Source organism: Streptomyces sp. NPDC014870 (genome assembly GCF_043081505.1).
GTDB lineage: Bacteria > Actinomycetota > Actinomycetes > Streptomycetales > Streptomycetaceae > Streptomyces.
This window is the reverse complement of record NZ_JBIBWQ010000004.1, coordinates 263,391-376,763: the sequence shown is the minus strand read 5'-3', so window position 1 is coordinate 376,763 and position 113,373 is coordinate 263,391. Positions and strand designations below refer to the sequence as shown.

General features: G+C 72.2%; 105 protein-coding genes, 1 pseudogene and 1 riboswitch (1 of these 107 cut by a window edge). Of the genes and pseudogenes, 39 read left to right on the top strand and 67 right to left on the bottom strand.

Annotation, left to right across the window (positions count from 1 at the left end):
- Positions 1 to 1,080: the 5' portion of a glutamate synthase large subunit gene (gene gltB, locus ACF09C_RS14210; RefSeq protein WP_392091751.1), read on the bottom strand. The gene continues 3,480 nt to the left of window position 1, outside the view; 1,080 of the gene's 4,560 nt are visible here — the first part of the coding sequence; the start codon lies at positions 1,078 to 1,080; its stop codon lies beyond the left edge, outside the window.
- Positions 1,081 to 1,529: 449 nt separating this feature from the next.
- Positions 1,530 to 2,258 (bottom strand): VIT1/CCC1 transporter family protein, encoded by a 729-nt coding sequence (locus tag ACF09C_RS14205; protein WP_392091750.1) that lies wholly within the window; start codon positions 2,256 to 2,258, stop codon positions 1,530 to 1,532.
- A gap of 248 nt (positions 2,259 to 2,506) precedes the next feature.
- Here ACF09C_RS14205 and ACF09C_RS14200 point away from each other — a divergent pair, with 248 nt between their 5' ends.
- The 7 genes from ACF09C_RS14200 (at position 2,507) to ACF09C_RS14170 (ending at position 10,302) form a co-directional block, all read left to right on the top strand.
- Complete coding sequence (locus ACF09C_RS14200) at positions 2,507 to 3,514, top strand: ADP-ribosylglycohydrolase family protein (protein WP_392091749.1); 1,008 nt, start codon at positions 2,507 to 2,509, stop codon at positions 3,512 to 3,514.
- A gap of 86 nt (positions 3,515 to 3,600) precedes the next feature.
- On the top strand, positions 3,601 to 4,815 hold the full coding sequence (locus tag ACF09C_RS14195; RefSeq protein WP_392092007.1) for an ADP-ribosylglycohydrolase family protein: 1,215 nt from the start codon (positions 3,601 to 3,603) through the stop codon (positions 4,813 to 4,815).
- Positions 4,790 to 5,944, top strand: a complete 1,155-nt coding sequence (locus ACF09C_RS14190; protein ID WP_392091748.1) for an ADP-ribosylglycohydrolase family protein — start codon at positions 4,790 to 4,792, stop codon at positions 5,942 to 5,944. The genes ACF09C_RS14195 and ACF09C_RS14190 overlap by 26 nt, the downstream gene beginning before the upstream one ends.
- The gene (locus ACF09C_RS14185) at positions 5,941 to 7,344 is read left to right on the top strand and encodes an ADP-ribosylglycohydrolase family protein (protein WP_392091747.1); all 1,404 of its coding nucleotides are present in this window, start codon (positions 5,941 to 5,943) and stop codon (positions 7,342 to 7,344) included. The genes ACF09C_RS14190 and ACF09C_RS14185 overlap by 4 nt, the downstream gene beginning before the upstream one ends.
- Positions 7,341 to 8,261, top strand: a complete 921-nt coding sequence (gene rbsK, locus ACF09C_RS14180) for a ribokinase (RefSeq protein ID WP_392091746.1) — start codon at positions 7,341 to 7,343, stop codon at positions 8,259 to 8,261. The genes ACF09C_RS14185 and rbsK overlap by 4 nt, the downstream gene beginning before the upstream one ends.
- Entirely contained in the window at positions 8,258 to 9,478 is a 1,221-nt protein-coding gene (locus ACF09C_RS14175) for a CaiB/BaiF CoA transferase family protein (protein WP_392091745.1), read from the top strand. The genes rbsK and ACF09C_RS14175 overlap by 4 nt, the downstream gene beginning before the upstream one ends.
- The gene (locus ACF09C_RS14170) at positions 9,475 to 10,302 is read left to right on the top strand and encodes an HpcH/HpaI aldolase/citrate lyase family protein (protein WP_392091744.1); all 828 of its coding nucleotides are present in this window, start codon (positions 9,475 to 9,477) and stop codon (positions 10,300 to 10,302) included. The genes ACF09C_RS14175 and ACF09C_RS14170 overlap by 4 nt, the downstream gene beginning before the upstream one ends.
- Before the next feature lie 92 nt (positions 10,303 to 10,394).
- Here ACF09C_RS14170 and lgt read toward each other — a convergent pair whose 3' ends face one another.
- From lgt to hisI, 11 genes are all read right to left on the bottom strand, one after another.
- Positions 10,395 to 11,357, bottom strand: a complete 963-nt coding sequence (gene lgt, locus ACF09C_RS14165; protein WP_392091743.1) for a prolipoprotein diacylglyceryl transferase — start codon at positions 11,355 to 11,357, stop codon at positions 10,395 to 10,397.
- A 173-nt stretch (positions 11,358 to 11,530) separates the two neighbouring features.
- The gene (locus ACF09C_RS14160; RefSeq protein ID WP_392091742.1) at positions 11,531 to 12,358 is read right to left on the bottom strand and encodes a DsbA family protein; all 828 of its coding nucleotides are present in this window, start codon (positions 12,356 to 12,358) and stop codon (positions 11,531 to 11,533) included.
- Between the two features lie 64 nt (positions 12,359 to 12,422).
- Positions 12,423 to 13,238, bottom strand: a complete 816-nt coding sequence (trpA, locus tag ACF09C_RS14155) for a tryptophan synthase subunit alpha (protein WP_392091741.1) — start codon at positions 13,236 to 13,238, stop codon at positions 12,423 to 12,425.
- A complete protein-coding gene (trpB, locus tag ACF09C_RS14150; protein WP_392091740.1) occupies positions 13,235 to 14,479 on the bottom strand; it encodes a tryptophan synthase subunit beta in 1,245 nt (414 codons plus the stop codon). Before trpB ends, trpA begins: the two co-directional genes overlap by 4 nt.
- Before the next feature lie 151 nt (positions 14,480 to 14,630).
- Positions 14,631 to 14,819 carry a tryptophan biosynthesis modulator TrpM gene (trpM, locus tag ACF09C_RS14145; RefSeq protein WP_392092006.1) on the bottom strand — a complete coding sequence of 63 codons (189 nt, stop codon included), beginning with the start codon at positions 14,817 to 14,819 and terminating at the stop codon, positions 14,631 to 14,633.
- A gap of 79 nt (positions 14,820 to 14,898) precedes the next feature.
- The gene (gene trpC / locus ACF09C_RS14140) at positions 14,899 to 15,708 is read right to left on the bottom strand and encodes an indole-3-glycerol phosphate synthase TrpC (protein ID WP_362369798.1); all 810 of its coding nucleotides are present in this window, start codon (positions 15,706 to 15,708) and stop codon (positions 14,899 to 14,901) included.
- A gap of 142 nt (positions 15,709 to 15,850) precedes the next feature.
- A complete protein-coding gene (locus ACF09C_RS14135; RefSeq protein ID WP_392091739.1) occupies positions 15,851 to 16,462 on the bottom strand; it encodes a DUF2752 domain-containing protein in 612 nt (203 codons plus the stop codon).
- A gap of 86 nt (positions 16,463 to 16,548) precedes the next feature.
- Positions 16,549 to 16,797, bottom strand: coding sequence for an HGxxPAAW family protein (locus ACF09C_RS14130; RefSeq protein ID WP_392092005.1), 249 nt, complete (start codon positions 16,795 to 16,797; stop codon positions 16,549 to 16,551).
- Positions 16,798 to 16,990: 193 nt separating this feature from the next.
- The gene (locus ACF09C_RS14125) at positions 16,991 to 17,656 is read right to left on the bottom strand and encodes a TIGR02234 family membrane protein (protein WP_392091738.1); all 666 of its coding nucleotides are present in this window, start codon (positions 17,654 to 17,656) and stop codon (positions 16,991 to 16,993) included.
- Between the two features lie 14 nt (positions 17,657 to 17,670).
- Positions 17,671 to 19,161 (bottom strand): anthranilate synthase component I, encoded by a 1,491-nt coding sequence (locus tag ACF09C_RS14120; protein ID WP_392091737.1) that lies wholly within the window; start codon positions 19,159 to 19,161, stop codon positions 17,671 to 17,673.
- Between the two features lie 11 nt (positions 19,162 to 19,172).
- The gene (gene hisI / locus ACF09C_RS14115; protein WP_352190540.1) at positions 19,173 to 19,523 is read right to left on the bottom strand and encodes a phosphoribosyl-AMP cyclohydrolase; all 351 of its coding nucleotides are present in this window, start codon (positions 19,521 to 19,523) and stop codon (positions 19,173 to 19,175) included.
- 84 nt (positions 19,524 to 19,607) lie between these two features.
- Here hisI and ACF09C_RS14110 point away from each other — a divergent pair, with 84 nt between their 5' ends.
- Positions 19,608 to 20,243 carry a TIGR03085 family metal-binding protein gene (locus tag ACF09C_RS14110; protein ID WP_392091736.1) on the top strand — a complete coding sequence of 212 codons (636 nt, stop codon included), beginning with the start codon at positions 19,608 to 19,610 and terminating at the stop codon, positions 20,241 to 20,243.
- Here the strand turns inward: ACF09C_RS14110 and ACF09C_RS14105 are convergent.
- The 10 genes from ACF09C_RS14105 to hisD all read right to left on the bottom strand — a co-directional run bounded on the left by ACF09C_RS14105 (position 20,240) and on the right by hisD (position 27,956).
- Complete coding sequence (locus ACF09C_RS14105; protein ID WP_392091735.1) at positions 20,240 to 21,490, bottom strand: MFS transporter; 1,251 nt, start codon at positions 21,488 to 21,490, stop codon at positions 20,240 to 20,242. The two genes, ACF09C_RS14110 and ACF09C_RS14105, sit on opposite strands and share 4 nt — an antisense overlap.
- The gene (locus tag ACF09C_RS14100) at positions 21,487 to 22,074 is read right to left on the bottom strand and encodes a helix-turn-helix domain-containing protein (protein ID WP_392091734.1); all 588 of its coding nucleotides are present in this window, start codon (positions 22,072 to 22,074) and stop codon (positions 21,487 to 21,489) included. Before ACF09C_RS14100 ends, ACF09C_RS14105 begins: the two co-directional genes overlap by 4 nt.
- 127 nt (positions 22,075 to 22,201) lie before the next feature.
- Positions 22,202 to 22,957: an imidazole glycerol phosphate synthase subunit HisF gene (gene hisF, locus ACF09C_RS14095; protein WP_362428663.1), complete on the bottom strand. Its 756-nt coding sequence runs from the start codon at positions 22,955 to 22,957 to the stop codon at positions 22,202 to 22,204.
- The gene (locus ACF09C_RS14090; RefSeq protein ID WP_362428660.1) at positions 22,954 to 23,352 is read right to left on the bottom strand and encodes a RidA family protein; all 399 of its coding nucleotides are present in this window, start codon (positions 23,350 to 23,352) and stop codon (positions 22,954 to 22,956) included. Before ACF09C_RS14090 ends, hisF begins: the two co-directional genes overlap by 4 nt.
- Positions 23,349 to 24,086, bottom strand: coding sequence for a bifunctional 1-(5-phosphoribosyl)-5-((5-phosphoribosylamino)methylideneamino)imidazole-4-carboxamide isomerase/phosphoribosylanthranilate isomerase PriA (gene priA, locus ACF09C_RS14085; protein ID WP_392091733.1), 738 nt, complete (start codon positions 24,084 to 24,086; stop codon positions 23,349 to 23,351). The genes ACF09C_RS14090 and priA overlap by 4 nt, the downstream gene beginning before the upstream one ends.
- A gap of 2 nt (positions 24,087 to 24,088) precedes the next feature.
- Positions 24,089 to 24,736, bottom strand: coding sequence for an imidazole glycerol phosphate synthase subunit HisH (hisH, locus tag ACF09C_RS14080; RefSeq protein WP_392091732.1), 648 nt, complete (start codon positions 24,734 to 24,736; stop codon positions 24,089 to 24,091).
- 5 nt (positions 24,737 to 24,741) lie between these two features.
- Complete coding sequence (locus ACF09C_RS14075; protein WP_189599229.1) at positions 24,742 to 24,909, bottom strand: hypothetical protein; 168 nt, start codon at positions 24,907 to 24,909, stop codon at positions 24,742 to 24,744.
- 4 nt (positions 24,910 to 24,913) lie between these two features.
- Positions 24,914 to 25,507, bottom strand: coding sequence for an imidazoleglycerol-phosphate dehydratase HisB (gene hisB, locus ACF09C_RS14070; protein WP_030205445.1), 594 nt, complete (start codon positions 25,505 to 25,507; stop codon positions 24,914 to 24,916).
- Positions 25,504 to 26,634 (bottom strand): histidinol-phosphate transaminase, encoded by a 1,131-nt coding sequence (locus ACF09C_RS14065; protein WP_392091731.1) that lies wholly within the window; start codon positions 26,632 to 26,634, stop codon positions 25,504 to 25,506. Before ACF09C_RS14065 ends, hisB begins: the two co-directional genes overlap by 4 nt.
- Complete coding sequence (gene hisD / locus ACF09C_RS14060; protein ID WP_392091730.1) at positions 26,631 to 27,956, bottom strand: histidinol dehydrogenase; 1,326 nt, start codon at positions 27,954 to 27,956, stop codon at positions 26,631 to 26,633. Before hisD ends, ACF09C_RS14065 begins: the two co-directional genes overlap by 4 nt.
- 174 nt (positions 27,957 to 28,130) lie before the next feature.
- Between hisD and ACF09C_RS14055 the strand changes: the two genes are divergently transcribed.
- The 4 genes from ACF09C_RS14055 to ybaK all read left to right on the top strand — a co-directional run bounded on the left by ACF09C_RS14055 (position 28,131) and on the right by ybaK (position 32,354).
- Positions 28,131 to 29,732 carry an oxidoreductase gene (locus ACF09C_RS14055; protein WP_392091729.1) on the top strand — a complete coding sequence of 534 codons (1,602 nt, stop codon included), beginning with the start codon at positions 28,131 to 28,133 and terminating at the stop codon, positions 29,730 to 29,732.
- Positions 29,733 to 30,001: 269 nt separating this feature from the next.
- Entirely contained in the window at positions 30,002 to 31,099 is a 1,098-nt protein-coding gene (locus ACF09C_RS14050; RefSeq protein ID WP_392091728.1) for a hypothetical protein, read from the top strand.
- Between the two features lie 5 nt (positions 31,100 to 31,104).
- Positions 31,105 to 31,842, top strand: a complete 738-nt coding sequence (locus ACF09C_RS14045) for an LON peptidase substrate-binding domain-containing protein (RefSeq protein WP_392091727.1) — start codon at positions 31,105 to 31,107, stop codon at positions 31,840 to 31,842.
- A gap of 14 nt (positions 31,843 to 31,856) precedes the next feature.
- On the top strand, positions 31,857 to 32,354 hold the full coding sequence (gene ybaK, locus ACF09C_RS14040) for a Cys-tRNA(Pro) deacylase (protein ID WP_392091726.1): 498 nt from the start codon (positions 31,857 to 31,859) through the stop codon (positions 32,352 to 32,354).
- 304 nt (positions 32,355 to 32,658) lie between these two features.
- Here the strand turns inward: ybaK and ACF09C_RS14035 are convergent, their stop codons facing one another.
- From ACF09C_RS14035 to ACF09C_RS14020, 4 genes are all read right to left on the bottom strand, one after another.
- Entirely contained in the window at positions 32,659 to 33,183 is a 525-nt protein-coding gene (locus ACF09C_RS14035) for an ABC transporter permease (RefSeq protein ID WP_392091725.1), read from the bottom strand.
- A gap of 142 nt (positions 33,184 to 33,325) precedes the next feature.
- Positions 33,326 to 34,144, bottom strand: a complete 819-nt coding sequence (locus tag ACF09C_RS14030; RefSeq protein ID WP_392092004.1) for an ABC transporter permease — start codon at positions 34,142 to 34,144, stop codon at positions 33,326 to 33,328.
- Between the two features lie 70 nt (positions 34,145 to 34,214).
- Entirely contained in the window at positions 34,215 to 35,186 is a 972-nt protein-coding gene (locus ACF09C_RS14025) for an ABC transporter ATP-binding protein (RefSeq protein ID WP_392092003.1), read from the bottom strand.
- A 37-nt stretch (positions 35,187 to 35,223) separates the two neighbouring features.
- On the bottom strand, positions 35,224 to 36,534 hold the full coding sequence (locus ACF09C_RS14020; RefSeq protein ID WP_392091724.1) for an NYN domain-containing protein: 1,311 nt from the start codon (positions 36,532 to 36,534) through the stop codon (positions 35,224 to 35,226).
- A gap of 226 nt (positions 36,535 to 36,760) precedes the next feature.
- Here ACF09C_RS14020 and ACF09C_RS14015 point away from each other — a divergent pair, with 226 nt between their 5' ends.
- Positions 36,761 to 36,934, top strand: a complete 174-nt coding sequence (locus tag ACF09C_RS14015) for a hypothetical protein (protein WP_175439074.1) — start codon at positions 36,761 to 36,763, stop codon at positions 36,932 to 36,934.
- Positions 36,935 to 37,016: 82 nt separating this feature from the next.
- On the opposite strand, the gene dnaE is transcribed toward ACF09C_RS14015, so the two are convergent.
- A complete protein-coding gene (dnaE, locus tag ACF09C_RS14010) occupies positions 37,017 to 40,559 on the bottom strand; it encodes a DNA polymerase III subunit alpha (protein ID WP_392091723.1) in 3,543 nt (1,180 codons plus the stop codon).
- 178 nt (positions 40,560 to 40,737) lie between these two features.
- Here dnaE and ACF09C_RS14005 point away from each other — a divergent pair, with 178 nt between their 5' ends.
- The 5 genes from ACF09C_RS14005 (at position 40,738) to ACF09C_RS13985 (ending at position 46,834) form a co-directional block, all read left to right on the top strand.
- Positions 40,738 to 42,063 (top strand): DUF2252 domain-containing protein, encoded by a 1,326-nt coding sequence (locus ACF09C_RS14005; RefSeq protein ID WP_392091722.1) that lies wholly within the window; start codon positions 40,738 to 40,740, stop codon positions 42,061 to 42,063.
- A 62-nt stretch (positions 42,064 to 42,125) separates the two neighbouring features.
- The gene (locus tag ACF09C_RS14000; protein WP_392091721.1) at positions 42,126 to 42,812 is read left to right on the top strand and encodes a hypothetical protein; all 687 of its coding nucleotides are present in this window, start codon (positions 42,126 to 42,128) and stop codon (positions 42,810 to 42,812) included.
- A 64-nt stretch (positions 42,813 to 42,876) separates the two neighbouring features.
- A complete protein-coding gene (locus ACF09C_RS13995; RefSeq protein WP_392091720.1) occupies positions 42,877 to 43,692 on the top strand; it encodes a DsbA family protein in 816 nt (271 codons plus the stop codon).
- Positions 43,693 to 43,880: 188 nt separating this feature from the next.
- Positions 43,881 to 45,530 carry an alkaline phosphatase D family protein gene (locus tag ACF09C_RS13990; RefSeq protein ID WP_392091719.1) on the top strand — a complete coding sequence of 550 codons (1,650 nt, stop codon included), beginning with the start codon at positions 43,881 to 43,883 and terminating at the stop codon, positions 45,528 to 45,530.
- Between the two features lie 356 nt (positions 45,531 to 45,886).
- Positions 45,887 to 46,834, top strand: coding sequence for a zinc metalloprotease (locus ACF09C_RS13985; RefSeq protein WP_392091718.1), 948 nt, complete (start codon positions 45,887 to 45,889; stop codon positions 46,832 to 46,834).
- A 92-nt stretch (positions 46,835 to 46,926) separates the two neighbouring features.
- Here the strand turns inward: ACF09C_RS13985 and ACF09C_RS13980 are convergent, their stop codons facing one another.
- The 6 genes from ACF09C_RS13980 to ACF09C_RS13955 all read right to left on the bottom strand — a co-directional run bounded on the left by ACF09C_RS13980 (position 46,927) and on the right by ACF09C_RS13955 (position 52,298).
- On the bottom strand, positions 46,927 to 47,505 hold the full coding sequence (locus ACF09C_RS13980; protein WP_392091717.1) for a dienelactone hydrolase family protein: 579 nt from the start codon (positions 47,503 to 47,505) through the stop codon (positions 46,927 to 46,929).
- Positions 47,506 to 47,542: 37 nt separating this feature from the next.
- A complete protein-coding gene (locus ACF09C_RS13975; protein ID WP_392091716.1) occupies positions 47,543 to 49,129 on the bottom strand; it encodes a Na+/H+ antiporter in 1,587 nt (528 codons plus the stop codon).
- 160 nt (positions 49,130 to 49,289) lie between these two features.
- Positions 49,290 to 49,757: a GNAT family N-acetyltransferase gene (locus ACF09C_RS13970; RefSeq protein ID WP_392091715.1), complete on the bottom strand. Its 468-nt coding sequence runs from the start codon at positions 49,755 to 49,757 to the stop codon at positions 49,290 to 49,292.
- Positions 49,754 to 50,695 carry an RluA family pseudouridine synthase gene (locus ACF09C_RS13965; RefSeq protein WP_392091714.1) on the bottom strand — a complete coding sequence of 314 codons (942 nt, stop codon included), beginning with the start codon at positions 50,693 to 50,695 and terminating at the stop codon, positions 49,754 to 49,756. Before ACF09C_RS13965 ends, ACF09C_RS13970 begins: the two co-directional genes overlap by 4 nt.
- A gap of 29 nt (positions 50,696 to 50,724) precedes the next feature.
- Complete coding sequence (lspA, locus tag ACF09C_RS13960) at positions 50,725 to 51,366, bottom strand: signal peptidase II (RefSeq protein ID WP_392091713.1); 642 nt, start codon at positions 51,364 to 51,366, stop codon at positions 50,725 to 50,727.
- 62 nt (positions 51,367 to 51,428) lie between these two features.
- The gene (locus ACF09C_RS13955) at positions 51,429 to 52,298 is read right to left on the bottom strand and encodes a TraR/DksA family transcriptional regulator (protein WP_392091712.1); all 870 of its coding nucleotides are present in this window, start codon (positions 52,296 to 52,298) and stop codon (positions 51,429 to 51,431) included.
- A gap of 559 nt (positions 52,299 to 52,857) precedes the next feature.
- On the opposite strand from ACF09C_RS13955, the gene ileS reads away from it, so the two are divergent.
- A complete protein-coding gene (gene ileS / locus ACF09C_RS13950) occupies positions 52,858 to 55,995 on the top strand; it encodes an isoleucine--tRNA ligase (RefSeq protein WP_392091711.1) in 3,138 nt (1,045 codons plus the stop codon).
- Positions 55,996 to 56,161: 166 nt separating this feature from the next.
- Here ileS and ACF09C_RS13945 read toward each other — a convergent pair whose 3' ends face one another.
- From ACF09C_RS13945 to rsmH, 16 genes are all read right to left on the bottom strand, one after another.
- Positions 56,162 to 57,265 carry a DivIVA domain-containing protein gene (locus ACF09C_RS13945; RefSeq protein ID WP_392091710.1) on the bottom strand — a complete coding sequence of 368 codons (1,104 nt, stop codon included), beginning with the start codon at positions 57,263 to 57,265 and terminating at the stop codon, positions 56,162 to 56,164.
- A 55-nt stretch (positions 57,266 to 57,320) separates the two neighbouring features.
- Complete coding sequence (locus ACF09C_RS13940) at positions 57,321 to 57,611, bottom strand: YggT family protein (protein ID WP_352190508.1); 291 nt, start codon at positions 57,609 to 57,611, stop codon at positions 57,321 to 57,323.
- 77 nt (positions 57,612 to 57,688) lie between these two features.
- Complete coding sequence (locus tag ACF09C_RS13935) at positions 57,689 to 58,309, bottom strand: cell division protein SepF (RefSeq protein WP_392091709.1); 621 nt, start codon at positions 58,307 to 58,309, stop codon at positions 57,689 to 57,691.
- Between the two features lie 125 nt (positions 58,310 to 58,434).
- Positions 58,435 to 59,154 carry a YggS family pyridoxal phosphate-dependent enzyme gene (locus ACF09C_RS13930; protein ID WP_392091708.1) on the bottom strand — a complete coding sequence of 240 codons (720 nt, stop codon included), beginning with the start codon at positions 59,152 to 59,154 and terminating at the stop codon, positions 58,435 to 58,437.
- Position 59,155: 1 nt separating this feature from the next.
- Positions 59,156 to 59,884: a peptidoglycan editing factor PgeF gene (gene pgeF / locus ACF09C_RS13925; RefSeq protein WP_392091707.1), complete on the bottom strand. Its 729-nt coding sequence runs from the start codon at positions 59,882 to 59,884 to the stop codon at positions 59,156 to 59,158.
- Positions 59,881 to 61,092, bottom strand: coding sequence for a cell division protein FtsZ (ftsZ, locus tag ACF09C_RS13920; protein ID WP_362427207.1), 1,212 nt, complete (start codon positions 61,090 to 61,092; stop codon positions 59,881 to 59,883). The genes pgeF and ftsZ overlap by 4 nt, the downstream gene beginning before the upstream one ends.
- A gap of 276 nt (positions 61,093 to 61,368) precedes the next feature.
- Positions 61,369 to 62,172 (bottom strand): cell division protein FtsQ/DivIB, encoded by an 804-nt coding sequence (locus ACF09C_RS13915; protein WP_392091706.1) that lies wholly within the window; start codon positions 62,170 to 62,172, stop codon positions 61,369 to 61,371.
- 39 nt (positions 62,173 to 62,211) lie between these two features.
- The gene (murG, locus tag ACF09C_RS13910) at positions 62,212 to 63,303 is read right to left on the bottom strand and encodes an undecaprenyldiphospho-muramoylpentapeptide beta-N-acetylglucosaminyltransferase (RefSeq protein WP_392091705.1); all 1,092 of its coding nucleotides are present in this window, start codon (positions 63,301 to 63,303) and stop codon (positions 62,212 to 62,214) included.
- A 6-nt stretch (positions 63,304 to 63,309) separates the two neighbouring features.
- Entirely contained in the window at positions 63,310 to 64,650 is a 1,341-nt protein-coding gene (ftsW, locus tag ACF09C_RS13905; RefSeq protein WP_392091704.1) for a putative lipid II flippase FtsW, read from the bottom strand.
- Between the two features lie 54 nt (positions 64,651 to 64,704).
- Entirely contained in the window at positions 64,705 to 66,144 is a 1,440-nt protein-coding gene (gene murD, locus ACF09C_RS13900) for a UDP-N-acetylmuramoyl-L-alanine--D-glutamate ligase (RefSeq protein WP_392091703.1), read from the bottom strand.
- A complete protein-coding gene (gene mraY / locus ACF09C_RS13895) occupies positions 66,126 to 67,196 on the bottom strand; it encodes a phospho-N-acetylmuramoyl-pentapeptide-transferase (RefSeq protein WP_189802264.1) in 1,071 nt (356 codons plus the stop codon). Before mraY ends, murD begins: the two co-directional genes overlap by 19 nt.
- A complete protein-coding gene (gene murF, locus ACF09C_RS13890; protein ID WP_392091702.1) occupies positions 67,193 to 68,617 on the bottom strand; it encodes a UDP-N-acetylmuramoyl-tripeptide--D-alanyl-D-alanine ligase in 1,425 nt (474 codons plus the stop codon). The genes mraY and murF overlap by 4 nt, the downstream gene beginning before the upstream one ends.
- A gap of 3 nt (positions 68,618 to 68,620) precedes the next feature.
- On the bottom strand, positions 68,621 to 70,270 hold the full coding sequence (locus ACF09C_RS13885) for a UDP-N-acetylmuramoyl-L-alanyl-D-glutamate--2,6-diaminopimelate ligase (protein ID WP_392091701.1): 1,650 nt from the start codon (positions 70,268 to 70,270) through the stop codon (positions 68,621 to 68,623).
- Positions 70,271 to 70,286: 16 nt separating this feature from the next.
- On the bottom strand, positions 70,287 to 72,272 hold the full coding sequence (locus ACF09C_RS13880) for a peptidoglycan D,D-transpeptidase FtsI family protein (protein WP_392091700.1): 1,986 nt from the start codon (positions 72,270 to 72,272) through the stop codon (positions 70,287 to 70,289).
- A 5-nt stretch (positions 72,273 to 72,277) separates the two neighbouring features.
- Positions 72,278 to 72,850: a septum formation initiator family protein gene (locus ACF09C_RS13875; RefSeq protein ID WP_392091699.1), complete on the bottom strand. Its 573-nt coding sequence runs from the start codon at positions 72,848 to 72,850 to the stop codon at positions 72,278 to 72,280.
- On the bottom strand, positions 72,847 to 73,806 hold the full coding sequence (gene rsmH / locus ACF09C_RS13870) for a 16S rRNA (cytosine(1402)-N(4))-methyltransferase RsmH (RefSeq protein ID WP_392091698.1): 960 nt from the start codon (positions 73,804 to 73,806) through the stop codon (positions 72,847 to 72,849). The genes ACF09C_RS13875 and rsmH overlap by 4 nt, the downstream gene beginning before the upstream one ends.
- A gap of 621 nt (positions 73,807 to 74,427) precedes the next feature.
- Here rsmH and ACF09C_RS13865 point away from each other — a divergent pair.
- From ACF09C_RS13865 to ACF09C_RS13855, 3 genes are read left to right on the top strand one after another with little or no spacing between them, the layout of a single operon-like run.
- Positions 74,428 to 75,444, top strand: a complete 1,017-nt coding sequence (locus ACF09C_RS13865; RefSeq protein WP_392091697.1) for an AAA family ATPase — start codon at positions 74,428 to 74,430, stop codon at positions 75,442 to 75,444.
- Positions 75,444 to 76,820 (top strand): DUF58 domain-containing protein, encoded by a 1,377-nt coding sequence (locus ACF09C_RS13860; RefSeq protein WP_392091696.1) that lies wholly within the window; start codon positions 75,444 to 75,446, stop codon positions 76,818 to 76,820. The genes ACF09C_RS13865 and ACF09C_RS13860 overlap by 1 nt, the downstream gene beginning before the upstream one ends.
- Positions 76,817 to 79,243: a DUF3488 and DUF4129 domain-containing transglutaminase family protein gene (locus tag ACF09C_RS13855; RefSeq protein ID WP_392091695.1), complete on the top strand. Its 2,427-nt coding sequence runs from the start codon at positions 76,817 to 76,819 to the stop codon at positions 79,241 to 79,243. The genes ACF09C_RS13860 and ACF09C_RS13855 overlap by 4 nt, the downstream gene beginning before the upstream one ends.
- Positions 79,244 to 79,607: 364 nt before the next feature.
- Here ACF09C_RS13855 and ACF09C_RS13850 read toward each other — a convergent pair whose 3' ends face one another.
- From ACF09C_RS13850 to ACF09C_RS13840, 3 genes are all read right to left on the bottom strand, one after another.
- Positions 79,608 to 80,015 carry a DUF3040 domain-containing protein gene (locus ACF09C_RS13850; RefSeq protein WP_362419756.1) on the bottom strand — a complete coding sequence of 136 codons (408 nt, stop codon included), beginning with the start codon at positions 80,013 to 80,015 and terminating at the stop codon, positions 79,608 to 79,610.
- 269 nt (positions 80,016 to 80,284) lie between these two features.
- Positions 80,285 to 81,073 (bottom strand): class I SAM-dependent methyltransferase, encoded by a 789-nt coding sequence (locus tag ACF09C_RS13845; protein ID WP_392091694.1) that lies wholly within the window; start codon positions 81,071 to 81,073, stop codon positions 80,285 to 80,287.
- Positions 81,074 to 81,152: 79 nt separating this feature from the next.
- Entirely contained in the window at positions 81,153 to 81,623 is a 471-nt protein-coding gene (locus ACF09C_RS13840) for an SAV_6107 family HEPN domain-containing protein (RefSeq protein ID WP_392091693.1), read from the bottom strand.
- A 167-nt stretch (positions 81,624 to 81,790) separates the two neighbouring features.
- On the opposite strand from ACF09C_RS13840, the gene ACF09C_RS13835 reads away from it, so the two are divergent.
- The 5 genes from ACF09C_RS13835 (at position 81,791) to ACF09C_RS13815 (ending at position 87,879) form a co-directional block, all read left to right on the top strand.
- Positions 81,791 to 82,723 carry an ATP-binding cassette domain-containing protein gene (locus ACF09C_RS13835; protein WP_392091692.1) on the top strand — a complete coding sequence of 311 codons (933 nt, stop codon included), beginning with the start codon at positions 81,791 to 81,793 and terminating at the stop codon, positions 82,721 to 82,723.
- Positions 82,695 to 84,782 carry a YhgE/Pip family protein gene (locus ACF09C_RS13830; protein ID WP_392091691.1) on the top strand — a complete coding sequence of 696 codons (2,088 nt, stop codon included), beginning with the start codon at positions 82,695 to 82,697 and terminating at the stop codon, positions 84,780 to 84,782. Before ACF09C_RS13835 ends, ACF09C_RS13830 begins: the two co-directional genes overlap by 29 nt.
- Before the next feature lie 29 nt (positions 84,783 to 84,811).
- Positions 84,812 to 85,420 carry a TetR/AcrR family transcriptional regulator gene (locus tag ACF09C_RS13825; RefSeq protein ID WP_392091690.1) on the top strand — a complete coding sequence of 203 codons (609 nt, stop codon included), beginning with the start codon at positions 84,812 to 84,814 and terminating at the stop codon, positions 85,418 to 85,420.
- 309 nt (positions 85,421 to 85,729) lie between these two features.
- Positions 85,730 to 86,353 (top strand): DUF4126 domain-containing protein, encoded by a 624-nt coding sequence (locus tag ACF09C_RS13820; RefSeq protein ID WP_392091689.1) that lies wholly within the window; start codon positions 85,730 to 85,732, stop codon positions 86,351 to 86,353.
- A gap of 86 nt (positions 86,354 to 86,439) precedes the next feature.
- Positions 86,440 to 87,879 carry a phytoene desaturase family protein gene (locus tag ACF09C_RS13815; RefSeq protein ID WP_392091688.1) on the top strand — a complete coding sequence of 480 codons (1,440 nt, stop codon included), beginning with the start codon at positions 86,440 to 86,442 and terminating at the stop codon, positions 87,877 to 87,879.
- 15 nt (positions 87,880 to 87,894) lie between these two features.
- Here ACF09C_RS13815 and ACF09C_RS13810 read toward each other — a convergent pair whose 3' ends face one another.
- The 6 genes from ACF09C_RS13810 to ACF09C_RS13785 form a co-directional block, all read right to left on the bottom strand.
- The gene (locus tag ACF09C_RS13810; protein WP_392091687.1) at positions 87,895 to 88,746 is read right to left on the bottom strand and encodes a hypothetical protein; all 852 of its coding nucleotides are present in this window, start codon (positions 88,744 to 88,746) and stop codon (positions 87,895 to 87,897) included.
- 51 nt (positions 88,747 to 88,797) lie between these two features.
- Positions 88,798 to 89,715, bottom strand: a complete 918-nt coding sequence (metF, locus tag ACF09C_RS13805; protein ID WP_392091686.1) for a methylenetetrahydrofolate reductase [NAD(P)H] — start codon at positions 89,713 to 89,715, stop codon at positions 88,798 to 88,800.
- A gap of 121 nt (positions 89,716 to 89,836) precedes the next feature.
- A complete protein-coding gene (gene thiE, locus ACF09C_RS13800) occupies positions 89,837 to 90,487 on the bottom strand; it encodes a thiamine phosphate synthase (RefSeq protein ID WP_392091685.1) in 651 nt (216 codons plus the stop codon).
- 90 nt (positions 90,488 to 90,577) lie between these two features.
- Positions 90,578 to 90,943, bottom strand: coding sequence for an Rv2175c family DNA-binding protein (locus ACF09C_RS13795; protein ID WP_352191823.1), 366 nt, complete (start codon positions 90,941 to 90,943; stop codon positions 90,578 to 90,580).
- A gap of 77 nt (positions 90,944 to 91,020) precedes the next feature.
- Positions 91,021 to 92,184, bottom strand: coding sequence for an NAD(P)/FAD-dependent oxidoreductase (locus tag ACF09C_RS13790; protein ID WP_392092002.1), 1,164 nt, complete (start codon positions 92,182 to 92,184; stop codon positions 91,021 to 91,023).
- A 79-nt stretch (positions 92,185 to 92,263) separates the two neighbouring features.
- On the bottom strand, positions 92,264 to 92,605 hold the full coding sequence (locus ACF09C_RS13785) for a hypothetical protein (protein WP_392091684.1): 342 nt from the start codon (positions 92,603 to 92,605) through the stop codon (positions 92,264 to 92,266).
- A gap of 54 nt (positions 92,606 to 92,659) precedes the next feature.
- Positions 92,660 to 92,772: riboswitch (TPP riboswitch) on the top strand.
- Here ACF09C_RS13785 and thiO point away from each other — a divergent pair.
- From thiO to ACF09C_RS13755, 6 genes are all read left to right on the top strand, one after another.
- Positions 92,770 to 93,936, top strand: a complete 1,167-nt coding sequence (gene thiO / locus ACF09C_RS13780) for a glycine oxidase ThiO (RefSeq protein WP_392091683.1) — start codon at positions 92,770 to 92,772, stop codon at positions 93,934 to 93,936. Its footprint overlaps the riboswitch before it by 3 nt.
- Positions 93,933 to 94,148, top strand: coding sequence for a sulfur carrier protein ThiS (thiS, locus tag ACF09C_RS13775; protein WP_362419712.1), 216 nt, complete (start codon positions 93,933 to 93,935; stop codon positions 94,146 to 94,148). Before thiO ends, thiS begins: the two co-directional genes overlap by 4 nt.
- A gap of 5 nt (positions 94,149 to 94,153) precedes the next feature.
- Positions 94,154 to 94,948 carry a thiazole synthase gene (locus tag ACF09C_RS13770; protein ID WP_392091682.1) on the top strand — a complete coding sequence of 265 codons (795 nt, stop codon included), beginning with the start codon at positions 94,154 to 94,156 and terminating at the stop codon, positions 94,946 to 94,948.
- A 100-nt stretch (positions 94,949 to 95,048) separates the two neighbouring features.
- Positions 95,049 to 96,998, top strand: a complete 1,950-nt coding sequence (gene pknB, locus ACF09C_RS13765) for a Stk1 family PASTA domain-containing Ser/Thr kinase (protein WP_392091681.1) — start codon at positions 95,049 to 95,051, stop codon at positions 96,996 to 96,998.
- 6 nt (positions 96,999 to 97,004) lie between these two features.
- Positions 97,005 to 97,856, top strand: coding sequence for a deoxyribonuclease IV (locus ACF09C_RS13760; protein ID WP_392091680.1), 852 nt, complete (start codon positions 97,005 to 97,007; stop codon positions 97,854 to 97,856).
- Between the two features lie 82 nt (positions 97,857 to 97,938).
- Positions 97,939 to 98,493: a DUF4396 domain-containing protein gene (locus tag ACF09C_RS13755; RefSeq protein WP_392091679.1), complete on the top strand. Its 555-nt coding sequence runs from the start codon at positions 97,939 to 97,941 to the stop codon at positions 98,491 to 98,493.
- Positions 98,494 to 98,520: 27 nt separating this feature from the next.
- On the opposite strand, the gene ACF09C_RS13750 is transcribed toward ACF09C_RS13755, so the two are convergent.
- Positions 98,521 to 99,153, bottom strand: coding sequence for a sulfite oxidase-like oxidoreductase (locus tag ACF09C_RS13750; protein ID WP_392091678.1), 633 nt, complete (start codon positions 99,151 to 99,153; stop codon positions 98,521 to 98,523).
- A 176-nt stretch (positions 99,154 to 99,329) separates the two neighbouring features.
- On the opposite strand from ACF09C_RS13750, the gene bfr reads away from it, so the two are divergent.
- Positions 99,330 to 99,806: a bacterioferritin gene (gene bfr / locus ACF09C_RS13745; RefSeq protein ID WP_384514273.1), complete on the top strand. Its 477-nt coding sequence runs from the start codon at positions 99,330 to 99,332 to the stop codon at positions 99,804 to 99,806.
- Positions 99,807 to 99,818: 12 nt separating this feature from the next.
- On the opposite strand, the gene ACF09C_RS13740 is transcribed toward bfr, so the two are convergent.
- The gene (locus ACF09C_RS13740; protein ID WP_392092001.1) at positions 99,819 to 100,085 is read right to left on the bottom strand and encodes a bacterioferritin-associated ferredoxin; all 267 of its coding nucleotides are present in this window, start codon (positions 100,083 to 100,085) and stop codon (positions 99,819 to 99,821) included.
- 137 nt (positions 100,086 to 100,222) lie between these two features.
- Positions 100,223 to 101,575, bottom strand: a complete 1,353-nt coding sequence (locus tag ACF09C_RS13735; protein WP_392091677.1) for a class II 3-deoxy-7-phosphoheptulonate synthase — start codon at positions 101,573 to 101,575, stop codon at positions 100,223 to 100,225.
- Between the two features lie 156 nt (positions 101,576 to 101,731).
- Between ACF09C_RS13735 and ACF09C_RS13730 the strand changes: the two genes are divergently transcribed.
- The 3 genes from ACF09C_RS13730 (at position 101,732) to ACF09C_RS13720 (ending at position 106,644) form a co-directional block, all read left to right on the top strand.
- A complete protein-coding gene (locus ACF09C_RS13730) occupies positions 101,732 to 104,527 on the top strand; it encodes an N-acetylmuramoyl-L-alanine amidase (RefSeq protein WP_392091676.1) in 2,796 nt (931 codons plus the stop codon).
- A gap of 94 nt (positions 104,528 to 104,621) precedes the next feature.
- On the top strand, positions 104,622 to 104,678 hold the full coding sequence (locus ACF09C_RS13725; protein ID WP_225634270.1) for a trp operon leader peptide: 57 nt from the start codon (positions 104,622 to 104,624) through the stop codon (positions 104,676 to 104,678).
- Positions 104,679 to 104,775: 97 nt separating this feature from the next.
- Positions 104,776 to 106,644: an anthranilate synthase family protein gene (locus tag ACF09C_RS13720; RefSeq protein ID WP_392091675.1), complete on the top strand. Its 1,869-nt coding sequence runs from the start codon at positions 104,776 to 104,778 to the stop codon at positions 106,642 to 106,644.
- A 7-nt stretch (positions 106,645 to 106,651) separates the two neighbouring features.
- On the opposite strand, the gene ACF09C_RS13715 is transcribed toward ACF09C_RS13720, so the two are convergent.
- The 5 genes from ACF09C_RS13715 to ACF09C_RS13695 form a co-directional block, all read right to left on the bottom strand.
- The gene (locus ACF09C_RS13715) at positions 106,652 to 107,650 is read right to left on the bottom strand and encodes a 2-hydroxyacid dehydrogenase (RefSeq protein ID WP_392091674.1); all 999 of its coding nucleotides are present in this window, start codon (positions 107,648 to 107,650) and stop codon (positions 106,652 to 106,654) included.
- A 122-nt stretch (positions 107,651 to 107,772) separates the two neighbouring features.
- Positions 107,773 to 108,801 carry a 6-phosphofructokinase gene (locus ACF09C_RS13710; protein WP_392091673.1) on the bottom strand — a complete coding sequence of 343 codons (1,029 nt, stop codon included), beginning with the start codon at positions 108,799 to 108,801 and terminating at the stop codon, positions 107,773 to 107,775.
- 123 nt (positions 108,802 to 108,924) lie between these two features.
- On the bottom strand, positions 108,925 to 109,608 hold the full coding sequence (locus tag ACF09C_RS13705) for a response regulator (protein WP_392091672.1): 684 nt from the start codon (positions 109,606 to 109,608) through the stop codon (positions 108,925 to 108,927).
- Positions 109,605 to 110,816: a MacS family sensor histidine kinase gene (gene macS / locus ACF09C_RS13700; RefSeq protein ID WP_392091671.1), complete on the bottom strand. Its 1,212-nt coding sequence runs from the start codon at positions 110,814 to 110,816 to the stop codon at positions 109,605 to 109,607. The genes ACF09C_RS13705 and macS overlap by 4 nt, the downstream gene beginning before the upstream one ends.
- A gap of 36 nt (positions 110,817 to 110,852) precedes the next feature.
- The gene (locus ACF09C_RS13695) at positions 110,853 to 111,584 is read right to left on the bottom strand and encodes a lysophospholipid acyltransferase family protein (protein WP_392092000.1); all 732 of its coding nucleotides are present in this window, start codon (positions 111,582 to 111,584) and stop codon (positions 110,853 to 110,855) included.
- Positions 111,585 to 111,822: 238 nt separating this feature from the next.
- On the opposite strand from ACF09C_RS13695, the gene ACF09C_RS13690 reads away from it, so the two are divergent.
- On the top strand, positions 111,823 to 112,605 hold the full coding sequence (locus tag ACF09C_RS13690; protein ID WP_392091670.1) for an alpha/beta hydrolase: 783 nt from the start codon (positions 111,823 to 111,825) through the stop codon (positions 112,603 to 112,605).
- Positions 112,598 to 113,260: pseudogene (locus ACF09C_RS13685) on the top strand (hypothetical protein); the annotation flags it as partial. The gene ACF09C_RS13690 and the pseudogene ACF09C_RS13685, both read left to right, overlap by 8 nt.
- Between the last annotated feature and the right edge of the window lie 113 nt (positions 113,261 to 113,373).

The following is a 113,373-nucleotide window of genomic DNA, read 5'->3' as shown; positions in this document are numbered from 1 at the left end:
GACCGCGCCGACCTGCGTGCCGTCGGTGAAGGTGACACAGGCCGGGCCGTCCCAGGGCTCCATCATCGTGGAGTGGTACTGGTAGAAGGCGCGCCGGGCCGGGTCCATGGAGTCGTGGTTCTCCCACGCCTCGGGGACCATCATCAGGACGCTGTGCGGCAGGCTACGCCCGCCGAGGTGGAGCAGCTCCAGGACCTCGTCGAAGGAGGCGGAGTCGGAGGCGTCCGGGGTGCAGACCGGGAAGATCCGCTCCAGCGAGCCCTCGCCGAAGACGTCCGAGGCGAGCTGGGCCTCGCGGGCCGTCATCCAGTTGCGGTTGCCCTTGACCGTGTTGATCTCGCCGTTGTGCGCGACGAAGCGGTACGGGTGGGCCAGCGGCCAGCTCGGGAAGGTGTTGGTGGAGAACCGGGAGTGGACCAGGGCCACGGCTGTGGCGCAGCGGCGGTCCGACAGGTCCGGGAAGAAGGGCTCCAGCTGGCCGGTGGTCAGCATGCCCTTGTAGACGATGGTGCGGGCGGAGAGCGAGGGGAAGTACGTCCCGGCCTCGCGCTCGGAACGCTTGCGCAGCACGAAGGCCTTGCGGTCGAGGGCGATGCCCTCGCTGCTGCCGTCGGCGACGAAGACCTGACGGAAGACCGGCATCGTGGCGCGGGCGGAGGCGCCGAGCAGTTCGGGGGCGACGGGGACGTCGCGCCAGCCGAGGACGTTCAGACCCTCCTCGGACGCGATCGTCTCGATCTGCGAGACGGCCTGTGCGGAGCCGTCGGCAGGGAGGAAGGCGATGCCGACGGCGTAGGAGCCGGCGGCGGGGAGGTCGAAGTCGGTGACCTCGCGCAGGAAGGCGTCCGGGACCTGGAAGAGGATGCCGGCGCCGTCACCGGAGTCGGGCTCGGAGCCGGTGGCGCCGCGGTGCTCCAGATTGCGCAGTACGGTCAGCGCCTGCTCGACCAGCGCGTGGCTGGCAACACCGGTCAGGGTGGCCACGAACCCGACACCACAGGCGTCGTGTTCGTTACGGGGGTCGTACATCCCCTGCGGAGCGGGGCGACCGTCCATGGGCGACCAGGCGTCGGAACGCATCGGCTCTCCCGTCGTCGTCGTGGCATATGCAGCTGCCGAGGGACGACGTTGGCCCTCCGCGAAATTTCGTGCAGGTTACATGATGGCTGGCTTCTCGCGAAGTGGATAGCTCATTCCAACATGCGGACACCGCTGACACGGAGCGGTGATGGTGGTTCACGCGTGAACACACGCGAACACGCGTGTCTCAGGGTGGATCTCGGGGTAATCGCTATGGATCTCAGGGGGGGTCGGACGACCCTTCGCAGAGCGAGCCTCATTGCCCGCGGCGCTTACGCCTCATGCCCGGCGGTTAAGCCTTTGAAACCGCCGAGTAACGGCTACATATGTTGCGCTGTGCATAGTGTCTCACCGGGCGGCCGATCCGCCCAGGGGATATACGTCACAGCCAGCATGCACGCCGGAGGCCCCCGCCGCAGGGCGAGGGCCTCGATGGAGGGACGCGCAGGTCAGAGCGCGGCCCCGAAGAGCATGCCGAGCCCGTACGTGACGGCCGCGGCCGCGCCGCCGAGGACCAGCTGGCGCAGCCCGCTGAACCACCAGCTGCGGGCGGTCACCCGGGCCACCAGCGCCCCGCAGGCGAAGAGGCCGAGGAGCGCGAGCAGCACGGCCGGCCACAGGGCGGTCGCCCCGAGCAGGTACGGCAGCACGGGCAGCAGGGCGCCGAGTGCGAACGAGGCGAACGAGGACACGGCGGCCACGGTCGGCGAGGGCAGGTCGTCGGGGTCGACCCCCAGCTCCTCGCGGGCGTGGATCTCCAGGGCCTGCTCCGGGTCGCGGGAGAGCTGCATCGCGACCTCGCGGGCGAGCGCGGGCTCGACGCCGCGCGACACGTACAGCGCGGCGAGCTCCTCCATCTCGTCGACCGGGTGCTTGCGCAGCTGACGCCGCTCGACGTCCAGCTCCGCCTGGACCAGTTCGCGCTGCGAGGCGACGGAGGTGTACTCGCCGGCCGCCATCGAGAAGGCGCCCGCCGCGAGTCCGGCGAGGCCGGTGATGACGAGGGTCTGCTGCGAGACCGCGCCGCCCGCGACGCCGGTCATCAGGGCGAGGTTGGAGACCAGGCCGTCCATCGCGCCGAAGACCGCGGGGCGCAGCCAGCCGCCGTTCACATCGCGGTGCGTGTGGTTGTCGCGGTGGGCTTCGTGCAGTGGCGCCTGGGCTTCGATGATGGACATGCTTCTCCCCTGTTCCGTCCGGCGGGCCGGGTCGCACCCGCCGCCCCCAACACCTTCGAAAATACGCGCGATGTAAGGGGCGCGCTAGCAAGGCAGGCCGTACTTAGTAAGGCTGACCTTGCTGCTCCCAGGGCTTTCTGGCGGGGTGTCAGCCGGGTGACAGAGACGTTTCTTCGACGTCATCACCCCCCTCTCGTGGCACAGATCCAGGAACCGCGAAAGGGGTGCGAGATGGTGAGCGAGACGGGATGAGCGAGACGGGAACGATTGCATGCGATACGCGCGAGCGCGCGAGGGGCGCGCTCCTCGGCCTCGCGGTCGGTGACGCGCTCGGGGCGCCCGCCGAGAACATGCGCCCGTCGGAGATCCGCCGCCGATGGGGCCGGATCGAGGGCTTCGTGACGGACCGTCCGGCGGGCACGGACGACACCGAGTACGCGATCTTCTCGGGGCTTCTGCTCGCGCGGCACGGCTCGGCGCTGACGGTCCAGCATGTGGAACGGGCCTGGCACCACTGGATCGCGGACCTGGACGAAGGCCCGTTCCGCGGCGCGGGCTTCAGCGAGCGCGGCACCCTGGAGAACCTCCGCCGGGGCCTCGCGGCGCCGATCTCGGCCCAGCACCGGCACGCGTGGTCGGACGGCCTGGCGATGCGGGCGGCCCCCTTCGGGGTCTTCGCGGCGGGCCGCCCCGCGGAGGCGGCCCGGCTGGTCGCGATCGACGGCACGGTCAGCCACGACGGCGAGGGCATCTACGGCGGCCAGGCGGTCGCCGCGGGCGTGGCGGCGGCGATGGGCGGCGCGTCGGTGACCTCGGTCATCGCGGCGGCCCTCTCGGTGGTCCCGATGGACTCGTGGACGGCGCGCTCGCTGCGCCGCGCGGTGGTCGCGGCCGGGCGGGTCGAACCGGACCCGCTGCTGCGCGAACGCGCGGTCCGCTCGGCGGTCGTCATCGGCGGCTACCCCTGGACGGACCTGGCCCCCGAGGCCGTGGGCCTGGCCTTCGGAGCCTTCGCCGCCGCCCGCGGCGACTTCCGTACGGCGGTCCTGACCGCGGTCAACATGGGCCGCGACGCCGACACGACCGCCGCCGTGGCGGGCGCCCTCGCGGGCGCGGCCTCGGGGGTCTCGGCAATCCCGGAGGAGTGGGCGACGGCCATCGCCCCGGTCACGGGCAGCTGCCTCCCGTCGATGCGCGGCTACCACGTCCTGGACATCGCGGACCTGCTCACGACGGACGAGGAGGACCAGTCATGACCACCACGGACCCCACCTCCCGCACCACCACCGGCGCGGACACGGGACCGGGCGCCCCGGACATGACCGGCGCCCACGTGGGCCTGATGGCCGCGCAGGGGGCCGACGCCGCACGCGGAGCGCAGGGCGCCGGCCCGGGACCCGCCACCCCCGCGCGGCGGGAGGCCGTCGAGGGCCTGCTGCTCGGGCTCGCCGCCGGCGACGCCGCAGGCTGGCCCGCCGCCCGGCACCGCGCCGCCCGCATGCCCGAATGGACCCGGCGCCTCACCCGCGAACTCGACACCTTCGCCGAGCAGAACGCCACCACCACCCTCCCCGTCCCCATCGCCCTCAACCAGCCCCCCGAGCCGCTCCGCCTCGGCCCCTCCGACGACGCCGAATGGGCGGTCTTCACCGCCGAGGCGGTCCTCGCCTCCGCCGGCCCCCTCTTCGCCGGCCTCCCTCCGGAGCGCCGCCTCCGTGCCTCCGTCGACCTCGCCTGGAACTCGCTCGCGAGCCAGGTCGCCGCCGCCGCCGACCGCGCTCCCGAGGTGGAGTCCGCCGTGCTCCCCCTCCGCGCGCGGATCTCCGTCCGCGCGGGCCTCGGCAATCTCGCGACCGGCCTGCGCCCGCCCGCCACCGGCCACGACAACCCGCACTACTTCGACGACGCCGCCTGCGTGCGCGCCGGCGTGCTCGCGCTCGTCCACCCCGGGGACCCGGCCGCCGCCGCCGAACTCGCCGAGTTCGACGCCCGGTACACCCAGGACGGCGACGGCGTCCACGGCGCCCGCGCGATGGCCGCCGCCGTCGCCGCGGCCATCGGCGGCGCGGCCGTCGACGAGGCCGTGGAGGCGGCCCTCGCCCAGCTCCCGCCCGCCACCGAGATCGGCCGCAACGCCCAGCAGGCCGTCAAGATGGCCCAGGACGCGACGAGCGCCTTCGAACTCGTCCCCCTCCTGGAGCACCAGATCGTCGACCACGTCTACAGCTACGGCATCGCCGCCGCCGAGACCGTACCGGTGGCCCTGGCGCTCGCCCTCGCCGCTCGCGGGGAGGCGTCCGCGGCCGTGCCCGCCGCGGCATGTCTCTCCCGTGTCGCGGACTCCGCCCCGGCACTCGTGGGCGCACTCACCGGCGCGCTCGGCGGAGCCGCCTCCCTCCCCGCGACCTGGCGCGAGGCCTGCCGCACGCTCGCCGGCTGCGCGCTCCCCCGCCTCGCGGGCACGGATCTGGTCGAACTCGCCGGGCTCCTGGGAGCCACGGAACTGGCCACCAGGGGTGGACAATTCCGGCATGACCCCCACACCACCACTCGATGACCGGATCACCGGAAGCCTGATCGGGGCCGCCGTGGGCGACGCGCTCGGCGGCCCGGTCGAGGGCTACACCCCCGACCAGATCCTCGAACGCCACGGAGGCCGCGTCACGGGCATCGTCGGGCCCTGGAACGGCGAGGAATGGCGTACGGCCCGCCCCATCGCGCCGTACCACAAGGGCGACGGGCACGTCACCGACGACACCTTGATGACCCATGCGCTGATCAGGGTGTACGAGAAGGTCCGCGACCACCTCGACGCGTACGCGGTGGCGGACCACCTGGTCCCCGAACTGATCTCGACCCCGGTCTGGATCCCCGAACTGGAGGCCGAGGCCCTCCCCCTCCAGAGGATCTTCCTCGCGGAGAAGTGGCTGGTCGCCCGTATCCACTACGGCCACGTCGACCCGCGCGAGGCGGGCAGCGGAAACATCGTCAACTGCGGTGCCGCGATGTACATGGCACCGGTGGGACTGGTCAACGCGGCCCACCCGGCGGCCGCGTACACGGAGGCCCTGGACGTCGCGGCCCCGCACCAGTCCTCGTACGGCCGGGAGGCGGCGGGGGTGTTCGCGGCGGCGGTGGCGGCGGCGTGCGCGCCGGGGGCGACGCCGGACTCGGTCGTGGCGACGGCGCTCTCGCTGGCGAAGGACGGCACGCGGGCCGCGATCGAGGCGGTGGCCGAAGTGGCCTCCCGGCACACGGACTTCGAGTCGGCACTCGTCCCCCTGCGCAAGGCGGTGGCCCCGTTCGACACGGTGGGCACGGAGTACCGCGCGCCGGGCCTGGGGGCGCGGCGCCCGTCGCGCCTGCACGCGATCGAGGAACTCCCCGTGGCCCTCGGCATGCTGCTCGTCGGCGCGGGCGACTACCGGCGTACGGTCCTCGGCGCGGTCAACTACGGCCGTGACTGCGACTCGATCGCGACGATGGCGGGCGCGCTCGTGGGCGCGCTTGCCGGTGAGTCGGCGATCCCGTCCGAGTGGGCGAAGCGGGTCGCGGAGGCGAGCCGGCTCGACCTGCACGCTCCGGCGCGGGCGCTGACGGTGGTCGCGCACGAGGTCTTCACCCGCGACACGGCCCGCCGCCGGGCCCACGAGTCGGCGTTCGCGACCTTGACGACCGTCCGATGAACGTACGGCTCACCTGGGTCCAGCCGGAGGACCTCGTCGGCCACGAACTCCGCCAGGCGGCGGAGGACGGCCGCGACGCCACCACGATCGCCGCCCGCTGGCAGGCCGCGGGCGGCCCCCCGGCCCCTCCGACAGCAGGCGCCTCCCCCACGCCCCGCCCAGACCTCCGCCCCCTGGCAGAGTCGCTCCTCACCGAACTGGCGACCCTCCCCACGAGCGAGCCGGGCGACCGGACGCCGGTCGCCCCCGACCGCCGGCCACCGCAGGCCCGGTCGTCGCCGACGCCGACTCCCAGGGCCCACCCGGCGCAGGCCCACGGTGCCCGACCCCACGCCCTCCGCGACCGGCTGCACGCCGCCTGGCTCGGCCGGGCCGTGGGTTGTCTGCTCGGCAAGCCCGTCGAGAAGCTGCCCCTCCCCGCGATCCGCGCACTCGCCCGCGCCGCCGGCAACTGGCCCCTCACCACCTGGTTCACCGAGCGCGGCGTACCCCCGCACCTCCTGGCCGCCCACCCCTGGAACCGCCGTTCCGCGGCCACCTCCCTCGCCGAGAACATCGACGGGATGCCCGAGGACGACGACCTCAACTACCCCCTCCTCAACCTGCTCCTCCTCCAGCGGTACGGCCGCGGCTTCACCACCGCCGACGTCGCCCGCCTCTGGCTCGACGAACTCCCCGCCGGCCGCACCTTCACCGCCGAGCGCATCGCCTACCGCAACCTCCTCGACGGCATCGAACCCCCGCTGACCGCCTCCCACCGCAACCCCTTCCGCGAGTGGATCGGCGCCCAGATCCGCGCCGACGTCCACGGCTGGACGCACCCCGGCGACCCCGGGGCCGCCGCCGAGCAGGCGTACCGGGACGCCGCGCTCACCCACACCGCCAACGGCGTCTACGGCGCCCAGTTCGTCGCCGCGACGATCGCCACCGCCGCCACCGGCGCCGCCGACGTCCACCGGGCCCTCACCGCCGGGCTCTCCGTCATCCCGCACCGCTCCCGACTCGCCGCCGCCGTCCGCCTCGGCATCGAGACCGCCCGGCAGACCCGCGTCACCACCCCCGACTTCACGCCCGTCGTGGACCGGCTGCACGCCGCCCTCGGCGGGTACCACTGGGTCCATGCCGTCCCCAACGCCGCCCTCCTCGCCGCCGCCCTCACCCACGGCGACGGCGACTTCTCCCGCACGATCTGCGCGGCGGTCTCCGGCGGCTGGGACACCGACTCCAACGGCGCCACCGCCGGTTCCGTCGCCGGGCTCCTCGCCGGCCACCCCGACCGACTGCCCGAGCGCTGGACCTCCCCCCTCAAGAACCGGCTCGCCACCTCGATCCCGTCCTTCGACGGCATCGGCTTCGACACCCTCGCCGAACTGACGTATCTGGAGGCAGTACGCCCATGACCAGCATCGTGGTGCTCGGCAGCACCAACATGGACCTCGTCGCCTTCGTGCCCCGGGCCCCCGCGCGCGGGGAGACCGTCACCGGCCGGGAGTTCCGTACGATCCCCGGCGGCAAGGGCGCCAACCAGGCCGTCGCCGCCGCCCGGGCCGGCGCCGAGGTGGCGATGATCGGTGCGGTCGGCGCCGACGCCTTCGGCGAACGGCTCCGCGCCGCGCTCGACGCCTCCGCCGTCGACACCGACCTCCTGCGCACCGTCGAAGGGCCCTCCGGGACCGCCCACATCGTCGTCGACGACGAGGGCGGCAACGCGATCGTCGTCGTCCCGGGCGCCAACGGCACCGTCACCTCCCTCGACCACGGCGACGAGGCCCTGATCGCCACCGCCGACGCGCTGCTCCTCCAGCTCGAACTCCCCCTCTCCGCCGTCACCGAGGCCGCCGTCACCGCCCGCAGGCTCGGGGTGCGTACGGTCCTCACCCCCGCCCCGGCGCAGCAGCTTCCCCCCGAACTCCTGGCCGCCACCGACCTCCTGGTCCCCAACGAGCACGAGGCCGCCGCACTCACCGGCCTCACCGACCCGCGCGCCGCCGCCACCGCCCTCCTCGCCCTCGTCCCCGAGGTGGTCGTCACCCTGGGCGCCTCCGGCAGCCTGTACGCGGCCCGCGGCGGCGAACCGTTCACGGTCCCGGCCCCTCGGGTCCCCGCCGTGGACACCACCGCCGCGGGCGACACCTTCGTCGGCACGCTCGCCGTGGCGCTGGGCGAGGGCCGCCCGGTCCGCGAGGCGATGGCCTGGGCCTCCACGGCCGCCGCGCTCTCCGTCCAGCACGCGGGCGCCTCGTCCTCGATGCCGTACCGCACCGAGATCGACGAGGCCCACGCGGCCCTCACCGGCCGGGAGGTCGATGCCGTATGACACCGAGCAAGGAACGCACGGAAAAGGCCGCCCTCCCTCCGCTCCACGGGCTGCGCGTCCTCGATCTCGCGACCCTCTTCGCCGGTCCGCTCGCCGCGACGATGCTCGGCGACTTCGGCGCCGACGTGATCAAGATCGAGCACCCCCGCAAGCCCGACCCCTCCCGGGGCCACGGCCCGGCCAAGGACGGAATCGGTCTGTGGTGGAAGGTCCTCGGCCGCAACAAGCGGACCATGACCCTCGATCTCTCCGCGCCCGGCGGCCGCGACACCCTGCTGCGGATGGCCGCCGAGGCCGATGTGATCGTGGAGAACTTCCGCCCCGGCACGCTGGAGCGCTGGGGTCTCGGCTGGGAGGAGCTCTCCACCGTCAACCCCCGCCTCGTCCTCGCCCGGGTCACCGGCTTCGGCCAGTTCGGTCCGTACTCCCACCGGCCCGGCTTCGGCACGCTGGCCGAGGCGATGAGCGGCTTCGCCGCCATCACCGGCGAACCCGACGGTCCGCCGACCCTGCCCCCGTTCGGCCTGGCCGACTCGATCGCCGCGCTCGCCACCGCGTACGCCGTGATGACCGCGCTCACCGCGAGGACGACCACCGGCCACGGCCAGGTCGTCGACATGGCCATCGTCGAGCCGATGCTCTCCGTCATCGGCCCCCACCCCCTCTGGTACGACCAGCTCGGATACGTCCAGCCCCGCACCGGAAACCGCTCCCGCAACAATGCCCCCCGCAACACCTACCGCACCTCCGACGACGCCTGGGTCGCGGTCTCCACCTCGGCCCAGTCGATCGCCGAACGCGTCCTGCGCCTGGTCGGCCGGCCCGAGCTGATCGACGAGCCCTGGTTCGCCGACGGCGCCGGCCGGGCCGCCCACGCGGACGTCCTCGACGAGGCGGTCGGCACCTGGATCGCCCGCCACACCCGGGACGAGGCGATGGCCGCGTTCGAGAAGGCCGAAGCGGCGATCGCGCCCGTCTATGACGTCCGGGACGTCCTGGCCGACCCGCAGTTCCGCGCCCTGAACACCGTCACCGAGGTCCCGGACCCCGAACTGGGGCCGATCCGGATGCAGAACGTCCTCTTCCGGCTCTCCGAGACCCCTGGGGCGATCCGCTGGGCCGGCCGGCCGCACGGCGCGGACACCGCCGACGTCCTCGCGGAACTCGGTCTCAGCCCTGCCGAGATCGGCGCCCTGCGCGGCGAAGGAGCGGTATGAGGACCACGCCCTTCCCCCTCACCTGGCTGTACGCCCCGGGGGACCGCCCCGCCGTCGTCCAGAAGGCCCTCACCTCCGGCGCCGACGTGGTGATCGTCGACCTGGAGGACGCGGTCGCCCCGGACCGCAAGGCGTACGCGCTCGAGGCCACGGCCGATCTGCTCGCCGATCCCCACCCCGTGCCGGTCCACGTCCGCATCCACACCCCGCGCGACATCCCCACCCTGGCCTCCCTCCCCGGCCTCCGCGGTCTCCGTGTTCCCAAGGTGACACACGCCACTGACATCCACCGGATCGCCGACGCCGTCACCGAGTTCACCGGCGTCACCGACGGGATCCCCCTCTATCCCCTCCTGGAGAACGCCCTCGCCGTCGAGCGCGCGTACGCCATCGCCACCGCCCATCCCGCCGTCCACGGCATCGCCCTCGGCGAGGCGGACCTCCGCGCCGATCTGGGGGTACGGGGCGACACCGGCCTCGACTGGTCGCGCGGCCGTCTGGTGGTCGCCGCCCGCGCGGCGGCCCTGCCGCCGCCGGCGCAGTCGGTGCACCCCGACATCCGCGACCTGGACGCCCTGGCGGCGAGCTGCGCGCGGGGGCGCGCGCTGGGCTTCTTCGGCCGGGCCGCGATCCACCCCCGCCAGCTCCCGGTCATCGAGCAGGCCTACTTCCCCACCCCCGACGAGGTGGCGGCGGCCGAGGAGGTCGTGAAGGCGGCCGAGACGGAGGAGGGCGCGCTGGCGCTCCCGGACGGCCGTTTCGTGGACGCGGCGGTCGTCGAGGGCGCCCGCAGGGTCCTCACCCTGGCGGCGCGCGCCTGCTGAGCGCCGGGGCATGCGGGCGGAAAACGACAGGGCCGCCGGGACCAGAAGGCCCCGGCGGCCCTGAGAAGACGCGAGGGGCGCCCGTCGGTCCGTCAGCCCTTGGCGGGCGACTCCGCGCCTCCCGCGGGTGCGTCGGCCGTCTCGTCGCCGAGGGCCTCGAACAGAGCGGTGCCGCTCTCGTCCTCGGCGGCCCCGTCCTCCGGGTCGGACTCGTTCCCGGCCTTGCCGCCGGCCCGCTTGTCCCGCTCCGGCTCCACGACCTCCTCGCGCCCCGGACGGAGCCGCGACGAGATCACGATGTAGGCGACGGCCAGGACGAAGACGACGATCGCCGTCCAGACGTTCAGCCGCAGGCCAAGCACGTGGTGCGCCTCGTCGACGCGCATGTACTCGATCCATCCGCGGCCCGCGCAGTACGCGGCGACGTAGAGCGCGAAGGCCCGCCCATGGCCGAGCTTGAACCGGCGGTCGGCCCAGATGACCAGGAACGCGACGCCGATGCACCACAGCGACTCGTAGAGGAAGGTCGGGTGGTAGATCCCGGCCTCGCGGTTCGCGCCGGCGCTGATCTCCAGGCCCCACGGCAGGTCGGTCGGCTTGCCGTACAGCTCCTGGTTGAACCAGTTGCCCCAGCGGCCGATGGCCTGGGCGAAGGCGATGCCGGGCGCAATGGCGTCGGCGTACGCGGGGAGCGGGATGCCGCGCCGGCGGGCGCCGATCCAGGCGCCGACCGCGCCGAGCGCGATGGCGCCCCAGATGCCGAGGCCGCCTTCCCAGATCTTGAAGGCGTCGACCCAGTTCTCACCCTCGCTGAAGTACAGCTGGTAGTCGGTGATCACGTGGTAGAGCCGACCGCCGACGAGGCCGAAGGGCACCGCCCAGACGGCGATGTCGGCCACGGTGCCGGCTTTGCCGCCCCGGGCGATCCAGCGCTTGTTGCCGTACCAGACGGCGACGAAGACACCGAGGATGATGCAGAAGGCGTAGGCGCGCAGCGGGACCGGTCCGAGGTTGAGGACACCGGTCGACGGGCTGGGAATGTAGGCAAGGTCCATGGCAGGACCGACGCTACCTTGCCGGGCGGGCGTCACGGCAGCCCACCCGGCAACGTCTGGGTAACTAAGAGGATCGCACGAAGAGGATCGCCCCGGTCGGCTCCGGCCGGGGTCGGTCGGATCAGCGTCGACCGGTCAGCTCACCGTTGACCGGTCGGCCCGCCGTGGACCGGTCAGCCCGCCGAGGGCGAGGCGGTGCCCGCCTTCTTGCCCTTGTTGGCCTCGGCGACCCACTTCTTCAGGTTCTCCGGGGAGATCTGCTCGCTGCCCTTCTGCGGGAAGATCGATTCTCCGTTCAGGAGCACCGACGGGGTGCCCTGGAAGTTGCCCTTCACGAAGGCGTCGTTCGACTTCCCGACCCAGCTGTCGTGCGTGCCGTCCTCGACACAGCTGCGGAATTCCGGGGTGTCCAGGCCGGGGACCTTGGCCGCGAGCTTGATCAGTTCGGCGTTGTCGCCGAAGGTGTCGTCGGTCTCCGGCGGCTGGTTGATGTACAGCGTGTCGTGGTACGCCGTGAACTTCCCGGCGTCCTGGGCGCACGCCGCCGCGTTCGCCGCGCGCAGCGAGCCCTGGCCGCCCATGTTCCGGTCGATGAGGGTGGCGAGGTGGTACTCGGTCTTGAGCGCGCCGGAGGCCTCCAGCTCGTGGATGGTGTCCCGGAACGCGTTCTCGAAGGAGGCGCACGCCGGGCAGCGGAAGTCCTCCCAGATCGCGAGCGTCGACGGGGCGTCCGTCTTCCCGGTGGGGATCGCGGGCTTCTCCCCCTCGATCGAGCCGGTCGGGGCGACGACCGGGCCCGCCTTGTCCGAGCCGCCGTCCTTGCCGCCGGTGTTGGCGGCGATCACTCCGACGACCGCGGCCAGGCCGAGGACGCCGACGACCGCGGCCGACACGATCAGGACGCGCCGCTGCTTCTCGCGGGCCTTCTCGCGCTCGCGCTGCTCCTGGAGCCGCTCCCGCGCGCTCCGATTACCGTAACCGTCACTGTTCTTCTTGCTCACGTACGGAGCAACGAACCGGGGAGGCGCGGTCGCGCCTCCCCGGTCACAGATCCACCCGATCGGGCTACGAAACTCGACGCACGCCCTCGGCGAGTTCGCCCGCCAGTTCCCTTACGGCGGCGAGTCCGGCGGCCTCGCCGTCGGCGTCGAGCATCCTCTTGACGAACGCGGAGCCGACGATGACGCCGTCGGCGAAGCCCGCGACCTCCTTGGCCTGCTCGGCGTTGGAGACGCCGAGTCCGACGCAGACAGGGAGCGGCGACGTGGCGCGGGTGCGGCGGACGAGGTCGGCGGCCTCGGCGCCGACGGACTCGCGGGTGCCGGTGACGCCCATGAGGGAGGCGGCGTAGACGAAGCCGGAACCGGCGGCCGTGATGGTGGCGAGCCGCTCGTCCTTGCTGCTGGGGGCGACGACGAAGACGGTCGCGAGACCGTGCTTCTCGGCGTGCGCGCGCCACTCGGCGGACTCCTGGACGGGCAGGTCCGGCAGGATGCAGCCGGCGCCGCCCGCCGCGGCGAGCTCCTCGGTGAACCGCTCGACGCCGTAGCGGTCGATGGGGTTCCAGTACGTCATGACCAGGACGGGCTTCCCGGTGGCCGCGAAGGCCTCCCGGACCGTCCGCATGACGTCGGCGATCCGGACGCCGCCGCGCAGGGCGATGTCGTCGGCGGTCTGGATGACCGGGCCGTCGAGGACCGGGTCGCTGTGCGGGAGGCCGACCTCGACGATGTCGGCGCCGCCCTCGAAGACGGCCTTGACCGCCTCGATGCCGCCGTCCACGGTCGGGAAGCCGGCCGGCAGGTAGGCGATCAGCGCGGCGCGGTTCTCGGCCTTGGCCTTGGCCAGGGTGTCACTGAGCAGCTGGATGTTCCCGGTCACTTCGCGTCCCCCTCGGTCCCGTCGTACAGCCCGAAGTAGCGGGCCGCCGTGTCCATGTCCTTGTCGCCGCGCCCGGAGAGGTTGACCAGGAGCAGGCCCTCGGGGCCCAGCTCCCTGCCGATCTCCAGGGCCCCGGCGAGCGCGTGCGCGGACTCGATGGCCGGGATGATGCCCTCGGTGCGGGAGAGCAGCCGCAGGGCCTGCATGGCCGCGTCGTCGGTGACGGCGCGGTACTCGGCGCGGCCGGAGTCCTTGAGGTACGCGTGCTCCGGGCCGATGCCCGGGTAGTCCAGACCGGCCGAGATCGAGTACGGCTCGGTGATCTGGCCCTCGTCGTCCTGGAGGACGTACGAGCGCGAGCCGTGCAGGATGCCGGGCTCGCCCGCGGTGAGGGTGGCGGCGTGCTCGCCGGTCTCCACGCCGTGGCCGGCCGGCTCGCAGCCGACGAGGCGGACTCCGGTGTCGGGGACGAAGGCGTGGAAGAGCCCGATGGCGTTGGATCCGCCGCCGACGCAGGCGACGGCCGCGTCGGGGAGCCGGCCCGCGCGCTCCAGGATCTGGCGGCGGGCCTCGACGCCGATGACCCGGTGGAAGTCGCGGACCATGGCGGGGAACGGGTGCGGCCCCGCGACGGTGCCGAAGAGGTAGTGCGTGCGGTCGACGTTGGCGACCCAGTCGCGGAACGCCTCGTTGATGGCGTCCTTGAGGGTGCGGCTGCCGGACTTCACCGGGATGACCTCGGCGCCGAGGATGCGCATCCGGGCGACGTTCAGCGCCTGGCGCTGGGTGTCGATCTCGCCCATGTAGATGGTGCATTCGAGCCCGAAGAGGGCGCAGGCGGTGGCGGTGGCGACGCCGTGCTGGCCCGCGCCGGTCTCGGCGATGACCCGGGTCTTGCCCATGCGCTTGGTGAGCAGGGCCTGCCCGAGCACGTTGTTGATCTTGTGCGAGCCGGTGTGGTTGAGGTCCTCGCGCTTGAGGAAGACCCGGGCGCCGCCCGCGTGTTCGGCGAACCGGGGGACCTCGGTGAGGGCGCTCGGACGGCCGGTGTAATGGACCATCAGGTCGTTGAGCTCGCGCGCGAACTCGGGGTCGGCCTTGGCCTTGTCGTACTCGACGGCGACCTCGTCCACGGCGGCGACGAGGGCCTCCGGGATGAACTTGCCGCCGTAGGCGCCGAAGTAGCCCTCGGCGCTCGGAACCTGACCGTCGGGGTCGGGAAGGAAGAACTCGCTGGACATGCGACTGCTCCTCGCGGGGCGGATGCCCCGGGTGAGACGTGCTGGGCGATGGTCACGTTATGCGCACGCCGCAGTCACGTACGGCAACGCCGTGGCGGGCCGACTCCGGCATACCCCTGCGGGGCATGCGGCGGTCCCGGGCGGTGTCGCTCTACGTAAGGGCGCGCGCGGAGGGCCCGCGCCATCGCATGCCGTTGACCTGGCCGGGCTCGCTGCCGATCACGTACCGCACGCGGCGCCCGTGCACCCGGCGCGCGGGCGCGCGGCAGCCGCGCGGGCGGCAGCCCCGGGCCAGCGGGGCGTGGGCGGGCGCGGCGGCGGTACGGAGCCGGGTGCGCATCGCCCGGGTGACCGCGGACGCGCCGAACCCACCCGGGTGGGTGAGCGGCGACGTCACGCGGTACGCGGTCATGGCGGGGTCAGCCCCGCCCGTGGCGCAGGGCCGGGTGGGCGCCGGCGGCGACGAGGTCGGCGACGGCGGCCTTGGGGTCGCGGCCGGTCACCAGGGACTCGCCGACCAGGACCGCGTCGGCGCCGGCGTTGGCGTACGCGATCAGGTCGTGCGGCCCGCGGACGCCGGACTCGGCGACCTTGACGATGCCGGCCGGGATCTCCGGGGCGACCCGCTCGAAGGTGGAGCGGTCGACCTTGAGGGTCTTGAGGTTCCGCGCGTTGACGCCGATGATCCGGGCGCCCGCGTCGACGGCGCGCTCGACCTCCTCCTCGTCGTGGACCTCGACCAGCGGCGTGAGGCCGATGGACTCGGCGCGCTCGATGAGGGAGACCAGGGCCTCCTGCTCGAGCGCGGCGACGATCAGGAGCGCGAGGTCGGCGCCGTAGGCCCGGGCCTCCCACAGCTGGTACGCGGTGACGATGAAGTCCTTGCGCAGCACCGGGATGTCGACCCGGGCGCGGACGGCCTCCAGGTCGGCGAGCGAGCCGCCGAAGCGGCGCTCCTCGGTGAGCACGGAGATGACGGCGGCGCCGCCGGCCTCGTAGTCGGCGGCGAGGCCGGCCGGGTCGGCGATGGCGGCGAGGGCGCCCTTGGACGGGCTGGAGCGCTTGACCTCACAGATGACCGTGACGCCCTCGCCGCGCAGCGCGGCGACGCCGTCCTTGGCCTGCGGTGCCTTGGCGGCGCGCTCCTTCAGCTCGTCGAGGGAGACCCGCGCCTGCCGCTCTGCGAGGTCGGCGCGTACGCCTTCGATGATCTCGTCGAGCACACTCACGCGAGAGGCCCCCTTCCGGGACGGTGATGGTGACGGTCGTGCGGATGAACCAGGTTCAGCCACGTCGATGGTATCCGCCCGAGGGCCCGGGACCCGCATCCGGCTGACTTACGTCCCACCTGCTGGGACTTCGCCGGAGCGGTCACGGGGCAAGCGCGGAGCCGAAGGGAAGGTTCCGGATGACTGTGAACAGGGCGAGGACCGCGCCGATCCCCCACCACCAGGCGGGGCTGATCGCGACCCGCATGGGCACACCACGTACGGCGCGAATCAGCCACACGGCCATGACGACGGCGAAGAGGCCGTAGCCGACGACGGCGAGGGCGTTGGCGCCGAAGGCGGTGGCGAACTCGCCGTGGACGAAGGCGTGCGCGCTGCGGAGTCCGCCGCAGCCGGGGCAGTACAGGCCGGTGAAGCGCAGGAGCGGGCAGACGGGATAGTGCCCGGGTTCGTTGGGGTCGACGGCCCCGACGTAGGCGAACGCGGCGGCGACGCCCGCGAGCGTCGCCACGGGCGCGAGGAGCCGCCTGCCGACGGGCCGCGCCGCCGCTCCACCGGGTACGGCCGCCCCGTGCGCCCCTCCGGGCTGCCCTACGGCCCCGGGCGGCGCCGAGGCGGGACCGGAGACCGCCGGAGCGGGACCGGACGGCTCCGAGCCCGTGACGGGTGCCGCCGCGGCCGTGGCGGGGCGCTCGGCGGCAGGAGCGGGGTGGCCCGTGAGGGGGGCCTCGGGGGTCGTCGGCTTCGCGTCCACCCGGTGATTCTCGCCCCTGACGCGCGAAGGCGCAGCCCGGCCCCGCCGGACTGCGCCTTCGCGCGTGTCGTGTGCTGCCGCTGCCGTCAGGCGCGCGCCTTCAGCGTCGCCGCCTCGCGGGCCGCGGCGACCGCCGCCGACTCCTTCGGCATACCCATGCCCGCCATCCTCATCGCCAGGCCGATCACACCGCCGAGGACGACGACGGCCATGCCGGCCCAGAAGCCGGCCACGTTGGCGGCCACCATGAAGACACCGGCGATGCAGAAGCCGATGAAGGAGATGATGACACCGGTCCAGGCGGCCGGGGTGTGTCCGTGGGCGCTGCCCGCCATGAGTTGCTCCTCGTTGCTGTTGCTCGGTGGTGGCTCGATGGTGAGGTCACACGCGTGCGCGGACACTCGTGGTCATTGTCCCGCACACAGGGGCGCGAGGATGAATCGGGGTGGCCGGACGATCACGCGTCGCGTCCGGCCGCGGCGGGCGGTGCTCCCGGGGCGCGTGCCGGGGCGTGCCCGGCGCTCGCGCTCAGTCCTCGCGGGTGGGGTCCTCGCCGCGGTCCAGGGCCTTCCACAGGTCCTCGGGGCGGTCCGTCGCGGCCGCCGTGCGGGGCGTCGGGCGCCCGGCGCGCGGGGCGGCGGCGCGTTCGTACCGGCCGCCCATCGCGGGCCAGCGCGCGCCGAAGCGCAGCGCGAGCAGCCCGGCGACGAGGATCAGCAGCGCGCCGCCGGCCGTGACGTAGGGCCAGGCGGTGTGGGTCAGGTGCGCGACCGCCGCGGAGGTGTCACCGGAGATCCGGGCGGCCTCGGCATCGAGCGCGTCGCTGTCGGAGGCGCCGAGGAGCGCGGCCGCCACCGCGCCCGCGCCGCTGAGCGCGAGCAGGCCGGAGACCAGGGCGCGTCCGGTGCGGCGGACGGCGAAGACGGCGACGAGCGCGGCGAGGCCGACGATCGCGAGCGCCGTCGGTACGCCCGTGACGGCGCCGCCGTCGGCCTCGACGGGCACCGTGCCGCCGCCGACCGACGCCGTGCCCTGGGCCCAGATCTGGCCCGAGGACAGCAGCACGACGGTGGCGCCGAGGGCGCCGAGCAGGAGAGCCGCGGCGAGGCTGCGGCGGCCGCCGGGCGCGGCGGCCGCGCCGCCCGCGCGAGCGGCTCGGGGCTGGGGTACGGGAACAGCACTCACGTACCCCACTATCCCTTACGCCTTCATGACGCGTTCATCCGGTTGGCGGTGTGGACGGCGCGCAGGACGGCGGCGGCCTTGTTCCGGCACTCGTTGTCCTCGGCGACCGGGTCGGAGTCGGCGACGACGCCCGCGCCGGCCTGGACGTACGCGGTGCCGTCGCGCAGCAGCGCGGTACGGATCGCGATGGCGGTGTCGGAGTCCCCGGCGAAGTCGAGGTAGCCGACGCAGCCGCCGTACAGTCCGCGCCGGGACGGCTCCAGCTCCTCGATGATCTGCATGGCTCGCGGCTTGGGCGCCCCGGAGAGGGTGCCGGCCGGGAAACAGGCGGTGAGCACGTCGAAGGCGGTCCGGCCCTCGGCGACCCGTCCGGTGACGGTCGAGACGATGTGCATGACGTGCGAGTACCGCTCGATCGACATGAAGTCGACGACCTCCACCGAGCCGGGCTCGCAGACCCGGCCGAGGTCGTTGCGGCCGAGGTCGACGAGCATCAGGTGCTCGGCGCGCTCCTTGGGGTCGGCGAGCAGCTCCTCGGCGAGGTCGTGGTCCTCCTGCGGGGTGGCGCCGCGGTGCCGGGTGCCGGCGATGGGATGGACCATCGCCTGGCCGTCCTCGACCTTGACGAGGGCCTCGGGGCTGGAGCCGACGACGTCGAAGCCGTTCTCGAAGCGGAAGAGGTACATGTACGGGGACGGATTGGTGGCCCGCAGCACCCGGTAGACGTCGAGCGCGGAGGCGTGGCAGGGGGTCTCGAACCGCTGCGAGGGCACCACCTGGAAGGCCTCGCCCGCCCGGATCCGCTCCTTGATGTCCTCGACGGCGTCCTGGTAGGCCGGGCCGCCCCAGAGCGCCGAGAACTCGGGCAGTTCGGAGGGCGGCAGGGCGACGGGGACGGAGGCGACGGGGCGGGCCAGGTCGGCCTGCATGGCGTCGAGCCGGGCGACGGCGTCGGCGTACGCCTCGTCGACGCCGGTCTCCAGGTCGTTGTGGTTGATCGCGTTGGCGATCAGCAGGACCGAGCCGTCCCAGTGGTCCAGGACGGCGAGGTCGCTGGTCAGGAGCATGGTCAGCTCGGGCAGCCGGAGGTCGTCGCGGGTGGAGTCGCCGATCCGCTCCAGGCGGCGGACGATGTCGTAGCCGAGGTAGCCGACCATGCCGCCGGTGAAGGGCGGCATGCCGGAGGCCAGGTCACGAGGGGTGTGGAGGGTCTCGACGGTGGCGCGCAGGGCGGCCAGCGGGTCGCCGTCCGTGGGGACGCCGACGGGCGGGGTGCCGAGCCAGTGGGCCTGGCCGTCCCGGACGGTCAGGGTCGCGTCGCTGCGGACGCCGATGAAGGAGTACCGCGACCAGGAGCGGCCGTTCTCGGCGGATTCGAGGAGGAAGGTGCCGGGGCGCTCGGCCGCGAGCTTGCGGTAGAGCGCGACCGGGGTGTCGCCGTCCGCGAGGAGCCGGCGGCTGACGGGAATCACACGGCGGTCGGCCGCCAGCTTGCGGAAGGTCTCGAGATCCATGGCGCCAGACCCTACTTGCCCAGGGGCAGGACGTCTGCGTCGAAGCAGGTGCGCGCGCCGGTGTGGCAGGCGGCCCCGATCTGGTCGACCTTGACCAGCACGGTGTCGGCGTCGCAGTCGAGGGCGACGGACTTGACGTGCTGGACGTGTCCCGAGGTGTCGCCCTTCACCCAGTACTCCTGGCGGCTGCGGGACCAGTAGGTGCAGCGGCCGGTGGTGAGGGTGCGGTGCAGGGCCTCGTCGTCCATCCAGCCGAGCATCAGCACCTCGCCGGTGTCGTACTGCTGGGCGATGGCCGGGACGAGTCCGTCCGGGCTGCGCTTGAGGCGGGCGGCGATGGCCGGGTCGAGATTGCTGCTCATGGGCCCATTGTGCCGTGGCCGGGCGGTACGCCCGGGTGGACGTCCACTGGGCGGACCGTGGGCCGCGGTCGTACGCTGGCGGGCATGTCGACCCATGCCAAGCGTGAACGCCTTCTGCTCGCCGACCTGTTGGAGGCGGCCGGGCCCGATGCTCCGACGCTCTGCGAGGGCTGGCGGACCCGGGACCTCGCGGCCCACGTGGTGGTGCGCGAGCGCCGTCCCGACGCGGCCGCCGGGACGGTCGTACCGGCGCTGAAGGCGCGGCTCGACCGGGTGCAGGCGGAGTTCGCGGAGAAGCCGTACGAGGAGCTGATCCAGCTCATCCGTACGGGGCCGCCGCGGATGTCGCCGTTCACCATCAAGCAGGTGGACGAGGGGGCGAACGTCGTCGAGTTCTACGTCCACACCGAGGACGTGCGGCGGGCCCAGCCCGAGTGGTCCCCGCGCGAGCTGGACCCGGTCTTCTCGGACGCCCTGTGGGCCCGCCTGGAGAAGGGCGCCCGGCTCCTCGGCCGGAAGGCGCCGGTGGGCCTGGTGCTCCGCCGCCCGAACGGGCAGACGGCGGTGGCCCACAAGGGCACCCCGGTGGTGACGGTCTCCGGCGAGCCGGGCGAGCTGACGATGTTCGTCTTCGGCCGCCAGGACGTGGCGAAGGTGGCGCTGGACGGCGACGAGGACGCGATCGAGCGGCTGCACGACACGAAGCAGCTGGGGATCTAGGGACTGTCCGGGGTCACTGGGAGTTCCGCCCGCCTCAGCGCCCGGACGGACAGGGCGTAGACCCCGCCCAGCGTGCAGAGCGCGGCGCTCACCACGAAGACCGGGCCGAGGCCCCACAGGCCGACCGCCGCGCCCGTGAGCGGGTAGCTCAGCGGGGCGAGGCCGAGGCTGACGAAGCTGGTCACGGCCGTCACCCGGCCGAGGTACGCGGGGTCGCACTCGGTCTGCGTGAGCGCACCGCACAGGGCGCCGCTGAGCCCCGCGAGCAGCCCCACGGTGAGCGCGAGGGCCACGGCGGCCGGCAGCCCGGGTACGAAGGCGAGGGCGCCCAGGGAGAGCGAGCCGAGGGCGATCGTCGTCCCCATGACGGCGCCCGCGCGGGGTATCCGGCCCCGCACGGTCAGCAGCAGGGACGCGGCGCCCGCTCCGGTGCCGAAGCCGGCGAGGACCCAGCCGATGCCGGAGGCGCCCCAGCCGCGCTCGTCGGCGAGGAGCGCGAGGCCGACGTTGAGCGGGCCGACGAAGCCGAGGTCGCTGAGGGCCACGACGAGCACCAGCGGGCCGAGGACGCGGTGCCCGCGGAGGTAGCGGAAGCCGTCGGCGAGGTCCCGCAGGGCGGTGCGGTCCCGGGCCGGCTCGCCGCCCGGCAGCGGGGCGAGCCGGAGCGCGAGGAGCAGCGGGAGCGAGGCCGCGAAGAGGAGTCCGGCGACCCCGAACGCGGCGGCGGGACCGCCCAGGGCGACGGCGAGGCCGCCGAGCGGGGCGCCGAGGACGAGCGCGGCGCGCTGGGCGAGGCCGCGCATGCCCTGGACCCGGGCGAGCTGGTCGCGGGCGGCGATCCGGGGCGGCAGGGCGCCGACGGCGGGCATGAAGAGGGCGTCGACGGCGCCGAAGACGAGGGCGACGGCGGCGAGCGCCCAGAGGGTCGGGCTGCTGACCAGGAGCAGGCCCGCGACGCCGAGGACGACGAGGCAGCGGACGGTGTCGGAGGCGATGACGACGCGGCGGGGTCCGAAGCGGTCGGCGATCACTCCCCCGCCGAGCATGAGCAGGGCGCGCGGGACGGCGCTGACGGCCATGACGAGCCCGGCCTCGGCCGGGGTGCCGCTGCGGACGGCGGTCCAGGAGAGGGCGAGGAAGTAGACGCTGTCGCCGAACGCGGAGGCGGAGTAGCCGCCCAGCCAGCGCAGGACGTTGGGGTCGCGGTGGGCGGGCCGGGCCGGGGCCGCTTCGGTGAGCGCGGTCATGAGCGGTAGGGGAAGCCGAAGAGGTGGACGGCGACGTTCTCGCGGCCCTCGGTCTCCCCGGCCGCCTCCGCGGCCCGGGCCTGCTGGTCGTACTTCATCAGGAGCTGCTGCAACTCCTCGCCGAGGGCGGAGAGTTCGGCGGCGGTGAGGCGGGGCAGCCACTCCGCGCTGAGGGAGGCGGAGCGCCACTCCTCGGACCAGGTCAGCCGCTCGTCGAGGAAGCGGCGGTGGAGTTCGGTGCGCTGTTCGTCGAGCATGCGGCCGAAGGCGTCGCCCGCCGCCTGCAGTTCGGGGGCGCCGCGCATGTCCTCGCCGTGGATGCTCAGCCCGTACGAGCTGGGCTGCCACCAGCGTTCGCGGCCGTCCGCCGACTGGGCCTCGGCCTCCTCGATGAGGCCGTGCTCGGCGAGCTTGCGCAGGTGGTAGCTGACGAGCGAGACGGCCTCGTCGACCTGGTCGGCGAGTTGGGAGGCGGTGGCGGTACGGGCCACGAACAGGGCCCGGTAGAGCCGCATCCGCAGCGGGTGGGAGATGGCCTTGAGGGTGCCGAGGTCGGTGACCCTGCGGTTCTCGGAGGACGACATGGACCCACCGTAGATACGAAAGAAATCTTGCGCAATTGAATTTGCACAAATAATCCTGCACATCTGGACGAGAGAAGGCCCCCGCCGGACGAACCGGCGGGGGCCCATGCCTCAGGGGCTCAGGGGCTCAGCGGACCGGGTGGCCCGCCTCCCGCAGCGCACCCTTGACCTCGGAGATCCGCAGGTCGCCGAAGTGGAAGACGGAGGCCGCGAGGACCGCGTCCGCACCCGCCTCGATCGCCGGCGGGAAGTCGGACAGCTTGCCCGCGCCGCCGGAGGCGATCACCGGCACGGTCACGTGCTTGCGCACGGCCGCGATCATCTCGGTGTCGTAGCCGTCCTTGGTGCCGTCGGCGTCCATCGAGTTGAGCAGGATCTCGCCCGCGCCGAGATCGGCGGCGCGGTGGGCCCACTCGACGGCGTCGATGCCGGTGCCCTGCCGGCCGCCGTGCGTCGTCACCTCGAAGGAGCCCGAGGCCGTGCGTCGGGCGTCCACGGAGAGCACGAGCACCTGGCGGCCGAAGCGCTCCGCGATCTCGCGGATCAGCTCGGGCCGGGCGATCGCGGCCGTGTTGACGCCGACCTTGTCGGCACCGGCGCGCAGCAGCTTGTCGACGTCCTCCGCCGAGCGCACCCCGCCGCCCACGGTCAGCGGGATGAAGACCTGCTCGGCGGTGCGGCGCACCACGTCGTAGGTCGTCTCCCGGTTGCCGGAGGAGGCGGTGATGTCCAGGAAGGTCAGCTCGTCGGCGCCCTCGGCGTCGTACAGCTTGGCCATCTCGACGGGGTCACCCGCGTCGCGCAGGTTCTGGAAGTTGACGCCCTTGACGACCCGGCCGTTGTCCACGTCCAGGCAGGGGATCACACGTACGGCGAGACTCATGCCGACTCCCCTCGGTACGCCTCGACCTCGACCTCGACGACCAGACGCGGGTCGACGAAGCCGGAGACGATGATCATCGACGCGGCGGGGCGCACGGCGTCGAACAGCTCCTTGTGGGCGCGGCCGACCTCGTCCACGTCCCGGGCGTGCGTGATGTACATCCGGGTCCGTACGACGTGCTCCGGGCCCAGGCCCAGCTGCTTCAGCGCGGCGAAGGCCACGTCGAAGGAGTTGATCGCCTGGTCGTACGGACCGCCGTCGGCGATCTGGCCGCCCACGACCGAGGTGCAGCCGGAGACCAGGACCAGGCCGTTGGGCAGCTCGACCGCGCGGGAGTAGCCGAACTGCTCCTCCCAGGGCGCGCCGGTCACCACCTTGCGTACGGCGTCGGTCATACGGCGGCCACCGCCTCCAGCGCCTCCTCCAGGGTGAACGCCTTGGCGTACAGCGCCTTGCCGACGATCGCGCCCTCGACGCCCAGCGGGACGAGCCCGGACAGGGCGCGCAGGTCGTCCAGGGACGACACGCCGCCGGAGGCGACGACGGGCTTGTCGGTGGCCGCGCAGACGTTCCGCAGGAGCTCCAGGTTGGGGCCCTGCAGGGTGCCGTCCTTGGCGATGTCGGTGACGACGTAGCGGGAGCAGCCCTCGGAGTCGAGGCGGGCGAGCGTCTCGTAGAGGTCGCCGCCGTCGCGGGTCCAGCCGCGGCCGCGCAGCGTGGTGCCGCGCACGTCGAGGCCGACGGCGATCTTGTCGCCGTGCTCGGCGATGACCTTGGCGACCCACTCGGGGGTCTCCAGGGCGGCGGTGCCCAGGTTGACGCGGGTGCAGCCGGTGGCCAGGGCCGCGGCGAGCGAGGCGTCGTCGCGGATGCCGCCGGAGAGCTCGACCTTGATGTCCATGGCCTTGGCGACCTCGGCGATCAGCTCGCGGTTGTCGCCGGTGCCGAAGGCGGCGTCCAGGTCGACCAGGTGCAGCCACTCGGCGCCGGAGTTCTGCCAGGCGAGGGCGGCCTCCAGCGGGGAGCCGTAGGAGGTCTCCGTGCCGGACTCGCCGTGGACGAGGCGGACGGCCTGGCCGTCGCGGACGTCGACGGCGGGGAGGAGTTCGAGCAGGTTTCCAGAAGACACAGTCACAGCGTTGCGATCCAGTTCTTCAGCAGCTGGGCTCCGGCGTCGCCGGACTTCTCGGGGTGGAACTGGGTCGCCCACAGGGCGCCGTTCTCGACGGCCGCGACGAAGGGCTCGCCGTGGGTGGCCCAGGTGACCTTGGGGGCGCGCATGTTCGGGTTGCCGACCTCCAGGGTCCACTCGCGCACGCCGTAGGAGTGCACGAAGTAGAACCGGGCGTCGGCGTCGAGGCCCGCGAACAGCTCGCTGTCCTCGGGCGCGTCGACGGTGTTCCAGCCCATGTGGGGCACGATCGGGGCCTTCAGGGGCTCGACCGTACCGGGCCACTCGTCGAGACCCTCGGTCTCCACGCCGTGCTCGATGCCACGGGCGAAGAGGATCTGCATGCCGACGCAGATGCCCATGACGGGCCGTCCGCCGGAGAGCCGGCGGTCGACGATCCACTCGCCGCGGGCCTCCTTGAGGCCCTTCATGCAGGCGGAGAAGGCGCCGACGCCGGGGACCAGGAGTCCGTCGGCGTTCATCGCCGTGTCGTAGTCGCGGGTGATCTCGACGTCGGCGCCGACGTGGGCGAGGGCGCGCTCGGCGGAGCGGACGTTGCCGAAGCCGTAGTCGAAGACGACGACCTTCTTGGGGCTCGCAGTGCTCATGCCGCTCATTCCCAGATGCCCTGGATCCGAAGGACGCCCGCGACCAGGCACATCACGGAGGCGATGGCGAGGACGGCGATGACGCCCTTGGGCAGCTTCTGCTTGGAGAAGGAGTACACACCGCCGGCGAGGAAGAGCCCGACGACGATGAGGATGGTGGAGAGGCCGGTCATGGAGTTAGAGGGCGCCCTTCGTGGAAGGCAGGATGCCGGCCGCGCGCGGGTCGCGCTCGGAGGCGTAGCGCAGGGCCCGGGCCAGCGCCTTGAACTGGCACTCCACGATGTGGTGGGCGTTGCGCCCGTACGGCACGTGGATGTGGAGCGCGATCTGCGCCTGGGCGACGAAGGACTCGAAGATGTGCCGGGTCATCGTCGTGTCGTAGGAGCCGATCATCGGCGCCATGTTCTCGGGCTCGGTGTGCACCAGGTAGGGGCGGCCGGAGAGGTCGACGGTGACCTGGGCGAGCGACTCGTCCAGCGGGACCGTGCAGTTGCCGAAGCGGTAGATGCCGACCTTGTCGCCGAGCGCCTGCTTGAAGGCGGCGCCGAGCGCGAGGGCGGTGTCCTCGATGGTGTGGTGCGAGTCGATGTGCAGGTCGCCGTCGGTCTTGACGGTGAGGTCGAAGAGCCCGTGGCGGCCGAGCTGGTCGAGCATGTGGTCGTAGAAGCCGACACCGGTCGACACGTCGACCTTTCCGGTGCCGTCGAGGTCGATCTCGACGACGACGGAGGTCTCCTTGGTGGTGCGCTCGACTCTTCCTACGCGGCTCATGAGCCCTGCTCCTTCTTCAGTGCGCGAACCGCATCGAGGAACGCGTCGTTCTCTTCGGGGGTGCCGGCGGTGACCCGCAGCCAGCCCGGTACGCCGTTGTCCCGGACCAGGACGCCCCGGTCGAGGATCTTCCGCCAGGCCTCGTGGGAGCCCGCGGCTCCGTCGAAGCGGCCGAACTGGACGAAGTTGGCGTCGGACTCGGTGACCTCGTAGCCGATCGCCCGCAGCTCGGCGACCAGGCGGTCCCGCTCGGTCTTGAGCTGCTCGACGTACCCGAGGAGCGTATCGGTGTGCTCCAGGGCGGCGAGCGCGGTGGCCTGCGTGACGGCCGACAGGTGGTACGGCAGGCGGACGAGCTGCACGGCGTCGACGACGGCCGGGTGGGCGGCCAGATAGCCGAGGCGCAGTCCCGCGGCGCCGAAGGCCTTGGACATGGTGCGGGAGACGACGAGGTTCGGGCGGCCCTCGATCAGCGGCAGGAGCGAGTCCCGGTGGCTGAACTCGACGTACGCCTCGTCGACGACGACCAGCGAGGGCTTGGCGGCCTGGGCGGCCTCGTAGAGCGCGAGGACCGTCTCGGCCCCGACGGCCGTGCCGGTGGGGTTGTTGGGCGAGGTGATGAAGACGACGTCGGGACGGTTCTCGGCGATCGCCTTCTCGGCCGCCTCGACGTCGATGGTGAAGTCCTCGTTGCGCGGGCCGGAGATCCAGCCGGTGCCGGTGCCGCGCGCGATGAGCGCGTGCATCGAGTACGAGGGCTCGAAGCCGATGGCCGTACGGCCCGGGCCGCCGAAGGTCTGCAGCAGCTGCTGGAGGACCTCGTTGGAGCCGTTGGCCGCCCAGACGTTCTGGACGACGACCGGGTGCTTTCCGGTACGGGTGAGGTAGCGGGCCAGCTCGGTGCGCAGCTCGACCGCGTCCCGGTCGGGGTAGCGGTTGAGGCCGCGGGCGGCCTCGGCGACCCGCTCCGCGATCCGGGCCACGAGGGGCTCGGGCAGCGGGTAGGGGTTCTCGTTGGTGTTCAGCTGGACGGGGACGTCGAGCTGCGGCGCGCCGTACGGGGTCTTGCCGCGCAGCTCGTCCCGGATGGGGAGATCGTCGATGCCGATCGTGTCGTACGAGGTCACTTGCTCTCGGGCACCTTCCATCCGAACCGGGCCTTGAGCGCGGCGCCGTGCGCGGGCAGGTCCTCGGCCTCGGCGAGCGTGACCACGTGGTGGGTGACGTCGGCGAGGGCGTCGCGGGTGTAGTCCACGATGTGGACACCGCGCAGGAAGGACTGGACGGACAGACCGGAGGAGTGGCAGGCACAACCGCCGGTGGGCAGCACGTGGTTGGAGCCGGCGCAGTAGTCGCCGAGGGAGACCGGCGCCCAGGGGCCGACGAAGATCGCGCCCGCGTTGCGGACCCGCTCGGCGCGGGCGGCGGCGTCGGCGGTCTGGATCTCCAGGTGCTCGGCGCCGTACGCGTCGACGACCGTGAGGCCGTCCTCCAGGTCGTTGACGAGGACGATCGCGGACTGCTTGCCGGCCAGCGCCGGGACGATCCGGTCGTCGATGTGCTTGGTGGCGGCGACCTGGGTCTTCAGCTCGGCCTCGGTCGCCTCCGCGAGCTCCTCGGAGTCGGTGACGAGGACTGCGGCGGCCATCGGGTCGTGCTCCGCCTGGCTGATGAGGTCGGCGGCGACGTGCACGGGGTCGGCGGTGGAGTCCGCGAGGATCGCGATCTCGGTCGGGCCGGCCTCGGCGTCGATGCCGATGCGGCCGGTGAAGTACCGCTTGGCGGCGGCGACCCAGATGTTGCCGGGGCCCGTGACCATGTTGGCGGCGGCGCAGGACTCCGTGCCGTACGCGAACATCGCGACGGCCTGGGCGCCTCCGACGGCGTACACCTCGTCGATGCCGAGGAGCGCGCAGGCGGCGAGGATCGTGGGGTGCGGCAGCCCGCCGAACTCCTTCTGCGGCGGGGACGCGAGCGCGAGGGACTCGACGCCCGCCTCCTGCGCGGGGACGGCGTTCATGATCACGGAGGAGGGGTAGACGGAGCGGCCGCCGGGCACGTAGAGGCCGACGCGCTGGACCGGGATCCACTTCTCGGTGACGGTGCCGCCGGGCACGACCTGGGTGGTGTGCGTCGTATGGCGCTGGGCGCGGTGGACGATCCGGGCCCGGCGGATGGACTCCTCCAGGGCCGCGCGGACGGCGGGGTCGAGCCGCTCCAGGGCGTCGGCGAGCGCCTCGGCGGGTACGCGCACCTGCTCCAGGCGCACTCCGTCGAACTTCTCCCCGTACTCGACCAGCGCCGCGTCGCCCCGATGATGGACGTCCTCGCAGATGGGCCGCACCTTCTCCAGGGCGGCTTCCACGTCGAACTCGGCACGGGGCAGCAGGTCGCGCAGTGCGCCACCCTCGGGGAGGGCGTCGCCGCGCAGGTCGATACGAGAGATCACGGGTCAATTCTCGCAGACGCCCCACAAGCGCCGGACGCCTGTATCACTGGCTGATACGAGCCACTCTGGCGTCTTGTCGCCACAGCTGACCGTTAGCGTTCACTCCGTCACTCAGCGGGAAGAACGGCTGTACGAATCCAGGGAAGCGGGTTCGTGGAAAGCGAGGGGGCGGCAGTGACCGAGCCGCGCGAGGACGGAATGCCGGACGGTCTGACCGGGCCGGAGCGCGTCATGTGGCGGTCGTTCCGGATCGGCAGGACCTGCGATCTGAGCGAGGGGGAAGCGACGCGGGACGACCCGTTCGGGGCGCACGTCTGGGGTGAGGAGCGCAGTGTGCGCGCCGAGGTGGTGGCGCTGCTGCTGCTCGACGGCCCGCAGGCACGCTCGGGCCGGGTCGCGGCGCTCAAGCTGCGCGGGGTGCGGATCACCGGCGTGCTCAATCTGGCCGGCGGGACGATCGATCCGTACGTGGAGTGGAACCGCTGCCGCTTCGACCAGGAGCTGGTGCTGCCGGAGGCGCACTTCGGCACGGTGCGGATGGTGGAGTGCGCGATCCCGAGGATCGAGGCGGCGCGGCTGCACACCCAGGGCGATCTGCATCTGCCGCGCTGCCGGATCCAGCGCGGCATCCGGCTGACGGACGCCCAGATAGGGACGGACCTGCTGCTCAACCAGATCCGGGTGTGGCCGGACCGGCGCGGCCGGGCGATCACGGCGGACGGTCTGGTGGTCGCGCAGGACCTCCAGGCCGAGCTGATCGAGACCTACGGCGAGCTGAGCCTGCGCGGGGCGAAGGTCGGGGTGTCGCTGAGCCTGCGGGGCAGCGTGCTGCGCGGCGCGCAGCAGCGCCGCGCGCTGAACGCGCCGCAGCTGACGGTGGAGCGCTCGCTCCATCTGAACGCGGCGTGGGTGTACGAGGGCTCGGGGAACGCCACGGCCACTCCGCCGTACGGCATCGGGTACACCCCGGTGCGCGGGGCACAGCGCAAGCCGGTGGAGTGCCACGGCGGGGTGCGCCTGGACGACGGGCGGTTCGGCGACGCCGTGGACCTGCACTACGCCCGGTTCGTCCTCGACGGCTCGAAGCGGGAGGAGGTGTCGCTGCGCCGGATCGTGACGCCGGAGCTGCGGTTCAACGGGGAGCAGCCGGAGGAGGGCCGGGTGGTGCTCAACGGCGCCCGGGTGGTGACGCTCATCGACCTCTCCACGAGCTGGCCCGGCCCCGGCGGCCTGTCGATGAACGGCTTCGTCTACGAGAACCTCGTGCCGTACGGGCACTTCCCGCTGGCGCGGCGCCTGGAGTGGGTCGCGGCGGCGACCCCGGAGTACGCCCCGGAGCCGTACGAACGCCTGGCGACGGTCCTGCGCAACAGCGGGGAGGACGCGGACGCCCGGGAGGTGCTGCTCGCCAAGCAGCGCAGACGCCGGGAGACCCTGCCGGTGGCCGGCAAGCTCTGGGGCCACCTCCAGGACTGGACGGTGGCGTACGGCTACCGCCCGGGCCGGGCCGCACTGTGGATGGCGGTGCTCTGGGCGGCGGGCGCGCTGGCGTTCTCGCGCCACGACCCGGTGCCGCTGAAGGCGGAGGAGTCGCCGAACTGGAGCGCCACGCTGTACGCGCTGGATCTGCTGCTGCCGGTGATCAATCTCGGCCAGGACGGCTACTGGCGCCTGGAGGGCGTGTGGCAGTGGTTGGCGACGGCGCTCATCCTGCTGGGCTGGGTGCTCGCGACGACCGTGGCGGCGGGGGCGTCCCGGCTGCTGCGGCGCGGCTGAGGCCGGCTACCGCCCGGAACACCGGAGCGAACGGAAGCCCACCGGACGGACGGCCGGGCCGAACGGAAGCCCACCGAAGCCGACGGAACCCCCGGCGACGCCCGCGGCGACCCGTGGGAGTCGTGTGACCAAGGGGGCGGATTGCGCCAACCTCCGCCTCTTTCTTTACGCTGTCTTGACCATCTGGAGGACAACTTTCCCGCCACTACCAAAGCTTCACAGTCGCCCACTGGCGCCGCTCCCACCTGCGGTTTTCAATGGTCCGCACCATGACTTTGCTCCGTGCCCTGATCGGCACCGCCCGTCTGGTCCGGCACGCGCCGCGGCTCACCGCCGCACTGCCGCCGGACGACGACGTGCTGCTCGACGTGCCGGACGAGCGGCTCGCCCCGGCGCTGATCGCGGCCGCGCTCGCCGATCCCGAGCCCGCGGCCAAGCTGCTCGCGACGACCCGGGACGGCGCCGAGTGGGAGGCCAGGGACCGGTACGTGGCCCGGCTCGCCACGTTCGCGTACAGCCGTGACGAGTGGCTGACCCGCTGGCTGGAGGCCGCCCCGCGCGACCCCGACGCGCTGCTTGTGAAGGCCGAGCTGGCGGTGCGCCGGGCCTGGGAGTCGCCCGCCCGCGCGGAGCGGCTGCGCGAGCTGGGGCCGCTGATCGACGCGGCGGCCGAGGCCTCGCCCGGCGACCCGGTGCCCTGGCGGCTGGCCCTCGACCACGCGCGGGGCACGCACGCGGGGCACGCGGCCTTCGAGTCGCTCTGGGAGCAGGCCGTGCGCCGCTCCCCGCACCACTACGGCTGCCACATCGCCGCGCTGCGCTACCTCTCGGCCCAGTGGTACGGCTCGCACCGCGAGTGCTTCGACTTCGCCGAGCAGGCCGCCGAGGACGCCCCACCCGGCTCCCTGGCCCGGGTCCTCCCCGTCAACGCGGCCTTCGCCCAGTACCTCACGGGCACCGGCCCGACGCCGGACGACCGGATCGACGCGGCTGCGGACCGGGGTCTTGTGCTGTCGGCGGCGTACCCGGAGGGCGATGCCTGGCCGGCCGAGGTCCGCAACCTCCTGGTCTACGTCCTGGTCCGGCGGGGGCGCTGGGAGGAGGCGCTGGAGGAGTTCCGGAGGATCGGCCCGTACGCCACCTCGTTCCCCTGGGCGCTGGTGGGCGACGACCCGCTCAACGGTTTCCTGGAGACCCGGGACGCGGTACGGGCGCAGGTGGCCCGGGCGATGCCGCTGCGGGACGAGGGGCGCGGGAGGGGCCGCGGCGCGGGGTTCGGAACCGGCCGCGACACCGCTGTCCCGGCGGGGTGGCGGACCGGTCATGGACGGGCCGACCGGAGCGGGCCCGGCGGCCATTACGCTTGACCGCTGTGACCCCCGCTCGCCTGCCTCTCTTCCCGCTCAACACGGTGCTGTTCCCGGGCCTCGTGCTGCCCCTGAACGTGTTCGAGGAGCGGTATCGCGCCATGATGCGCGAGTTGCTCAAGACCGACGACTCGGAGCCCCGCCGCTTCGCCGTCGTCGCGATCCGCGACGGCCGTGAGGTCGCGCCGACGGCGCCGGGGATGCCGGACCCGACGGCGATGCCGGAGAAGGGACCCGCGGCGGGCTTCGGCCCGGACCCCGTCCAGGCGTTCCACCGGGTCGGCTGCATCGCCGACGCGGCGACGATCCGGGAGCGGGCGAACGGCAGCTTCGAGGTGATGGCCACCGGGACGACCCGGGTGAAGCTGCTGTCGGTGGACGCGAGCGGGCCGTTCCTGGTGGCGGAGGTCGAGGAGATCCCGGAGGAGCAGGGCGACGAGGCGGGCACGCTCGCGGAGGGCGTGCTGCGGGCGTTCCGGAGCTACCAGAAGCGGTTGGCGGGGGCGCGGGAGCGGTCGCTGACGACGAGCGAGCTGCCGGACGACCCGTCGGTGGTGTCGTACCTGGTCGCGGCGGCCGCGGTCCTGGACACCCCGGCGAAGCAACGACTGCTCCAGGCCCCGGACACGGCGACGCGGCTGCGCGAGGAGCTGACGCTGCTGCGGTCGGAGACGGCGGTGCTGCGGCACCTGCCGTCGCTGCCCGCGGTGGAGCTGACCCGGGCGCCGACGAGCCCGAACTGACGGAGGAGCGCGGAGTGGCGAAGAAGCAGAAGAAGCAGACGGGCGGCACCCCGGCGACGGTCGCCCTGACGGCGGCCGGGGTGACCTACACCGTCCACTCCTACGACCACGACCCGGCGTCCGCCTCCTACGGCGAGGAGGCCGCGGAGGCCCTGGGCGTCTCCCCCGACCGGGTCTTCAAGACGCTCGTGGCCGACGTCGACGGCGAACTGACGGTCGCGGTCGTCCCGGTCGCCGGCCAGCTGGACCTCAAGGCCCTGGCCTCGGCGGTCGGCGGCAAGCGCGCGACGATGGCGGACCCGAACCTGGCGGAGCGCACGACGGGCTACGTCCGAGGCGGCATCTCCCCCCTGGGCCAGCGCAAGCGCCTCCGCACGGTCCTGGACGCCTCGGCGTCCACCCACGAGACGATCTGCGTCTCGGCGGGCCGCCGAGGCCTGGAGGTCGAACTCACCCCCACGGCCCTGACGACCCTGACCGCAGCAGTCCTGGCCCCGATCGGCCGAGGCTAGCCCTCCGGGCGGTCGCTACGGACACGGCACCTCTACGTCCCCGGCCAGTGGCGGGGCAGCCCGCCCCCGGCTCGACAGCAGCCCCAGCCCCTCGCGGCGCGTAGCGGCCGCGCCCGCCCCGCCGGGGCAGCCCTCAGCCCTTCGCGGCGCGAAGCCGCCGCGCCGGCCACCGGGGAGGCAGTCCCCCTTTCGCGGCGCGAAGCCGCCGCGCCCGCGGGTACAGGGGGGCGGAGCCCCCGGTCTCGTCAGAGTTTGGGGGAGGGGTGGCCTGGGGGGAAATCCCCCGGCCCCCGCCCCGCACGGGTCACGACGTCGGGGTCGGGTCCTCCGGCCACGTCGGCTCCGGGTCTCTCGGGCCGAAGAGGGCCGTCAGGACCAGGTGGACGATCATGGCCGCCAACGGCCAGGCCAGCAGCGCCCCCGCCCACATCTCCAGCTTCAGCGGCGCGTCGAAGACGACGTTCGCGCCGACCTCCCGCGCGTGCGCGACCACGTCGTGGGTCGGGCCGAGGTACGTGCCGACGCCCCACCCGAGCGCCGAGCCCAGCACACCGCCCGCCGCAAGCCCGAGCACCAGCGCCACGCCGCCGTGGCGGTGGATCAGGAAGACCAGCGCCGCCGCCCCCGCGCCGAAGCCGAGCGCGAGCAGCACGAACGTGCCGTCCGCACCGACCGCCGCCTCCCCCTCGCTGCTCCGCAGGAACACCGCCTTGCCGTCCGAGATCAGCGGCACCCTCGGCGCGAGCCACAGCCACAGCAGCCCCAGGGCCACGCCTGCCACCGTCGAGACCGCGGCCACCACGGCGGCCTGCCGCAGCTCCGTGGCCACGCTCGGGCCCCCGTCGTCCGCGGGCAGCGGCGGATAGTGCGCCGGCCACCCGTGCGGCGGCACAGCATCGTTCGGTGGCTGGTGAGGCGGTGTCAGGGGTGCGGTCACCCCGCCATCGTGCCAGGTCCGCGAGGCGCCCGCCTCAGCGGACCGCCGCCCGGCGATACGCCCAGGTCGCCACCGTGAGCGAGACCACCCCGACCACCCCGCACACCGCGAGGTCCAGACCGACCGCCGCCCAGTCCGGACGCGCGTCGAAGGTCCTGGCCAGCGCCTCCACCCCGTACGTCGACGGCAGCAGGTCCCGCGCCCAGCCGATCGGTCCCGGCAGCCGCTCCGGCGGCAGCACGCCCAGGAGCAGCGCGGCCGACATGCCCAGCTGCCCGAGCAGTGTCGCGAACTCCTGACGCGGCGCGAGCAGCCCGAGCGCGGCGCCCAGTCCGGCGAGCGCGGCGCCCGCCAGCGGCACGACCGCCGCGAGGATCCAGAGGTGGCCCAGCGGCAGCCCGAAGAGCAGGGAGCCGATCACCGCGGTGACCGCCGTCCCCGGCACGGTGAAGGACGCGTAAGCCCCCGCCGCCCCGAGCACCACGGCCGCGGGCGGCACCGGCAGGGTGGCGTAGTGGTCGAGGCCGCCGGTCGCCCGCAGCTGGCCGAAGTACTGGGCGAGCAGGTTCAGCGCGACGAACGCGACGACGAGCACCGAGGAGCCCGCCACCACGGCCCGCGCCTCCGAACCGCCGTCGACGACGCCCCGCATCAGGACCATGATCCCGACGGACTGGAACGTCGCCACGAAGAGCAGGGGGATGCGGGAGACCCGGGCCCGCGAGAGCTGCGCGCGGTACACCGCGGCGAGCGCGGGCAGCAGCCGGGCGCGCGGCGCCAGCGGCGCGGCCCGGCGCGCGGCCTCCGACCCGTCGGAGTCCCCGGCGGTCCGGATCTCGGAGGACGCCGACACCGGCGACGACGAAGCCGCCCCCGACCCCGACGCGGCCTGGGCGGGCACGATACTCACTCCGTACAGCTCCTCATGCCTTGACCAACCCCTGCGTCTCCCCGCCCAGCGCCAGATACACGTCCTCCAGGCTCGGCGTCGCCAGCGTGAAGTCGTCCAGGGCCGCGAACGCCGCCCCGCCCGTCACCGCCGCGACCGTCGCCCTGGCCTGGTCCGGGGCGAGCCGGAGCGTCCAGCGCCGCCCGGTCTCCTGCACGAGCGGGCGCAGCGCGGCGACCTCGGGCACCTCCAGCGGGGCGCGCTCGCGCCATACAAGATCGACCCGCACCTCGCCCGCGACCCGCTCCTTGAGCCCGGCCGGGGTGTCGCAGGCGATGACCCGGCCGCGCTCCAGCACCGCGACGCGGTCCAGTACGGTCTCGGCCTCGATCACGTTGTGGGTGACGAGCAGCACGGTGGTGCCGTGCTCGGCGCGCCGCCGGTCGACGGCGGACCAGACGGCCCGCCGGGCGACCGGGTCCATCCCGGTGGTGGGCTCGTCGAGGACCAGGATCGGCCGCTCGCCGACGAGCGCGGCGGCGACACAGGCGAGCCGCCGCTGTCCGCCGGAGAGCTTTTTCAGCGGCCGGCCGGCCAGCTCGGTCAGGCCCAGCTCGTCGAGGACCGCGTCCTTCTCGGCCCGGGCGTCACGGGCGGAGAGCCCCCGCAGCCGCGCCGTGGTCTCGGCGGCGAGCGCGACCGTCAGCTCGTCGAGCGCGGTGGACTCCTGGCCGAGGTGGGCGAGCAGGCGCGCGGCACGCTCCGGATGGCGTACGAGGTCGTGGCCGAGCATCTCGACGGTGCCGGAGTCGGGGCGCATCAGTCCGGTCAGCTGGCGGACCAGCGTGGACTTGCCGGCGCCGTTGGGCCCGAGCAGGCCGAAGATCTCACCGCCCCCGACCTCGAGGCTGATCCCGTCGGTGGCGCGGACCTCGGGCGTCGCGGGCGTCCCCCGCCGGGCGCGCGCGGCGGGGTACGTCTTGACCAGATCGCGCACCACGCACACCGTACTCACGGGGGGAGAGCCTACGGGGTCCCCCGCGCTACTCCCCAGCGGGGGCGCGTTCCGCGGCGGCCCGGACGTCGATCTCGCGCCAGAATCCGGCCCTGATCGCGTACCGGTCGTGCTCGTCGATCTGGTCGTCCTTGTGGGCGAGGAGGCCGAACCTGGCGGCGTACCGGAGCAGTTCGCCGTCGATGCGGTGCGGGATCCGCGGGTACATGAGGGAGAGCTTCTGGACGTGGCTCTGTTCGGGGAGCCGTTCCATCCAGCGGCGGGCGAACACCTGCCCGACCTCGAAGGGGTCGCCGCCGACGGTGGTGATGTCCTCCTCGCGGTCCGCCCAGCGCTGCTCGGCGCTGGTGAGCTGGGCGAGGGTCGGCAGGGACGCCGTCTCGGGCGGCTCGCCAAGGGCGGCGGCGGGGCGGTCGATCCAGCCCTTGTCGGAGGACCAGCGGAGGGTGGCGCCGGCGGGCTGGTGCGCGCCCGAGCCGCCTGCGGCGCCCGGGGTGCCGGGCCCGCGCAGCCCGGCCAGGTCCTTGGGGGTGGGGACGCCCTTGCCCGCGGTCGGCGCGGGAACGGCGGGCGGCGCCTCGGCCGGCGCGGGCGCGGCGGTCTCGGGGGCGGCGGCACCGTTGTGCACGGAAGGGTGCACGGCCGTGTGCGCGGAAGCGGCCGCCGCCGCTTCGGCGGCCCGTTCGGCGGAGGCGGCGAGCGCCGACTCGGGCAGCGGGGCGGAGAGGATCGCGGCGATCTCGGGGCGCGGGGCCGGCGGGGGCGCGCAGATCCCGGTGAGGTCCTTGGCGCGGACGGCCCGGGTGATCCAGGCCCGGTCGAGGACCCGGCGTTCGTCGGCCTCGGCGACGAGGTCCTCCGACTGGTTGTAGTCGCCGTCGGCGGCCTGGACGGCCCAGAGGTGGACGGCGACGCCGTGCTCCTTGGCGGACATCAGGCCGGGCAGCAGGTCGCCGTCACCGGTCACGAGGACCACGTCGGAGCAGGCCCGGTTCCTGGCCAGCTCGGTCAGCTCGGCGTGCATGGCGGCGTCGACGCCCTTCTGGGCCCAGCGGCCGTCGCTGCGGGTCAGCGCGCCGAGCCGGACGGTCACCCGGGGCATCACACGGAGCCTGCGGTGCTCGGGCTGGGGCACCCGGTCGGGTGCGCCGTCGAACCAGTAGATGCGCAGCAGGGGCTGCTCGGTGTCCGCCTCGGCCCGTTCGCGCAGGTTCTGGATGAGCGCGGCGTGGTCGACGGTGATCCTGGAACGGGCCGGTTCCCCGGCGAGAAGGCTCGCGGCGGCGCCCAGCAGATAGCCGGCGTCCACCAGAACGACGCAGCGGTCCACGTGTTCCACCCTCTTTCGGGAACCTCGGGATCGGAAGTTGCTTCGGGTTTCCTTCGAGTCTGCCCGAACGCCGTGAGGTTGACGGTCGGAACTGGATCATCGGCGTGGCGAATGTCACTGCGCCCGGCCCCACCGGCCCGTTCACTGTCGGTAATGATCCAAAATGCGGCGGTTCACACCGTGTGTGAGTCTGACAGCGGCCCTGGCCCCGAGATCCCCTTGAGGAGGCATCACCATGGCCAAGAATCGCAAGCAGAACCGTAGTCAGCAGCAGTCCTCGCCGGCCGAGCGCGGCGCCCAGCAGGCGCAGCAGTCGTCGATGGAATCGCAGGCCGAGCAGCGCGCCTCGCAGGTCACCCCCGGTGACATGGCACGCAAGGGCCGGCAGAAGCGCTTCGGTCACAACTGACCGCGCGTAACCCCGGAAGGGGCGCACCCGTGACGACGGGCGCGCCCCTTCCGCGCGTACGGACGCAGCCGGCGGTCGGCCGCTATCCGGCCAGGCAGGACGGGCCGAGCAGCACCTTCAGATCGCCGAAGAGCGCGGGATCGGGCGTGACCCGGTGCCGGTCGAGCCGCAGGACGGTCGTGGTGCGGGGGCCCTGGAGCTTGATCCGTACCTCGGTATTGCCCTTGTGGTGCCCGAGGATCTCGCCCAGCCGGCTGACCATGGGCGGGGTGACCTTGACCGTCGGGATGGTGAGGATGACGGGCGCGTTGGTCCCGGCGTTCGACAGGTCGGGGACCATCAGCTCCATGGCGACGAGCCGGGGCACGTCCTCGCGCTTGTCGAGACGGCCCTTGACGAAGACGACGGTGTCCTCGACGAGCTGGGTGGAGACCAGCTGGTACGTGGCCGGGAAGAACATGCACTCGATGGAGCCGGCCAGGTCCTCGACGGTGGCGATGGCCCAGGCGTTGCCCTGCTTGGTCATCTTCCGCTGGAGGCCGGAGATGATGCCGCCGATGGTGACGACCGCGCCGTCCGCGTGCTCACCGCCGGTGAGCTGGGAGATCGCCGCGTCCGTCTTGTCGGAGAGGACGTGCTCGATGCCGAAGAGCGGGTGGTCGGAGACGTAGAGGCCGAGCATCTCGCGCTCCTGGGCGAGCAGGTAGGACTTCTCCCACTCGACGTCGGAGAACTCCACGTCCAGGCCGAAGCCGGGCTCGTCGCTGGTCTCGTCGCCCATGCCGCCGAACAGGTCGAACTGTCCCTCGGCCTCCTTGCGCTTGACCGCCACCACGTTGTCGATCATCGGCTCGTGGTGCGCGACCAGGCTCTTGCGGGTGTGGCCCATCTCGTCGAAGGCGCCGGCCTTGATCAGCGACTCGATGGTCCGCTTGTTGCAGACGACGGCCTCGACCTTGTCGAGGAAGTCGGGGAACGACGAGTACTTCCCCTTGGCCTTGCGCGATTTGATGATCGACTCGACGACGTTGGTGCCGACGTTGCGGACCGCGGAGAGGCCGAAGAGGATCACGTCGTCGCCCTGGGCGGCGAAGTTCGCCTCCGACTCGTTCACGTTCGGCGGCAGGACCTTGATGCCCATCCGGCGGCACTCGTTCAGATAGACCGCGGACTTGTCCTTGTCGTCCTTGACCGAGGTCAGCAGTCCGGCCATGTACTCGGCGGGGTGGTTCGCCTTGAGGTACGCGGTCCAGTAGGAGACCAGGCCGTACGCGGCGGAGTGCGCCTTGTTGAAGGCGTAGCCGGCGAACGGCACCAGGACGTCCCAGAGGGCCTGGATCGCCTCGTCGCTGAAGTCGTTCTTCCGGGCCCCCTCCTGGAAGATCGTGAAGTTCTTCGCCAGTTCCTCGGGCTTCTTCTTGCCCATCACGCGGCGGAGGATGTCGGCCTCGCCGAGGGAGTACCCGGCGATGATCTGGGCGGCCTTCTGCACCTGCTCCTGGTACACGATGAGGCCGTAGGTGACCGCGAGCACCTCTTCGAGCGGCTTCTCCAGCTCGGGGTGGATCGGGGTGATCTCCTGCTGCTTGTTCTTGCGCAGGGCGTAGTTCGTGTGCGAGTTCATGCCCATCGGGCCCGGCCGGTACAGGGCCGAGACGGCGGAGATGTCTTCGAAGTTGTCGGGCTTCATCAGCCGCAGCAGCGAGCGCATGGGGCCGCCGTCGAACTGGAAGACGCCGAGCGTGTCACCCCGGCAGAGCAGTTCGTACGTCTTGGGGTCGTCCAGCGGCAGGGCCAGCAGGTCGAGGTCGATCCCCTTGTTGCTCTTCACCATCTTGACGGCGTCGTCCATGATCGTGAGGTTCCTGAGGCCCAGGAAGTCCATCTTGATCAGGCCGAGCGACTCGCACTGCGGGTAGTCCCACTGCGTGATCGTCACGCCGTCGGTGTGGCGCACCCAGATCGGGGCGTGGTCCACGATCGGCTCGCTGGACATGATCACGCCGGCGGCGTGCACGCCCATCTGCCGGACCAGGCCCTCCACACCCTTGGCGGTGTCGATGACCTTCTTCACGTCCGGCTCGTTCTCGTACATCGCGCGGATCTCGCCGGCCTCGCTGTAGCGCGGGTGCGAGGGGTCGGTGATGCCGTTGAGGTCGATGCCCTTGCCGAGGACGTCGGCGGGCATGGCCTTGGTGAGCCGGTCACCCATGGCGTACGGGTAGCCGAGGACGCGGGCGGAGTCCTTGATGGCGTTCTTCGCCTTGATCTTTCCGTACGTGCCGATCATGGCGACCTTGTCGGCGCCGTACTTCTCGGTGACGTACCGGATCACCTCGACGCGCCGACGCTCGTCGAAGTCGATGTCGACATCGGGCATGGAGACGCGCTCGGGGTTGAGGAACCGCTCGAAGATCAGTCCGTGCGGGATCGGGTCGAGGTCGGTGATGCCCATGGCGTACGCGACGATCGAGCCGGCCGCGGAGCCTCGGCCGGGGCCGACGGCGATGCCCTGGCTCTTGGCCCACATGATGAAGTCGGCGACGACGAGGAAGTAGCCGGGGAACCCCATCTGGATGATGACGTCCATCTCGTACTCGGCCTGCTGCTGCCGGTCCTCGGGGACGCCACCGGGGTAGCGGCGGGCCATGCCGCGCCGCACCTCCTCCTTGAACCAGGTGGTGTTGGTGAAGCCCTCCTCCGGGATGTCGAACTTCGGCATGAGGTCGCGCGGCTCGAACATGCCGGTGGTGTCGATCTGCTCGGCGACCAGGAGCGTGTTGCGGCAGCCCTCCTGCCAGGCGTCCGAGGAGTCGACGGCGTACATCTCGTCCGTGGACTTCAGGTAGTAGCCGGTGCCGTCGAACTTGAAGCGGTCCGGGTCGGAGAGGTTCTTGCCGGTCTGGATGCAGAGCAGGGCGTCGTGGGCGGTCGCCTCGTGCGCGTAGGTGTAATGCGAGTCGTTGGTGACCAGCGGCGGGATGCCGAGCTTCTTGCCGATCTCCAGGAGCCCGTCGCGGACCCGGCGCTCGATCTCGATGCCGTGGTCCATCAGCTCCAGGAAGTACCGGTCCTTGCCGAAGATGTCCTGGTACTCGGAGGCGGCCTTCAGGGCCTCGTCGAACTGGCCGAGGCGCAGCCGGGTCTGCAGCTCGCCCGAGGGGCAGCCGGTGGAGGCGATCAGGCCCTCGGACCACTGGGAGATGGTCTCCTTGTCCATCCGCGGCCACTTCTGGAGCCAGCCCTCGGCGTAGGCGTCGGAGGAGAGCTTGAAGAGGTTGTGCAGTCCGGTGTTGTTCGCCGCCCAGATCGTCTTGTGGGTGTAACCACCGGAGCCGGAGACGTCGTCCCGCTTCTGGTGCGGCTGGCCCCACTGGATCTTCCGCTTGTTCCGCCGGGACTCGGGGGCGACGTACGCCTCGATGCCGATGATCGGGGTGACCCCGGCCTTCTTGGCCGAGTGGAAGAAGTCGTACGCGCCGTGCAGGTTGCCGTGGTCGGACATGGCGATATGGGTCATGCCCATCTCGTTGCACGCGTTGAACATGTCCTTGAGCCGCGCGGCACCGTCCAGCAGCGAGTACTGGGTGTGGACGTGAAGGTGCGTGAAGGGCGGCTTGGTCACGGCGGGAGGCCTCCGGAAACGCTGGCTTACAGGCTGCGGACAGCCTGGGGGGACAGCGTGGAAGTCTACGTCGGCGGACTGACAGTCGGCGGGCACTCGGGAGTACGGTCGCGCGTTGAGAGACTCAGAACACCTGTCCCAATTGTCATGAACAGTCTTGCAGCCAGGAGGCATCTCGATGTCGGTCCCCCAGCCCACCGCCACGGAGCGCGGTGAGCAGATCCTCACCGTCTTCGACACCGCCTTCGGAGAGCTGCTCGCGGCCGACCCCGCCGCCTTCCGCGTCAAGTTCCGGAAGATGGCCGGCTCCGCCTTCGCCTTCTACCGGGGCACGGCCTGCCTCTTCTACGCCGACCTGGAGAGCGAGCGGCCCGACGGTCCGTATCTGGACGAGCGGACCGGCCGGGTGTGGATCCACGGCGATCTGCACGCGGAGAACTTCGGCACGTACATGGACGCCAACGGCCGCCTGGTCTTCAACGTCAACGACTTCGACGAGGCGTACGTCGGCCCCTTCACCTGGGACCTGAAGCGGCTCGCCGCCTCGCTCGCGCTGATCGGCTACGCGAAGGCGCTCAGTGACGAGCAGATCACGGAGCTGGTGAGGGTCTACGCCGCCGCCTACCGGGAGCGCATCCACGCCCTGGCGACCGGCGCCAAGGACGACGAGCTGCCGCCCTTCACCCTGGACACCTCCGAGGGCCCGCTCCTGGACGCCCTGCGCGTGGCCCGCTCGCTGACCCGGTTCGGGCTGCTCGACTCGATGACGGAGATCCGCGAGTACGAGCGCCGCTTCTCCTCCGGCGGCGGCTCCATCGAGCTGGACGCGGCGACGCGCTACAAGGTGCTCGCGGCCTTCGACGGCTATCTGGAGACCCTGCCGGAGTCCTCGCTCGCGCGCCCCGACTCGTACCGCGTCAAGGATGTCGTCGGGCGGCGCGGGATCGGCATCGGCTCGGCCGGTCTCCCGTCGTACAACATCCTTCTGGAGGGCAACAGCGACGCCCTGGAGAACGATGTCGTCATCTACATGAAGCAGGCCCAGACACCGGCCGTCTCGCGCCACGTCACGGACGCCGCGGTGCGGGGCTACTTCCAGCACGAGGGGCACCGCACGGTCATCTCGCAGCGGGCGCTGCAGGCGCACGCGGACCCGTGGCTGGGCTGGACGGAGCTGGACGGCTCCGGGCAGCTGGTCGCGGAGGTCTCGCCGTACGCGGTGGACCTGGACTGGTCGGACATCGACGACCCGGAGGAGATCGCGGCGACCGTGGCCGACCTCGGGCGGGCGACGGCGACAATGCACGCGGCGGCGGACGACTCCAGCGGCCACTCCCTGGTGCCGTTCTCCACGGAGCGGGCCATCGACGCGGCGATCGCGGCCGACGAGGAGGGCTTCGCCGAGCTCCTGGTCGACTTCGCCCACGGCTACGGGGCACGCGCGCGTGCGGACCACCAGATCTTCGTGGACCTGTTCCGCAACGGCCGGATCCCGGGCCTGTAGGCGGTTCACAGGCAGCCCTTAAGGGGCCCTTACAGGAAGGCATGGCACACTCTCCAGCGACTATGGACATATCAGGGAAGCGGCTCAGGGGGCTGCGGGCGGCGCTCTTCACGGCACTGGTCGTGACGCTGTCCGCCGGTTCCCATGTCCTGCTCTCGCAGGTTCCGCTGCCCCTGCTGACCGTGGGGCTGCTCTCGGCCGGTGTCTTCGCCGTCGCGTACGCGCTGGCCGGCCGGGAGCGCGGCTTCGGCCCGATCGCCGCGCTGCTCGTCCCGCTGGAGCTGGCCGCCGACACGATCTTCACCACCGGCCAGGCGGTCTGTTACGGCCCCGCCGGCGGCCCGGTCGCCGGTTCGCTGCGCGCGGTGGGCGTGGACGTCCTGTGCGGCGGCGCCGTCGGCACTCCGCTGCCGGGTGTCGCCGCGCCGGAGAGCGGGACCGCCGCCGCGCTGCTCAGCTCCCCCGCGCCGGCCCTGCCGTGGCTGCTGCTCGCCGCCCATGTGTCGGTCGGTCTGTTCGCGGCGGCCTGGCTGCGGCACGGCGAGCGGGCGCTCGCCCGGCTGATCGGCGCCGTCGCGGCCTTCGCGTTCCGGCCCCTGATGGTCGTCGCCGCGCTTTTCGGCGCGCCCCGCCCGGTGTCCGGGCGCGCGGGCCGCCCGGCGGACCGGCCGCGCCCGTCCCGTACGCGCCTGCTCGTGCACTCCGTCGGACGGCGGGGACCGCCCCGCTCGGGCTTCGCCCTCACCTGAGCACCGCAGTCCCTTTCCCGCTTTTCGCCCTTCGGGGCTTCCGACTTCCACGGAGAACACGATCATGAGCGCACGCAACAGCCAGGCCAACAAGGCAGCCGCCCGCGAGCGGCTGCGCGTCGAGCGCGAACGCCAGGCCAAGAAGGAGAAGGTGCGCCGCCAGGTGACCGTCGCCGTGTCGGCGGTCGCGGTCCTGGCGGTGGCGGGCGGCGTCGGGTACGCCGTCGTCCAGTCCAACAAGCCGACGCACTGGGAGGCGGCGGCCAAGGAGGCCAAGGTCACCGCGCCCAAGAACACCGAGGGCACGGACGGCACGACGGTGGTCGTCGGCAAGCCGACCGCGAAGAAGACCCTGGAGATCTACGAGGACTCGCGCTGCCCGGTGTGCGCGCAGTTCGAGCAGCAGGTGGGCGCGACCGTCGACAAGGACGTGGCGGACGGCAAGTACAGGCTGAAGTACGTCGGCGCCACCTTCATCGACAACTCCGACCAGGGCGAGGGCTCGAAGAACGCCCTGTCGGCCCTCGGCGCGGCCCTGGACGTGAGCCCCGAGGCGTTCCTGAAGTACAAGGCGGCGCTCTACTCCGCGGAGTTCCACCCGGAGGAGAGCAAGGACGAGTTCGCGAAGGACGCGTACCTCCTGAAGGTCGCGGACTCGGTCCCGGCGCTGAAGGGGAACGCCGAGTTCAAGAAGAACGTGGAGAGCGGCACCTTCGACGCCTGGGCGATGAAGATGTCGGCGGCGTTCGACAAGAGCGGTGTGACGGGCACGCCGACGCTGAAGATGGACGGCAAGGCGCTGACCGCCCAGGGCACCAAGAACCCGCCGCTGACGGTGGAGGAGTTCAACGCGGCGCTCACGCCCGCGCTGAAGGGCTAGTACCGGCGGCAGGCCGAGGGCTCGGGCCCGTGGGAGGCGCTCCCACGGGCCCGCCCGCGTTCCGGGACGCCCCCCGAGAGCCTGCCCATCCGCTATGTCCGGGTCATCCCGACCAATGGGCGACAAGTGCACGAACTTTCCGGCATTCGCCTGCCTGTTCGCCATACTGGTCAGTAATCTGACTGCCCGTGACCAGTCGACACATATCCCCCGCCCCCACCCGCAGAACCGTCGTGAAGGCCGCCGCCGTCACGGCCGTCGCCACCCCTGCCCTGGTGGGCGCCGCCTCCCCCGCGCTCGCGGACGCTCAGACCTCCGCGTTCCTGCACGGTGTCGCCTCCGGCGACCCGCTGCCCGACGGCGTCCTGCTCTGGACGCGCGTCACCCCCACCCCCGACGCCACGCCCGGCTCCGGCAAGGGCCCCGCCGTCACGGTCCGTTGGGAGATCGCCGAGGACCGCGCCTTCACCCGGACCGCGGCCGAGGGCACTGCCACCGCGACCGCCGCGAGCGACCACACGGTGAAGGTGGACGTCCGGGGCCTGCGCCCCGAGACGCCGTACTGGTTCCGCTTCACGGCGGGCGACGCCGTCTCTCCGACCGGCCGCACCCGGACGACCCCGACCGCCGACGCCACCACGCCGGGCGTCCGCTTCGGCGTGGTCTCCTGCTCCAACTGGGAGGCCGGCCACTTCTCCGCCTACCGCCACCTGGCCGCCCGCACGGACCTGGACGCGATCCTCCACCTCGGCGACTACATCTACGAGTACGCGAGCGGCGCCTACCCCAAGGCCCCGTACACGGTGCGCGCGCACGAGCCGAAGCACGAGATCGTCTCGCTGGCCGACTACCGGCTCCGGCACGCCACCTACAAGACGGACGCCGACCTCCAGGCGCTGCACGCCACGCACCCGATGATCGCGATCTGGGACGACCACGAGGTCGCCAACGACACCTGGTCGGGCGGCGCGGAGAACCACACCCCGGGCGCCGAGGGCGACTGGGCGGCCCGGGTGGCGGCCGCCAAGCAGGCGTACTTCGAGTGGATGCCGGTCCGCGCCTCGACCGAGGGCACGGTCTACCGACGGCTGCGCTTCGGCAAGCTGGCCGATCTGCACCTGCTCGACCTGCGCTCCTTCCGCTCCCAGCAGTCGTCCGTCGGCAAGGGCGAGGTCGACGACCCGGAGCGGACGATCACCGGCCGCGCGCAGCTGGACTGGCTGAAGTCGGGGCTCGCGGGCTCGGACGCGACCTGGAAGCTGGTCGGCACCTCGGTGATGATCTCGCCGGTCGCCTTCGGCGCGCTGCCGGCCCACCTCCTCGCCCCGCTCGCCGAGCTGCTCGGCCTGCCCAAGGAGGGTCTCGCCGTCAACGTCGACCAGTGGGACGGCTACACGGACGACCGCAAGGAACTCCTCGCGCACCTGACCCAGCGGTCCATCCGGAACACCGTCTTCCTGACCGGTGACATCCACATGGCGTGGGCCAACGACGTGCCGGTGAAGGCGGCGACGTACCCGCTGTCGCAGTCGGCCGCGACCGAGTTCGTGGTGACCTCGGTGACCTCGGACACCGTGGCCGACCTGCTGCACGTGCCGCCGGGCACGGTCTCCCTCCTTGCGTCCGGCGCCATCAAGGCCGCCAACCGCCATGTGAAGTGGGTGGACATGGACTACCACGGCTACGGCGTGCTCGACGTGACGAGCGACCGGACGCAGATGGACTACTACACGGTCTCCGACCGCGCGAACCCGGACGCGACGACCGCGTGGCAGCGCTCGTACCGGACGAAGAACGGGACGCAGAAGATCGAGCGCGTGTACCAGCCGGTGCGATGAGATGACCGCAGGGGCGATTTTCAGCCATGATCGCCTCTGTTAACGGGAGATCACATCGCCACGACGGGTGGTGAGTTCGGTTGGCCGAATCCGGACACACCACCCGTCGTCGTCACTCGGCTTGTTTCATCTCCTTTTCAAACTCCGGAGTAGACCGGAGATTTTCTTCCGCATGGACCGAATTGCCCCATGAATGATTGGGCTTGATCCATGCTCATCAAGATCTGACATGGACCCGTAATCTCCCCGCGGTGGCGAGGAATCACCTCTCCACTCACCCCCCGCGAGGAGTCACCATGCGTGCTCTTGTCCGTATATCACCGCGTCTGACACGTCGTATGCTCGGCACCGCCGTCATGGCCGGAACTCTGGCCCTGGCCCCGCTCTCCGCCCCCTCGGTCGCCCAGACGCCGACCACCACGACCGCCGCCGGCGCCGAGGAGTGCGACCCGCACGAGGGCGAAGCCCTCTCCGGCGCCCGCAAGGCCCGTGGCGCCGACCACCACGGCGCGGAGCCCAACGAGGTCACCGCCGCCCAGGCCAAGGCCATGGACGCCGACCTCACCAAGAGACTGGACGCGGCCCGCTCCAACGGGCGCGCCTCCGCCTCCGCCGCGGGCGCCGCCGCGGTGGTGACCATCCCGGTCCACTTCCACGTCGTCCACAGCGGTACGGCGGGCAAGCTGACCGCCACCGACATCAACAACCAGATGGCGGTGCTCAACGCGGCCTACGGCGGCCAGGGTTCCGGCAACGTGAACACCAACTTCCAGTTCACCCTCGCCTCGACCGACTACACGGACAACGCGTCCTGGTACAACCTGGCCTCCGGCTCCACCGCCGAGAAGCAGATGAAGCAGACCCTGCGCAAGGGCGACGCCGGCGCGCTGAACTTCTACACCGCCAAGCTCAGCGGTGGTCTGCTCGGCTGGGCGACCTTCCCGTCCTCGTACGCCTCCAACCCGTCCATGGACGGTGTGGTGGTCCTCGACTCCTCGCTGCCGGGCGGCTCCGCGGCCAACTACAACCAGGGCGACACCGCGACGCACGAGGTCGGCCACTGGATGGGGCTGTACCACACCTTCCAGGGCGGCTGCAACGGAGCCGGCGACTCGGTGAGCGACACCCCGGCCGAGAAGAGCCCGGCGTACGAGTGCCCGACGGGCCGCGACAGCTGCGCCAACAAGCCGGGTCTCGACCCGATCAAGAACTTCATGGACTACACGTACGACTCCTGCATGACCCAGTTCACCCCGGGCCAGGTCACGCGGATGAACGACTTCTGGACGGCGTACCGCGCCTGAACCACCGCCTGACGGCGCGGGCCTGACGGCGCGCCGACGGCAGAGGGTGCGGCGGGAGAGCCCCCGCCGCACCCTCGCGCGTGTGTGCCGGCTCAGCCCTCCTGGAGGCTCTCCAGGAAGGCGAGCGCGATCGTCCAGGTCTGCTCGGCGGCGGCCTCGTCCCAGTCCGGCAGGTCCGGATCGGTGTACAGGTGTCCGGCGCCCGGGTAGCGGTACACCTCGACATCGGCGCCCGCCTTGCCCATCCCCAGATACCAGGACGTCAGCCAGTCGTGCGACTCGAACGGGTCCGGGTCGGCGAGGTGCAGCTGGACGGGCAGGTCGTCGGCGGTGGCGTTCTCCGCGATGTCCGAGGTGCCGTGCAGCAGGAGCAGACCGCGCGCCTTGTCGTCGCCGAGCGCGAGCGTCTGCGCGACCGAGGCGCCGAAGGAGAAGCCCGCGTAGACCAGGCCGCGCTCCGAGTAGGGCGCGGCGGCCAGGATCGCCCGCCGCAGCAGCTCGTCCTTGCCGATCTCCTCCTTGATCGCCATGCCCGCCTCGACGGTGTCGGCGGTCCGGCCCTCGAAGAGGTCGGGCACGTGCACCTCATGGCCGGCGGCCCGCAGCCGTTCGGCCGCGGCCTCCACCGCCGGACGCGGGCCGTAGGTCGAGTGGAAGAGCATGATGTCCATGCGGTCCATCCTGCCAGCCGGCGGTGACACCCCACGCTCACCGCATGCTGCGCACGTCCAGCTGGCGCAGCACCCGGTCCACCACCTCCGGGTCGGCCCCCGGCTCGCTGCGCGCCGCGAGCACCTCGTGCCGGGCGGCGGACATCATCTCGCGCTGGATCCGCTGGACGGCCTTGAGCCGCCCGGCCCGTTCGGCGAAGGCGGCCCGCCGCTCCTCGTCCACCATGTCCGGGCTGATCCGGGCCCCGATGTCGAACGCGCCGCGCTGCAGCCGCTCCTGGACCTCCTCCGGCAGCTCCTCCAGCTCCTCGACCTCCTTGAGCCGCCGCTTGGCCGCCTTGAACGCGCGCAGCGCCAGGTCCCGCTCCAGGGCGCGCTCGGCGTCCGTGTCGGCCCGCACGCCGAGCCGCTTGACCAGCCAGGGCAGGGTGAGCCCCTGCAGCAGGAGTGTGGTCATGATCACGCAGAACGCGATGAAGATGATCTCCTCCCGGCCGGGGAAGGGCTGCCCGTCGTCCGTACGGAGCGGGATGGCGAGCGCCAGCGCCACGGAGGCCACCCCGCGCATCCCCGACCACCACATGACGACGGTCTCCCGCCAGCTGACGGGGATCTCCTCGTCGTAGTCGCGACGGGTGTGCAGCCGCTTCGCCAGCCAGGTGGCGGGCAGCAGCCACACCAGCCGTACGACGATCACCACACCGGTCACGGCCGCGCCCCAGCCGACCATCTCGCCGAGCCGGCCGTCGGCGGTACCGAAGACGTTGTGCAGCTCCAGGCCGATGAGCCCGAAGGCGATACCGGTGACGAGGGTGTCGACGATCTGCCAGAAGGTCTGCCCGGCGAGCCGGCCCATCACGTCGTCGGCGTCGAGGGCGTTCTCGGCGAGGTACAGCGCGACGACCAGGACGGCCAGGACACCGGAGCCCTTCAGCTCCTCGGCGATGACGTAGGCGACGAAGGGCACGAGGAGCGTGAGCCCGGTCTGCAGCGTGGCCTCGCCGAGCAGGCCCATGAGCTTGTTGCTGAGCCAGCCGAGGACGAGGCCGACGGCGACGGCGACGACGGCGGAGAGGACGAGTTCGAGGCCCGCGCCCTCCCAGCTGAAGCTGCCGCCGACGGCCGCGCCGATCGCCACGTGGTAGAGGACGATCGCGGTGACGTCGTTGAAGAGCCCCTCGCCCTCCAGGATCGAGACGAGCCGCCGCGGCAGGCCCAGCGAGCCGGCGACGGCGGTCGCGGCGACGGGATCCGGCGGCGCGACGAGCGCGCCGAGGGCGACGGCGGCGGCGAGCGGGAGCGCCGGGACGAGCGCGTCGGCCATGGCGGCGACGGCGGCCGTGGTGACGAAGACCAGGGCGACGGCGAGCAGGAAGATGGGCCGCCGGTTGGCCGCGAACTGCCGCCAGGACGTGCGCTGCACGGCGGCGTAGAGCAGCGGCGGGAGGACGAGCGGAAGGATGTACTCGGGCGGGATCTCGACGTTCGGTACGAAGGGCAGGAAGGCCAGTACGACCCCGATGACGGTCATGAGCACCGGGGCCGGCAGACCGAGCCGGTCCCCGAGCGGCACGGTGAGCACCGCGCCCAGCAACAGCAGGAACAACAGGGCCAATTGGTCCACGGGGCGCCCTCAGGTCGACGTCGGGGCCTCAACCCTGCCACGCGGAACGGGCGAATCACCCCGAACCGCCCCTGAGGCGCCGCGCGGCGCCCGTGGAGCGCCGACGCTGTGCCGCGCTGTGCCGTGCGGCACCTCGGGGGCGCCGCACGAACCCGCCGGGTTAGAGCGCCCGCCGCATCGCCCGGTGCGGAATACCCGCGTCCTGGAACTCGGGGCCGTACACCTCGTAGCCGAGCCGCTCGTAGAAGCCGAGCGCGTGGGTCTGGGCGTGCAGGTCCACGGCGGTCAGGCCGCGCTCACGGGCCGCGTCCTCGATGGCGCGGACGAGCGCCGCGCCGACCCCGAGGCCGCGCGCGGCCTTGGCCACCGCGAGGCGCCCGAGCGAGCCCACCGAGGCGTCGCCCCCGGTCTTGCCGGCCGCGTCGGCGCCGAACAGCAGCCGGCCGGTGCCCAGCGGCAGCCCGTCCTCGCGCAGGGCGAGCACGTGCACGGCGGTCGCGTCGTACGTGTCGTACTCCAGCTCCTGCGGCACGTCCTGCTCGACGACGAAGACCTCGCGGCGGACCGCGAAGCAGGCCTCCCGGTCCTCGTCCCCGGTCGCCTCGCGGACGACGTAGCCGACGCTCACGCGCTCTCCGCCGCGATCCGGTCCAGCGCGTTCTGCAGGTCCGCCGGGTAGGTGGACGCGAACTCGACCCAGCGCCCGTCGGAGGGGTGCTCGAAGCCGAGGCGGACGGCGTGCAGCCACTGGCGGGTCAGGCCGAGCCGCTTGGCCATCGTGGGGTCCGCCCCGTAGGTGAGGTCACCCACGCAGGGGTGGCGGTGGGCCGACATGTGCACACGGATCTGGTGCGTACGGCCGGTCTCCAGCTTGATGTCGAGCAGCGAGGCGGCGCGGTAGGCCTCGATCAGGTCGTAGTGCGTCACCGACGGCTTGCCGTCGGCGGTCACGGCCCACTTGTAGTCGTGGTTGGGGTGGCGCCCGATGGGCGCGTCGATCGTGCCGCTCATCGGGTCCGGGTGGCCCTGGACGAGCGCGTGGTAGCGCTTGTCGACGACCCGCTCCTTGAACTGCGCCTTGAGCAGCGTGTACGCGCGCTCCGACTTGGCGACGACCATGAGACCCGAGGTGCCGACATCGAGCCGGTGCACGATCCCCTGGCGCTCGGCGGCGCCGGACGTGGAGATGCGGTACCCGGCGGCGGCGAGGCCGCCGATGACCGTCGTCCCGGTCCAGCCGGGACTCGGGTGCGCGGCCACCCCGACCGGCTTCATGATCACGACGATGTCGTCGTCGTCGTGGACGATCTCCATGCCCTCGACCGGCTCGGCCACGATCTGCACCGGCGCCGGGGCCCCGGGCATCTCGACCTCCAGCCACGCGCCGCCGCTGACCCGCTCGGACTTGCCGACGACGGCGCCGTCGACCTGGACCTTCCCGGCGGCGGCCAGCTCGGCCGCCTTCGTACGGGAGAACCCGAACATACGGGCGATGGCGGCGTCGACGCGCTCGCCCTCCAGGCCATCGGGAACGGGCAGCGTGCGGATCTCGGGACTCGTGCTCACCCGTCGAGTATGCCTTGTGCCGGGAGTGCTCAGTCCTTGTGGACGGTCCCGTCCGGGTCCAGACCCCGGAAGGAGAGGATCACGATCAGGAAGCCGCCGCAGACGATCGCCGAGTCCGCGAGGTTGAAGACGGCGAAGTGCGCGGGCGCGATGAAGTCGACGACCGCGCCCTCGAAGACGCCAGGGGACCGGAAGATCCGGTCGGTCAGGTTGCCCAGCGCACCGCCGAGGAGCAGGCCGAGCGCGACCGCCCACCACGTGCTGTAGAGCTTGCGCGCGAGCCGGATGATCACGGCGATCACCACGGCCGCGATGCCGGTGAAGATGAAGGTGAAGGCCTCGCCCATGCCGAAGGCGGCGCCCGGGTTGCGGATCGCCTCGAACCGCAGCAGGTCACCGATGACCTGGATCGGCTCGTGGCCCTCCAGCCGGGCGACCACGAGCATCTTGGTGCCGAGGTCGAGCAGGTACGCGACGAGGGCGACGACGAGCAGCGCGGCGATCTTGCGCTTGCCCTTCGGCCGCTCGGCCGGGGCCTGGGCGCCGTCCGAGGACTCCGCTCCCGAGGCCGCCCGGTCCGAGGCCGCACCACCCGGGGTTTCGCCGCCCGGGCCGACCGTGCCGTCAGCGTCTGAATCCGGCGTACCGATGATGCGCTCCGCCTCTGCCACGTGAGTCCCTCAACCTAGGTGCCTGACTGTGCACGAGGGTACGGCACACCCCTTCGGGACCGTCAGCCGCGGCGCTCCTGCTTCTGCTTGTCCTCGACGCAGAGCGTGGCCCGCGGGAAGGCCTGCATGCGGGCCTTGCCGATCGGCTTGCCACAGACCTCGCAGAGGCCGTAGGTGCCCGCGTCGAGGCGCTCCAGGGCGTGCTCGGACTGCTCCAGCATCTCGCGGGCGTTCGCGGCCAGGGCGAGCTCGTGCTCGCGCGTGATGTTCTTCGTACCGGTGTCGGCCTGGTCGTCGCCCGCGCCGTCCCCGGAGTCCCGCATGAGCCCGGTCAGCTCCTCCTTGGAGTGCAGCAGCTCGGCGCGCAGCCGGAGGACCTCGCTCTCCAGCTCGGCCCTGGCCTCGGCGACCTCCTCGGGCGTCCAGGGGTCCTCGCCGGGCCGTACGGCCAGCTCCCCGGTGCGCGCCTGGGGAACGGCCGCCTCGCTGTCGGCCGTCGTGACGCCACCCGCGGTCTTCTTCGCTGCCACTGTCGCGGCTCCTGTCTGCTGCGCCTGCGCCGCGGAAGCGGCCTTCTTCTTGACTGCGCTCTTCTTCGCGGCGGCCTTCTTGGCGGCCGGCGCCTTCTTCTCGGCCGCCTTCTTGGCGACGGGGGCCTTGGCTGCCTTCTTGCCGGCCGCCGTCTCCTTGGCGTCGGCCTCCGGGACCACCGTCTTCCTGGCCACCGTCTTCCTGGTGCCCGACTTCTTGGTGGCCGACTTCTTCGCCTCGGACGCCTCCTTCGCGTCCGCGGCCTTCTTCGGATCCGCCGCCTTCTTCGCGACCGCCGACTTCTTCCCGGTGACGTCCTTGGCCGCCCCGCCGGTTCCGCCCGTGGAACCGGCGGAACCGGCGGTCGAGGTCTTCTTCGCGGCGGTCTTCTTCGCCACCATGTCGCGGCCCCTTCACATTTTGTGATCTTGCTCGCGAATCGTGCTGGGACGATAAATCGGCCCAAGGCCCGCGGCAACGGGGCACGCCGCCGTTCGCGCCCGCCCCGTGCCGGTGGGAGGGCGAGTCTGCATCCGTTGTGCCCAGCTCCCCGCCCCGTAATCCGCCCCGCGACCACCGGCGAAGTCCGGCCACGCCCGTATGCCCATTCGGGTCACGCCAGACCCCCTCCGGCACCCCCCGAAAAGCGGTCTGCCGAGCCGCCGCCGCCCCCGTACACTGTGGGGAGCGAAAGGCTTGGATGGGGACGAGTAGCGTCGTACGCAGCCATGAGCGACCCGGGGACGGTGAGAGCCCGGGGGCGAGCCCGATGTGAACCATCACCCCGGAGCCGCCGGAAGAAAGCCGTCAGGCGACTAGACCCGGCATCGCGACCCCAATGAGGGGGCCGTGGGCAGCACACGCCCGGGGCCAAGGAGGGTGGTACCGCGGGAGCCGCGCAGCACGGCGCTCTCGTCCCTCCGGACGGAAACGAAGCAGTCCGCCGGAGGAAGCTCGCCGATGAAACCGCCGCAGTACCGCCAGGTGCCCGCCCAGGTAGACCTGCCCGCGCTCGAGCACGCGGTGCTCGACTTCTGGCGCGACAACAAGGTCTTCGCCAAGACCCTGGAGCAGTCCGAGGGCCGCCCCGAGTGGGTCTTCTACGAGGGCCCGCCGACCGCCAACGGCATGCCCGGCGCCCACCACATCGAGGCCCGCGTCTTCAAGGACGTCTTCCCCCGCTTCCGGACCATGCGCGGCTACCACGTGGCCCGCAAGGCCGGCTGGGACTGCCACGGCCTCCCGGTCGAGCTGGCCGTCGAGAAGGAGCTGGGCTTCGCCGGCAAGAAGGACATCGAGGAATACGGCATCGCCGCGTTCAACGACAAGTGCCGCGAGTCCGTGACCCGGCACACCGACGCCTTCGCCGAGCTGACGACCCGCATGGGCTACTGGGTCGACCTGGACGACGCGTACCGGACGATGGACCCCGAGTACATCGAGTCGGTCTGGTGGTCGCTCAAGCAGATCTTCGACAAGGGCCTGCTGGTCCAGGACCACCGCGTCGCCCCCTGGTGCCCCCGCTGCGGCACCGGCCTCTCGGACCACGAGCTGGCGCAGGGGTACGAGACGGTCGTCGACCCCTCCGTCTTCGTCCGCTTCCCGCTGACCTCCGGCCCGCTGGCCGGCCAGGCCTCGCTCCTGGTCTGGACGACGACCCCCTGGACCCTGGTCTCCAACACGGCCGTCGCCGCGCACCCCGAGGTCACCTACGTCGTCGCGACCGACGGCGAGGAGAAGCTGGTCGTCGCGCAGCCGCTGCTCGAGAAGGCCCTCGGCGAGGGCTGGGTGACCACCGGCGAGTCCTTCACGGGCGCGGAGATGGAGCGCTGGTCGTACCAGCGCCCCTTCGAGCTGATCGACTTCCCGGCCGAGGCCCACTACGTGGTCAACGCCGACTACGTGACGACCGAGGACGGTACGGGTCTGGTCCACCAGTCCCCCGCCTTCGGTGAGGACGACCTCAAGGTCTGCCGCTCCTACGGCCTGCCGGTGGTGAACCCGGTCCGCCCCGACGGCACCTTCGAGGAGGACGTGCCGCTGGTCGGCGGTGTCTTCTTCAAGAAGGCCGACGAGCAGCTGACCGCCGACCTCGACGCGCGCGGCCTGCTCTTCCGGCACGTGCCCTACGAGCACAGCTACCCGCACTGCTGGCGCTGCCACACGGCGCTGCTCTACTACGCGCAGCCGTCGTGGTACATCCGCACGACCGCCGTCAAGGACCGCCTTCTCCAGGAGAACGAGAAGACGAACTGGTTCCCCGACTCGGTCAAGCACGGCCGCTTCGGCGACTGGCTGAACAACAACATCGACTGGGCGCTCTCCCGCAGCCGCTACTGGGGCACCCCGCTGCCGCTGTGGCGCTGCGAGGACGGCCACCTGACGTGCGTGGGCTCGCGCACCGAGCTGACCGAGCTGACGGGCACGGACCAGTCGGAGCTCGACCCGCACCGCCCGTACATCGACGCGGTCACCTTCCCGTGCCCGAGCTGCTCGAAGACGGCGACGCGGGTGCCGGAGGTCATCGACGCCTGGTACGACTCGGGCTCGATGCCGTTCGCACAGTGGGGCTACCCGTACAAGAACAAGGAACTGTTCGAGTCCCGCTACCCGGCGCAGTTCATCTCCGAGGCCATCGACCAGACCCGTGGCTGGTTCTACACGCTGATGGCCGTCGGCACGCTGGTCTTCGACAAGTCCTCGTACGAGAACGTGGTCTGCCTCGGCCACATCCTCGCCGAGGACGGCCGCAAGATGTCCAAGCACCTGGGCAACATCCTGCAGCCGATCCCGCTGATGGACCAGCACGGCGCGGACGCGGTCCGCTGGTTCATGGCGGCCGGCGGCTCGCCGTGGGCGGCGCGCCGGGTGGGCCACGGCACGATCCAGGAGGTCGTGCGCAAGACGCTCCTGACGTACTGGAACACGGTCGCCTTCCAGGCGCTGTACGCCCGTACGTCCGGCTGGGCGCCGAGCGAGGCGGACCCGGCGCCCGCGGACCGCTCGGTCCTCGACAAGTGGCTCCTGTCCGAGCTGAACACGCTGGTGACCGAGGTCACCGGAGCCCTTGAGTCGTACGACACCCAGCGGGCCGGCAAGCTCGTCTCCGCCTTCGTCGACGACCTGTCGAACTGGTACGTGCGGCGCTCGCGCCGCAGGTTCTGGCAGGGCGACGCCGCGGCGCTGCGCACCCTGCACGACGTGATCGAGACGGTCACGCGCCTGATGGCCCCGCTCACCCCGTTCATCACCGAGCGCGTGTGGCAGGACCTGGTGGTCCCGGTGACGCCGGAGGCCCCGGAGTCCGTCCACCTCTCGACGTGGCCGGAGGCGAACGCCTCGCTGGTCGACCCGACGCTGTCCACGCAGATGACGCTGGTCCGCCGGCTGGTCGAGCTGGGCCGGGCGACGCGGGCGGAGTCGGGCGTGAAGACCCGGCAGCCGCTGTCGCGCGCGCTGGTGGCGGCGACGGGCTTCACCGACCTCTCCCCCGAGCTCCAGGCCCAGATCACGGAGGAGCTGAACGTCACGTCGGTGGCCTCGCTCTCCGAGGTCGGCGGCAGCCTCGTGGACACGACGGCCAAGGCCAACTTCCGGGCCCTGGGCAAGCGCTTCGGCAAGGGCGTCCAGGACGTGGCGAAGGCGGTGGCGGCGGCCGACGCGGCGGCGCTGTCGCTGGCGCTGCGCAGCGGTGAGGCGACGCTGGAGGTCAACGGCGAGACGATCACGGTCGGCCCCGAGGAGATCATCATCACGGAGACTCCCCGGGAGGGCTGGTCGGTCGCGTCGGACGCGGGCGCGACGGTGGCCCTGGACCTGGAGATCACTCCGGAGCTCCGCAAGGCGGGCCTCGCGCGTGACGCGATCCGCCTGATCCAGGAGGCCCGCAAGAACAGCGGCCTGGACGTGGCGGACCGGATCGCCCTGCGCTGGACGTCTCAGTCGCCGGAGACGACGGAGGCCCTGGCTGCCCACGCGGCCCTGATCGCCGACGAGGTCCTGTCGACGGACTTCGCCGAGGGCCCCGCCGACGACTCCTACGGCACCCCGTTCACCGACGAGGGCCTGACCCTCACGTTCCGCCTCCGCAAGGCGTAACGGCTTCCGACGAAGGCCCGGCCCCCGACAGGGTGCCGGGCCTTTCGGCTGCCCCCGCACCCCGCCCGCGCGAGCGCGCGCACGGCAAAGGGCCGGGCCCCGGTTTCCCGGGGCCCGGCCCTTCAGCCTGCCGACGGCTACGCGCTCATCGCGCGAACCCCCGCCGTCAGTTGTCGTCCTCGTCGATCAGGAAGCCACGCATCGGCGCCGGCGCCTGCTGCATCGGCTGCGGCGCCTGCGGCCGCACCGGTGCCATCGGCTGGGTCATCGCCGGGGACATCTGCTGCTGGCCGCCGTAGGACGGGCCACCGCCCATGGACGGCGCGCCGCCCATCGTGCCGTTGCCGCCGTAGGACGGGGCGCTCGCGCCCGCCGAGGCCATCGAGGGCGCCGGCGGCAGCGAAGCCGTGGCCGGCGTCCGCGGCGGGGCCAGCGAGTCGTCCGCCTGGGAGTCCAGCTGACGCAGCTGCGACTCCAGGTACGACTTCAGACGCGTGCGGTACTCGCGCTCGAAGCCCCGCAGGTCCTCGACCTTGCGCTCCAGCGTCGCGCGGGCCGACTCGAGCGAGCCCATCGCCACGCGGTGCTTCTCCTGTGCGTCCCGCTCCAGCGCGTCCGCCTTGGCGCGGGCGTCCCGCTCCAGGCCCTCGGCGCGCGAGCGCGCCTCGCCGACGATCTTGTTGGCCTCGGAACGGGCCTCCGCGATCGCCTGGTCGGCCGTCTGCTGGGCCAGCGAGAGCACGCGGGCGGCGCTGTCGCCACCGGGGCCCTGCTGGGGCTGCTGCATCGGCTGCTGCATCTGCTGCGGGTGCCCCATGGGGCCGCCCATCGGCTGGCCCATCGGGCCACCCTGCATCGGGCCGGGGCCCATCGGGCCACCCTGCATCGGGCCGCCCTGCATCGGGCCGGGGCCGTGGCCACCGGGACCGGCGGGGAGCTGCGGCGCACCGGAAGGCAGCTGCGGCGGACCCATCTGCGGGGGCTGCTGCTGGACCGGCGGTCCGGATATGGCGGCGGGCACCGGGGCGCCGGGACCGACGGGACGATCCTGCGGCTCCGGGGGCTTGCGCATACCCTGCTGCTGGTTCTGCGCGGCGGCACGCGTCGCGGCGGCCAGCTTGGCGCGCAGGTCCTCGTTCTCGCGGAGCAGGCGGGTCAGTTCGGCTTCGACCTCGTCGAGGAAGGCATCGACCTCGTCCTCGTCATAGCCTTCTCGAAGGCGGACGGTCGTGAACTGCTTGTTCCGCACGTCCTCGGGGGTCAGCGGCATCTCTTCTTCACCTCTACGTAGTCGTCGGCAGTCGGCAAGACCGTATCGTCCACATTCACCTCGCGAAGCCGCTCACGATGGAGATCAGGATGTAGACGATGATCATCAGAACGAAGAAGGACAGGTCGAGTGCCACGCCCCCGAGACGCAGCGGCGGGATGAACCGCCGCAGAAGCTTGAGCGGTGGATCGGTGACAGTGTAGGTGGCCTCCAGAACGACCACCATCGCCTTGCCGGGTTGCCATGAACGCGCGAACTGGAACACGTAGTCCATGACCAACCGGAAGATCAGCACGATGAGGAAGCACATCAGCGCGATGTAGACCACCTGCAGTGCGACGCCCATCCCGCGCTTCCCTCTCCCCTGGCTCTCGTGCTCTCGCTTGTCCGGCCTTCCGGCCGGCCGTTCCGGTCTTCGTTGTCTCAGCTCTGGTTGAAGAATCCGCCCTCTGCGATCCGGGCCTTGTCCTCCGCCGTGACATCGACGTTAGCAGGCGACAACAGGAACACCTTCTGCGTCACGCGCTCAATGCTGCCATGGAGCCCGAAGACGAGTCCGGCGGCAAAGTCGACAAGTCGCTTTGCGTCGGTGTCGTCCATCTCCGTGAGGTTCATGATCACCGGAGTGCCCTCACGGAAGTGTTCCCCGATGGTACGGGCTTCGTTGTAGGTCCGGGGGTGCAGTGTGGTGATGCGGTACGGCTCCCGCTCGGACACGACCTTGGGCATGATCACCGGTGCGTTCTTCTCCAGGCTCGGACGTTCGGGTGTGATGGACGCCACGGGGGCGATTCGTGCCGGACGTCCGCTTTCAGCGGAAAGCGGGACGGCGTGCGCGACCGGCTCGCGGGGCGCGGGCTGCTGCACCACGCGCACCGGCTCCTCCCGCTCGATCTGACGCGGGGGCTGGTGGCGCCGCTCACGCTCGGGTTCCGGTTCCAGCTCGGGTTCGAAGTCGTCGTCGGGGTCGAACCCCCGGCCGTCGTACCCATCGTCCTCCACGAGGCCGAGGTAGACCGCCATCTTGCGCATAGCGCCGGCCATTCTCTGAGTCCTCCGCTCTGTGGTGGATCGGCCCTGTCGCCAAGTGCCCGTGATCCACGAGGTCCGCCCCGCCGACCGGCGGGAATGACCATATTTTCTGCTGTGGTCCGACTTGCTTCGCGACGTTACCCGAGCCTGGGGCGGACACCCAGTACCGCCGTACCGATGCGCACATGTGTCGCTCCGGCAGCCACGGCGTCCTCGAGGTCCGCACTCATTCCCGCGGACACCATGTTCGCAGCCGGGCGGGTCGCGCGCAGGAGAGTCGACAAATCCATCAGGCGGTCGAACGCCGCACGTTGGCGCCCTGCGTAGGGGCCGGCGAGCGGCGCGACGGTCATGACTCCGCCCAGCCTGAGCCCGGGCGCGGCCTCCACGGCCGCGGCCAACTCCTCGATGCCGTCCGGCGCGACACCGCCGCGCTCGCCGCGCTCGCCCGCCTCGGCGTCGAGCGCGACCTGGAGGAGACAGCCCAGCTCACGGCCCGCCTTCTCGGCCGCGGCCGAGAGTGCGGTGACGAGCTTCAACCGGTCGACCGACTGCACGACATCCGCATAACTCGTCACAGAACGGACCTTATTGGTCTGCAACTGGCCGACGAAGTGCCAGCGGAGGTCCAGATCCGCGCAGGCGGCCGCCTTGGGGGCGGCGTCCTGGTCACGGTTCTCCGCCACGTCCCGCACGCCGAGTTCGTGCAAGATCCGCACATCGCTCGCCGGGTACGTCTTCGTGACCACGATCAGGGTCACTTCGGATCGCTTGCGCCCGGCGGCGTCGCAGGCGGCGGAGATCCGCTCCTCCACCCGCGCCAGGTTCTCGGCGAGTTCGGTCTTACGGTCCGTCATATCAGTCCAACCAGACATATCCCGCGAGTCGCCCCGTGGTGCGATCGCGGCGGTACGAGAAGTGGTCACCCGACTCGCGGGTGCAGACCCCGGCGTCCTCGACGTCCTTGACCCCGAGCCGTGCCAGCTGGGCGTGGACCCCGGCGGTGACGTCGACGGCGGGGGTCCCCCAGCTCGTCTCCGCGAAGGCGGCCGGCTCGACGGCGGCCACGTCGGCCCGCATGGCCTCCGGGACCTCGTAGCAGCGCCCGCAGACGGCGGGGCCGGTGCGGGCGGTGATCCGGGCCGGGTCCGCGCCCAGTTCGATCATGGCCCGCACCGCGGCCGGTACGACCCCGGCGACCATCCCGGGCCGTCCCGCGTGGGCCGCGGCGGCGACTCCGGCCACCGGGTCCGCGAGGAGCACCGGGGTGCAGTCGGCGGTCAGGACGGCGAGGGCGAGTCCGCGCCGGGCGGTGACGATCGCGTCGACCTCCGGCACCGGCCGCTCGCCCCACGGCTCGTCGACCACCGCGACGTCGGGGCCGTGCACCTGGTTCATCCAGACGACCCGGCCCAGGTCGAGCCCGAGCGAGCCCGCGACCCGCGCCCGGTTGGTCCGCACGGCCTCGGGGTCGTCCCCGACCGCGCCGCCGAGGTTGAGCTCCTCGTACGGAACGGCGCTCACCCCGCCCCACCTGTCGGTGAAGGCGAAGTGCGCGCCGCTCGCGTGGTCGTGCTGCCCTATCACTTCAAGAAGTCCGGGACATCCAGCTCTTCGGCCTGGGTGTCCGGGTACGGACGGGCCGGCGGGACCACCGGCGGAGTGACCGGCGGCAGCGGGTCCGCGGCGGCCACCGGAGCCGGCTCGGCCGGGGCCGACGGCTCGTCGGCGCGCGGGGCGACGGTGCCGAGGCCGCCGAGCGGGCGCTCGGTGGCGCGCGGCGCCGGGGCCGGCTCCTCGCGCTTGGCCGAGGCCGAGCTGAGGATGTTGTCCCGACGGGCCGGCGGCTGACCGCCGTCGAAGCCGGCGGCGATGACGGTGACCCGCACCTCGTCGCCCAGGGCGTCGTCGATGACGGCACCGAAGATGATGTTGGCCTCGGGGTGGGCCGCCTCGCTGACCAGCTGCGCGGCCTCGTTGATCTCGAAGAGACCGAGGTCCGAGCCGCCGGAGATGGAGAGCAGGACGCCCCGGGCGCCGTCGATGGAGGCCTCGAGGAGCGGCGAGGAGATCGCCATCTCGGCCGCCGCCACCGCGCGGTCGTCGCCGCGGGCGGAGCCGATCCCCATGAGGGCCGAACCGGCCTCGGACATGACCGACTTGACGTCGGCGAAGTCGAGGTTGATCAGACCGGGGGTGGTGATGAGGTCGGTGATGCCCTGCACACCGCTCAGCAGCACCTGGTCGGCCGACTTGAAGGCGTCGAGCACGGAGACCTGACGGTCCGAGATCGAGAGCAGTCGGTCGTTCGGGATGACGATGAGGGTGTCGACCTCTTCGCGGAGTTCGGCGATGCCGTCCTCCGCCTGGTTGGCGCGACGGCGGCCCTCGAAGGTGAACGGCCGGGTGACCACACCGATCGTCAGGGCGCCGAGCGAGCGCGCGATGTTGGCCACGACGGGCGCGCCGCCGGTGCCGGTGCCGCCACCTTCGCCGGCGGTGACGAAGACCATGTCGGCCCCCTTGAGGACCTCCTCGATCTCCTCACGGTGGTCCTCTGCCGCCTTGCGACCGACTGCCGGGTTGGCCCCGGCCCCGAGGCCGCGGGTGAGTTCACGGCCGACGTCGAGCTTGACGTCGGCGTCGCTCATCAACAGCGCTTGCGCGTCGGTGTTGATCGCGATGAACTCGACGCCCTTGAGACCGACCTCGATCATTCGGTTGATGGCATTGACACCACCGCCGCCGACACCGATGACCTTGATGACTGCGAGGTAGTTCTGCGGTGCTGCCACGTCGAAGGCCTCTCGCCTCGAGTTACGTGTCGTCGCTTCGCGGGAGTCGCGCTGCGACGACGGATGCCGATGGGACGGTCCGAAACGCCGACCCAAACCCTAACGTTGAAGTTTAGGGTTACCAGTGTCTCTGTTCGCTGGACTCTTCCGAACAGGACACTAAGTCGACAAGTGGCGCACGTTCAACGAACACGCCGAACCTCCCGTTTTTCTTTTCACCCTATGTGATCACCCATAGCGCTGGCCAACCAGGGCGCTGGCCAGCGGGTATGAGCGTCAACTTCCCGACGCGGCGGGGGCCGTGGGGGCGCTTACATCGAAGTGTCCCGCTTTGGGAGCCGCCTTCATCAGGGCGGTGAGGACACGGGCCTTGACGGCACCGTCCTCGCCGCTGCCCCAGAAGACCGTGCGGCCGCCACTGAGCTCCAGGGTGATGGAGTCGTACGAGGTGACGCCGACGACACGAGTGTCCCGGGCGATTTTCTCGGGGAGTTCGCCCGTCACGCCCACGGCTTCGAGCAGCAGCCGGTCCTCGTCGAACCGGCGCAGGCTCGGCGCGGAGCCGGGTTTCAGGAGGAGTGTCGGGACACCCGAGGGCGCCTTGTCCACGGTGGCGAATCGCGTTCCCGCGGAGTCCACTTCAATGAACTTTCCGCCCTTTTCCACCACCAGGACGGGCTTCCGCTCCGTCACTTTCAGACCGATTCCATGCGGCCAGGACCGAAAGACCTCGACCGTGTCGATTCGGGGCAGTTTCCGCAGGAGTCGCGCCTCGATGGCGTCGGTGTCGACCGAGACGAGCGGGGAGCCGACCGGCACGGCGGCGACCTCCTCCACCTCACGAGGGGTCAGAACCCGCGTGCCGGAGGTCGAGACCCGCTCCACCCGCAGCCAACTGGAGCCGTAGAGCGCCCAGAGTCCGCCGGCCGCGACCAGGACGAGAGCGACGGCGGTCAGGAGCAGCCGCGTCCCCGGCGCCCGGAATCCGAAATTCCGGGCGCCGGAACGGGAGGAGTCGGGCTCCGACGATCCCTTCGGCTCGCGTGTGCCACGCTTCTCCGCTGTCGTCGGTCCCGACACGTGCCCTGCCTCCTGTGCTGTGCGGGCGCGGCCCGCCGTCTACGAGCGCCGCGCGGCGATCGCCTCGTACACCATGCCGACGAGCAGGTCGTCGGCGTCCCTGCGGCCGAACTCGGCGGCGGCGCGGGACATCTCGTACAAGCGGTGCGGATCGGCCAGTACGGGCAGGACGTTGCCCTGCACCCACTGCGGCGACAGCTCCGCGTCGTCGACGAGCAGTCCGCCGCCCGCCTTGACCACCGGCTGGGCGTTGAGCCGCTGTTCGCCGTTGCCGATCGGCAGCGGGACGTACGCGGCGGGCAGCCCGACGGCCGAGAGCTCGGCGACGGTCATCGCGCCCGCGCGGCAGAGCATCATGTCGGCCGCGGCGTACGCGAGATCCATCCGGTCCACGTACGGTACCGGCACGTACGGCGGCATCCCGGGCATGTTGTCGACACGCGGCACCTCGTTCTTCGGGCCGACCGCGTGCAGGATCTGGATGCCCGAGCGCTGGAGCACCGGGGCGATCTGCTGGATGACCTCGTTGAGCCGCCGGGCGCCCTGCGAGCCGCCCGAGACGAGCAGCGTCGGCAGGTTCGGGTCGAGGCCGAAGGCGGCGCGCGCCTCGGGCCGGACCCGGGCCCGGTCCAGGGTGGCGATCGTGTGCCGCAGCGGGATGCCGATGTAACGGGCGTTGCGGAGCTTGGAGTCCGGGGTGGCGACGGCGACCCCGGCCGCGTACCGCGAGCCGATCTTGTTGGCCAGGCCCGGCCGGGCGTTGGCCTCGTGGACCACGATCGGCACGCCGAGGCGCTTGGCCGCCAGGTAGCCGGGCAGGGCCACGTAGCCGCCGAAGCCGACCACGCAGTCGGCCTTGGTGCGCTCCAGGATCTGCTCGGCCGCCTTGATGGTGCCGCGCAGCCGTCCGGGGACGGTGATCAGCTCAGGGGTGGGCTTGCGCGGCAGCGGCACGGCGGGGATGAGCGCCAGCTCGTAGCCCCGCTCGGGCACGAGCCGGGTCTCCAGGCCCTTCTCCGTCCCGAGCGCCGTGATCCCCACGCTCGGGTCCTGCCTGCGCAGGGCGTCCGCGAGGGCGAGCGCGGGCTCGATGTGGCCGGCGGTCCCCCCACCGGCGAGTACGACATGCACCGAAATTCACCGCTCTCCGGACGGACGCTTCTTGACGCGCCGTCGCATCGACTTCCCAATCATCCCGGTCCGCCTGCCCCAACCGGGGCGCCGCATGGCCAGGGCCGCCTTCGCGGCGGGATCCTGTCGCGCGAAGGCGATGAGGAGCCCGACGGCGAACATGGTCGGCAGCAGGGCCGACCCTCCGTAGGAGAACAGCGGGAGCGGGACACCGGCGATCGGCAGCAGACCGAGCACCGCACCGATGTTGATCACGGCCTGCGCCGTGATCCAGGTGGTCACGCCTCCCGCGGCGTACCTCACGAAGGGGTCCTCCGTGCGTCCGGCCACGCGGATACCCGCATAGCCTAGAGCCGCGAACAGGGCGAGTACCGACAGCGTCCCCGCGAGCCCCAGTTCCTCCCCGGTGACGGCGAAGATGAAGTCGGTGTGCGCTTCGGGTAGTTGGCCCCATTTTTCCACACTGGCGCCCAGTCCGGAACCGAACCATCCGCCCGAGGCCAGAGCATAGATGCCGTGGGCCGCCTGGAGGCAGGGGGCGCCCTCTCCCCCGGGGTCGGTGGCGCCGATGCAGGCGAAGCGCTTCAGCCGGTTGTCGCTGGTCCTGATCAGCAGGAAGCCGATCGTCCCGGCGACCGCGAGCACGCCGACGAAGAGCCTGGTGGGGGCCCCTGCGGTCCAGAGCAGGCCGAAGAGGATCGCGGCGAGCACGATCGCCGTGCCCATGTCCCCGCCGAGCATGATCAGACCCAGCAGCAGGAACGTTCCGGGTACCAGGGGGACCAGCATGTGCTTCCACTGCGTGAGCAGTTTCATGTCCTGCTTGCGGGCCAGCAGGTCCGCGCCCCACAGGATGAGCGCCAGCTTGCCGAACTCGCTGGGCTGGAGCATGAACGGGCCGCCCAGCGAGATCCAGTTCTGGTTGCCGCCGACCGCCTTCCCTATCCCGGGGATCTGCACGAGCACCATCAGGAAGACGGCGCCGACCAGGATCGGGTACGCGAGCGCCCGGTGCAGCTTCACCGGCATCCGGGAGGCGACCAGGAGCAGCACGGCGCCCAGGACCGCGGCGAAGAACTGCTTGCGGAAGAAGTACGAGGGCACCAGGTCGTAGCGGAGCGCCGTGATCATCGAGGCGCTGTAGACCATCACCAGGCCGAGCGCGGTGATGAGCAGCGCGGCGCCGAGGATCACGTAGTACGCGGTGAGCGGCCGGTCCCAGGCCCGCCGCGCCTGCTCGTACATCCGCCGCACACCGCCGGCGCGGGGTGACCGCGGCGGCGCGGGAGCGCGCCCTCCGCCGCGGACGGCGGAGGGCCGGCGGGTCCCGGCGGTTCTGCTCGGCATGGTCGCTGTCCCCTCCAGTCGGGCCCGGCGCCGCCGGACCTCGTTGCCCGCAGGTCAGACGCGCCCGGTGGAGGCGAGGGCGCGGACCGCGTCCGCGAAGGCCTCGCCCCGCTTGATGTAGTTGGTGAACATGTCCATCGAGGCGCAGGCCGGGGCCAGCAGGACCGTGTCGCCCGGCCGCGCGAGTCGCGCCGCCTCCTGGACCGCCTCGGACATCGCCCCAGTGTCGGTCCGGTCGAGGTCCACGACCGGGACCTCGGGGGCGTGTCGCGCCAGGGCTTCGCGGATCAGCGCGCGGTCGGCGCCGATCAGGACGACCCCGCGCAGGCGCTTCGCCGACTTGGCCACGATCTCGTCGAAGGCGGCGCCCTTGGCGAGGCCGCCGGCGATCCAGACGATCGGGTCGTAGGCCGCCAACGAGGCTTCCGCGGCGTGGGTGTTGGTGGCCTTGGAGTCGTCGACGTAGACGACTCCCTCGATCTCCTCGACCAGCTCGATGCGGTGCGGGTCGGGCCGGAAGGCCCGCAGTCCGTCCCGTACCGCCTTCGGCTCGACGCCGAAGGCGCGGGCGAGGGCGGCCGCGGCGAGCGCGTTGGCGATGTTGTGCGGGGCGGGCGGCTGCACGTCGGCGACGTCGGCGAGTTCCTGGGCCTGCTTCTGCCGGTTCTCGACGAAGGCCCGGTCGACGAGGATGTCCTCGACGACGCCGAGCTGGGAGGGGCCGGGGGGGCCGAGGGTGAAGCCGATCGCGCGGCAGCCCTCCTCGACGTCGGCCTCGCGGACCAGGTCCTCGGTGGCCTTGTCGGCGACGTTGTAGACGCAGGCGACGGTGTTGCCCTCGTAGATCCGGCCCTTGTCGGCGGCGTACGCCTCCATGGAGCCGTGCCAGTCGAGGTGGTCGGGCGCCAGGTTGAGCACCGCGGCCGAGTGGGCGCGCACGCTCGGGGCCCAGTGGAGCTGGTAGCTGGAGAGCTCGACGGCGAGGACGTCGTACGTCTCGTCGCCGAGGACGGCGTCGAGGAGCGAGACCCCGATGTTGCCGACGGCGGCCGTACGCAGCCCGGCGGCCTCCAGGATGGAGGCCAGCATCCGCACGGTCGTGGTCTTGCCGTTGGTGCCGGTCACGGCGAGCCAGGGAGCGGGAGTCCTTCCCGACGGGGTGTCCCGCAGTCGCCAGGCCAGCTCGACGTCGCCCCAGACCTCCACGCCCGCCTCCGCGGCGGCCGCGAAAAGCGGCTTGTCGGGCCGCCAGCCGGGGGTCGTGACGACCAGCTCGGTCGCCTCCGGCAGGGTGTCGCCGTCGCCGAGGCGGACGGTGATGCCCTCGGCCCGCAGCTCCTCCGCCTGGGCCCGGGAGCGCTCGTCGTCGCCGTCGTTGACGACGGTCACGACGGCGCCGAGCCCGTGCAGGACGCGGGCGGCGGGGATCCCGGAGATCCCGAGACCCGCGACGGTGACCCTCTTGCCGTTCCAGCTCACTTTTCGGAAGCCCATCCCGCGTAGAAGAGGCCCAGGCCCACGATCACGCACATGCCCTGGATGATCCAGAACCGGACGACGACCAGCACTTCCGACCACCCCTTGAGTTCGAAGTGGTGCTGGAGCGGGGCCATCCGGAAGACGCGCTTGCCGGTCATCTTGAACGAGCCGACCTGGATGACCACCGACATGGTGATCAGCACGAACAGGCCGCCGAGCAGGGCGAGCAGCAGCTCGGTACGGGAGCAGATGGCGAGGCCGGCGAGGGCGCCGCCGAGGGCCAGCGAGCCGGTGTCACCCATGAAGATCTTGGCCGGCGAGGTGTTCCACCACAGGAAGCCGAAGCAGGCGCCCATGAGGGCGGAGGCGACGACCGCGAGGTCGAGCGGGTCGCGGACCTCGAAGCAGGCGTTGGGGTTGGTCAGGGTGACCGCGTTGGCGCAGGACTCCTGGAACTGCCACAGACCGATGAAGGTGTACGCGCCGAAGACCATCACCGACGCGCCGGTGGCCAGGCCGTCCAGACCGTCCGTCAGGTTCACGCCGTTGGACATGGCCAGGATCATGAAGAGCGCCCAGACCACGAACAGGACGGGTCCGATGGCCCAGCCGAAGTCGGTGATGAAGGAGAGCTTCGTGGAGGCCGGGGTGAGCCCGCGCAGGTCGGCGAACTGCAGCGAGAGCACGGCGAAGGCGATGCCGACGATCAGCTGGCCGGCCATCTTCGCCTTGGCCCGCAGGCCCAGCGAACGCTGCTTGACGATCTTGATGTAGTCGTCGAGGAAGCCGACGAGACCCATGCCGGCCATCAGGAACAGGACCAGGACGCCCGAGTACGTCGGGTCCTCACCGGTGATGACCTTGGCGAGGGCGTACGCGATGAGCGTGGCCAGGATGAAGGAGATGCCGCCCATGGTGGGCGTGCCCTTCTTCCCGGCGTGGCCGCGCGGGCCGTCGTCGCGGATGAACTGCCCGTACCCCTTGCGGGCCAGGAGCTTGATGAGCAGCGGAGTGCCGATCAGGGTCAGGAAGAGCCCGATGGCGCCCGCGAAGAGGATCTGCCTCATCGGCCCGTGACCTCGCTCTCGGAGTCGAGGAGGGCCAGGGCGACCTGCTCCAGACCAACCGACCTGGACGCCTTCACAAGGACGACATCCCCCGGGCGCAGCTCACTGCGCAACAGGTCGACCGCCGCCTGCGCGTCGGACACGTGCACCGACTCCTCACCCCACGAACCCTCGTTATATGCGCCCAGTTGCAACCAGGACGCTTCCCTGTCCCCGACCGCGACGAGCTTGCTGACGTTGAGCCGGACAGCGAGCCGTCCGACCGCGTCGTGCTCGGCGAGCGATGCGTCCCCGAGCTCGGCCATCTTGCCGAGCACCGCCCACGTGCGGCCCCCCTGGGCCTGTGCTCCCCGGCCCATGGCCGCGAGCGCGCGCAGAGCGGCTCGCATGGACTCGGGGTTCGCGTTGTAGGCGTCGTTGACGATCGTCACGCCGTCCGGACGCTCGGTGACCTCCATGCGCCAGCGCGACAGGGTGCCCGCCTCGGAGAGCGCGGTGGCGATCTCCTCCACGGGCATGCCCAGCTCATGGGCGACGGCGGCCGCGGCGAGCGCGTTCGACACGTGGTGCTCACCGTACAGGCGCAAGGTCACATCACTGCACCCGGTGGGTGTGTGAAGCCGGAATGAGGGCTGTCCGGCAGCTGTGAGGTGGACGTTCTCGGCACGTACGACCGCTTCGTCCGACTCTCCGAACAGCGTCACGCGCGCCTGGGTCCGGGCGGCCATGGCGCGGACGAGCGGGTCGTCGGCGTTGAGGACCGCCACGCCGCCCTTGTCGGCGGGCGGCAGCGCCTCGACGAGTTCACCCTTCGCCTGGGCGATCTGCTCGCGGCCGCCGAACTCGCCGATGTGGGCGGTGCCCACGTTGAGGACGAGTCCGATCCGCGGCGGGGTCAGTCCGGTGAGGTAGCGGATGTGACCGATGCCGCGGGCGCCCATCTCGAGGACAAGGTGCTGGGTCTCGTCGCTCGCGCGCAGCGCCGTCAGCGGCAGCCCGATCTCGTTGTTGAGCGAGCCGGGCGTCCAGACGGTGGGCGCGTGGCGCTGGAGGACCTGGGCGATCAGGTCCTTCGTGGAGGTCTTGCCGGCCGATCCGGTCAGGGCGACGACATCGGTGCCGAGGCGTTCGACGACGGCGCGGGCGAGTGCGCCGAGCGCCGCCTGGACGTCGTCCACGACGATCGCGGGCGCACCGACGGGGCGGGCGGCAAGGACGGCTGCCGCGCCCGCCTCGACGGCGCGGGCCGCGTAGTCGTGGCCGTCGACCTGTTCGCCGGCGAAGGCGGCGAACAGGCTGCCGGGCTTCACCTCACGGGAGTCGATGACGACGGGACCGGTGATCCGGACGGCCGGATCCGGTATGTCGTACGACTGCCCGCCGACGATTTCGGCGATCTCGGCGAGGGAGAGGGCGATCACAACTTATCCCTGACTGTTCTTGAGGCTGCGTTCAATCGCTTCGTGCAGGACCTGACGGTCGTCGAAGGGGCGGACCACCCCGGCGATGTCCTGGCCCTGCTCGTGGCCCTTGCCGGCGACGAGCACGGTGTCGCCCGACTGCGCGCGGGCCACGACCGCCGCGATGGCGGAGGCGCGGTCGGCGTCGACGAGGACGTCGCCGCGCTCGTGGGCGGGCACCTCCGCGGCGCCCGCGAGCATCGCGGCCAGGATCGCGAGAGGGTCCTCGGAGCGGGGGTTGTCGGAGGTCAGTACGGCGGTGTCGGCGAGGCGCGCCGCGGCGGCGCCCATCGGCCCGCGCTTGGTGGTGTCCCGGTCGCCGCCGCAGCCGAGGACGATGTGCAGCCTGCCCTCGGTGACCTTGCGCAGCGAGCGCAGGACCGATTCGACGGCGTCCGTCTTGTGCGCGTAGTCGACGACCGCGAGGTACGGCTGGCCCGCGTCCACGCGCTCCAGGCGGCCCGGGACGCCGGGGACGGCGGCGATGCCGTCGGCGGCGGTCTGCGGGTCGATCCCGGCGGTGGCGAGGGTGACGATCGCGGCCAGGGTGTTGGCGACGTTGAACGGTCCCGGCAGCGGAGCGGCGGCGGAGATCCGCTCGCCCTGCGGGCCGAGAACGGTGAACGTGGAGCCGTGGGAGCCGATCTCGACGGACTCGGCGCGCCAGTCGGCGTCCGGGTGGCCCTCGGCGGAGAAGGTGACGACCGGGACACCGGACTCCGTGGCGAGCCGGCGGCCGTAGGCGTCGTCGAGGTTGACCACGCCGCGCCTGCTGCGCTCGGGGGTGAACAGCCGCGCCTTGGCCTGGAAGTAGTCCTCCATGTCGGAGTGGAACTCCATGTGCTCCGGGCTGAGGTTGTTGAAGACGGCGACGTCGAAGACGCAGCCGTCGACCCGGCCGAGCACGAGCGCGTGGCTGGAGACCTCCATGGCGACGGCCTCCACACCGCGTTCGCGCATGACCGCGAAGAGCGCCTGGAGGTCGGTGGCCTCGGGGGTCGTCCGTTCGGACTTGATGCGCTCGTCGCCGATCCGCATCTCGACCGTGCCGATGAGGCCGCTCCGGCGGCCGGCCGCCTTGAGGCCGCCCTCCACCAGGTAGGCGGTGGTGGTCTTGCCCGAGGTGCCGGTGATGCCGATCTGGAGGAGGTCCTCACCCGGCCGGCCGTAGATCTCGGCGGCGAGCTCGCCCATCCGGCCGCGTGGGTCCGTCACGACCAGGACCGGCAGACCGGTCGCGGCGGCGCGGTCGGCTCCGGCCGGGTCGGTGAGGATCGCCGCGGCGCCGAGACCGGCGGCCTGGGCGGCGAAGTCGGCGCCGTGCACCCGGGCGCCGGGCAGGGCCGCGTAGACGTCGCCGGGGCGTACCGCCCGCGAGTCGTGGGTGATGCCCGTGACGTCGGTGTCGCCGGGCGCCCCGACGCCGAGCCGTGCGGCCAGGTCGCCCAGGGGTGTCGGGCGGGCCTGCTCCGGGCGGGGCGGGGTGGTTCGGTACTGATCAGCGTGTGGCACGGCGGTGAGCGTACCGGGCCCACCCGTCGCGGGGCCAAAAGAGGCCGGGGCGTCGCCGGAGTTCGATTTCCGGTTCCCGGAATCGGGGGTGATCGTGCTCACTGGTGCTCCCGGGGTGTCACTCGCTGTCCTTGAACGTGACCGGCAGTCGGGCGGGCTCGCTGCCGGTGGGGGCCACATGGAGCGTCTTGAGGGCGAACTCCATGACCTTCTTGTAGATGGGGCCGCAGATCTGGCCGCCGAAGTAGCTGCCCTTGGTGGGGTTCTGGATCGCGCAGTAGACCGTGATCTGCGGGTCGTCGGCGGGCGCGAAGCCGGCGAAGGAGGCGGTGTACCCCTTGTAGCGGCCGAGCTCGGGGTCGACGCGGTTGGCGGTGCCGGTCTTGCCCGCGACCCGGTAGCCGGGGATGCGGGCCTTGGTGCCGGTGCCCTCCTCGTCGCCGACCACGGACTCCATCATCTGCGCGAGGGTCCTGGCGGTCTTCTCGCTGACCACCCGGGTCTGCTCGGGGGCGGGTGCCGGGGTGAACCGGCCGTCGGGGCCCTTGGTGCCGCGGACGAGGGTGGGCTCGATCCGTACGCCGCCGTTGGCGATGGTCGAGTAGACCGAGGCGGCCTGCATGGCGCTGACGGAGAGGCCCTGGCCGAAGGGGATCGTGTACTGCTGCGAGGTCGACCAGTCCTGGGGCTTGGCGAGGATGCCCGGGGTCTCGCCCGGGTAGCCGAGCCCGGTGGGGCTGCCCATGCCGAACTTGCGCAGGTAGGAGTAGAGGACCTGGTTGGACTCGGCCTGGGTCCTGCCGAGCTGGCCGGTGGCCAGGATGGTGCCGATGTTGCTGGACTTGGCGAGGACCCCGTTGAGGGTCAGGTACCAGGTCGGGTGGTCGATGTCGTCCTTGAAGAGCCGGTCGCCGCGGTGCAGCCGGTTGGGGACGGTGACATGGGTGCCGGGGGTGGCCGCGCCCTCCTCCAGGACGGCGGCCATGGACATGACCTTGCTGGTGGAGCCGGGCTCGTAGGCGTCCTGGAGGGCCGCGTTGCCCATCGCGGCGGCGTTGGCCGCGGAGAGGTCGTTGGGGTCGAAGCCGGGGGCGTTGGCCATGGCCAGGACCTCGCCGGTCCGGGTGTTCTGCACTATCACGTAGCCGCGGTCGGCCTTGGACTTCCTCACCTGCTCGGTGATGGCCTGCTGGGCGGCCCACTGGATGTCCCGGTCGATGGTCAGCTCGATGTCGGAGCCGGGCACGGCCGGGGTGCCCTGGGAGCCCGCGGTGGGCACCTGGCGCCCGCCGGACTGGGCGAACCTGATCTTGCCGTCCTCGCCCGCCAGCTCCGTGTCGAGCATGGACTCCAGGCCGCCGGCGCCGCGGCCCTCGGCGTTGACGTAGCCCAGTATCCCGGCGGCCAGCTGCCCGTTGGGGTAGACGCGCTTGGTGCTGGGTTCGCTGAGGATCCCGCCGAGCAGGTTGACGCCGTTGCCGCCCTCGGCCGGCTTGGCCTTCTTCTCGTAGACCTTCTTGAGGTCCTTGATCTGGTTCCAGACCTGGGGGGTCTGCTTGCGGGCGAGCAGGGTGTAGCGGGACCTGGGGGTACGGAGCTTCTTGGCCAGGTCCGCGGGCTGCTTGCCGAGGAGCGGCGCGAGGAGCGCGGCGGCCTGCTCGGGGGCGTCGTCCACCTTGCTCTCCTCGGGGGTGAAGAGTTTGGGGTCGGCGGTGATGTCGTAGGCGTCGACGCTGGTGGCGAGGGCGATCCCCGAGCGGTCGGTGATCTCGCCCCGCTCGGCGGAGAGCGTGTACTCCTGGAAGCGGTGGGCATCGGCCTTGGCGGCGAGCGCGGGCGCGTCGACGGCCTGCACCTGGAGCAGCCGGACGACGAAGGCCAGCATGACGAGGGTCAGGCCCAGGGAGACGAGCCGCAGCCGGGGCTTGGGGCTGCCGAGCCGGATCGTGCGCACCCTGCGCGCCGGCGGGCGGGGCGCGGGCCTGCGTGGCGCGCCCGAGCGCGCGGCGGCCGGACGTGCGGCGGCCGGGGGCCGGGGGCGGGCCGGGCGGGCGGGGTGCGCGGGGCCGGGCACGCGGCGGCGCGGGGGCTCCTTGGGGGGCACTGAGGTCACCTGCCGGAGTTCGTCGGGGCGGGCGCGGTCGTCGGGGCGGTCGTCGTCGCGGGCGGGCGTGGCGTGGCGCCGGTGGGCTGCTGCGCGGCCGGGTTCGCGGGCTGCCCGGACGGGGTGCCGTTCGGCGCGCCCGCGGGGCTGCCGCTCGGCGTGTTCGTCGCCGTCGGGGTGGGGTCGGGCTTCGGGGTCGGGTCCGGCTTCGGGGCGGAGGCCTTGGACGGCTCGCCCTTGACCGTGCCGTCCGGCTCCAGGAAGGCGGGGCTGCCGCCGGGCACCATGCCGAGTTCCCTGGCCCGCCGCTCCAGCGCGTCGGGCGCGGAGTGGTCGTCCACGTCGCGCTGGAGGGCCTGCTCCTCGTCGGTCAGCTCGGTGGTGCGGTTCTTGAGGTCGCGCAGCTTGAAGGAGCCCTGGTTGAGGGCCGAGTTCAGCAGCAGGAGCGTGATGAGCCCGCCGCCGAGGAGCACGACGACGAGCAGGACGAAGGGGGTGCGGGCGGCGCTGCTCGGACTCGACGGCATGAGCCGGCCGAGTCGCGCGGCCCGCCCTTCGAGCGGCCCCTTCGTCGTCATGAAGGCACGTCCTCCCGGATGCGCTGCGCTCCTCTGAGCCGGGCCGGGGCGGCGCGGCGGTTCTCGGCGATCTCCTCCTCGGTGGGGAGTTCCGCGCCGCGGGTGAGCAGCTTCAGGCGGGGCTGGTACTGCTCGGGGACCACCGGCAGGCCGGGCGGCGCCGTGTTCGCCGCGCCCGCCGCGAAGACCTGCTTGACCAGCCGGTCCTCCAGGGAGTGGTACGAGAGGACCGCGATCCGGCCGCCCACCGCGAGCGCCTTCACCGCCGCCGGGATCGCCCGCTCCAGGACCGTCAGTTCGCCGTTGACCTCGATGCGCAGGGCCTGGAAGGTGCGCTTGGCCGGGTTGCCGCCGGTGCGCTTCGCCGCCTGCGGCAGCGCGTCACGGATCAGTTCGACGAGGCGGGCGCTGTTGGTGAAGGGCTCCTTCTCGCGCTCGCGCACGATCGCGGAGACGATCCGCTTGGCCTGCTTCTCCTCGCCGTACGCGCGCAGGATCCGGACCAGCTCGCCGGCCGGGTAGGTGTTGAGGACCTCCGCGGCGCTCACCCCGGTCGTCTGGTCCATGCGCATGTCGAGCGGGGCGTCCTGCGCGTACGCGAAGCCCCGGTCGGCCTCGTCGAGTTGCATGGAGGAGACGCCGAGGTCGAAGAGGATGCCGTCGACGCGCGGGACGCCGAGCCGGTCGAGGACCTCGGGCAGTTCGTCGTAGACCGCGTGCACGAGAGTGGCACGTTCACCGTAGGGAGCGAGCCGCTCGCCGGAGAGGCGCAGCGCCTCCTTGTCCCGGTCGAGGGCGACCAGGCGCGCCTCGGGGAACCGCTTGAGCAGCGCCTCGCTGTGCCCGCCGAGGCCGAGGGTGCAGTCGACGACGACCGCGCCGGGGCGCTCCAGTGCGGGGGCCAACATGTCCAGGCACCGCTGGAGCATCACCGGGACGTGTCGGTCGTTGCTCAATGCGCCCTCTCAGAATTCGGCTCAGATTCGGCGCGGCCGCTACGCATCCGCCGCACACGCGGGGGAGAAACTGCGGAAATCGCTCATTGTCTCCGTCAAACTCCGCGTCACTTTAGTCCACTGACCCCGGCGGTCAATCAACCGGCTGGCGCGTCGCGCGGGCCTTCGGACGGAGCCGGGCACTCCCGGTGACTCACCCGGATGGACTCGCCCTCCCGCGCCTGTGGGTTACCTCACAAGAAGGCTCATTGACGTTCTTTGTCCACTCTCACCGCGGGCCTCGCATGGGCGTGACCACTACCGTCCACAACACGTCGACCTCAGCGCACCTCTCCGCCGAGTCCACCGAATCCGCGAGATCGACCCGGCCTGATCGACGCCGGTCACCGGCCCGGATCCCGGCCGGATCCCGGCCCGGCCCCAGCCCGGCCCCGGCTCGATCCGGGCCCGACCTCGGTCCGATCGCCTGGACGCAACACGGCAAACCCCGGCAAATCTCCCCCGGTTGTCCACAGCCAAGTGACACAACCCGGCAAGGGCAACAAGAATGCTCGGGTGACACCCCCCGAATCACCGCGGGGGCAGGTGTCTGTGTTCACGGAGGGGCCGAGGAGGGCCGGGGTGACGACCTATGACGATCGAGCGAGCCTCACAGATCTGACCACCACAGCGGAGCGGATCCGCAGGTCGGTGGAGGGTGTGATCGAGGGCAAGCCTGAGGTCGTACGGCTTTCGCTGACCGTGCTGCTCGCCGAGGGACATCTTCTGATCGAGGATGTCCCCGGCGTCGGCAAGACGATGCTCGCCAAGACGCTGGCGCGGTCCATCGACTGCTCGGTGCGCCGCATCCAGTTCACGCCCGACCTGCTGCCCTCGGACATCACGGGCGTGTCGATCTTCGACCAGCAGCGGCGTGACTTCGAGTTCAAGCCGGGCGCGATCTTCGCCCAGATCGTGATCGGCGACGAGATCAACCGCGCCTCGCCGAAGACCCAGTCGGCTCTCCTGGAGTCCCTGGAGGAGCGGCAGGTCACGGTCGACGGGCAGACGTACGAGCTGCCGAGCCCCTTCATGGTGGTGGCCACGCAGAACCCGGTGGAGATGGAGGGCACGTACCCGCTCCCCGAGGCGCAGCGCGACCGCTTCATGGCCCGGGTCTCCATCGGCTACCCCAGCGCCGAGGCCGAGCTCCAGATGCTCGACGTCCACGGGGCGGTCAACCCGCTCGACGACCTGCAGCCCGTCGCGCACGCCCACGACATCGTCAAGCTGATCGACGCGGTACGGGCGGTCCACGTGGCCGACTCCGTGCGTCGGTACGCCGTCGAGATCGTCGCGGCCACCCGCAGCCACCCGGACCTGCGGCTCGGCGCCTCCCCGCGGGCCACCCTGCACCTGCTGCGCGCCGCCAAGGCGTCCGCCGCGCTGAGCGGCCGCGAGTACGTCCTGCCGGACGACCTCCAGTCCCTCGCCGTGCCCGTCCTCGCCCACCGACTGCTGCCGACGGCGCAGGCCCAGCTGAACCGGCGGACCGCCGAGCAGGTCGTCCTCGACATCCTGCAGCGCACGCCCGTCCCGGCCGCGGCGCCGCCCGCCGGCCCGCACTTCGGCCAGCAGCCCGGCGTCCGGTCGCTGTGATGGCCACCTCCGCCGCGCCGGAGGGCCGGCGGGGCGACGACGGACAGGACCGTCGCCCGGGTGAGGACCCGACCGGTCTGCGGGCCGCCCTGAGCGGTCTCACCACGCGCGGCCGGTCCTTCCTCGCCGCCGGCATCGCCGCCGGGATCTGCGCCTACGTCCTCGGCCAGGGCGACCTGCTGCGGGTCGGGCTGCTGCTCGCCGTGCTGCCGCTGATCTGCGTCGTCGTGCTGCACCGCACCCGCTACCGGGTCGCGGGCAGCCGGCGGCTCTCCCCGCAGCGGGTGCCGGTCGGCTCGGAGGCCCGGGTCCACCTCCGGATGGACAACGTCTCCAAGCTGCCCACCGGGCTGCTCATGCTCCAGGACCACGTCCCGTACATGCTCGGGCCGCGGCCCCGCTTCGTCCTGGACCGGGTCGAGGCGGGCGGCCGGCGCGAGGTGTCGTACCGGGTCCGGTCCGATCTGCGCGGCCGGTTCCCGCTGGGCCCGCTCCAGCTGCGGCTCAACGACCCGTTCGGCATGTGCGAGCTGACCCGCTCGTTCAGCGCGTACGACACCCTGACCGTGGTCCCCAGGACCGAGGCGCTGCCCGCGGTGAAGCTGTCCGGCGAGGCGGCGGGGTACGGCGACGGCTCCCTGCGCTCGCTCGCGCTGGCCGGCGACGACGACATCATCCCGCGCGCCTACCGCCACGGCGACGACCTGCGCCGGGTCCACTGGCGGTCCACCGCGCGCTACGGCGAACTGATGGTGCGCCGCGAGGAGCAGCCGCAGCGGGCCCGCTGCACGGTGCTGCTCGACACCCGCGCGATCGCCTACCAGGGCGCGGGCCCCGACTCGGCCTTCGAGTGGGCGGTGTCGGGCGCCGCCTCCGTCCTCGTCCACATGCTGGAGCGGGGCTTCTCGGTCCGGCTCCTCACGGACACGGGCACGGCGGTGCCCGGCGAGGGCGCCGAGGGCTTCGCGGGCACCTCGCAGGACTCGGCCGAGGCGGCCGGGCTGCTGATGGACGCCCTGGCCGTCGTGGACCACTCCGACGGGGCCGGGCTCTCCCGCGCGTACGACGTGCTGCGCGGCGGGAACGAGGGCCTGCTGGTCGCCTTCGTCGGCGACCTCGACGAGGAGCAGGCCGCGCTGGCCGCCCGGATGCGCGGGCGGGGCGGCGCGGCCGTCGCCTTCGTCCTGGACTCCGGGACGTGGCTGACCGGCGGCGCCGTGGCCGGTGCGATCGACGAGCGGCTGCGGCGGCTGCGCGAGGCCGGGTGGACGGCGCTGCCCGTGCCCCCGGGGGCCAGGCTCGCCGAGCTGTGGCGGCAGGCGAGCGGCGTCCGGGCGGAGAGCGCCCCGGGTGACACGTACGGAGGTTGGGCATGAGCGGCCGCGGGCGGCTGACACTGGGCGCCTACGCGGCCACGCTGCTGGCGGCGGGCGCGCTCCTCCCGCTGGTGGACCCGTCGACGTGGATTCTCACGGCGGCGTTCCTGCTGGCGCTGCAGAGCGGGGTCGGCGCGCTGACCCGGCGCGTTCCGCTGGCCAGGGCGCTGACGGTGGCGGCGCAGCTGGTCGTCGGCCTGCTCGCGCTGACCCTGGTCTTCGCCCGGGAGCAGGCGCTGCTCGGCTTCCTGCCGGGGCCGCAGACCTTCGCTCGGTTCGCCGAGCTGTTCCAGGCGGGCGCCGAGGACGTCGGCACGTACGCCCCACCCGCCCCGGACACCGACGGCATCAAGCTGATGGTGATCAGCGGCGTGCTCCTGATCGGGCTCCTGGTGGACACCATCGCGGTGACCTTCCGCAGCGCCGCCCCGGCGGGTCTGCCGCTGCTGGCGCTGTACTCGGTGGCCGCGGGGCTCTCCGAGGGCGGTGCGAGCTGGATCTGGTTCCTGTGCGCGGCCTCCGGCTACCTGCTGCTGCTCCTCACCGAGAGCCGGGACCGGCTCTCGCAGTGGGGCCGGGTCTTCGGCGGCGCGGCGCGCGCCGGCCGCTCGGGGCCGGGGCCGGCCGGGTCCGGGGGCGGCAAGCCGCTCGCCGGCGTGCGGGCCGGGCGGCGGATCGGCGTGGTCGCCCTGGGCGTCGCGCTCGTGGTGCCGGCCGTGCTGCCCACGCTCTCGGGCGGTCTGTTCGGCGGTGCGGGCGACGGTCCTGGCGACCGGGGCGAGGGCGGCACGATCTCGGCGGTCAACCCGCTGGTCTCGCTCCAGGACAACCTGCGGCAGCCCGAGGACCGCGAGGTGCTCCGGTACCGGACGAACGCGACCGACACGACCGGCATGTATCTGCGTCTGGTGGCCCTCGACCAGTTCGACGGCACGTCGTGGAAGTCCTCGGTCCGTCCGATCCAGGACGTGCCCGAGCGGCTGCCCCGGCCGACCGGGCTGAGCGACCAGGTCCGCACGGTCGAGGTGACGGGCAACTTCGTGGCCTCCCCGACGTACGAGCAGAAGTGGCTGCCGATGCCCTTCCCGGCGGACCGGGTGGAGATCGACGGGCGCTGGCGGTACGAGCCGGCCGGGCGGATGCTCGTCGGCGACGACGGGCAGAACACCTCCGGCGCCCGGTACACCGTGACGAGCCTCGACGTGCGGCCGACGGCCCGGCAGCTGGCGGACGCCCCGCCCGCGCCGCAGGCGCTGCGCACCGAGTACACCAAGGTGCCCGACTCGCTGCCGCTGGACGTCCGGGCGACGGCCCTGCAGGTCACGAAGGGCGCCAGGAACGACTACGAGCGGGCGGTGAAGCTCCAGGACTGGTTCACGACGGACGGCGGGTTCCGCTACGACGTCGAGGTCGAGTCCGGTACGGGTGTCCAGGCGATCTCGCGCTTCCTGCAGCGCCGGGAGGGCTTCTGCGTCCACTTCTCGTTCTCGATGGCGGCGATGGCGCGCTCGCTCGGGATTCCCGCGCGGGTGGCGGTCGGTTTCATGCCGGGCGACCGGCAGTCCGACGGCACGATCTCGGTCGGCATCCGGGACGCCCACGCCTGGCCCGAGCTGTACTTCGAGGGTGTGGGGTGGACCCGGTTCGAGCCGACCCCGTCCCGGGGCTCCACGCCGGAGTACACGCGTGAGCAGTCCCCTTCGGGCACGCCGACCGAGTCGGCACAGCCGTCGGCGAGCGCGTCGGCGACGCCGTCGGCGGCGCCGAGGACCTCGGAGAGCTGCCCGGCGCAGATGCGCCGCCAGGGCGAGTGCGGCCAGGACGAGGTGGCGGGCGCCGACACCTCGGACGGCGGCGGCACGGATCTCCTCACGGTGGTGCTGGTGGCGCTGGGGGTGGCGGTGGTGCTGCTGATCCCGCTGTCGCCGCTGCTGTACCGGAATCGGGTACGGGCGAGGCGGCTCGGTTCCTCGGGCCGTACGGCCGAGGACGGGGTGGCCAGGACGCTGGCGGCGTGGCAGGAGATCAACGACACGGCCTGGGACCACGGGGTGCTCCCGGACGAGTCGATGACGCCCCGCAGGACGGCGGCGCGGATCGTCCGGCTCGGCTCCCTCGAGGGCGAGCCGGCGAACGCGGTGCACCGGGTGGCGCGGGCGGTCGAGCGGGTGCTCTACGCCCCGCAGCCCCGTCCGGGCACGGGCCTCGTGGACGAGGTGGCGCAGGTCCGCTCGGGCTTCACCGCGGCGGCGTCCCGGCGGGTCCGGCTCCGCGCCCTGCTGGCGCCGCGCTCGACCGTGCGGGTGGTCTGGCAGGCCTCCGCCTGGTGGTCGGCCAGGACGACGGCCTGGGGCGCCCGTCGCGACGCCCTGTCGACGCGGGTGACGGCCCGGTTCCGGCGCCCGTCCCGCAACGAGGGCTGACGCCTACCGGGGGCAGATCCCCGGGCGCCCGGTGCCCCGCCCCTCCCCGGGGGCGGGGCACCGGCGCGTGCGGTGGCGGGCGGGTCCGGTGCGCGGGACCCGTCGGGATGGTCGGGCGAGCCGCTTCCGGTCGGGCGCTTCGGGTCGGGCGCTTCAGGTCGGGCGCTTCAGGGCGGGGTGCTTCCGGTCGGGGTGCTTCCGGTCGGGTGGGCCGCTCCCGGAGGCCGCTTCGACGGGGACGCGGTGGCGCGTGCGGCGCGCCGCACGCGACGAGCCCCGTGGGCCAGGCACGCGCTGTCGCGTACCGGGCCCACGGGGCTCGCTCGGGATACCACCTGTCAGGGGCAGGGCCCTCGGCGCGGCGTCAGTGGCCGCCGCCCTGCTGTTCGTCGCGGCGGCGCTGCCACCGCTCCTCGATCCGGTTCATCATCGAGCGGCGCTGTCGGGTCCGACGGCCACCGGCCGCCTCCCCGCCGCTCGCCTGCTGCTGCTCACCCGGCTTGGGCGCCTTGCGCCATCCGGTCACGGCCATCACCGCGCAGCCCAGCATGACGAGGAATCCCACCACGCTGATCCACCACTGCTGCGCGACCATTCCAGCCATGAGGAGCGCGATACCCACCAGGAAGCCGGCGACTGCCTGGTAGACCCGTCGCCGGGTGTACGTACGCAGCCCGCTTCCCTCGAGCGCTGTCGCGAACTTGGGATCTTCGGCGTACAGCGCTCGCTCCATCTGCTCGAGCATTCGCTGCTCGTGCTCCGAGAGCGGCACGGAGTCCTCCTAGTCGTCGGTCGCGGGGGCGACCGGGATGCGGCCCTTTCAGGATAGGCAGGGATTCGCCCCCGTGAAACCCGCCCTCAACGCCTATTCGCCAATCCGGGCCGCCATGCGGTCGGGTTGCTGAGGCGTTGATTCCCCAGCACCTTGCCCGTCATGCCGGATCGTGTCCCCCGATCATACGGGGCAAAGCCGTCGACCGGAGGTTCTGTGGCGTACTCCATGTGCGGCTGCGCCGCTGATCAGCGCGCCACCCCGGGGTATCAGGCGCGCTTCTCGCCCAGGAGGTGCAACTGGGTGGCGATGGCATGGAACGACGGCAGCTCCGCCGCCGCGGCCTCCAGCTTCAGCAGGGCGTCCGCCGCGCCGGGCTCGGTGTCGACCAGGACACCGGGGACCAGGTCGGCGAAGACCCGTACGCCGTGCACCGCGCCGACGTCCAGGCCGGCCGCGCCGGCCAGCTCGGTGAGCTGGTCGGCGGTGAACCGCCGGGGCACCGGGTCGCCGTCGCCCCAGCGGCCGTCCGGGTCTCCGAGCGCGTTCCTGGCCTCGGTGAAGTGTCCGGCCAGTGCGCGGGCGAGCACGGCGCCGCCGACGCCCGCGGCGAGCAGGCTGAGCGCACCGCCGTCCCGCAGCGCGGCGGCCGCGTTCCGTACGCCCTCGGCCGGGTCGTCGACGTATTCGAGGACGCCGTGGCAGAGCACCACGTCGTAGCCGTCGCGGCCGACGACGTCGAAGAGGCCGTGGATGTCGCCCTGGACGCCGGTGACCCGCTCGGCGACGCCGGCTTCGGCGGCCCGGCGCTCCAGCGCGAAGAGGGCGTTGGGGCTGGGGTCCACGACCGTCACCTGGTGGCCGAGCCGGGCCACCGGGACGGCGAAGTTGCCGGAGCCGCCGCCTGTGTCGAGGACATCGAGGCAGTCCTTCCCGGTGGCCTTGACCCGGCGGTCGAGGGCGTCCTTGAGGACGTCCCAGACGACGGCCGTACGAAGGGAGGCGCGCGACGGGCGCGACGACGCCTCTCGACCGAAGACAGGGGAAGGGTCCGACACGGCTGTTGACTCCTCGGTGACGGTGTACGAACGCCTCCCACCCTATGGCCTCGCGCGCGGTCCCCCGCTCAACCGGCCCTCACCCGGTGGCCTCCCCGGCTTCGCGTCGGCGGGGCAGTACGGGCTGGAGGACGAGGAGGCGCTCGACAAGGCGCAGGAACATCTCGGCGTCCCGGACGAGGTCGTCGGCGTCCCTCGGGGTCGCCGCGCCCGGGATGCCCGCCTCGGCCCGCGCGCGGCGGGCGGCGCCGGAGGCGAACAGGGCGCTCCACTCGGTGAGCTCGGGCGCTATCTCGGGCAGCACCTCCCAGGCGCTGCGGATCCGGGTCCTCTTGCGGGGGTTGGCCTCGGGCCGGCCGCGGACGGCGAGCACGGCGGCGGCGGTGCGCAGGGCCGCGAGGTGGGCGGTGGCGTACCGCTCGTTGGGCCGGTCGAGGCTCACGGCCTCGTCGAGTCCGGCGCGGGCCTGGGCGAGCAGATCGAGGGCGGCGGGCGGCGCGGTCTGGCGGCGCAGCACGGGGTGGACGGCGGCTGCGGAGGAGCTGTTCATGACGTGCCTCCTGTCGTCGTGTGACGGCTCGGTGTCCGTATGTGTCCATCCTGAAGGCCACCACTGACAATCACGCTGACCTGCGGTTTTGCCGAGATCGCCGATCCAGGGGTAAGTTTTTGCACTGACTGGTCAGTTCAAAAGTGGGGAAAGTGGGGGGTGGACCGGTGGATGCGAAGCCGGAGGAGCCGCACGGCGCCGCCGTCGTCACGGACGGATTCGGGCTGAAGGGGCCGCGCGGCTGGGTCTTCCGCGAGGTGTCCTTCCGGGCCGAACCCGGTGCGCTCGTCGCGATCGAGGGCCCGTCGGGATCGGGCCGCACCTGCCTGCTGCTCGCGCTGACCGGCCGGATGAAGCCCCAGGAGGGGCACGCCGAGGTCGCCGGGCTCCCGCTGCCCCGCCGGATGGCCGCCGTGCGCCGGATCAGCGCGCTCGGCCCGGTGCCCGGGGTCAGCGATCTCGACCCCGCCCTCACCGTCGCCGAGCACCTGCGCGAGCGCGCCCTGCTGCAGCGCCGCTACGACGGCGCCGTCCGGGCCCTGCTCCTGCCGCCGGCCGAGCGCGCCGCCGCCACGAAGGCACGGATCGAGGCGGCCCTGGAGGCCTCCGGGCTCGACCTGGACGCGCTGCCGAAGGCCGAGCGGACCTCCGTACGCGACCTGGAGCGGCTCGAGGCCCTGCGGCTGTCCGTGGCCCTGGCCCTGATCGGCCGCCCCCGGCTGCTCGCCCTCGACGACACCGACCTCAAGCTCTCGGCCGCCGACCGCGCCGAGGCGTGGAAGCTCCTCCGCTCGATCGCAGACGCGGGCACGACCGTGCTCGCGGTGTGCAGCGAGGCCCCCGAGGACGCCCTGACGATCACCACGGCACCGCGAGCGGCGGACGCCACGGCGGCCGAGGAAGCCCCGGAGAGCGCCGCCGAAGACTCCGGCGCGGACGAGACCGCCGCCGCCGAGGACTCCGACGCGGAAGACGCGGAAGACGCCGAGGACGCGGCAGACGCCGAAGAGGCGGCAGACGCGGCAGGCGCCGAACACACCGACGAAGACACGACCGATGAGGGGGAAGCCGATGCGCTCGCCGAGGCTCGCCGCGCTTGAGCTGAAGCGGTTCGGCAGGGGGAAGCTGCCGCGCGCCGCGCTCGTCGCGATCCTGCTGCTGCCGCTGCTGTACGGCGCGCTGTACCTCTGGTCCTTCTGGGACCCGTACAGCAGGCTCGACCGGATACCCGTCGCGCTCGTCAACGAGGACAAGGGCGCCACCGCCGACGGCAAGAAGATCACCGCGGGCGCCGACATCACCGAGTCCCTGCTGGACAGCAAGGTCTTCGAGTGGCACCAGGTCAGTGACGCCGAGGCGCGAGAGGGCGTGGAGGACGGGACGTACTACCTCTCGCTGACCATGCCCGGCGACTTCAGCTCCCGGATCGCCTCCAGCTCGGGCGACTCGCCCGAGACCGGCGCCCTGCAGGTGCGGACGAACGACGCCAACAACTACATCGTCGGGCAGATCTCGCGGACCGTCTTCTCCGAGGTCCGCACCGCCGCCTCGACGAAGTCCTCGCGCTCCTTCCTCGACAAGATCTTCATCTCCTTCTCGGACATCCACGAGGCCACCGCGGAGGCGGCCAAGGGCGCGGGTGACGTCAAGGACGGCGTGGACAAGGCCAAGAAGGGCTCCAAGGACCTGGCCGACGGGCTGAAGGACGCCAAGACCGGCAGCGGAAACCTGGCCGGCGGTCTGAAGAAGCTCGACGAGGGCGCGGGCCGCCTCGAGACCGGCTCCCGGCAGGTGGCCGCCGGTACGAAGGAACTCGCCGACAAGGTCAACGGGTCGGCCGCCAAGGTCCGCCCGTACCTGAAGGACAACGGCAAGGCGATCGGCGACACCGCCCGGCTGGTCGGCGACGCGGCCACGGCGGTCCGCAACGACCTGGCCGACGTGGTCCGGCGCGCCCCGCTCGCCCGGAGCGCCGCCCACCTGGCCGACGACAAGCTGGAGGCGCTCCACAAGAAGAGCTGCGTGGACGCGCTGCTGCCCGACGCCAAGGCCTGCGAGGTCCTCAAGGAGGCCAAGGTCTCGGCGAACGACGTGGCGAAGATCGCCGACGACCTGCACGAGCTGACCAAGGACAGCGACGGCGACCTGAAGAAGCTGGACGCACGGCTCGCCGACGTCCAGAAGCACTCCGCCGAGGTGGTCAAGGCCGCCCCGCACCTGGACGACGACCTCGAAGGCGCCGTCAAGAAGATCAACAAGCTGAACGAGGGCGCCCAGAAGGTCGCCAAGGGCGCCGACGAGCTCCACACGGGCCTGACCAGCGCCAAGGGCGGTTCGGCGAGCCTCGACACCGGCGTCGGCAAGCTCAAGAAGGGCGCCGGCGACCTCGACGGCGGTCTGTTCAAGCTGGCCGACGGCTCGGGCGAGCTGGCCACCGGCCTGAAGGACGGGGTCACCAAGATCCCCGACTACGACAAGGACGAGCGCGACCGGCGTACGGAGGTCATGGCGGACCCCGTCGAACTGGCCTCCCAGTCGCTCCACAAGGCGCCCAACTACGGCACCGGTTTCGCCCCGTACTTCATCCCGCTCTCCCTCTGGGTCGGCGCGATGGTGGCGTACATGCTCATCCAGCCGCTGAACCGGCGCGCGCTCGCCGCCGGGGCCTCCGCCTGGCGGATCGCGCTGGCCGGCTGGCTGCCCGTCGCGGCCATCGGGCTGCTGCAGGTCGCCGCGCTGATGTCGGTCCTGCACTGGGGTCTCGGCCTGCAGATGGCGAGGGCCGCCGGGACGGTCGGCTTCCTCGCCCTGGTGACCTGCTGCTTCGCCGCGATCATCCAGTGGCTCAACGCCCGCTTCGGCGCGGCGGGCCGGATCCTGGTGCTCGCCGTGCTGATGCTCCAGCTGACCTCGGCGGGCGGCACGTACCCGGTGCAGACCAGCCCCGGCTTCTTCAACGCCATCCACCCCTTCCTGCCGATGAGCTACGTGGTCGAGTCGCTGCGCCGGCTGATCTCGGGCGGCGGGATCGGACCGGTGTGGCAGGCGTGCGCGGTGCTCGCCGCGTTCACGCTCGGGGCACTCGCCCTGACGGCCGTCTCGGCCCGGCGCAAGCAGGTCTGGACGCTCGACCGGCTGCACCCCGATCTGAGCCTGTGAGACACCCGGAACCTGTGAGAATCGAGCCCATGGACAGCAGCAGCACCAGACGCCAGGCCACGCGCGCGAAGCTCTACGAGGCCGCCGTCACCCTCATCGCCGAGCAGGGGTTCTCGGCGACGACCGTGGACGAGATCGCGGAGCGCGCGGGGGTCGCCAAGGGCACGGTCTACTACAACTTCAAGAGCAAGACCGAGCTCTTCGAGGAGCTGCTGCGGCACGGCGTCGGCCTGCTCACCGCCTCCCTCCGGGAGGCGGCCGAGGAGACGGAGCGACAGGGCGGCAAGCGGGTCGACGCGCTCGACGCGATGATCCGGGCGGGCCTCGTCTTCATCGACCGCTACCCGGCCTTCACCCAGCTGTACGTGGCCGAGCTCTGGCGCACCAACCGGGCCTGGAACTCGACGCTCCTGGTGGTCCGCCAGCAGGCGGTCGCGGTGGTGGAGGACGTCCTGCGGCAGGGCGTCGAGGAGGGCGAGCTGAGCGCGGAGATCGACATCCCGCTCACGGCGGCGGCCCTGGTCGGGATGGTCCTGGTGGCCGCGCTCGACTGGCAGGCCTTCCAGCGGGAGCGCTCGCTGGACGACGTCCACAGCGCCCTGTCCCGGCTGCTCCACGGGCGCGTGAGCGGGCGTTAGCCACCCGGCGGGGCACAACCCCGCACGGCACACGACGGACGGCACACGACGAACGGCGAGGCTCGATCCCCCCGAGCCTCGCCGTTCGCGTTTCCTGCACCCCCGTGCACCCCCGTGGTACCCCCGTACCCCGTGCACCCCCGTGCCGGCAGGCGCGCGGCCCCGTTCCGCCACCCCGTGTCGGCGGTCCCGGAGCCGCGCCCCTTCCGTGGACACCACTCTCTCGTCCAAGCAGGTCGGAGCCCATCCGCATCCCTACTCATCTCGACACCTAGGTACGGATACTCAGAGCTGGTTACGATCGCGGACGTGTCCGTACTCCCCCTGGTCTTCACCAGCGGCTGGGCGAGCGGGATCAACGCGTACGCGGTGGTCCTGCTGCTCGGCGTCTTCGGCGCGACCGGTCTCACCGACGAGGTGCCCGAGTCGCTGCAGCGCACCGACGTCCTGATCGCCGCCGGGGTGCTGTTCCTCTGCGAGGCGGTGGCGGACAAGATCCCGTACGTCGACTCCGTCTGGGACTCCGTGCACACGGTGATCCGGCCGGTGGCCGGGGCCGTGGTCGGCGCGCTGCTGGCCGGGCAGTCCGGTTCGCTCTCCGACCTGGCGGCGGGCGCCGTCGGCGGTTCGACCGCCCTGATGAGCCACTTCGTCAAGGCCGGGACGCGGATGGCGATCAACACCTCGCCGGAACCGTTCTCCAACATCGCCGTGAGCACCGCGGAGGACCTGGGCGTCGCCGGGATCATCACCTTCGCCATGTTCAACCCCGAGGCGGCGGCGATCATCGCGGCCGTCCTGCTCCTGCTCGGGCTGGTCATACTCTTCTTCCTCGCCCACAGCATCCGCCGCTTCCTGCGGCGCAGGGCACAGCGCCGGGAGGAACGCCGGCTGGCCGCCGCCGAGCCCCGGAGCCCGGTCCCACCCGACTGACCGAGGCCGACCGGCGTGGACCCGGCCGAGGCCGACCGGCCGGGGCGCGAACGGGGCTGTCGGTGGCGGCCGATAGGGTCCCTGACATGGCACGGATTGTGGTGATCGGCGCCGGGATGGGCGCCATGGCGGCGGCCGCCCGGCTGGCCGTGGCGGGCCACCGGGTGACGGTGTACGAGCGCGGCGGGACGTACGGCGGTGCCGTGCGCCGCTTCGAGCGGGACGGGTTCGGCTTCGACACGGGACCCGGCCTGCTGCACCTCCCGGCGGTCTACCGCGATCTGTTCGTCAAGACCGGCAAGGAGCCCCTGGAGGAGCTCGTCGAGCTGACCCAGGTCGACCCGGCGAGCCGTCATGTCTTCGCCGACGGCACGCGCGTGGACCTGCCGAACGCCTCGCGGGCCGGCACGGTCTCCGCGCTCGACGCGGCGCTCGGCGCGGGCGCGGGCGCGGGCGAGCGGTGGGGCGACTTCCTGGTCCGGGCCCGTGAGGCCTGGGACCGCACCCGCCGCCCCCTCCTGGAGGAGCCGCAGGCCGCCGACACCGCGCCGCTGGCGCGGGAGCCCTACCCGGCGCTCAAGGCGGGCCTGTTGCGGCGGCCCACGACCACGCTGGCGCAGATCGGCGCGCGGGAGCTGCGCGACCCCCGGCTCGTCGCCCTCCTCGACTCGTACGCGTGGGCGTACGGCTTCGATCCGGGCAGCGCCCCCGCATCGGCGGCCGTCCTGCCGTACATGGAGCAGACCTTCGGGAGCTGGTACGTGCGCGGGGGCATCCGGGCCCTGGCCGACGCGGTGTACCAGCGGTGCCTGAAGCGGCGGGTGGAGTTCGTCTTCGACACCGCGGTCACGGGGATCGTGGAGAAGGACGGCCGGGCGGCGGGGGTCGAGTTGGCCGGGGGCGAGATCGTGACCGCCGACCACGTGGTCGCGGGGGCGCCGGTGCCCGCGCTCTACGGCGAGCAGGTCGTCGGCTGGGAGCGCCAGGACGACTGGCCGTCGTACCAGACGGACACGACGGGCCGGCTGACGGTCTGTCTGGCCCTGCGCGGGGCGCGCGAGCCGGGCGCCGCGCACCGCACGGTGGTCCACGGGGCCGGGGACCGGCCGACGGTGACCGTGCTGCGGCCCGACGACCCGGCACTGCGCCCCGACGCGGACCACGAGTCGGTGACGCTCTCCGCGACAGTGCGCCCGCACGCCGACCACGACTGGTCGGCGCTCGCCGGGCAACTGGTCGCGGCGGCGGAGGCGGCCGTGCCGGACCTCCGCGAGCGGCTGCTCTGGCAGGAGCTCCGCACCCCCGAGGACACCCGGCGCGAGACGGGCGCCGCCGAGGTCCCCGGGCCCGCCCTCGCGGGCGGCCGGGGCCGGTACCTCCCGGCGGCCAACCGCTCCGCGCTGCCGGGCCTGTACTTCGCGGGCGGCTGGTCGCACCCGGGCGGCGGGCTCGCCCACGCCGGCATGTCGGGCGCGCTGGTCGCCGGCCTGATCGTGGAGGGCGACGACTTCCGCGGCTCGCAGTAGGAGCGCCGAGGCGCCTCAGTACCGGTACTGCTGCTGGTCGTTGTCGTAGCCGTAGTACTCCTGGCCCTGCTGCGGCGGCGGGGCGGGCTGCTCGCCGTCCCGCTGCTGCGGCACCCACACCCCGCCGGGCGGCGTGTCGTAGGCGTACGAGGGCGCGTACGGGTCCGCGTAGGACTGCTGGCCGCCGGTGCCGTAGTCGTACGCGGCGTACTGCTGGCCGTCCGTGCCCGGGCCGATGTACGGGTCGGAGTAGGCGGCGTACTGCTGTTGGCCGCCGCCGTAGTCGTAGGAGGGCTGCTGGCCGTACCCCGGGTGCTGCTCGTAGCCGCCGTAGCCGCCGTCGTATCCCCCGTAGGAGTGCTGCGGGGTCTCGGAGTGGGCCTGCGCGTGGTCGTACGCGGGGGTGTAGACGCCGTACTGGCCGGTGTCCTCGGGCATCGGCTGGGGCTCGTAGACGGCCGTCGTCTCGGCCTGCGACTCGGCGGGGGCCCCACCGTCGTGCGACCCGGCGTACGCGGGGTCGACCGGCTCGTAGGAGAGGTCGCTGACCTCCAGCGTGGGGCCGGCCGCCTCGGCCGGCGGGCCGGACTTGCGGCGGCGGCTCGCGCCGGGGCTGCCGCCGATCGCCCAGCCGGTGGAGAAGCCGCGCCGGAAGGAGAGCGTCACATAGGTCTGGCCGACGGCGAAGGCCACCGCGCCCACGATGATCACCGCGACGGACGGCATCAGCACACCGAGGACGACCCCGAGGAAGCCGCAGAAGGCGAGCACGCGCCAGCGCAGCCTCGCCTTGTACTGCAGGAGCACCTCACCCAGCAGCCACAACGCGACGACACCGAACGCGATGTAGAGGACCGTCCACCCCATGCCCGCCCCTCTCCTACGGCCACCGCCGCGGGTCTGGGGCGGGTACGCCGTTCACGACTGCACGTGCAGTCCGAGATTCTCGTAGATCTCCAGCGTCGCGGTGGAGGTGTTCAGCGTGATGAAGTGCAGTCCGGGGACACCCTCGGAGAGCAGACGCGCGCAGAACTCCGTCGCGAACTCGATGCCAATGGAGCGTACAGCGGCTGGATCGTCCTTGACGGCGAGGATGCGGTCTTTCACATCCGACGGGAAGGCAGCGTTGCTCAGCTGGGGCAGCCGGTCGAGGGTCTTCACGTTAACAACGGGCATGACTTCAGGGATGATCGGCGTCTCGCAGCCGGCCTTCACCACGCTGTCGCGCATCCGCAGATAGTTCTCGGGATCGAAGAACATCTGGGTGATGGCGTAGTCCGCCCCGGCCCGGCACTTGTCCACGAAGTGACGAATGTCCGTGTCCCAGTCGGTGGACCGCGGGTGCATCTCCGGGAAGGCGGCGACGCCCACGCAGAAGTCGCCGGACTCCTTGATCAGCCGCACGAGGTCGGCCGCGTACCGGACGCCCTCCGGGTGCTCGACCCACTCCCCCAGCGGGTCGCCCGGCGGGTCGCCGCGCAGCGCGAGCATGTTGCGGATGCCGGCGTCGGCGTACTGGCCGAGCACGTTGCGCAGCTCGGCCACCGAGTGGTCGACGGCGGTGAGGTGGGCGACGGGGGTGAGGGTGGTGTCCCCGGCGATCTTCTGGGTGGCCTTGACGGTGCCGCCACGCGTGGAACCGCCGGCCCCGTAGGTCACGGAGACGAAGCTCGGGCCGACCGCCTCGACGCGGCGCAGGGCGTTCCAGAGGCTCCGCTCGCCCTTCTCCGTCCGGGGCGCGAAGAACTCGAACGAGTACGACGGCTTGCCGGACTCGAGGATCTCGCGGACCGTGCGTGCGCGGTCCGAGCGGGTGGAAGCGGTACCTAGGGCCATACCGGCAGGTTAGACGGGGTGCTGCGGCCGACGAAGCGGTGTCCGAGTCGTGGACACCTTTTTGGACAGCGTTCGGACAGGGTTTCCCTGACGCCCATCGGGGCGCCACGGGAGGTCTGCGCTACGCGGAGCGCTCGCGGACGCGCTTGGCCAGGCGGGCCGCGGCCGCGGCCGGGTCGTCGGCCTCGGTGATCGCGCGGACGACGACGATGCGGCGGGCGCCCGCCTCCAGGACCTCGTCGAGGGTGGACTCGTCGATGCCGCCGATGGCGAACCAGGGGCGGTCCTGCTCCAGGGCGGCCGTGTACCGCACCAGGTCGAGGCCGGGGGCGTACCGCCCGGGCTTGGTGGGGGTGGGCCAGCAGGGGCCGGTGCAGAAGTAGTCCACGCCCGGCTCGGCGGCGGCCGCGTCCACCTCGGACTCGGCGTGGCAGGACCGGCCGACGAGGACGTCCTCACCGAGGATCCGCCGGGCGGCGGGCACGGGCAGGTCGCCCTGGCCCAGGTGCAGCACGTCGGAGCCGATGGCGTGGGCGACGTCGGCCCGGTCGTTCACCGCGAGGAGCTTGCCGTGCCGGCGGCAGGCCTCGGCGAAGACGGCGAGGTGCTCCAGCTCCTCGCCGGCCTCCATGCCCTTGTCGCGGAGCTGAACGATGTCCACACCGGAGGAGAGTACGGCGTCGAGGAAGGCGGGCAGGTCCCCCTGGCGCTTGCGGGCGTCCGTGCAGAGGTAGAGCCGGGCGTCGGCGAGCTGCGCGCGAGGCGTGGACATGGGTGGTTCCCCCCGTCGGGTGCGGCGGTCCGAGGGGGCCGGGCGGGCCCGGCCCCCAGGGCCTCCTGTGGTGTCTTCGGTGCGTGTGCGTCAGACGGCGAGCGCCTGGGCGCGGCGCTTCACCTCCGTGCCGCGATTCTCGCTGAGGGCCTGCGCGGGCGTGCCCGGCAGGGTCGGGTCGGGAGTGAAGAGCCACTCCAGCATCTCTTCGTCGCTGAAGCCGTCGTCCTTCAGGAGGGTCAGGGTCCCGGAGAGGCCCTTGACCACCTTGTCGCCGTCGATGAAGGCGGCGGGCACCTGGAGCGCCTTGTTCTCGCCGCGTCGTACGGCGATGAGCTGGCCCTCCTTGACCAGCTGCCGCACGCGCGTCACCTCGACATCGAGCATTTCCGCGATGTCGGGGAGGTAGAGCCAGGCGGGGACGAGAGCATCGGTCTTTGCGTCAATCTCGGTCACGGGAACAAGCCTGCCATCCCGGGCTGACAGTCGGTAGTCGGGCCGGGGCCGTCCGGCGGATCGGAGCAGGTCGGCCCTCAGACGACCGCCGCCTTCAGGGGGACGGACGGGTCGGCGGCGCGCTCCGGGTCGAGGCGTCCGCCGGACTCGATCAGCTTGCGGCCCTGGGCCAGGTCGCGGGGGCGGCCGACGGCGAGCAGGGCGACGAGGACGCCGTCGTCGAGCCAGAGGACGGACCAGGAGGCGTCGGCCGGGTCGCCGCGACGGACCAGCGCGGCGGCCGAGCCGTGGTGGCCGGCGTACTGCACGAAGCGGCCGAACTGCTCGGACCAGAAGTACGGGACCGGGTCGTAGGCCTGCGGGGCCTCGCCGATGATGTCGGCCGCGACGGTCCGGGGGCCCTGGAGGGCGTTGTCCCAGTGGTGGACGAGGAGGCGGGCGCCGTAGCGGGCGGAGGGGAAGGAGGCGCAGTCGCCGACGGCGTACACGTCGGGCAGGGAGGTGCGGAGCCGGTCGTCGGCGGTGACGGAGCCGTCCGCGCCGAGGGCGATGCCGGAGCCGGTGAGCCAGCGGGTGGCGGGCCGGGCGCCGATGCCGACGACGACCGCGTCCGCGGGCAGCCGCCGGCCGTCGGCCAGGACGACCGTGCCGGGTTCGACGGAGTCCACGCGCGCGTGGGTGAGGAGTTCGGCGCCGCTCTCCTCGTACCAGCGCGCCATCGGGGCGGCGACCTCGGGGGGCAGCGCTCCGGCGAGCGGGTGCTCGGCGGCCTCGACGACGGTGACGGCGCATCCCGCCTCGCGCGCGGCGGTGGCGAACTCGGCGCCGATCCAGCCGGCGCCGACGACCACGATGTCGTGGCGGCGCTCCAGGACGGGCTTGAGCCGGGCCGCGTCGTCCAGGGTGCGCAGCAGGTGGACCCCGGGCACGCCCTCGGTGCCGGGCAGGGTGACCGGTTCGGCGCCGGTGGCGAGGACCAGGACGTCGTACCGGACGGGTCCGGCCTCCGTGTCGATCTCGTGGTCGTCGGCGCGCAGGCCGGTCACGTCGAGGCCGAGCCGCAGCTCGATGGAGAGCGCCTCGAAGTCGACGTCGAAGGCCGAGTCCTCGGCCTTGCCGAGGAGGACCGCCTTGGACAGGGGCGGGCGGTCGTAGGGCTGGTGGGGCTCGGCGCCGATGAGGGTGACCGGTCCGGTGAAGCCCTGTTCGCGCAGGGCGACGGCGGTCTGCACCCCCGCCATCCCGGCGCCCACGACGACGACGCGCTGCTCTTCCCGCTTCTGCTCGCTCACTCGATCACCTTAACTATCTGACGCACCGTCAGGAAGACAGCTGCTCCACGACGCTGGTGCCGGAGCCCTCCTGGGACTCCCATGCCCAGCTCTCCTCCAGTCGAACGCGTCCGTCCGGCAGCTCCACCACGAGGGAGACGCAATGCCCGGAAGAGGTCGTTCCGTCCCGCTTCAACTGCACGTACCGGAAGTCGAGCCGGTCCCCCGCGCGCGTGCCGACGAGGTTCCCCCGCACCACGTCACCGCCCGCGTACTCGGCCCAGATCCTGCCGTCCTCCTCGTGGTACGTGAACCTGGTACGCGTCCCGACCTGGCCGGGGGCCTGGTCGGCGACGGGGGCGAGGACGAGGCCGTCGAGAGATCGAGCCACGAGTGAGGCTCCCTTACTGGGCGTCGGGGGCTGGGGTTAGGCTGACCGTCAACGTAGAGCACTCGCGGGAGCCCGGACGCACCGGGCTGAGAGGGAGGCTGGCCGGCCTCCGACCGTACGAACCTGATCCGGGTCATGCCGGCGAAGGGAGGGGCTGGACGCCCATGTCGCGTACACGCAGCACCCCGGACGTTCTCGTCGTCGGGGGCGGCATCATCGGCCTGGTCACGGCCTGGCGGTCCGCGCAGCGCGGACTGTCCACGGCGGTCGTGGACCCCGAACCGGGCGGCGGGGCCGCCCGGGTGGCGGCCGGGATGCTCGCCGCCGTCACCGAACTCCACTACGGCGAGGAGACCCTGCTCGCCCTCAACCTCGCCTCCGCGCAGCGCTACCCCGCGTTCGTCGCCGAACTCCAGGAGGCCACCGGACACGATGTCGGCTACCGCGCCTGCGGCACGCTGGCCGTCGCGCTCGACGCCGACGACCGGGCGCATCTGCGGGAGCTGCACGCCCTCCAGATCCGCTCCGGCCTGGAGTCGGAGTGGCTCAGCGGGCGCGACTGCCGCCGTCTTGAGCCGATGTTGGCTCCGGGCGTGCGCGGCGGACTACGCGTCGACGGGGACCACCAGGTCGATCCGCGCCGGCTCGCCGCCGCGCTCGTCACCGCCTGCGAGCGGGCCGGGGTGGTCTTCCACCGGAGCCTCGCCGCGAGCCTGACGGTGGTGCGGGACCGCGCCACGGGCGTGACCCTCGCCGACGGCTCCGCCCTGGAGGCGGACCAGGTCGTGCTGGCCGCCGGCAGCCTCAGCGGCCGGCTCGCGGGCGTCCCGCCGGAGGTCCTGCCGCCCGTCCGTCCCGTCAAGGGACAGGTGCTCCGGCTCACCGTGCCGCCCGCGTTCGCGCCGTTCCTGTCCCGGACCGTCCGGGCGGTCGTGCGCGGCAGCCACGTCTACCTGGTGCCGCGCGAGAACGGAGAGCTGGTCGTCGGCGCGACCAGCGAGGAGCTGGGCTGGGACACCACCGTCACGGCGGGCGGGGTGTACGAGCTGCTCCGCGACGCCCACGAACTCGTCCCCGGCCTCACCGAGCTGCCGCTCACCGAGACCCTGGCCGGCCTGCGTCCCGGGTCGCCCGACAACGCGCCGCTGCTCGGCCCGACCGCGCTCGACGGCCTGCGGCTGGCCACCGGGCACTACCGCAACGGTGTCCTGCTCACCCCGGTCACCGGTGACGTCATGGCCGCGTTCCTCACCACCGGCGTGCTTCCGGACGAGGCCCGCCCCTTCACCCCCCGCCGCTTCTCCCCCGTACGACAGGAGCAGCCCGCATGACCGCCCCGCAGACCACCGTCTCCGTCAACGGCGAGGCGCGCGTCCTCGCCGCGCCCACCACCCTCGACGCCCTGGTCACCACGTTGACGGCGGCGCCCACCGGCGTCGCGGCGGCCGTCAACGAGACCGTCGTACCCCGCAGCCAGTGGTCCGCGACCGTCCTCGGCGAGGGCGACCGGGTCGAGGTCCTCACCGCCGTACAGGGAGGCTGACCGCCATGTCCGACGACACTTTCCTCCTCGGCGGTACGGAGTTCTCCTCCCGGCTGATCCTCGGCACGGGCGGCGCCCCGAGCCTGGAGATCCTCGAACGCTCCCTCGCCGTCAGCGGCACCGAGCTGACCACCGTCGCCATGCGGCGGCTCGACCCGACCGTGCGCGGCTCGGTCCTCTCCGTCCTGGAGAAGCTCTCGATCCGCGTCCTGCCGAACACGGCGGGCTGCTACACGGCGGGCGAGGCGATCCTGACCGCGCGGCTCGCCCGTGAGGCGCTCGGCACCGACTGGATCAAGCTGGAGGTCATCGCCGACGAGCGGACCCTGCTGCCGGACCCGGTGGAGACCCTCGACGCGGCAGAGACGCTGGTCGACGACGGCTTCATCGTCCTGCCGTACACCAACGACGACCCGGTCCTCGCACGCAAGCTGGAGGACGTGGGGTGCGCGGCGGTCATGCCGCTGGGCTCCCCGATCGGCTCCGGGCTCGGCATCCGCAATCCGCACAACTTCGAGCTGATCGTCGACCGCGCGGGCGTCCCGGTGATCCTGGACGCGGGCGCGGGCACGGCCTCGGACGTCGCGCTGGCCATGGAGCTGGGCTGCTCGGCGGTCATGCTCGCCTCCGCGGTGACCCGGGCGCAGGATCCGGTGCTGATGGCGGAGGGGATGCGGCACGCGGTGGAGGCGGGCAGGCTCGCCCACCGGGCGGGCCGGATCCCGCGCCGGCACTTCGCCGAGGCCACCTCCCCCACGGACGGACGCGCGGTCCTGGACCCGGAACGCCCGGCGTTCTGAACCGCCCCCGGCGTGCGGAGCCCGTGCGTCGCGTCACAGGTGTGCTGCGGTCGAGCCGGTGGGGACCGGGGTGTCCCTCCCGGCTCGTAAACTCGGGGCCGTGGACACGACCCTTCAGGACCCCCTCGTCGGGCAGCTGCTCGACGGCCGCTACCGCGTCGACGCGCGCATCGCCGTCGGCGGGATGGCCACGGTCTACCGGGCCGTGGACACCCGCCTCGACCGGGTGCTCGCGCTCAAGGTGATGCACCCGGCCCTCGCCACCGACGCCGCGTTCGTCGAGCGGTTCATCCGCGAGGCCAAGTCCGTCGCGCGGCTCGCCCACCCCAACGTGGTGGGGGTCTTCGACCAGGGAGCGGACGGCGCGTACGTCTATCTGGCCATGGAGTACGTCGCCGGGTGCACCCTGCGCGACGTACTGCGCGAGCGCGGGGCGCTCCAGCCGCGCGCCGCGCTGGACATCCTGGAGCCGGTGCTCGCCGCCCTCGGCGCCGCGCACCGGGCCGGGTTCGTGCACCGGGACATGAAGCCGGAGAACGTCCTGATAGGGGACGACGGCCGGGTGAAGGTCGCCGACTTCGGTCTCGTACGGGCGGTCGGCTCGGCCACGAACACCACGGGATCGGTGCTGGGCACCGTCTCGTACCTGGCGCCGGAGCAGATCGAGCACGGCACGGCGGACACCCGCGCCGACGTCTACGCCTGCGGTGTCGTGCTGTACGAGATGCTGACCGGCTCCAAGCCGCACACCGGGGACACCCCCGCCCAGGTCCTCTTCCAGCACCTGAACACCGACGTCCCGGCCCCCTCGGCGGCCGTGCCCGGCCTCGCCCTCGAACTGGACGAGCTGGTGGCGACGGCCACCGCCCGCAACCCCGAGGTCCGCCCGCACGACGCCGTCACGCTCCTCGCGCTCGCCCGGGAGGCCCGCGCGGCCCTCGGGGACGCGCAGCTGGACGCCGTACCGCCGCAGGCGCACGCCGAGGACCGTTCGGGCTCGGAGGACCGGACCAGCGTGATCCCCCGGGTCGCGCCCGCGTCCGCCCTGCCCGCGGACGACGTGCAGCACACCAGCCGACTCACGATGCCCCCGCCGGACCTCGCGCCGGCGGGCGGCCGGTCCGGGAGCCGGGCCGAGCGCCGCCGGGACCGTTTCACGGGCCGGCCCCGCGGACCGCTCCTGGTCGTCGCGGCCGTCCTGCTCGCGCTGGGGATCGGCGGAGGTGTCTGGTACATCAATTCCGGCCAGTTCACGCGCGTCCCGGCCGTGCTCGGCCAGACCGAGGCGAAGGCGACCAAGCGGCTCACGGACGCGGGGCTCGACGTCGGCGCGACGAAGCGGGCGTTCAGCGACGTGTACGAGCGCGGCACGGTCATGGCCACCGACCCCGCCTCCGGCCAGCGGATCCGCGGCAACGGCACGGTCACGCTCACCATCTCCCGCGGCCCGGAGATCGTGAAGGTCCCCCGGCTCAAGGGCGTCCCGCTGGCGGAGGCCAAGCGGCTGCTCGCCGAGGAGGGCCTCGCGGTCGGCGTGACGACGACCGCTTTCAGCCAGGACGTGGCACAGGGCGCCGTGATCAGCTCCGACCCGGAGCCCGGCACCGAGCGGAGCCCCGACTCGGCCGTGGCGCTCGTGGTCAGCAAGGGCCGCCCGATCGACGTGCCCGACGTGGCCGGCGACTCGGTGGCCGACGCCACGGACACGCTCCGCGAGGCCGGGCTCAAGGTGGAGATCGCGAGCGAGCAGATCCACTCCGACGAGGAGGCCGGCACGGTCGCGGCCCAGTCGCTCGCGGAGGGCAGCCGGGCCGCGAAGGGCGACCGGATCGTCCTCACGGTCTCCAAGGGGCCGCGGATGATCGAGGTCCCGGACGTGACCGGCGAGTCGACGGACTCCGCGCGCGCGAAGCTGGAGGGGGCGGGCTTCGAGGTGAAGGTCGAGAAGACCTTCCCGTTCCTCGGCGACACGGTCTCCGGCCAGTCGGTCGAGGGCGGCTCCACGGCCCCCGAGGGCTCCACCGTCACCATCACGATCAAGGGACTGTAGAAACACATGCGCAACCCCGTCGGCGGTCATGTCCCCGTGGCCGGCGGTCTCGCCACGGTCGGTCTCGGCTACGCCCGTGAACTGGGCGCGGAGACGGTCCAGGTCTTCGTCGCCAACCCGCGCGGCTGGGCCACGCCCGTGGGCAATCCGGCGCAGGACGAGCTGTTCCGCGCCGGGTGCGAGGCCGAGTCGCTGTCGGCCTGGGTCCACGCCCCGTACCTGATCAACTTCGGCTCCCACACCGAGGCGACCGTCGAGAAGTCGGTGGAGTCGCTCCGGCACTCGCTGCGCCGGGGCCGCGCGATCGGGGCGAAGGGCGTGGTGGTGCACACCGGCTCGGCGACGGGCGGCCGTCCGCGCGCGGAGGCGCTGGCGCAGGTACGGGAGCGGATGCGGCCGCTGCTCGACGAGCTGACGCACCCGGACGACCCCTTCCTGCTCCTGGAGTCGACGGCCGGCCAGGGCTTCTCGCTCTGCTCGCGCGCCGAGGACTTCGGCCCGTACTTCGACGCCCTCGACCACCACCCGAAGCTCGGGATCTGCCTCGACACCTGCCACATCTTCGCGGCGGGCCACGACCTGACCGGCCCCCACGGCATGACGCAGACGCTCGACCAGCTGGTGGCGACCGTGGGCGAGGGCCGGCTGAAGCTGATCCACGCCAACGACTCCAAGGACGTCGTCGGCGCGCACAAGGACCGGCACGCGAACATCGGCGCAGGGCACATCGGCGAGGACCCGTTCCGCGCGCTGATGCGGCACCACGCGACCGACGGGGTGCCGCTGATCATCGAGACGCCTGGCGGGAAGGAAGGCCACACCGCGGATGTGGAGCGGCTGAAGAAGCTCCGGGGCTGAGATTCCCGTTGAGGAATACCCCTAGGGGGTATACGGTTCCTGTGTACGCAGCAGGAACCGCCCACGGTCATTGGGGGAACCCATGCAGCACGAAGCCCACGCCGACCACCACGCCCACCACGGCGGACAGCACGAAGGCCACGGACCCGGCAACGGACACGACCATGGTCACGGGCACGGCGACGGGCAGGCGCCGGCCAAGGCCAGCTGGTCGATGGCGGCGAAGGCCACCCTGCACTGCCTGACCGGCTGCGCCATCGGCGAGGTGCTCGGCATGATCATCGGCACCGCGCTCGGCTGGGGCAACGCCCCGACGATGGTCCTGGCCATCGTCCTGGCCTTCTTCTTCGGCTACTCGCTCACGCTCTGGGCGGTCGTCCGCGCGGGCCTGAGCCTGAAGGCGGCCATCGGCGTCGCACTCGCCGCCGACACACTCTCGATCACCGTCATGGAGCTGGTCGACAACGGGGTGCTGCTCCTGGTGCCGGGCGCGATGGACGCGCACCTCTCGGACGCGCTCTTCTGGGGCGCCCTGGCGTTCGCGTTCCTCGTCGCCTTCCTGGTCACCACGCCCGTCAACAAGTGGCTGATCGGCCGCGGCAAGGGCCACGCGGTGGTCCACCAGTACCACCACTGAGCGACACGACGCTCGACGTACCAGGAGTCAGAGCTCCGGGCCGTCCCCCGGCTCCTCCTGGTACGAGTACCGCTGTTCCTTCCAGGGGTCGCCGAGGTTGTGGTAGCCGCGCTCCTCCCAGAAGCCCCTGCGGTCGGCGGTCATGTACTCCACGCCCCGGACCCACTTGGGCCCCTTCCAGGCGTACAGGTGCGGCACCACGAGCCGCAGCGGGAAGCCGTGCTCGGCGGTGAGCAGCTCACCGTCCTTGTGGGTGGCGAAGATCGTCTGGTCCGAGGCGAAGTCGGAGAGCCGCAGGTTGGCGCTGAAGCCGTACTCGGCCCAGACCATCACATGCGTCACGGTGTCGGCCGGCGGGGCGAGGTCCAGGACGGTCCGGGCGGGCACGCCACCCCATTCGGCCCCCAGCATGCTGAATTTCGTCACGCAGTGCAGATCGGCCACGACCGTCGCGAACGGCAGCGCCGAGAACTCCTCGTGGTTCCAGCACCGCTTGTCGCCGTCCGCCGTCGCCCCGAAGACCCGGAACTCCCAGCGGTCGGGCTTGAACTTGGGGACGGGCCCGTAGTGGGTGACCGGCCAGCCGCGCTGCAGCCGCTGCCCCGGCGGAAGATCCGGCTGCGCTGCTTCCCGGTGTACCCCGCTCTCCGGCTGACCCATGTCATCCATGGTGACAGACCGCGAGGGGTGGTCATGACCAGCCAACCTCCCCAGCAGGGCCGGTTTGGGGCAAGTCCCACTAAGCCTGCACTTACTGGACGCCCCCCATCCGTGGTGCAAGGATGCGGCCATCCTGCCCAGTCACGACATAGACATGCGTGGAAGGAGCCTCTGCGATGCAGGGCGACCCCGAGGTCCTCGAGTTCCTCAACGAGCAGCTGACCGGCGAGCTGACGGCCATCAACCAGTACTGGCTGCACTACCGCATCCAGGACAACAAGGGCTGGACGAAGCTCGCCAAGTACACGCGCGAAGAGTCCATCGATGAGATGAAGCACGCGGACAAGATCACCGAGCGCATCCTGATGCTCGACGGTCTGCCCAACTACCAGCGGCTCTTCCACGTGCGCGTCGGCCAGACGATCACCGAGATGTTCCAGGCGGACCGGCAGGTGGAGGTCGAGGCGATCGACCGCCTCAAGCGCGGCATCGATGTCATGCGGGCCAAGGGGGACATCACCTCGGCCAACCTCTTCGAGGAGATCCTCGCCGACGAGGAGCACCACATCGACTATCTCGACACGCAGCTGGAGCTGATCGAGAGCCTCGGCGAGGCGCTGTACATCTCGACGCTGATCGAGCAGCCGAGCTAGCGGCAGCAGGCTCTAGGCGGCTTCGGAGAGGCCCTCGGGGAAGTCCTCGGCGAGGCCCTCGGAGGCCGAGGCCAGGGCGGGCAGCCCCTTGTCCACGAGTTCGCGGCGCGGGCAGTTGCCGCGGCCGAGGATGGCCTGAATCCGACGCACGCAGGAGCCGCAGTCCGTTCCCGCCTTGCAGGCGGAGGCGATCTGGCGGGGCGTGCAGGCGCCCGCGTCGGCGTGCTCCTTGACCTGCTTCTCCGTGACACCGAAGCATGAGCAGACGTACACGCGGATTCACCTCCCGCCGAGATCGATAAGGCTAACCTAACCTTACCCGGCACCTACGAGGTGTAAAGCTCTGGAAAGACTGTGGGGCGCGGATCACATGGATCCGCGCCCCACAGTCGTAGAAACCTACCTACTGATCACGCCTACTGGTCGCGGTACATCTCCGCCACCAGGAACGCCAGGTCCAGCGACTGGCTGCGGTTGAGCCGCGGGTCGCAGGCCGTCTCGTAGCGCTGGTGCAGGTCGTCGACGAAGATCTCGTCGCCGCCGCCCACGCACTCGGTGACGTCGTCACCGGTGAGCTCGACGTGGATGCCGCCCGGGTGGGTGCCCAGGCTCTTGTGGACCTCGAAGAAGCCCTTGACCTCGTCGAGCACGTCGTCGAAGCGGCGGGTCTTGTGACCGGAGGCCGCCTCGAAGGTGTTGCCGTGCATCGGGTCGGTCACCCAGGCGACGGTCGCGCCGGAGGCGGTGACCTTCTCGACCAGCTCCGGGAGCTTGTCCCGGACCTTGTCGGCGCCCATGCGGACGATGAAGGTCAGCCGGCCGGGCTCGCGGTCCGGGTCGAGCCGGTCGATGTACGTCAGCGCCTCGTCGACCGAGGTCGTCGGGCCCAGCTTGATCCCGATCGGGTTCGCGATCTGCGAGGCGAACTCGATGTGGGCGTGGTCGAGCTGGCGGGTGCGCTCACCGATCCAGACCATATGGCCGGAGGTGTCGTACAGCTTGCCGGTGCGCGAGTCGGTACGGGTGAGGGCGCCCTCGTAGTCGAGCAGCAGCGCCTCGTGGGAGGCGTAGAACTCGACGGCCTTGAACTCGGCCGGGTCGGTGCCACAGGCCTTCATGAAGTTCAGGGCGTTGTCGATCTCACGGGCGAGCGCCTCGTAGCGCTGACCCGACGGGGACGACTTGACGAAGTCCTGGTTCCAGGCGTGCACCTGGCGCAGGTCGGCGTAGCCACCGGTGGTGAAGGCGCGCACCAGGTTGAGCGTGGAGGCGGACGCGTTGTACATCCGCTTCAGGCGCTCGGGGTCCGGGATGCGGGCCTTCTCGTTGAAGTCGAAGCCGTTGACCGAGTCGCCCCGGTACGTCGGCAGGGTCACCCCGTCGCGGGTCTCGGTGCCCTTGGAGCGGGGCTTGGAGTACTGCCCGGCGATGCGGCCGACCTTCACGACGGGCACGGAGGCCGCGTACGTGAGGACGGCGCTCATCTGCAGCAGCGTCTTGAGCTTGGCACGGATGTGGTCGGCGGAGACGGCATCGAAGGCCTCGGCGCAGTCGCCGCCCTGGAGCAGGAACGCCTCGCCCCGGGCGACGGCTCCCATGCGGGCGCGCAGCTGATCGCACTCGCCCGCGAAGACGAGCGGCGGATACGACTCGAGGTCCGCGATCACATCGCGCAGAGCCTCGGCATCGGGGTACTCGGGCTGCTGCGCCGCGGGAAGGTCTCGCCAGGTGTTGCCACCGGTTGCGGTGGTCTTAGCGTTCACGGTCACACCCCCACATTACGGTGTCCGGCGCTCTGTCCATCGCGCCGCCCAATGAGTGAGACACGCGTCCGCTATGTCCGATGATGATCGTCACCCCTTCGGGTGGTGTTACTCTCACGCGCGTTTAAACATCTGAGGCCTAAATACTTCACAGGGGTGGGCGTGAGCCAGGGGCACCGCAGGGACCGCAAGAAAAAACGGCTGCTTTACGGTGCGGCCGCCGCTGTCGTCGCCACCGCGACGATCGGAACGATCGCCGTCGCATCTCCGGACATCCTGGGCTCCGCGGACGGCAAGGCGGGCGCGGACGCGTCGCTGCAGTCGCAGTTCGCGGCGGCCGCGGAGGAGTTCGACGTTCCGAAGAGCGTGCTGATGGCGGTGTCGTACCGGCAGACGCGGTGGGAGTCGCACGACGGCGAGCCCAGCACGACCGGCGCGTACAACGTCATGGGTCTGACGAAGGTCGATCCCGAGGACATCGAGCACGGCGAGCACGAAGAAGACGCCATCGCGCACTTCAACGGCAGCGGCAAGCCCGAGATCGAGAAGCAGTTCGACGCCGCCGCGGTCCGTCAGATCCTGGAAAAGGTCAAGGTCGACACCGAGGACCCCCGGCTGCACACGCTGGACAAGGCCGCCGAGCTGATCGACAGTTCCACCGAGGCCGTCCAGGAGGACACCTCCCAGTCCATCCGAGCGGGCGCGGCCCTGCTCGCGGAGTACCAGAAGCAGGCCGGCGCGGAGCTGTCCGACGACCCCGGCGCCTGGTACCCGGCGGTCGCGCGCTACAGCCAGTCCCCGGACAAGAAGGGCGCCGACCTCTTCGCGAAGCGCGTCTTCGAGTCGATCAAGACGGGTGAGCGGGAACTCACCCTGGACGGCGAGCAGGTCGCCCTCCCGGCAGACCCGTCGGTCGAGCCCGTCAAGCCGTCGAACGTGCCGCTGGCGGCGAGCTACGCCGGTACGAGGGCCGTGCCGACGCCCGAGTGCCCGCCGTCCGGTCTGACCTGCGACTACCGGCCCGCCGAGGTGCCGAGCACCGGGCAGAAGAACTACACGCTCGCCAATCGCGCCAATGGCACCCAGCTGGACGTCCGCCGGATCGTCATCCACGACACCGAGGGCAGCTACGAGGGCACCATCGCCGCCTTCCAGAGCGCGAAGGCCGCGGGCAGCGCCCACTACCTGATCCGCGCGAGCGACGGTCTGGTCACCCAGATGGTCGAGAACAAGAACATCGCGTGGCACGCGGGCAACTGGACCGACAACATGCACGACATCGGCGTCGAGCACGAGGGCTACGCCATCAAGGCGGGCAAGTGGTACACCGAGCCCCAGTACGAGTCCTCCGCCGCGCTGGTGAAGTACCTGGCGGGTCGCTACCAGATCCCGCTCGACCGTGAGCACGTCATCGGCCATGACGAGATCGCGGGGCACGTCAACGCCAAGGTCGCGGGCATGCACTGGGACGCCGGCCCGTTCTGGGACTGGAACCACTACATGTCCCTGGTGGGCGCCCCGACCGGGGCCGGCGGTGCGGGCGGTCTGCTCCAGGCCGGCCAGCTGGTCCGCGTCGTCCCGCCGTACACCTCGGCGAACCAGCCGAAGATCACCTACGGCGGCAGCACGGTCCCGGCCCAGCCGGCCAACTTCGGCTACCTGTACAGCACCCCGTCGACCGCGACGCCCATCAAGGACGCCTACATCCCCAACGTTCTGTGGAGCGACGGCCCGAACTGGGGCAACAAGGTCCGCGCCGGCGGTGCCTACGTCGTGACGGCCGTCCAGAACGACTGGACGCAGATCTGGTACGGCGGCCAGAAGGCCTGGTTCCACAACCCGGGCGGCCAGTACACGTCGGTCGTCACGGACAGCTCGCAGCGGGTCCTGAAGGCCGCGCCCGGCAAGACGCCGCTCATCTACGGCCGCGCGTACCCCGAGGCCTCGGCGTACCCCGGCACCGGCGGAGTCACCGCGCCCACGGACAACCCGAACTACCTGTCCAAGTACGCCTTCGGCAGCGGCGGCGCGTACGTGAAGGCGGGCCCCGCGGTCAAGGGTGACGACTACTTCGGCAGTGCCCAGACCAACGTCGTGGGCACCGACACGTACATCCCGATCCGCTACAACCACCGCATGGCGTGGGTGAAGGCGTCGGACGTCGTCGAGGTCGCCCCGGCCGCCCCCGTCAAGGCCACCACCCGCTACAACCTGCTCGCCCGTGACGCCTCCGGCGTCCTCTGGCAGTACCAGGGCACCGGCAGCGCCACCGCGCCGTTCCTCACCCGGTACCGCGTCGGCGCGGGGTGGAACATGTTCAACGCCATCACCCCGATGACCGCGCTGCGCGCGGACGGTACGGGGGACATGGTCGCCCGGGACACGACCGGGGTCCTCTGGTACTACCAGGGCACCGGCAACCCGTCCGCGCCGTTCAAGGCCCGGCTGAAGACCGGCGCCGGCTGGGGTGTGTACGACAGGATCGTCGGTACCCGCGACCTGAACGGCGACGCGATCCCGGATCTGATCGCCCGTGAGAAGTCCGGTGTGCTCTGGTTCTACAAGGGCACCGGCAACCCGGCCGTGCCGTTCGCCCCGCGCACCAAGGTCGGTGCCGGCTGGCAGGCGTACAACGAGCTGGTCTCCACCGGTGACCTGAACGCCGATGGCAAGGCGGACCTGATAGCCCGCGACGCCTCGGGCGTCCTCTGGTTCTACAAGGGCACCGGCAGCGCCACCGCCCCCTTCGCCCCGCGCGTGAAGGTCGGCGCCGGCTGGCAGGCCTACAACTCGCTCGTCGGGCCGAGCGACCTCAACGCCGACGGCAAGGTCGACCTCGTCGCCCGCGACACCACCGGGGCCCTCTGGTACTACAAGGGCACCGGCAGCGCGACCGCCCCGTACGCCCCCCGCGTCAAGGTCGGCGGCGGCTGGCAGATCTACAACCTGATCTTCTGATCCACCGGTTGGCGTCACCTCTGGGGCCCGGCTCGCACCGTCCACGGTGTGAACCGGGCCCCTTCGCGCCGCCGGGCTGGGTTACAGTGCTGGCATGTTCGCGCACTCGACCCAGAACTGGTGGTGGACCGCTCCTCCGGCGGCCCACTGACTGCGCGTACCCCCACACCACACGCGAAGGCCGCCCGAGAGGGCGGCCTTCGCGCGTTTCCAGGCCGTTCCTCTCCCGCATCACCGGAAGGAACCCCATGGACCTCTCCCGTCTCCTCGACGACTCCTGTCCTCCCTTCGCCCTGCTCCGCAGGCGCACCCCCGGCCGTGACCACGACACCGTCGAAGTGCTGATCGGCGCGGTGCACAAGGCCGAGCGCCTGGCCGAGCTGCCCGTCGGCGCGCTGCCGACCCTCGCCCTCGTGCCGTTCCGGCAGATCCGAGAGCGCGGGTTCGACGTCCGCGACGACGGCACCCCGCTCGCCGTACTCGTCGCCGAGGAGACCCACGAGCTGTCGCTCGCCGACGCGCTCGCCCAGCTGCCGACGCACGCCGTACGGGTCGAGGGCGGCGGGTTCGACGTGTCGGACGAGGCGTACGCCGGGACCGTGCGGCGGGTGATCGAGGAGGAGATCGGCGCGGGCGAGGGCGCCAACTTCGTCATCCGGCGGACGTACACCGGGGAGATCCCCGGCTTCGGGCGGGCCGACGCGCTCGCGCTGTTCCGGCGGCTGCTCGCGGGCGAGCGGGGCGCGTACTGGACCTTCGTCGTCCACACCGGCGAGCGGACCCTGGTCGGCGCGAGCCCGGAGGTGCATGTGCGGATGGCCGGCGGGACGGTCGTCATGAACCCGATCAGCGGCACGTACCGCTACCCGGCCGGGGCCGCGCCGACCCCCGAGGACCTGCTGGCCTTCCTGGCGGACCGCAAGGAGACCGAGGAGCTCTCCATGGTGGTCGACGAGGAGCTGAAGATGATGTGCACGGTCGGCGACATGGGCGGGGTGGTGATCGGGCCCCGGCTCAAGGAGATGGCGCACCTGGCGCACACCGAGTACGAGCTGCGCGGCCGTTCCTCCCTCGACGTACGGGAGGTGCTGCGGGAGACGATGTTCGCGGCGACGGTCACCGGTTCTCCGGTGCAGAACGCCTGCCGGGTCATCGAGCGGCACGAGGCCGGCGGCCGGGGCTACTACGCGGGCGCCCTGGCCCTGCTCGGCACCGACGAGAACGGCCGCCAGACCCTGGACTCGCCGATCCTCATCCGGACCGCCGACATCTCCCGCGACGGGGGGCTGCGCGTGCCGGTGGGCGCGACCCTGGTGCGCCACTCCGACCCCGCCGGCGAGGTCGCCGAGACGCACGCGAAGGCGGCCGGGGTGCTGGCGGCGCTGGGCGTGCGGGAGGGGCGGCCGCGGGACGAGGCCCCGGTGGCGGCGCGGCTCGCGGACGATCCCCGGGTGCGGGCGGCCCTTGACGCGCGGCGGGCCGACCTGGCGCCCTTCTGGCTGCGGATGCAGGTCAGGTCCGCCGAGCTGACCGGCCACGCGCTGGTGATCGACGCCGAGGACACCTTCACCGCGATGCTCGCTCACCTGCTGCGCTCCTCGGGCCTGGAGGTTTCCGTCGTCCGCTACGACGAGCCGGGGCTACGGGATCTTGCGCTCGCGCACGACGGCCCGGTGGTGCTCGGTCCGGGTCCTGGCGACCCGGGCGACGCGGCCGACCCGAAGATGCGCTTCCTGCGCGCGCTGACCGCCGATCTCGTACGGGACCACCGGCAAGGTCTGCTCGGGGTCTGCCTCGGTCATGAGCTGATCGCTGCCGAACTGGGCCTGGAGATCGTCCGCAAGCGCACCCCGTTCCAGGGGGCGCAGGTCCGGATCGACCTCTTCGGGCAGGAGCGGACGGTCGGCTTCTACAACAGCTTCACGGCCCGCTGCGACGAGCGGACCGCCACCGAGCTGGCCCTGCACCGGATCGAGGTGAGCCGGGACGAGGAGACGGACGAGGTCCACGCGCTGCGCGGGCCGGGCTTCGCGGGCGTGCAGTTCCACCCGGAGTCGGTCCTGACGATGGAGGGCGCGGCGCTGACCGCCTCCCTCCTCGCCGGGGTGCTCGTCTAGCCGGTGTCTAGGAGGCGGCCGGGACCAGGACGTTCTCGCTGCGGCGGCCCGCCGCGTAGTCGAGGACGTTCTGGACGGTCGTGTCCACGATCTGGGCGACGGCGTCCACGGTGTAGTACGCCTGGTGCGAGGTGACGACCACGTTCGGGAAGGTCACCAGGCGGGCCAGGGTGTCGTCCTCGACGACCTCCAGGGACTTGTCGAGGAAGAAGAGCCCCGCCTCCGCCTCGTAGACGTCGAGGCCGACGCCGGCGAAGCGGCCCGCGCGCAGTTCGCCGACCAGGGCCTCGGTGTCGATGAGGCCGCCCCGGCTGGAGTTCACCAGGATCGCGTCGTCCTTCATCGTCCGCAGGGCGGCCGCGTCGATGATGCGCGAGGTCGCCGGGAGCAGCGGCACATGCAGGCTGACCAGGTCGGACTCGGCGAGGAGCTGCTCCTTCTCGACGTATTTCATGCCGAGTTCGACGCAGGCGGGGTTCTCGACGACGTCCCAGCCGAGGAGGTTCATGCCGAAGCCGTGGGCGATGCGGGTGAAGGCCTCGCCGATCTTTCCGGTACCGAGGACGCCGACCGTACGGCCGCGCAGGTCGCGGCCCATCAGCCCGTCGAGCCGGAAGTCGAAGTCGCGGGTCCGGTTGGAGGCGCGGACGATCCGCCGGTTGACGGCCATCGCGAGCGTCCAGGCGAACTCGGCGACGGAGTACGGCGAGTAGTACGAGACCCGGGCGACGGTGAGGCCGAGCCCCGCGGCCACGTCGAGGTCGATGTTGTTGAAGCCGGTGGAACGCTGGGCGATCAGCTTCGTCCCGCCGGCGGCGAGGGTCCGCAGGACCCGGGCTCCGAGGTCGGCGTTGACGCTGGTGGAGACGGCCTCGTAGCCGCTCGCGATGGCGGCGGTGTCCTCGCTGAGGAAGAAGTCCAGACACCGGACGTCGTGGTGTCCCGCGAAGGCCTTCTCGATCAGCGGCTTCTCGTCGGCCTGCACACCGAATGCCAGGATGTCCACGGATCCCCTCCCGGGGGCTTTGCCGGAATTGTCTGGTACCGGCGAATATACGGTCCCCGGGAGCGGTCCGCGTGGCCGTACGGCGGTCGACGGCCGTACGGTCCGGCGTCCGGCGTGCGCCGTCAGCCGAAGAAGACGCCCACCTCCGCGTAGAGCGCAGGATCGACCGTCTTGAGCCTGGCCGTGGCCTCCGCGATCGGGACGCGCACGATGTCGGTGCCGCGCAGCGCGACCATCCGCCCCCAGTCGCCGTCCCGCACGGCGTCGATGGCGTGCAGCCCGAAGCGGGTGGCGAGCCAGCGGTCGAAGGCGCTGGGCGTCCCGCCGCGCTGCACATGGCCGAGGACCGTGGTCCTTGCCTCCTTGCCGGTCCTGCGCTCGATCTCCTTGGCGAGCCACTCGCCCACGCCCGAGAGGCGCACGTGTCCGTACGAGTCGAGGGTGCCGTCCTTGAGGACCATGTCCCCGTCCTTGGGCATCGCGCCCTCCGCGACCACCACTATCGGGGCGTACGTGGCCTTGAAGCGGGAGTGCACCCAGCCGCAGACCTGGTCGAGGTCGAAGCGCTGCTCGGGGATGAGGATGACGTTGGCGCCGCCCGCGAGACCGGAGTGCAGGGCGATCCAGCCCGCGTGGCGGCCCATCACCTCCACCACCAGGACCCGCATGTGGGACTCGGCGGTGGTGTGCAGCCGGTCGATGGCCTCGGTCGCGATACCGACGGCCGTGTCGAAGCCGAAGGTGTAGTCGGTGGCGGAGAGGTCGTTGTCGATGGTCTTGGGGACGCCCACGCAGCGGACGCCGTGCTCGTCGACCAGCCGGGCGGCGACACCGAGGGTGTCCTCGCCGCCGATCGCGACCAGCGCGTCGATCTCGTACTTCGCCAGGTTCTCCTTGATCCGCCGGACGCCGTTGTCGGCGGTGAACGGATTGGTGCGGGAGGAGCCGAGGATCGTGCCGCCGCGCGGGAGGATGCCGCGGACGGCGGGGATGTCGAGGGGGACGGCGACGCCCTCCAGGGGCCCGCGCCAGCCGTCGCGGAACCCGGTGAACTCGTAGCCGTACTCCTGGACGCCCTTGCGGACGATGGCGCGGATGACTGCGTTGAGACCGGGGCAGTCGCCACCTCCGGTCAGTACGCCGACGCGCATGGAGCCTCTCCTTCGCCGTGGCGGACGGGGTTACGACCCACGCTAGTAGTGACGTGGGTCACTCCGACACGGCATGGAGAGTGATTTGTCGGGCACCACCCGGATGGTCTCAGGCGTCCGGTCTCAGGCGTCGTCGAGACCGCGCTCGATGGCGTACCGGACGAGCTCCACCCGGTTGTGCAGCTGGAGCTTGCCGAGGGTGTTCTGCACGTGGTTCTGGACGGTCCGGTGCGAGATGACCAGGCGCTCGGCGATCTGCTTGTAGCTCAGCCCCTTCGCCACGAGCCGCAGCACCTCGGTCTCGCGCTCGGTCAGCTGGGGCGCCTTGGGCTCGTCGGCGCCTGCGGCCGGGAGCGGCTCGGTGGCGAGCCTGCGGTACTCGCCGAGGACCAGGCCCGCGAGGCCGGGCGTGAACACGGGGTCCCCGACGGCCGTGCGACGCACCGCGTCGATCAGCTCGGCCGTACTGGCCGACTTCAGCAGATAGCCGGTGGCACCGGACTTGACCGCCTCCAGGACGTCCGCGTGCTCGCCGCTCGCGGAGAGCACCAGGACCCGCAGCGCGGGGTTGGCGCCGACCAGCTCCTTGCAGACCTGGACGCCCGGCTTGGCGGGCAGGTTGAGGTCGAGGACCAGGACGTCCGGGCCCGCCGCGCCCGCGCGGCGCACGGCCTGCTCGCCGTCGCCCGCCGTGGCCACCACGTCGAAACCCGCCTCCGCGAGGTCGCGCGCGACCGCGTCCCGCCACATCGGATGGTCGTCCACGACCATCACCTTGATCCGGTTCTCGATCCGCTCGTCGCTCATCGCGCTCCCGCCTTCCCCCGTGTGTCCCTCGGGACCTTCAGTTCCACTTCCGTGCCCTGGCCCGGTACCGAGATCAGCTCGGCCGTGCCGCCCAGGTCGCGCAGTCTGCCGCGGATGGAGAGGGCGACCCCCATCCGCCCCTCGCCCTCGGCCTGCGCGAGCCGTCCCTCCGGGATGCCCGGGCCGTCGTCCCGCACCGTCACGATCACCTCGTCCGGCCAGTCCTCGACCAGGATCCACGCCTGGGCCCCCTCGCCCGCGTGCACCCGGACGTTGTCCAGGGCCGCGCCGACGGCGGAGGCCAGCTCGCGGGCGGCGGCCGGCGGCAGCAGGACCGGGGCGCCCGGGTCGGCGAGCGTGGTCCGCGCCCCGGCGCGCGGCGCGAGCAGGGCCCGCAGGTCGACCGGGTCGTCGTCGTCCGGCTCCTCGACGATCCGGACCACCGCCCCCTCCGACTCGTCCTCGGAGACGTGCGACGGCCGGACGAGGCCGCCGGCGACCAGGGTGCGCAGCGCGACCTCCTGCTCCCCGGCCATCCGGCCCAGCTCGGCGGCCTCGCCGCCCAGCGCGGTGCCGCGCCGCTGCACCATCGCGAGGACCTGCAGGACGCTGTCGTGGATGTCCCGGGCGAGACGCTCCCGCTCCCGGGTCGCGGCCTCGATCTCCAGGGCCCGGGCGAGGGTGCGCTCGGACGCGCGGGCGACCTCGACGACGTAACCGATGGCGATCGACGCGACCCAGACGAGCAGGACGTTGTGGAGGGTGTCCCGCGTGGGGTGGCCGCGCTCGACGATGTTGGCGACGGCGACCAGCGAGGAGGCGAACCCGGCCCAGCGCCAGCCGCCCTTGATCGCGTACGCGAGGACGGCTCCGGCGGTCCATATCGTCGGCAGCGTGGGCCCGTCGACCGACTGGGCGTGCTGGTCCGCGAGCGGGGTGAGCAGGATGCCGGTCAGGGCGACGGCGAGATCGGCGATCAGGAAGCGTTTGGTGCAGCTGGCCGCGTTCGCCACCTTGGGCAGGGTGGCCAGCGTCCACACGCACATGACGGCGAGGAAGGCGACGGCCACCCAGGGCCGCTCGTAACGATCCCTGGCGAAGACGAAGATCAGAACGGCGTAGATCATCGTTCCGATGCGGTACGCCATGAGCGCGCGCCACAACGGCTGCTCGACCGACATCCGCACGACACGCTCGCGCTTGGCCATCTCCCCCACCCCCCCGTGCACCTCCCCCGGCAGGGGTCAGGCGCCGGACTCTTCCCGTGCCGCGATCTCGGCCTTCACGGCCTCCTTGGCGGCCTTCTCGGCATCCGCGATCTGGCGCTTGGCGGCCGTCGCGTAGATGTCGACGTACTCCTGGCCGGACAGCTTCATGATCTCGTACATGACCTCGTCGGTCACCGAGCGCAGGATGAAGCGGTCCCCCTCCATGCCCTGGTAGCGGGTGAAGTCGAGCGGCGCGCCGATCCTGATGCCCGGGCGCATCAGCTTGGGGACGACCTTGCCGGGCGGCTGGATCTTCTCGGTGTCGATCATGGCGACCGGGATCACGGGAGCGCCGGTGGCCAGGGCCACGCGCGCGAGGCCACCGGGCTTGCCCCGGTAGAGCCGGCCGTCGGGCGAGCGGGTGCCCTCGGGGTAGATACCGAAGAGCCCGCCCTTCTCGATGACCTCGATACCGGCCTTGATCGCCGCCTCGCCCGCGCCCCGGGCGCCGGAGCGGTCCACGGGGAGCTGGCCGACGCCCTTGAAGAAGGCGGCGGTGAGCTTGCCCTTCACACCGGGCGAGGTGAAGTACTCCGCCTTGGCGATGAAGGTGACCTTGCGGTCGAGCACGGCGGGCAGGAAGAAGGAGTCCGAGAAGGACAGGTGGTTGCTGGCGAGGATCGCCGGCCCCTCGGCGGGAATGTTCTCGAGGCCCTCCACCCACGGCCTGAAGGCGAGCTTCAGGGAGCCGCCGAGGGAGAACTTCATTGCGCCGTAGATCAACTCGAGTACCTTCCGTGTGCCGTCGGACAGACCTTATCCCGCCTTTTCCCGCGCGCCCGCGCCGGTGCGGCCGAGGACGGGGCACCTTCCTGGGTTCGGACCTGGGTTCGGACCTGGTCGGGTGTCGGTCCGGTCGCGTACCGTGAAGGCCTTCCCCTTTTTGCCCTCGCTTCGTCGAAGCCCCGCCCTCCGCGAAGCCGAACCCCCCGAACAGGAGACCCCGGTGCCGGTCGTTCCTGGAGCCGAGCCGTACCGCCACGAGGGTGGCAAGGTAGGCGTCCTTCTCTGCCACGGTTTCACCGGTTCCCCGCAGTCGATGCGCCCCTGGGCCGAGTACCTGGCCGAGCGCGGTCTCACGGTGTCGGTGCCCCTGCTGCCCGGGCACGGCACGCGCTGGGAGGACATGCAGCTCACCACCTGGCACGACTGGTACGCGGAGGTGGACCGGGAGCTGCGCGACCTGCTGGCCCGCTGCGAGCAGGTCTTCGTCTTCGGCCTCTCCATGGGCGGGGCGCTGGCGCTGCGGCTCGCGGCCAAGCACGGGGACGCGGTGCGCGGTCTGGTCCTGGTGAACCCGGGCAACAAGGTGCACGGCCTGGCCGCGCACGCGCTGCCGGTCGCCCGCCACTTCGTCCGCTCCGCGCCCGGCATCGCGAGCGACATCGCCAAGGAGGGCGTGACGGAGGTCGGCTACGACCGGGTGCCGCTGCACGCCGCGCACTCCCTGCGCCAGTTCTTCCGGACCGTCGACGCGGAGCTTCCGCAGGTCACGCAGCCGGTGGTGGTGCTGCACAGCCCGCAGGACCACGTGGTGCCGCCGGCCGACTCGGCGCGGGTGCTCAGCCGGATCTCCTCCACGGACGTCAAGGAGATCCTGCTGGAACAGAGCTACCACGTGGCGACGTTGGACCATGACGCGGAGCGGATCTTCGAGGAGAGCTGGGCCTTCCTGGGCCGGCTCGCTCCGGACGTCGTCGGGGAGAAGGGGAGCACGAGCGGTGGCTGAGCAGCAGGACGGGGAGCGCGACCCGCAGCCCATCGACGAGGAGGCGGCCTGGGCCGCGATCGTCGCCGGGTACGGCGAGGAGCCCGCGGACCCTCCGGGCGCGAAGCCGTTCCGGTCGGTGGAGGACCTGGCGCTCCCGGAGCCGGTGGACGGCGAGGACGAGGACGACGAGGACGACGACGGCGCGGAGGACTCCGACGAGGAGTCGGACGACGACGAGGACGACGACCGGGACGGGCCCGCGAAGCCCGCGCTCGGCAGCTCGGTCGTCTTCGCGCCCGGCGTCGGTGTGGGCGTGGGCGGCGGCGGCCCCCGGGACTACGAGCTGGCGGACCCGGACGCCGAGACCGACGGGACGGACGCGGCCGACGGGAAGAAGACCGGCAGGGCGAAGAAGGACGACGACGACGGCGAGGGCCACTTCGTCCCGCCGGAGCCCCCGCCCCTGCCGGAGGCGGACGCGACGACGAAGTTCGCCTGGCTGGGCGTGGTGGGCGGCCCTGTGCTGCTGCTCCTCGCCGTCCTGCTCCAGTGGGACATGACCTGGTGGCTCACGACGGTGTGCGTGGGCGGCTTCCTCGGCGGCTTCGCGACGCTGATCGCCCGCATGAAGCACGACGACGATGACGACGGCTACGACGACCCGGGGCGGGGGGGGGGGGGGGGTGGCCCCCCCCCCCCCCCCGGGCCGGTCGGGCGGTTAGGCGCCGGGGGCCGGGGGCCCGACGGCGGCCCCGGCCCGCCGGGGGGGGGGGGCCGCGCGCCCGT

Bases quoted from the DNA above. Each gene is read 5' to 3' on its own strand.
- ACF09C_RS14200 (WP_392091749.1), top strand. From the start codon at position 2,507: ATGAGCGAGACGGGAACGATTGCATGCGATACGCGCGAGCGCGCGAGG.
- ACF09C_RS13935 (WP_392091709.1), bottom strand. From the start codon at position 58,309: ATGGCCGGCGCTATGCGCAAGATGGCGGTCTACCTCGGCCTCGTGGAG.
- mraY (WP_189802264.1), bottom strand. From the start codon at position 67,196: ATGAGGCAGATCCTCTTCGCGGGCGCCATCGGGCTCTTCCTGACCCTG.
- ACF09C_RS14000 (WP_392091721.1), top strand. From the start codon at position 42,126: ATGGACATATCAGGGAAGCGGCTCAGGGGGCTGCGGGCGGCGCTCTTC.
- rbsK (WP_392091746.1), top strand. From the start codon at position 7,341: ATGACCAGCATCGTGGTGCTCGGCAGCACCAACATGGACCTCGTCGCC.
- hisH (WP_392091732.1), bottom strand. From the start codon at position 24,736: ATGAGCACTGCGAGCCCCAAGAAGGTCGTCGTCTTCGACTACGGCTTC.
- ACF09C_RS14090 (WP_362428660.1), bottom strand. From the start codon at position 23,352: ATGACCGACGCCGTACGCAAGGTGGTGACCGGCGCGCCCTGGGAGGAG.
- ACF09C_RS13720 (WP_392091675.1), top strand. From the start codon at position 104,776: ATGGACCTCTCCCGTCTCCTCGACGACTCCTGTCCTCCCTTCGCCCTG.
- macS (WP_392091671.1), bottom strand. From the start codon at position 110,816: ATGGCCAAGCGCGAGCGTGTCGTGCGGATGTCGGTCGAGCAGCCGTTG.
- hisF (WP_362428663.1), bottom strand. From the start codon at position 22,957: ATGAGTCTCGCCGTACGTGTGATCCCCTGCCTGGACGTGGACAACGGC.
- ACF09C_RS14120 (WP_392091737.1), bottom strand. From the start codon at position 19,161: ATGGATCTCGAGACCTTCCGCAAGCTGGCGGCCGACCGCCGTGTGATT.
- ACF09C_RS13710 (WP_392091673.1), bottom strand. From the start codon at position 108,801: ATGCGCGTCGGCGTACTGACCGGAGGTGGCGACTGCCCCGGTCTCAAC.
- ACF09C_RS13790 (WP_392092002.1), bottom strand. From the start codon at position 92,184: ATGGCGGGGGTGCAGACCGCCGTCGCCCTGCGCGAACAGGGCTTCACC.
- hisB (WP_030205445.1), bottom strand. From the start codon at position 25,507: ATGAGCCGCGTAGGAAGAGTCGAGCGCACCACCAAGGAGACCTCCGTC.
- thiS (WP_362419712.1), top strand. From the start codon at position 93,933: ATGACCGCCCCGCAGACCACCGTCTCCGTCAACGGCGAGGCGCGCGTC.
- ACF09C_RS14175 (WP_392091745.1), top strand. From the start codon at position 8,258: ATGACACCGAGCAAGGAACGCACGGAAAAGGCCGCCCTCCCTCCGCTC.
- ACF09C_RS13940 (WP_352190508.1), bottom strand. From the start codon at position 57,611: ATGGGCGTCGCACTGCAGGTGGTCTACATCGCGCTGATGTGCTTCCTC.
- ACF09C_RS13985 (WP_392091718.1), top strand. From the start codon at position 45,887: ATGGCCGGAACTCTGGCCCTGGCCCCGCTCTCCGCCCCCTCGGTCGCC.
- ACF09C_RS13770 (WP_392091682.1), top strand. From the start codon at position 94,154: ATGTCCGACGACACTTTCCTCCTCGGCGGTACGGAGTTCTCCTCCCGG.
- ACF09C_RS14185 (WP_392091747.1), top strand. From the start codon at position 5,941: ATGAACGTACGGCTCACCTGGGTCCAGCCGGAGGACCTCGTCGGCCAC.
- thiO (WP_392091683.1), top strand. From the start codon at position 92,770: ATGTCGCGTACACGCAGCACCCCGGACGTTCTCGTCGTCGGGGGCGGC.
- ACF09C_RS14205 (WP_392091750.1), bottom strand. From the start codon at position 2,258: ATGTCCATCATCGAAGCCCAGGCGCCACTGCACGAAGCCCACCGCGAC.
- ACF09C_RS13750 (WP_392091678.1), bottom strand. From the start codon at position 99,153: ATGGGTCAGCCGGAGAGCGGGGTACACCGGGAAGCAGCGCAGCCGGAT.
- ACF09C_RS13955 (WP_392091712.1), bottom strand. From the start codon at position 52,298: ATGGTGGCGAAGAAGACCGCCGCGAAGAAGACCTCGACCGCCGGTTCC.
- ACF09C_RS13830 (WP_392091691.1), top strand. From the start codon at position 82,695: ATGCGCTCGCCGAGGCTCGCCGCGCTTGAGCTGAAGCGGTTCGGCAGG.
- ACF09C_RS13825 (WP_392091690.1), top strand. From the start codon at position 84,812: ATGGACAGCAGCAGCACCAGACGCCAGGCCACGCGCGCGAAGCTCTAC.
- ACF09C_RS14075 (WP_189599229.1), bottom strand. From the start codon at position 24,909: ATGACCGGCCTCTCCACCATCCTCATCGTCGTCGGGCTCTTCCTCGCC.
- ACF09C_RS13810 (WP_392091687.1), bottom strand. From the start codon at position 88,746: ATGGGGTGGACGGTCCTCTACATCGCGTTCGGTGTCGTCGCGTTGTGG.
- murD (WP_392091703.1), bottom strand. From the start codon at position 66,144: ATGGGCTTCCGAAAAGTGAGCTGGAACGGCAAGAGGGTCACCGTCGCG.
- hisI (WP_352190540.1), bottom strand. From the start codon at position 19,523: ATGAGCAGCAATCTCGACCCGGCCATCGCCGCCCGCCTCAAGCGCAGC.
- ACF09C_RS13980 (WP_392091717.1), bottom strand. From the start codon at position 47,505: ATGGACATCATGCTCTTCCACTCGACCTACGGCCCGCGTCCGGCGGTG.
- ileS (WP_392091711.1), top strand. From the start codon at position 52,858: ATGAAACCGCCGCAGTACCGCCAGGTGCCCGCCCAGGTAGACCTGCCC.
- trpB (WP_392091740.1), bottom strand. From the start codon at position 14,479: ATGTCCAGCGAGTTCTTCCTTCCCGACCCCGACGGTCAGGTTCCGAGC.
- metF (WP_392091686.1), bottom strand. From the start codon at position 89,715: ATGGCCCTAGGTACCGCTTCCACCCGCTCGGACCGCGCACGCACGGTC.
- thiE (WP_392091685.1), bottom strand. From the start codon at position 90,487: ATGTCCACGCCTCGCGCGCAGCTCGCCGACGCCCGGCTCTACCTCTGC.
- ACF09C_RS14170 (WP_392091744.1), top strand. From the start codon at position 9,475: ATGAGGACCACGCCCTTCCCCCTCACCTGGCTGTACGCCCCGGGGGAC.
- ACF09C_RS14190 (WP_392091748.1), top strand. From the start codon at position 4,790: ATGACCCCCACACCACCACTCGATGACCGGATCACCGGAAGCCTGATC.
- ACF09C_RS13875 (WP_392091699.1), bottom strand. From the start codon at position 72,850: ATGACGACGAAGGGGCCGCTCGAAGGGCGGGCCGCGCGACTCGGCCGG.
- ACF09C_RS14195 (WP_392092007.1), top strand. From the start codon at position 3,601: ATGGCCGCGCAGGGGGCCGACGCCGCACGCGGAGCGCAGGGCGCCGGC.
- ACF09C_RS14130 (WP_392092005.1), bottom strand. From the start codon at position 16,797: ATGGCGGGCAGCGCCCACGGACACACCCCGGCCGCCTGGACCGGTGTC.
- ACF09C_RS13705 (WP_392091672.1), bottom strand. From the start codon at position 109,608: ATGAGCGACGAGCGGATCGAGAACCGGATCAAGGTGATGGTCGTGGAC.
- ACF09C_RS14105 (WP_392091735.1), bottom strand. From the start codon at position 21,490: ATGACCGCGCTCACCGAAGCGGCCCCGGCCCGGCCCGCCCACCGCGAC.
- ACF09C_RS13760 (WP_392091680.1), top strand. From the start codon at position 97,005: ATGCGCAACCCCGTCGGCGGTCATGTCCCCGTGGCCGGCGGTCTCGCC.
- ftsW (WP_392091704.1), bottom strand. From the start codon at position 64,650: ATGCCGAGCAGAACCGCCGGGACCCGCCGGCCCTCCGCCGTCCGCGGC.
- ACF09C_RS13855 (WP_392091695.1), top strand. From the start codon at position 76,817: ATGAGCGGCCGCGGGCGGCTGACACTGGGCGCCTACGCGGCCACGCTG.
- bfr (WP_384514273.1), top strand. From the start codon at position 99,330: ATGCAGGGCGACCCCGAGGTCCTCGAGTTCCTCAACGAGCAGCTGACC.
- ACF09C_RS14015 (WP_175439074.1), top strand. From the start codon at position 36,761: ATGGCCAAGAATCGCAAGCAGAACCGTAGTCAGCAGCAGTCCTCGCCG.
- ACF09C_RS14110 (WP_392091736.1), top strand. From the start codon at position 19,608: ATGTCGACCCATGCCAAGCGTGAACGCCTTCTGCTCGCCGACCTGTTG.
- ACF09C_RS13930 (WP_392091708.1), bottom strand. From the start codon at position 59,154: ATGACGGACCGTAAGACCGAACTCGCCGAGAACCTGGCGCGGGTGGAG.
- ACF09C_RS13945 (WP_392091710.1), bottom strand. From the start codon at position 57,265: ATGCCGCTGACCCCCGAGGACGTGCGGAACAAGCAGTTCACGACCGTC.
- lgt (WP_392091743.1), bottom strand. From the start codon at position 11,357: ATGGACCTTGCCTACATTCCCAGCCCGTCGACCGGTGTCCTCAACCTC.
- ACF09C_RS14050 (WP_392091728.1), top strand. From the start codon at position 30,002: ATGACTTTGCTCCGTGCCCTGATCGGCACCGCCCGTCTGGTCCGGCAC.
- ACF09C_RS13840 (WP_392091693.1), bottom strand. From the start codon at position 81,623: ATGAACAGCTCCTCCGCAGCCGCCGTCCACCCCGTGCTGCGCCGCCAG.
- ACF09C_RS13695 (WP_392092000.1), bottom strand. From the start codon at position 111,584: ATGAAGTTCTCCCTCGGCGGCTCCCTGAAGCTCGCCTTCAGGCCGTGG.
- ACF09C_RS14100 (WP_392091734.1), bottom strand. From the start codon at position 22,074: ATGTCGTCCTCCGAGAACCGCAGGGTCACCGACCTCGGCACCCTCAAG.
- ACF09C_RS13995 (WP_392091720.1), top strand. From the start codon at position 42,877: ATGAGCGCACGCAACAGCCAGGCCAACAAGGCAGCCGCCCGCGAGCGG.
- ACF09C_RS13860 (WP_392091696.1), top strand. From the start codon at position 75,444: ATGGCCACCTCCGCCGCGCCGGAGGGCCGGCGGGGCGACGACGGACAG.
- ACF09C_RS14005 (WP_392091722.1), top strand. From the start codon at position 40,738: ATGTCGGTCCCCCAGCCCACCGCCACGGAGCGCGGTGAGCAGATCCTC.
- trpM (WP_392092006.1), bottom strand. From the start codon at position 14,819: ATGCGCACCCGGCTCCGTACCGCCGCCGCGCCCGCCCACGCCCCGCTG.
- ACF09C_RS13815 (WP_392091688.1), top strand. From the start codon at position 86,440: ATGGCACGGATTGTGGTGATCGGCGCCGGGATGGGCGCCATGGCGGCG.
- ACF09C_RS13755 (WP_392091679.1), top strand. From the start codon at position 97,939: ATGCAGCACGAAGCCCACGCCGACCACCACGCCCACCACGGCGGACAG.